The organism is Salinicola sp. V024 (assembly GCF_052645315.1).
This window is the reverse complement of the sequence record NZ_JBQXYB010000003.1, coordinates 1-115,343: the sequence shown is the minus strand read 5'-3', so window position 1 is coordinate 115,343 and position 115,343 is coordinate 1. Positions and strand designations below refer to the sequence as shown.

General features: G+C 62.2%; 93 protein-coding genes and 3 tRNA genes. 56 read left to right on the top strand and 40 right to left on the bottom strand.

Translation table 11 applies throughout. From position 1 onward, the window contains the following. Window positions 1-50 precede the first annotated feature (50 nt). From ACUN9V_RS06410 to folM, 5 genes are all read left to right on the top strand, one after another. Window positions 51-383 carry a thioredoxin family protein gene (locus tag ACUN9V_RS06410; protein WP_439285814.1) on the top strand — a complete coding sequence of 111 codons (333 nt, stop codon included), beginning with the start codon at window positions 51-53 and terminating at the stop codon, window positions 381-383. 423 nt (window positions 384-806) lie between these two features. Beyond that, window positions 807-2,066, top strand: a complete 1,260-nt coding sequence (gene rho / locus ACUN9V_RS06405) for a transcription termination factor Rho (protein ID WP_110656983.1) — start codon at window positions 807-809, stop codon at window positions 2,064-2,066. 221 nt (window positions 2,067-2,287) lie between these two features. Next, complete coding sequence (gene ubiD, locus ACUN9V_RS06400) at window positions 2,288-3,805, top strand: 4-hydroxy-3-polyprenylbenzoate decarboxylase (RefSeq protein ID WP_445510767.1); 1,518 nt, start codon at window positions 2,288-2,290, stop codon at window positions 3,803-3,805. Next, window positions 3,802-4,701 (top strand): FAD-binding oxidoreductase, encoded by a 900-nt coding sequence (locus ACUN9V_RS06395; protein ID WP_445510766.1) that lies wholly within the window; start codon window positions 3,802-3,804, stop codon window positions 4,699-4,701. The genes ubiD and ACUN9V_RS06395 overlap by 4 nt, the downstream gene beginning before the upstream one ends. Continuing rightward, entirely contained in the window at window positions 4,698-5,402 is a 705-nt protein-coding gene (gene folM, locus ACUN9V_RS06390; RefSeq protein ID WP_445510765.1) for a dihydromonapterin reductase, read from the top strand. Before ACUN9V_RS06395 ends, folM begins: the two co-directional genes overlap by 4 nt. Window positions 5,403-5,472: 70 nt before the next feature. On the opposite strand, the gene ACUN9V_RS06385 is transcribed toward folM, so the two are convergent. Beyond that, on the bottom strand, window positions 5,473-6,180 hold the full coding sequence (locus tag ACUN9V_RS06385) for an anti-sigma factor (RefSeq protein ID WP_445510764.1): 708 nt from the start codon (window positions 6,178-6,180) through the stop codon (window positions 5,473-5,475). Next, the gene (locus ACUN9V_RS06380; RefSeq protein ID WP_075561101.1) at window positions 6,159-6,713 is read right to left on the bottom strand and encodes a sigma-70 family RNA polymerase sigma factor; all 555 of its coding nucleotides are present in this window, start codon (window positions 6,711-6,713) and stop codon (window positions 6,159-6,161) included. Before ACUN9V_RS06380 ends, ACUN9V_RS06385 begins: the two co-directional genes overlap by 22 nt. Window positions 6,714-6,886: 173 nt before the next feature. On the opposite strand from ACUN9V_RS06380, the gene ACUN9V_RS06375 reads away from it, so the two are divergent. The 3 genes from ACUN9V_RS06375 to ACUN9V_RS06365 all read left to right on the top strand — a co-directional run bounded on the left by ACUN9V_RS06375 (window position 6,887) and on the right by ACUN9V_RS06365 (window position 10,448). Next, window positions 6,887-7,012 carry a hypothetical protein gene (locus ACUN9V_RS06375; protein WP_445510763.1) on the top strand — a complete coding sequence of 42 codons (126 nt, stop codon included), beginning with the start codon at window positions 6,887-6,889 and terminating at the stop codon, window positions 7,010-7,012. A gap of 128 nt (window positions 7,013-7,140) precedes the next feature. Beyond that, window positions 7,141-8,217 (top strand): 3-deoxy-7-phosphoheptulonate synthase, encoded by a 1,077-nt coding sequence (locus ACUN9V_RS06370; protein WP_445510762.1) that lies wholly within the window; start codon window positions 7,141-7,143, stop codon window positions 8,215-8,217. Between the two features lie 101 nt (window positions 8,218-8,318). Then, window positions 8,319-10,448, top strand: a complete 2,130-nt coding sequence (locus tag ACUN9V_RS06365) for a PhoX family protein (protein WP_445510761.1) — start codon at window positions 8,319-8,321, stop codon at window positions 10,446-10,448. A gap of 119 nt (window positions 10,449-10,567) precedes the next feature. On the opposite strand, the gene ppk1 is transcribed toward ACUN9V_RS06365, so the two are convergent. The 15 genes from ppk1 to ACUN9V_RS06290 form a co-directional block, all read right to left on the bottom strand. Continuing rightward, window positions 10,568-12,778, bottom strand: coding sequence for a polyphosphate kinase 1 (ppk1, locus tag ACUN9V_RS06360; RefSeq protein ID WP_439304230.1), 2,211 nt, complete (start codon window positions 12,776-12,778; stop codon window positions 10,568-10,570). 38 nt (window positions 12,779-12,816) lie between these two features. Then, a complete protein-coding gene (gene hemB / locus ACUN9V_RS06355) occupies window positions 12,817-13,824 on the bottom strand; it encodes a porphobilinogen synthase (RefSeq protein ID WP_075561105.1) in 1,008 nt (335 codons plus the stop codon). A gap of 183 nt (window positions 13,825-14,007) precedes the next feature. Beyond that, window positions 14,008-14,781, bottom strand: coding sequence for a twin-arginine translocase subunit TatC (gene tatC / locus ACUN9V_RS06350; protein ID WP_445510760.1), 774 nt, complete (start codon window positions 14,779-14,781; stop codon window positions 14,008-14,010). Beyond that, on the bottom strand, window positions 14,778-15,239 hold the full coding sequence (gene tatB, locus ACUN9V_RS06345) for a Sec-independent protein translocase protein TatB (protein WP_445510759.1): 462 nt from the start codon (window positions 15,237-15,239) through the stop codon (window positions 14,778-14,780). The genes tatC and tatB overlap by 4 nt, the downstream gene beginning before the upstream one ends. Before the next feature lie 5 nt (window positions 15,240-15,244). After that, window positions 15,245-15,523 (bottom strand): Sec-independent protein translocase subunit TatA, encoded by a 279-nt coding sequence (gene tatA, locus ACUN9V_RS06340; protein ID WP_075561108.1) that lies wholly within the window; start codon window positions 15,521-15,523, stop codon window positions 15,245-15,247. Between the two features lie 39 nt (window positions 15,524-15,562). Further along, entirely contained in the window at window positions 15,563-15,904 is a 342-nt protein-coding gene (locus ACUN9V_RS06335; RefSeq protein ID WP_075561109.1) for a phosphoribosyl-ATP diphosphatase, read from the bottom strand. Between the two features lie 108 nt (window positions 15,905-16,012). Next, window positions 16,013-17,635 (bottom strand): ubiquinone biosynthesis regulatory protein kinase UbiB, encoded by a 1,623-nt coding sequence (gene ubiB, locus ACUN9V_RS06330; RefSeq protein ID WP_445510758.1) that lies wholly within the window; start codon window positions 17,633-17,635, stop codon window positions 16,013-16,015. Next, window positions 17,632-18,255: a ubiquinone biosynthesis accessory factor UbiJ gene (locus ACUN9V_RS06325; protein WP_075561111.1), complete on the bottom strand. Its 624-nt coding sequence runs from the start codon at window positions 18,253-18,255 to the stop codon at window positions 17,632-17,634. Before ACUN9V_RS06325 ends, ubiB begins: the two co-directional genes overlap by 4 nt. A gap of 13 nt (window positions 18,256-18,268) precedes the next feature. Continuing rightward, window positions 18,269-19,015 carry a bifunctional demethylmenaquinone methyltransferase/2-methoxy-6-polyprenyl-1,4-benzoquinol methylase UbiE gene (gene ubiE / locus ACUN9V_RS06320; protein ID WP_110657012.1) on the bottom strand — a complete coding sequence of 249 codons (747 nt, stop codon included), beginning with the start codon at window positions 19,013-19,015 and terminating at the stop codon, window positions 18,269-18,271. A gap of 311 nt (window positions 19,016-19,326) precedes the next feature. Further along, a complete protein-coding gene (locus ACUN9V_RS06315) occupies window positions 19,327-19,710 on the bottom strand; it encodes a gamma-butyrobetaine hydroxylase-like domain-containing protein (RefSeq protein ID WP_445510757.1) in 384 nt (127 codons plus the stop codon). A 106-nt stretch (window positions 19,711-19,816) separates the two neighbouring features. After that, window positions 19,817-21,133, bottom strand: a complete 1,317-nt coding sequence (gene hslU / locus ACUN9V_RS06310; RefSeq protein WP_075561160.1) for an ATP-dependent protease ATPase subunit HslU — start codon at window positions 21,131-21,133, stop codon at window positions 19,817-19,819. 118 nt (window positions 21,134-21,251) lie between these two features. Beyond that, on the bottom strand, window positions 21,252-21,770 hold the full coding sequence (gene hslV, locus ACUN9V_RS06305; RefSeq protein WP_075561114.1) for an ATP-dependent protease subunit HslV: 519 nt from the start codon (window positions 21,768-21,770) through the stop codon (window positions 21,252-21,254). A 383-nt stretch (window positions 21,771-22,153) separates the two neighbouring features. After that, window positions 22,154-22,861 (bottom strand): SPOR domain-containing protein, encoded by a 708-nt coding sequence (locus tag ACUN9V_RS06300; protein WP_445510756.1) that lies wholly within the window; start codon window positions 22,859-22,861, stop codon window positions 22,154-22,156. 3 nt (window positions 22,862-22,864) lie between these two features. Beyond that, on the bottom strand, window positions 22,865-24,550 hold the full coding sequence (gene argS / locus ACUN9V_RS06295) for an arginine--tRNA ligase (protein ID WP_445510755.1): 1,686 nt from the start codon (window positions 24,548-24,550) through the stop codon (window positions 22,865-22,867). 249 nt (window positions 24,551-24,799) lie between these two features. Continuing rightward, window positions 24,800-27,043, bottom strand: a complete 2,244-nt coding sequence (locus ACUN9V_RS06290) for a primosomal protein N' (protein ID WP_445510972.1) — start codon at window positions 27,041-27,043, stop codon at window positions 24,800-24,802. Between the two features lie 247 nt (window positions 27,044-27,290). Between ACUN9V_RS06290 and rpmE the strand changes: the two genes are divergently transcribed. Then, window positions 27,291-27,515 carry a 50S ribosomal protein L31 gene (gene rpmE / locus ACUN9V_RS06285; protein ID WP_075561118.1) on the top strand — a complete coding sequence of 75 codons (225 nt, stop codon included), beginning with the start codon at window positions 27,291-27,293 and terminating at the stop codon, window positions 27,513-27,515. Window positions 27,516-27,835: 320 nt separating this feature from the next. Further along, window positions 27,836-29,107, top strand: a complete 1,272-nt coding sequence (locus ACUN9V_RS06280) for a malic enzyme-like NAD(P)-binding protein (RefSeq protein WP_439285846.1) — start codon at window positions 27,836-27,838, stop codon at window positions 29,105-29,107. 117 nt (window positions 29,108-29,224) lie between these two features. Here ACUN9V_RS06280 and ACUN9V_RS06275 read toward each other — a convergent pair whose 3' ends face one another. Both ACUN9V_RS06275 and ACUN9V_RS06270 read right to left on the bottom strand, forming a co-directional pair. Further along, the gene (locus ACUN9V_RS06275) at window positions 29,225-30,007 is read right to left on the bottom strand and encodes a DUF481 domain-containing protein (protein ID WP_445510754.1); all 783 of its coding nucleotides are present in this window, start codon (window positions 30,005-30,007) and stop codon (window positions 29,225-29,227) included. 160 nt (window positions 30,008-30,167) lie between these two features. Beyond that, on the bottom strand, window positions 30,168-32,690 hold the full coding sequence (locus ACUN9V_RS06270) for a penicillin-binding protein 1A (RefSeq protein WP_445510753.1): 2,523 nt from the start codon (window positions 32,688-32,690) through the stop codon (window positions 30,168-30,170). A 235-nt stretch (window positions 32,691-32,925) separates the two neighbouring features. Between ACUN9V_RS06270 and pilM the strand changes: the two genes are divergently transcribed. From pilM to eno, 14 genes are all read left to right on the top strand, one after another. Further along, a complete protein-coding gene (gene pilM / locus ACUN9V_RS06265) occupies window positions 32,926-33,999 on the top strand; it encodes a type IV pilus assembly protein PilM (RefSeq protein ID WP_445510971.1) in 1,074 nt (357 codons plus the stop codon). Beyond that, entirely contained in the window at window positions 33,996-34,565 is a 570-nt protein-coding gene (locus tag ACUN9V_RS06260) for a PilN domain-containing protein (protein WP_445510752.1), read from the top strand. Before pilM ends, ACUN9V_RS06260 begins: the two co-directional genes overlap by 4 nt. Continuing rightward, window positions 34,562-35,248: a type 4a pilus biogenesis protein PilO gene (locus tag ACUN9V_RS06255; protein WP_445510751.1), complete on the top strand. Its 687-nt coding sequence runs from the start codon at window positions 34,562-34,564 to the stop codon at window positions 35,246-35,248. Before ACUN9V_RS06260 ends, ACUN9V_RS06255 begins: the two co-directional genes overlap by 4 nt. Next, a complete protein-coding gene (locus tag ACUN9V_RS06250) occupies window positions 35,245-35,817 on the top strand; it encodes a pilus assembly protein PilP (RefSeq protein ID WP_445510750.1) in 573 nt (190 codons plus the stop codon). The genes ACUN9V_RS06255 and ACUN9V_RS06250 overlap by 4 nt, the downstream gene beginning before the upstream one ends. Further along, window positions 35,814-37,925 (top strand): type IV pilus secretin PilQ, encoded by a 2,112-nt coding sequence (gene pilQ / locus ACUN9V_RS06245; protein WP_445510749.1) that lies wholly within the window; start codon window positions 35,814-35,816, stop codon window positions 37,923-37,925. Before ACUN9V_RS06250 ends, pilQ begins: the two co-directional genes overlap by 4 nt. Beyond that, on the top strand, window positions 37,925-38,485 hold the full coding sequence (gene aroK / locus ACUN9V_RS06240; RefSeq protein WP_075561127.1) for a shikimate kinase AroK: 561 nt from the start codon (window positions 37,925-37,927) through the stop codon (window positions 38,483-38,485). The genes pilQ and aroK overlap by 1 nt, the downstream gene beginning before the upstream one ends. 29 nt (window positions 38,486-38,514) lie before the next feature. After that, window positions 38,515-39,663: a 3-dehydroquinate synthase gene (gene aroB, locus ACUN9V_RS06235; RefSeq protein WP_445510748.1), complete on the top strand. Its 1,149-nt coding sequence runs from the start codon at window positions 38,515-38,517 to the stop codon at window positions 39,661-39,663. Window positions 39,664-40,350: 687 nt separating this feature from the next. After that, window positions 40,351-44,802, top strand: coding sequence for a glutamate synthase large subunit (gene gltB, locus ACUN9V_RS06230; RefSeq protein ID WP_445510747.1), 4,452 nt, complete (start codon window positions 40,351-40,353; stop codon window positions 44,800-44,802). A gap of 76 nt (window positions 44,803-44,878) precedes the next feature. After that, window positions 44,879-46,309 carry an FAD-dependent oxidoreductase gene (locus ACUN9V_RS06225; RefSeq protein WP_075561131.1) on the top strand — a complete coding sequence of 477 codons (1,431 nt, stop codon included), beginning with the start codon at window positions 44,879-44,881 and terminating at the stop codon, window positions 46,307-46,309. Between the two features lie 173 nt (window positions 46,310-46,482). After that, a complete protein-coding gene (locus ACUN9V_RS06220; RefSeq protein WP_075561132.1) occupies window positions 46,483-46,722 on the top strand; it encodes a hypothetical protein in 240 nt (79 codons plus the stop codon). A gap of 271 nt (window positions 46,723-46,993) precedes the next feature. Further along, entirely contained in the window at window positions 46,994-48,301 is a 1,308-nt protein-coding gene (locus ACUN9V_RS06215) for a solute carrier family 23 protein (RefSeq protein WP_445510746.1), read from the top strand. 144 nt (window positions 48,302-48,445) lie between these two features. Further along, window positions 48,446-49,168 (top strand): gamma-glutamylcyclotransferase, encoded by a 723-nt coding sequence (locus ACUN9V_RS06210; RefSeq protein ID WP_439285863.1) that lies wholly within the window; start codon window positions 48,446-48,448, stop codon window positions 49,166-49,168. Between the two features lie 139 nt (window positions 49,169-49,307). Next, the gene (locus ACUN9V_RS06205) at window positions 49,308-50,966 is read left to right on the top strand and encodes a CTP synthase (protein ID WP_075561134.1); all 1,659 of its coding nucleotides are present in this window, start codon (window positions 49,308-49,310) and stop codon (window positions 50,964-50,966) included. Between the two features lie 209 nt (window positions 50,967-51,175). Then, window positions 51,176-52,468 (top strand): phosphopyruvate hydratase, encoded by a 1,293-nt coding sequence (gene eno, locus ACUN9V_RS06200; protein WP_445510745.1) that lies wholly within the window; start codon window positions 51,176-51,178, stop codon window positions 52,466-52,468. Window positions 52,469-52,783: 315 nt separating this feature from the next. Here the strand turns inward: eno and fdxA are convergent, their stop codons facing one another. Further along, on the bottom strand, window positions 52,784-53,107 hold the full coding sequence (fdxA, locus tag ACUN9V_RS06195; protein ID WP_445510744.1) for a ferredoxin FdxA: 324 nt from the start codon (window positions 53,105-53,107) through the stop codon (window positions 52,784-52,786). A 277-nt stretch (window positions 53,108-53,384) separates the two neighbouring features. Then, the gene (mutS, locus tag ACUN9V_RS06190) at window positions 53,385-55,967 is read right to left on the bottom strand and encodes a DNA mismatch repair protein MutS (RefSeq protein ID WP_445510743.1); all 2,583 of its coding nucleotides are present in this window, start codon (window positions 55,965-55,967) and stop codon (window positions 53,385-53,387) included. A 318-nt stretch (window positions 55,968-56,285) separates the two neighbouring features. Between mutS and ACUN9V_RS06185 the strand changes: the two genes are divergently transcribed. From ACUN9V_RS06185 to ACUN9V_RS06140, 10 genes are all read left to right on the top strand, one after another. Then, window positions 56,286-56,474, top strand: a complete 189-nt coding sequence (locus ACUN9V_RS06185; RefSeq protein ID WP_439304211.1) for a hypothetical protein — start codon at window positions 56,286-56,288, stop codon at window positions 56,472-56,474. A gap of 334 nt (window positions 56,475-56,808) precedes the next feature. Next, entirely contained in the window at window positions 56,809-57,336 is a 528-nt protein-coding gene (locus ACUN9V_RS06180; RefSeq protein ID WP_445510742.1) for a CinA family protein, read from the top strand. A 206-nt stretch (window positions 57,337-57,542) separates the two neighbouring features. Then, on the top strand, window positions 57,543-58,607 hold the full coding sequence (recA, locus tag ACUN9V_RS06175) for a recombinase RecA (protein WP_075561140.1): 1,065 nt from the start codon (window positions 57,543-57,545) through the stop codon (window positions 58,605-58,607). Window positions 58,608-58,628: 21 nt separating this feature from the next. Continuing rightward, window positions 58,629-59,138 carry a regulatory protein RecX gene (locus tag ACUN9V_RS06170; protein ID WP_445510741.1) on the top strand — a complete coding sequence of 170 codons (510 nt, stop codon included), beginning with the start codon at window positions 58,629-58,631 and terminating at the stop codon, window positions 59,136-59,138. Between the two features lie 282 nt (window positions 59,139-59,420). Then, window positions 59,421-62,030, top strand: a complete 2,610-nt coding sequence (gene alaS / locus ACUN9V_RS06165; RefSeq protein ID WP_445510740.1) for an alanine--tRNA ligase — start codon at window positions 59,421-59,423, stop codon at window positions 62,028-62,030. 72 nt (window positions 62,031-62,102) lie between these two features. After that, window positions 62,103-63,347, top strand: coding sequence for an aspartate kinase (locus ACUN9V_RS06160; protein ID WP_075561143.1), 1,245 nt, complete (start codon window positions 62,103-62,105; stop codon window positions 63,345-63,347). A gap of 230 nt (window positions 63,348-63,577) precedes the next feature. Next, on the top strand, window positions 63,578-63,775 hold the full coding sequence (gene csrA, locus ACUN9V_RS06155; protein ID WP_075561144.1) for a carbon storage regulator CsrA: 198 nt from the start codon (window positions 63,578-63,580) through the stop codon (window positions 63,773-63,775). Window positions 63,776-63,991: 216 nt separating this feature from the next. Beyond that, a tRNA-Ser gene (locus tag ACUN9V_RS06150) sits at window positions 63,992-64,084 on the top strand. A gap of 52 nt (window positions 64,085-64,136) precedes the next feature. Beyond that, a tRNA-Arg gene (locus ACUN9V_RS06145) sits at window positions 64,137-64,213 on the top strand. A gap of 44 nt (window positions 64,214-64,257) precedes the next feature. Beyond that, a tRNA-Arg gene (locus tag ACUN9V_RS06140) sits at window positions 64,258-64,334 on the top strand. 78 nt (window positions 64,335-64,412) lie between these two features. On the opposite strand, the gene ACUN9V_RS06135 is transcribed toward ACUN9V_RS06140, so the two are convergent. From ACUN9V_RS06135 to ACUN9V_RS06105, 7 genes are all read right to left on the bottom strand, one after another. Next, a complete protein-coding gene (locus ACUN9V_RS06135; protein ID WP_445510970.1) occupies window positions 64,413-65,399 on the bottom strand; it encodes a tRNA dihydrouridine synthase in 987 nt (328 codons plus the stop codon). Between the two features lie 223 nt (window positions 65,400-65,622). Beyond that, window positions 65,623-67,128 carry a tripartite tricarboxylate transporter permease gene (locus tag ACUN9V_RS06130; protein ID WP_445510739.1) on the bottom strand — a complete coding sequence of 502 codons (1,506 nt, stop codon included), beginning with the start codon at window positions 67,126-67,128 and terminating at the stop codon, window positions 65,623-65,625. A gap of 69 nt (window positions 67,129-67,197) precedes the next feature. Continuing rightward, window positions 67,198-67,731 (bottom strand): tripartite tricarboxylate transporter TctB family protein, encoded by a 534-nt coding sequence (locus ACUN9V_RS06125; RefSeq protein ID WP_439285892.1) that lies wholly within the window; start codon window positions 67,729-67,731, stop codon window positions 67,198-67,200. Beyond that, window positions 67,728-68,741: a Bug family tripartite tricarboxylate transporter substrate binding protein gene (locus ACUN9V_RS06120; RefSeq protein ID WP_445510738.1), complete on the bottom strand. Its 1,014-nt coding sequence runs from the start codon at window positions 68,739-68,741 to the stop codon at window positions 67,728-67,730. Before ACUN9V_RS06120 ends, ACUN9V_RS06125 begins: the two co-directional genes overlap by 4 nt. A 122-nt stretch (window positions 68,742-68,863) precedes the next feature. Further along, window positions 68,864-69,394: a chromate transporter gene (locus tag ACUN9V_RS06115; RefSeq protein ID WP_439285896.1), complete on the bottom strand. Its 531-nt coding sequence runs from the start codon at window positions 69,392-69,394 to the stop codon at window positions 68,864-68,866. Beyond that, window positions 69,391-69,969: a chromate transporter gene (locus tag ACUN9V_RS06110; protein ID WP_445510737.1), complete on the bottom strand. Its 579-nt coding sequence runs from the start codon at window positions 69,967-69,969 to the stop codon at window positions 69,391-69,393. The genes ACUN9V_RS06115 and ACUN9V_RS06110 overlap by 4 nt, the downstream gene beginning before the upstream one ends. Window positions 69,970-69,972: 3 nt before the next feature. Beyond that, window positions 69,973-71,604, bottom strand: a complete 1,632-nt coding sequence (locus tag ACUN9V_RS06105; RefSeq protein WP_439285900.1) for a gamma-glutamyltransferase family protein — start codon at window positions 71,602-71,604, stop codon at window positions 69,973-69,975. 244 nt (window positions 71,605-71,848) lie between these two features. Between ACUN9V_RS06105 and ACUN9V_RS06100 the strand changes: the two genes are divergently transcribed. Beyond that, a complete protein-coding gene (locus tag ACUN9V_RS06100; RefSeq protein ID WP_075562434.1) occupies window positions 71,849-72,526 on the top strand; it encodes a GntR family transcriptional regulator in 678 nt (225 codons plus the stop codon). Between the two features lie 45 nt (window positions 72,527-72,571). Here ACUN9V_RS06100 and ACUN9V_RS06095 read toward each other — a convergent pair whose 3' ends face one another. Together ACUN9V_RS06095 and ACUN9V_RS06090 are read right to left on the bottom strand one after the other, a co-directional pair. Further along, a complete protein-coding gene (locus tag ACUN9V_RS06095) occupies window positions 72,572-73,183 on the bottom strand; it encodes an IMPACT family protein (protein WP_075562435.1) in 612 nt (203 codons plus the stop codon). Beyond that, window positions 73,183-73,656 carry a LexA family protein gene (locus tag ACUN9V_RS06090; RefSeq protein ID WP_075562436.1) on the bottom strand — a complete coding sequence of 158 codons (474 nt, stop codon included), beginning with the start codon at window positions 73,654-73,656 and terminating at the stop codon, window positions 73,183-73,185. Before ACUN9V_RS06090 ends, ACUN9V_RS06095 begins: the two co-directional genes overlap by 1 nt. 212 nt (window positions 73,657-73,868) lie before the next feature. On the opposite strand from ACUN9V_RS06090, the gene smc reads away from it, so the two are divergent. The 4 genes from smc (at window position 73,869) to ACUN9V_RS06070 (ending at window position 81,332) form a co-directional block, all read left to right on the top strand. Further along, a complete protein-coding gene (smc, locus tag ACUN9V_RS06085) occupies window positions 73,869-77,372 on the top strand; it encodes a chromosome segregation protein SMC (protein WP_445510736.1) in 3,504 nt (1,167 codons plus the stop codon). 209 nt (window positions 77,373-77,581) lie between these two features. Next, window positions 77,582-78,862, top strand: a complete 1,281-nt coding sequence (gene zipA / locus ACUN9V_RS06080; protein WP_439285909.1) for a cell division protein ZipA — start codon at window positions 77,582-77,584, stop codon at window positions 78,860-78,862. Window positions 78,863-79,020: 158 nt separating this feature from the next. Continuing rightward, the gene (gene ligA / locus ACUN9V_RS06075) at window positions 79,021-81,060 is read left to right on the top strand and encodes an NAD-dependent DNA ligase LigA (protein ID WP_445510735.1); all 2,040 of its coding nucleotides are present in this window, start codon (window positions 79,021-79,023) and stop codon (window positions 81,058-81,060) included. 2 nt (window positions 81,061-81,062) lie between these two features. Beyond that, on the top strand, window positions 81,063-81,332 hold the full coding sequence (locus tag ACUN9V_RS06070; RefSeq protein ID WP_445510734.1) for a YheU family protein: 270 nt from the start codon (window positions 81,063-81,065) through the stop codon (window positions 81,330-81,332). A gap of 106 nt (window positions 81,333-81,438) precedes the next feature. Here the strand turns inward: ACUN9V_RS06070 and ACUN9V_RS06065 are convergent, their stop codons facing one another. After that, on the bottom strand, window positions 81,439-82,752 hold the full coding sequence (locus ACUN9V_RS06065; protein WP_445510733.1) for a 2-hydroxycarboxylate transporter family protein: 1,314 nt from the start codon (window positions 82,750-82,752) through the stop codon (window positions 81,439-81,441). Between the two features lie 414 nt (window positions 82,753-83,166). On the opposite strand from ACUN9V_RS06065, the gene ACUN9V_RS06060 reads away from it, so the two are divergent. Beyond that, on the top strand, window positions 83,167-84,768 hold the full coding sequence (locus ACUN9V_RS06060) for an ATP-binding protein (protein ID WP_445510732.1): 1,602 nt from the start codon (window positions 83,167-83,169) through the stop codon (window positions 84,766-84,768). 3 nt (window positions 84,769-84,771) lie between these two features. Beyond that, complete coding sequence (locus tag ACUN9V_RS06055) at window positions 84,772-85,497, top strand: response regulator (RefSeq protein WP_445510731.1); 726 nt, start codon at window positions 84,772-84,774, stop codon at window positions 85,495-85,497. Window positions 85,498-85,563: 66 nt separating this feature from the next. Here the strand turns inward: ACUN9V_RS06055 and mnmC are convergent, their stop codons facing one another. From mnmC to ACUN9V_RS06040, 3 genes are all read right to left on the bottom strand, one after another. Further along, window positions 85,564-87,576 (bottom strand): bifunctional tRNA (5-methylaminomethyl-2-thiouridine)(34)-methyltransferase MnmD/FAD-dependent 5-carboxymethylaminomethyl-2-thiouridine(34) oxidoreductase MnmC, encoded by a 2,013-nt coding sequence (gene mnmC, locus ACUN9V_RS06050; RefSeq protein ID WP_445510730.1) that lies wholly within the window; start codon window positions 87,574-87,576, stop codon window positions 85,564-85,566. A gap of 208 nt (window positions 87,577-87,784) precedes the next feature. Further along, window positions 87,785-88,084 (bottom strand): YciI family protein, encoded by a 300-nt coding sequence (locus tag ACUN9V_RS06045; RefSeq protein WP_445510729.1) that lies wholly within the window; start codon window positions 88,082-88,084, stop codon window positions 87,785-87,787. Next, window positions 88,084-88,635, bottom strand: coding sequence for a septation protein A (locus tag ACUN9V_RS06040; protein ID WP_445510728.1), 552 nt, complete (start codon window positions 88,633-88,635; stop codon window positions 88,084-88,086). Before ACUN9V_RS06040 ends, ACUN9V_RS06045 begins: the two co-directional genes overlap by 1 nt. A 110-nt stretch (window positions 88,636-88,745) precedes the next feature. On the opposite strand from ACUN9V_RS06040, the gene ACUN9V_RS06035 reads away from it, so the two are divergent. Together ACUN9V_RS06035 and ACUN9V_RS06030 are read left to right on the top strand one after the other, a co-directional pair. Beyond that, the gene (locus tag ACUN9V_RS06035; RefSeq protein ID WP_445510727.1) at window positions 88,746-89,669 is read left to right on the top strand and encodes a PHP domain-containing protein; all 924 of its coding nucleotides are present in this window, start codon (window positions 88,746-88,748) and stop codon (window positions 89,667-89,669) included. Between the two features lie 125 nt (window positions 89,670-89,794). Further along, entirely contained in the window at window positions 89,795-90,415 is a 621-nt protein-coding gene (locus ACUN9V_RS06030) for an L-threonylcarbamoyladenylate synthase (protein WP_439304190.1), read from the top strand. An 89-nt stretch (window positions 90,416-90,504) separates the two neighbouring features. Here ACUN9V_RS06030 and ACUN9V_RS06025 read toward each other — a convergent pair whose 3' ends face one another. Beyond that, window positions 90,505-91,281, bottom strand: coding sequence for a 5'-nucleotidase, lipoprotein e(P4) family (locus ACUN9V_RS06025; protein WP_439285923.1), 777 nt, complete (start codon window positions 91,279-91,281; stop codon window positions 90,505-90,507). Window positions 91,282-91,437: 156 nt separating this feature from the next. Continuing rightward, the gene (locus ACUN9V_RS06020; RefSeq protein ID WP_075562446.1) at window positions 91,438-92,337 is read right to left on the bottom strand and encodes an ion transporter; all 900 of its coding nucleotides are present in this window, start codon (window positions 92,335-92,337) and stop codon (window positions 91,438-91,440) included. Between the two features lie 222 nt (window positions 92,338-92,559). Here ACUN9V_RS06020 and ACUN9V_RS06015 point away from each other — a divergent pair, with 222 nt between their 5' ends. Together ACUN9V_RS06015 and ACUN9V_RS06010 are read left to right on the top strand one after the other, a co-directional pair. Then, window positions 92,560-93,144 (top strand): heme NO-binding domain-containing protein, encoded by a 585-nt coding sequence (locus tag ACUN9V_RS06015; RefSeq protein ID WP_075562447.1) that lies wholly within the window; start codon window positions 92,560-92,562, stop codon window positions 93,142-93,144. Beyond that, window positions 93,141-95,087 carry an EAL domain-containing protein gene (locus ACUN9V_RS06010; protein ID WP_445510726.1) on the top strand — a complete coding sequence of 649 codons (1,947 nt, stop codon included), beginning with the start codon at window positions 93,141-93,143 and terminating at the stop codon, window positions 95,085-95,087. The genes ACUN9V_RS06015 and ACUN9V_RS06010 overlap by 4 nt, the downstream gene beginning before the upstream one ends. A 35-nt stretch (window positions 95,088-95,122) precedes the next feature. Here the strand turns inward: ACUN9V_RS06010 and ACUN9V_RS06005 are convergent, their stop codons facing one another. Next, the gene (locus tag ACUN9V_RS06005) at window positions 95,123-96,025 is read right to left on the bottom strand and encodes a CYTH domain-containing protein (protein WP_445510725.1); all 903 of its coding nucleotides are present in this window, start codon (window positions 96,023-96,025) and stop codon (window positions 95,123-95,125) included. Between the two features lie 215 nt (window positions 96,026-96,240). Between ACUN9V_RS06005 and ACUN9V_RS06000 the strand changes: the two genes are divergently transcribed. From ACUN9V_RS06000 to glrR, 6 genes are all read left to right on the top strand, one after another. Continuing rightward, complete coding sequence (locus ACUN9V_RS06000) at window positions 96,241-96,921, top strand: TIGR00153 family protein (protein WP_445510724.1); 681 nt, start codon at window positions 96,241-96,243, stop codon at window positions 96,919-96,921. Between the two features lie 55 nt (window positions 96,922-96,976). Then, window positions 96,977-98,245 carry an inorganic phosphate transporter gene (locus ACUN9V_RS05995; protein ID WP_075562451.1) on the top strand — a complete coding sequence of 423 codons (1,269 nt, stop codon included), beginning with the start codon at window positions 96,977-96,979 and terminating at the stop codon, window positions 98,243-98,245. A 121-nt stretch (window positions 98,246-98,366) separates the two neighbouring features. Further along, complete coding sequence (gene argA / locus ACUN9V_RS05990) at window positions 98,367-99,677, top strand: amino-acid N-acetyltransferase (protein WP_110692561.1); 1,311 nt, start codon at window positions 98,367-98,369, stop codon at window positions 99,675-99,677. Window positions 99,678-100,521: 844 nt separating this feature from the next. Continuing rightward, window positions 100,522-102,096, top strand: a complete 1,575-nt coding sequence (locus ACUN9V_RS05985) for an ATP-binding protein (protein ID WP_445510723.1) — start codon at window positions 100,522-100,524, stop codon at window positions 102,094-102,096. Then, window positions 102,081-102,629 carry a hypothetical protein gene (locus ACUN9V_RS05980; protein WP_445510722.1) on the top strand — a complete coding sequence of 183 codons (549 nt, stop codon included), beginning with the start codon at window positions 102,081-102,083 and terminating at the stop codon, window positions 102,627-102,629. The genes ACUN9V_RS05985 and ACUN9V_RS05980 overlap by 16 nt, the downstream gene beginning before the upstream one ends. A 289-nt stretch (window positions 102,630-102,918) precedes the next feature. Further along, entirely contained in the window at window positions 102,919-104,298 is a 1,380-nt protein-coding gene (gene glrR / locus ACUN9V_RS05975; protein ID WP_075562454.1) for a two-component system response regulator GlrR, read from the top strand. Between the two features lie 115 nt (window positions 104,299-104,413). Here the strand turns inward: glrR and ACUN9V_RS05970 are convergent, their stop codons facing one another. The 3 genes from ACUN9V_RS05970 to xseA all read right to left on the bottom strand — a co-directional run bounded on the left by ACUN9V_RS05970 (window position 104,414) and on the right by xseA (window position 107,445). Continuing rightward, a complete protein-coding gene (locus ACUN9V_RS05970; protein WP_445510721.1) occupies window positions 104,414-105,661 on the bottom strand; it encodes a type II toxin-antitoxin system HipA family toxin in 1,248 nt (415 codons plus the stop codon). Further along, the gene (locus ACUN9V_RS05965; RefSeq protein ID WP_075562456.1) at window positions 105,658-105,912 is read right to left on the bottom strand and encodes a type II toxin-antitoxin system Y4mF family antitoxin; all 255 of its coding nucleotides are present in this window, start codon (window positions 105,910-105,912) and stop codon (window positions 105,658-105,660) included. The genes ACUN9V_RS05970 and ACUN9V_RS05965 overlap by 4 nt, the downstream gene beginning before the upstream one ends. A gap of 147 nt (window positions 105,913-106,059) precedes the next feature. Next, window positions 106,060-107,445 carry an exodeoxyribonuclease VII large subunit gene (xseA, locus tag ACUN9V_RS05960; protein WP_445510720.1) on the bottom strand — a complete coding sequence of 462 codons (1,386 nt, stop codon included), beginning with the start codon at window positions 107,443-107,445 and terminating at the stop codon, window positions 106,060-106,062. 335 nt (window positions 107,446-107,780) lie between these two features. Between xseA and guaB the strand changes: the two genes are divergently transcribed. From guaB to ACUN9V_RS05935, 5 genes are all read left to right on the top strand, one after another. Beyond that, window positions 107,781-109,250 (top strand): IMP dehydrogenase, encoded by a 1,470-nt coding sequence (gene guaB, locus ACUN9V_RS05955; RefSeq protein WP_445510719.1) that lies wholly within the window; start codon window positions 107,781-107,783, stop codon window positions 109,248-109,250. A 260-nt stretch (window positions 109,251-109,510) separates the two neighbouring features. After that, window positions 109,511-111,085 carry a glutamine-hydrolyzing GMP synthase gene (gene guaA / locus ACUN9V_RS05950; protein WP_445510718.1) on the top strand — a complete coding sequence of 525 codons (1,575 nt, stop codon included), beginning with the start codon at window positions 109,511-109,513 and terminating at the stop codon, window positions 111,083-111,085. 71 nt (window positions 111,086-111,156) lie between these two features. Beyond that, complete coding sequence (locus tag ACUN9V_RS05945; RefSeq protein ID WP_445510717.1) at window positions 111,157-114,597, top strand: hypothetical protein; 3,441 nt, start codon at window positions 111,157-111,159, stop codon at window positions 114,595-114,597. Then, window positions 114,594-115,064, top strand: coding sequence for a hypothetical protein (locus ACUN9V_RS05940; RefSeq protein ID WP_445510716.1), 471 nt, complete (start codon window positions 114,594-114,596; stop codon window positions 115,062-115,064). The genes ACUN9V_RS05945 and ACUN9V_RS05940 overlap by 4 nt, the downstream gene beginning before the upstream one ends. Window positions 115,065-115,177: 113 nt before the next feature. Continuing rightward, window positions 115,178-115,343 (top strand): helix-turn-helix domain-containing protein (locus ACUN9V_RS05935; protein WP_445510969.1); only part of this gene is annotated, 166 nt, incomplete at its 3' end.

Genomic DNA, 115,343 nt, shown 5'->3' with positions numbered 1-115,343 from the left:
GGCGGGCATGCTGGCGACAGCAAGATGCCCATCGATAGAGACGCGAGTTCATGCAGCCACAGCGGCGCCATCTGGATAACGAAGCTTTCGAGCGTCAACGCGAGGATCGGACAACCCCGTGGCTCGCCGTTTTCGTCCACGACTGGTGTCAGCCCTGCGAGACCCTGCTGTCGCGCCTTGCCTCCACGCCGCCGGGACCGATTCGTGGTTTGACGGTGGGCGTGGTCGATGTCGATCGGGAGTCGGCGCTGGCCGAACGCTACGGGGTCAAGGGCACGCCGACGCTGGTCCTGTTCGTCGAGGGCGAGCCCCGGTTGACGCGGGTTGGAGCACTGTCGGAGGCGCAGCTGCTGCAAATCGGCGAAGAGAGCACGCGCAATTGATCGAACGCGCTGGAGTTGGCGGCACCTCGTCGCTCTCTGGGGGCTTGCTTTCGGCAGATAGCTTGTCTACCATCTGGACGTTCACCTGTTCCGAATGCTTCTCGACCGCCTCGCGGTCCCCCAAGTCGTCAGTCAATCCCAGTCCCAATCATCGGCCAGTTTCGATCTTTGGACAGTGACAACGCTCCCGGATGACTCTTTCCGTGAGATTGCAGGCGAATCAAATCGCTCTCCCGGCATCCTCGCAAACATGGCAAGTCGGTATCCGGCCTGTTTCGACGTAGCGCCGAGAGGCCATGCGAAATGTATGACCCCTGGGACGACTGAACGCGCCGCGCGGCGTTTGAATCGACCGCCTCTTGTCCTCCTTTTCTATCTCGGCAAAAGTCATTGCCTGCGACACGAGCCATCTTTGACGAACTCATGAATCTAACCGAACTCAAGCAAAAATCCGTTCCTGAACTGCTGGATATCGCCCGTGAAATGGGCATCGATAATCTGGCTCGCTCGCGCAAGCAGGACATCATCTTCGCCATCCTGAAAAAGCACGCCAAGAGCGGCGAAGACATCTATGGCGATGGCGTCCTGGAGATTCTGCAGGACGGTTTCGGTTTCCTGCGTAGCGCGGACTCTTCCTATCTGGCTGGCCCCGACGACATCTATGTCTCGCCGTCGCAGATTCGTCGTTTCAACCTGCGCAAGGGCGACTCGATTTCCGGCAAGATTCGTCCGCCGAAAGAAGGCGAGCGCTACTTCGCGCTGTTGAAAGTCAACGAAATCAACTTCGACAAGCCGGAAAACGCCAAGCACAAGATCCTGTTCGAGAACTTGACGCCGCTGTTCCCGCAGGAACGTCTGCCGATGGAGATCGGCAACGGCTCCACCGAGGACATCACGGCCCGCGTGATCGACCTCACGTCACCGATCGGCAAGGGCCAGCGCGGCCTGATCGTATCGCCGCCCAAGGCCGGTAAGACCTTGATGCTGCAGAACATCGCCGCCTCGATCACGCGCAACAATCCCGAATGTCACATGATCGTGCTGCTGATCGACGAGCGGCCGGAAGAAGTGACGGAAATGTCGCGCACGGTGCGTGGCGAAGTCGTGGCCTCGACCTTCGACGAGCCGCCGGCGCGTCACGTTCAGGTCGCCGAGATGGTCATCGAGAAGGCCAAGCGTCTGGTCGAGCACAAGAAGGACGTGGTCATCCTGCTCGACTCCATCACCCGTCTGGCACGCGCCTACAATACCGTGGTGCCGTCCTCCGGCAAGGTGCTGACCGGTGGTGTCGATGCTCACGCCCTCGAGAAGCCCAAGCGCTTCTTCGGTGCGGCGCGTAACATCGAAGAGGGTGGCAGCCTGACCATCATCGCCACGGCGCTGGTCGATACCGGCTCGAAGATGGACGAAGTGATCTTCGAGGAGTTCAAGGGTACCGGCAACATGGAAGCCCACCTCGACCGCAAGCTGGCCGAGCGCCGTGTCTACCCGGCCTTCAACATTCGTCGTTCCGGTACGCGTCGCGAGGATTTGATCGCCTCCGAGGAAGAATTGCAGCGCATGTGGATCCTGCGCAAGCTGCTCAACCCGATGGACGATGTGGCAGCGACGGAGTTCCTGATCGATCGCCTCAAGGATACCAAGACGAACTTGGAATTCTTCGAAGCCATGAAAAGACGTTGATTCTGGCTGGCTGCACTCGATGACACTGCGTTGGAAAATCGCTCAAGCTGCTCATTTACTCCAGTAAATTCCGCACTTTCGCGATTTTCCGCCTTGTCTCATCTTCGTTCGCTCAGCCAACTCTCAACGCTTCGTGAGATATTCGGGGCAAAGCAGAAAATGGAGGGCAGCATGTTATGCTGCCCTTTTTGCGTTCTTGGATAGTGGATACGGGCAACGTCATGAAATATCACGATTTGCGGGATTTCATCGCGGCGCTGGAGCAGCGTGGTGAGTTGAAGCGTGTCAGTGTCGAGGTGGACCCGTATCTGGAGATCACCGAGATCTGTGATCGCACGCTGCGCGCTGGCGGGCCTGCGCTACTGTTCGAGAACGTCAAGGGCAGCGAGATGCCGGTGCTTGGCAATCTGTTCGGGACGCCCGAACGCGTCGCTTTCGGCATGGGGCAGGAGAGCGTCGAGGCGCTGCAGGAGGTCGGCAAGCTGCTGGCTTTCCTGAAGGAGCCGGACCCGCCCAAGGGGCTCAAGGATGCCTGGGACAAGCTGCCGATCTTCAAGCAGGTCATGAGCATGGGCCCGAAGACGGTGCGCTCCGCGCCATGTCAGCAGGTCGTGTTCGAGGGCGAGGACGTCGATCTCGATCGCCTGCCGATTCAGCACTGCTGGCCGGGCGATGTGGCGCCGCTGGTGACCTGGGCACTGGTGGTCACCAAGGGGCCGCACAAGACGCGCCAGAACCTGGGCATCTATCGTCAGCAGAAACTCTCCAAAAATCGATTGATCATGCGCTGGTTGAGCCACCGCGGTGGCGCGCTGGACTTCCGCGAGTGGAAGCAGGCCCATCCGGGCGAGCCGTTTCCCGTGGCGGTGGCGCTGGGCGCCGATCCGGCAACGATTCTCGGGGCGGTGACGCCGGTACCGGATACGCTTTCCGAATACGCGTTCGCGGGGTTGCTGCGTGGTTCGCGTACCGAGCTGGTCAAGTGCGGTCACGCCGATCTGGAGGTTCCGGCGTCGAGCGAGATCGTGCTGGAAGGCTTCATTTATCCGGATGACATGGCGCCCGAAGGGCCCTACGGCGACCATACCGGTTACTACAACGAAGTCGAATCCTTCCCGGTGTTCACCGTCGAGCGTATCACCCACCGTCGCGATCCGATCTATCATTCGACGTATACCGGGCGGCCGCCGGATGAGCCGGCGGTGCTGGGGCTGGCGCTCAACGAAGTGTTCGTGCCGATCCTTCGCAAACAGTTTCCTGAGATCGTCGATTTCTATCTGCCGCCGGAAGGCTGTTCCTATCGGATGGCGGTCGTGACCATGAAGAAGCAGTATCCCGGTCACGCCAAGCGCGTGATGATGGGCGTGTGGAGTTTCCTGCGCCAGTTCATGTACACCAAGTTCGTGATCGTGCTGGATGACGATGTCGATGCGCGCAACTGGGAAGACGTGATCTGGGCCATTACCACGCGCATGGATCCGGCCCGCGATACGGTCTTGGTCGAGAACACGCCCATCGACTATCTTGATTTTGCCTCGCCGACCGCGGGATTGGGCTCCAAGATGGGGCTGGATGCCACCAACAAGTGGCCGGGCGAAACCACACGGGAGTGGGGCGAGCCCATCGTCATGGACCCGGCAGTCAAGTCGCGTGTCGATGAGCGGTGGGAAAGTTACGGTATCGATATCGCGGCGCCGTCGGCGCGAACGGGAACCTCGAGCAAAGATGGGGCGGCATGACGGCAAGTAGCGAAGCAGACATGAAGGTCAGGACATTGACCTGCCAGGTGGAAACGGTCGAAGACCTGACCCCCGATGTATTTCGAGTCGTGCTCGAGGGGCGGGTCGAGGCGATCAGCCATGCGCCGGGCCAATATCTCGAGCTGGAGTTGCACGAGGGCACCTGGGTGCCTTTCTCGATCGCCTGTGCCGACAAGGGTGATGGCAAGCTGGAGCTGCATATCCAGCACTGGCCGGAACGCACCCACTCGGCGCGGTTGCGCGAGTTGCTGACACACCGCAATCGGCTGTCGGTGCGTCTGCCCAGTGGCGATTGTTTTCTGCCGGCGGGAGGCGAGCAGCCGCTGCTGCTGATCGCGGCCGGTACCGGCTTTGCCCAGCTCAAGGCGATCGTCGAGGCAGCGTTGTCGGAAAACCCCGACCGCGAAATAGCGCTCTGGTGGGCCGTGCGCGAGCGTCGCGATCTTTATGCCGAGTCCCTGGCGCGGCAATGGGCCCAGACGTATTCGAACGTCCATTTCCACGCGGTGGTCGAGGCGTCGGAGGCCGAGCTCGAAACGCTGCCGGGCATTCACTGGCATTCGGGACGTATCGACGAGGCGCTGGCGGCAGCGCTGGAGACACTCGCCGGCCTCGAGATCTACATCGCCGGTTCACCGGGCATGGTCTATGCCTGTGTCGACACGCTGGCGCCAATGGGTCTCGTGGAACACCAGGTGCATTCGGACGTCTTCAGCTACGCGCCCAGGGTGCCCTTTCTGCCGCTGCCCGAGGGTGATCCGGCGCAGGCGCCGTTGAACCCGGGCGAGGCACTCGCCACATCGGAACAGGGCGCAGCATCGAACAAGGGCGCGGCATCGAAGAAGGGTGAAGCATCCAAGAAGAGAGAGCCATGAGCCAGTCTCCGATCCTGATTACCGGTGGCGCTCAACGCTTGGGGCGTCACTGTGCCGAGCGCCTGCTCGACGACGGTCATCCGGTCATCGTCACTTATCGGCGTGAGCGCGACACGCTGACGGCGTTACGGGAGCGGGGCGCGATCACACTGCCGGCTGACTTCTCCAGTGAGGCGGGTATACAGGATTTCATCGCTCGGCTGCGCGAGACTACCTCAAGCCTGCGCGCCATCATTCACAATGCCGGCGAGTGGCTGTCGGATCCCGAGCCGGCGGCGGCGGGGGAGGCTCTGGAGCGGCTGTTTCGGGTCCATATGCAGGCGCCGTATCTGATCAACCTGCACGCCAGAGATCTGCTGGAAGCGTGCAAGGAGCCTCAATGCGACATCGTGCATATCACCGACAGCATCGTTCGGCATGGGGCGGCGCGTGGTGCGGCAGGGCAGGCGGCGTATGCCGCCACCAAGGCGGGGCTCGAGAGTCTGACCCGGTCCTTCGCGGTACAGTTTGCGCCTCGGATTCAGGTCAATGCGATAGCGCCGGGTCTGGTCATGCTCAATGGTGATGAAGATGTCGCCAACGATAGCGCTCAGCGAGTGCCCGGGCCCGGGGTGGTCTATCAGACGCTGCGTTATCTCCTGGACAACGATTTCGTCACCGGTACCACCGTCGCGGTGGATGGCGGCCGTCATCTCGACTGACGACCGCGTCGGGCTGCGTTGAGGTTGCGGAGCCTGTCACCCGGCGGCCGTGGGTTGCCGGGCCGTCTCGCTACAGCGACACAGTGTTGCTGCGGATCTGGATCAGCTTGCCTTCGTCGATCACCGGCCCTGACGGCTTACCGCCCGGCGCGCCGGCGCTGGGCTCCATGCTGACGGCGAAATCGGCGGTTTTCATCAAGCCCAGCATCTTGGCGGGCAGCTGCATGGTCGCTTCGCCTCGGCTCGGCAGCATGCCCAGCGAAACCGGCGTGCCATTCTCCATCATCCACAGCTCGCCACCCTTGCCGGCGGGCATCGGATCCGGCGATACCGCCTGGACCATCATCTTGCCGTCCAAGGTAGCGTTGAGAATCCACGCCGTCTGGCCGCTGGGCTGATTGATCACGAACACGTATTCGCCCGGCATCATGGCCGACTCCTTCGGCGCCAATATCAGTACGGCCAGCGCCAGCGCTGCGGCAGTCGCGACACCGCTGAACGCGCGCCAGAACCCGAGCCGATGCAGTAGGCCGGTCTTGAGTCCCAGACGCGTGGCGATACTGGGCCACAGCTGCGCGGGCGGTTTGACGGGATCCAGCTGCTGGTTGAGCAGTTGCAGGTGCTCGCGCCACGCATCCACGCTGTGCTGTAGCCCCGGGCTGACCGCCAGCAGCGCCTCGAACTCGGCGCGCTGGTCGCGATCCAGCGTACCGAGGACGTATTCTCCGGCCGCCATTTCGCGCTCGTCGGGATCGTTCAAGCCAAACGTGTCATGCATTCCTTCAACCTCTCGAGGCCTCTCCGGACCCAGCTCTTGACGGTTCCCAGCGGTTTGGTCAGATGTGACGCCAGATCGTGATGGGTCAGCCCTTCGAAAAACGCGAGTTCCAGCGCCTGACGCTGCTGCGTGGTCAATTCGGTCAGGCACTGCTGCAGGGTTTCTGCCTGCTGATTGATATCGCTTTCGCTCTCGACGTCGGAATCGCCCGGCAGCGTATCGATGATGGCGTCGCCGTCCGCTTCCTGAGGGCGCTGGCGTCTCAGCCAGTCGATTCCGATATTACGCGTGAGCGTCGATAGCCAGGTCATCGGTCGCGCCCGCGAGGCGTCATACTGCCCCGCCACCTGCCAGACACGCAGATAGACCAGTTGCAGACAGTCCTGGGCGGCGGCTTCCTGACGTACGATACGCAGCAGCTGCGCGTATAGATGCGGACTGGTCGCGCGATAGAGTTTCTCGAAAGCAAGACCATCGCCGCGGGCGCTGGCGTGGAGATTGTCGATCAGCACTTCATGAGGCGGGTAGGCCATGGAGTTCCTTGAAAGGCTTTCTTTTTCTTGTCCACCAGTCTCGCCAACGGGGTCGAACAAGTAAAGCCTGGATGGCGTTGGGATAGCCCGTCGCTTCAAAAGACTTGTCAAAACGCGTCGGAACGTTAGGATAGAGCCACGACTTACTTGAAGACTCTCTGCGAGAGAACGTCATGACCGAACGCCACGACTCACGTTTCATCGACACCGCCCAGGCTTGCGGCGGTGCGATGGCGTTCGCGTTCTTTGGTTATGGCTATTGGTTTAGGACTGGCGTGCCCGCCGGTTGGTCACACTGACCTGAACCTGCGAGGCACGCCCGGAACCGGGCTGCCTCCTCGCAACAAGAACCCCCGGATGGCTGCCCACCCGGGGGTTCTCGCGTTTCGGGTCTGATTCTTGAACTCTATTTTGGAATGAGATCGTTATGGACGCTGCCACATCAGAACTGAAACCGGCCCCATCGACACCGGAGACATCACCCGTCGTCAATTCGCGAGAGTTGCCGACGGCCGCCGAGCTACGCCAGCGCCTACCGCTGAGTGCGGCGCTGGAAGCGCGGATCGGCGCGCAGCGTCGCGCCATACAGGCGATTCTGGACGGTGAAGACGATCGCCTGTTGGTGGTGACCGGGCCCTGCTCGGTGCATGATCCCGTCGCGGCGCTGGAGTACGCCGAACGGCTGGCGGCGCTCAATGCGGTGGTCGGGGACCGGCTGTTGCTGGTGATGCGAGTCTACGTCGAGAAGCCACGCACGACCGTGGGCTGGAAGGGCATGGCCTACGACCCCCACCTCGACGGCAGTGACGACATGGCCGCGGGGCTGGCCATGGCACGACACCTGATGCGCGACATCGCCGAGCTGGGCCTGCCGGTGGCCACCGAGCTACTGCAGCCGATGGCCGGCGCCTATTTCGAGGATCTGCTGAGCTGGGTGGCGATTGGCGCGCGTACCACGGAATCGCAGATTCATCGCGAGCTGGCCAGCGGGCTGGCGGCGGCGGTCGGCTTCAAGAACGGGACCCAGGGCAATGTCGATGTCGCCATTGCCGCGATGCAGTCTGCCGCGCACCCGCATCGCCATTTCGGTGTCACCGCGGCCGGCAGTCCGGCGATGATCGAGACGTCGGGCAACCCCGCCACCCACCTGGTGCTGCGCGGCGGCCACGACGGCCCCAATCACGATGCCGTCAGCGTGGCTGCCAGCCGTCGCGCCATGGAGCAGGCCGGGCTCAAAGCCAATGTGATGGTGGACTGCAGCCACGCCAACTCGCGCAAGGATCATCGACGGCAGACGGAAGTGCTGTTCGATGTGCTGGAACAGCGGCTGGCGGGGGATCGGAGCCTGATCGGCGTGATGCTCGAAAGCCACCTGTTCGAAGGCAAGCAGGCGCTCAATCCATCGACGCTACGCTACGGCGTCTCGATCACCGATGCCTGCCTGGGCTGGGAAGCGACCGACAATCTGCTGACACGAGTGGCGGAGCGACTTCGCCAGGCCTGATCCGGTGGCTCTTGCAGCGTTACGTCATCGACATCATCCCGTCATATCTTCGGCTTAGCCTCGTCACGAGGATCCATCCGTGATGAGTCAGGGGATATGACATGAGTCGGGAAGTCGAAGATCATCGCATTCACAACGAAAGTCATAACACGCCATTCGCAGACATTGTCGAGCGCCACCTTTCGCGCCGTCAGATCCTGCAGGGTGGCCTGGGAGTGGCAGCCGTTTCCATGATGGGGGGATTCGGTCTGGGCGGTAGCCTGCGTGCCTGGGCTCAGGACAAGTCGCCGTTGGGACTAGGATTCGAGTCCGTCCGCGGTTCCCGTACCGATGCCATCGTGGTCCCCGCCGGCTATCGCGCCCAGGTGCTGATTCCATGGGGAACGCCGCTCAATGGCAATGCGACCGAGTGGCAAAAGAGTCTCGCCATGACGCCGCAGCAGCAGGCGAACAGCGTGGGTATGCACCACGATGGCATGCACGCTTTTCCGCTGGATTCGAAGACCGGCTCGCGCCGCTTCCTGCTCGCGCTCAATAACGAATACATCGATCAGGATGCGCTATGGGCACCGCAAGGTGGCCCGACCCGGCCTGACGGCGTTCGACCGGCCAACGAAGTGCGCACCGAGATCAACGCCCATGGGGTCACCATCGTCGAAATCCAGCGCCAGGATGACGGCGGCTGGGCGCACGTGGTCGATTCCCCCTACAACCGCCGAATCACCACCGCCACACCGATACATCTGTCCGGGCCGGTGGCGGGCAGCGATTATGTCAGGACACGCTACTCCGCCGACGGGACTCGAACGCGGGGCACCAACAACAACTGCGCCAACGGCTATACCCCCTGGGGCACCTATCTGACCTGCGAGGAGAACTGGCCGGAAGTGTTCGTCAACACCGGCGAGTGTTTCAGCGACGACGCCCGGCTGGGGCTGCCGACCGACCGCGGCCGCTATGGCTGGGAGACGGCGGCCGGCGACGGCGAGCAGGACGACGAATTTGCGCGATTCGACATCACGCCCGGCTCGGGAGAGGCGACCGAAGACTACCGTAACGAGGCGCGGACCTTTGGCTACGTGGTCGAGATCGATCCCTATACCCAGGCCACGGCGATGAAACGTACGGCTTTGGGTCGTTTTCGCCACGAGGGCTGCTGGCCGGGGCCAGTGCGCGCCGGAGAGCCGCTGACGTTCTACACCGGCCATGACTCGCGCAACGAGTACATCTACAAGTTCGTCAGCGCCGCCAAGTGGGACCCCGCCGATGGGCCCGAGCCGGGCAGCGAGACGGATCGTCTGACGATCGGCAGCAAGTACCTCGACGAGGGCACGCTCTATGCGGCGCGCTTCGACGAGGATGGGCGGGGCGAGTGGCTGGCGCTGACGCCGGAGGCCCTGACACCTTCAGGGCGCACACTGGCCGCGGCATTGGGGCTGGAGGCGGACGACGCTGCCGGGATCATCATTCATACCTGCGCCGCCGCCGACCTGATGGGGGCGACACCGATGGATCGTCCGGAGTGGTCGAGCGTCGATCCCGTGTCCGGCGAGGTCTATTTCACGCTGACCAACAACTCGAAACGCACCGCGGACGGCACCGAGCCCACTTTCACCAACGACGGCGAGGCGCTCGAGGCCTCAGGCGTGGGCTATGCGACGGCGCCGACCAACGCTGCCAACCCGCGGGCCAGCAACGAGAGCGGCCATATCATTCGCTGGCGCGAGCAGCCGGACAACCGCTTTGCCTGGGAGATATTCCTGTTCGGCAGCGATGCTGACGCCCAGACGAATCGGTCCGGCCTGACACAAAGCAATCAGTTCGCGAGCCCCGATGGCCTATGGTACGACGAGCGTGGCGACGGCCAGGGCATCCTGTGGTTCCAGACCGACAACAGCGATAACGCGGTCGCCGAATACACCAACGATCAGCTGCTGGCGGTCGTGCCGGGAGCGCTGGCTATCGGTGATGGATCGGGCTCGGTCCTCGATGCGGGCAACCAGAACCAGCTCAAGCGTTTTGCCGTGGGTCCGAATGGCTGCGAGGTGACCGGCATCTTCGCCACGCCGGACCGCACCGCGTTGTTCATCAACATCCAGCATCCCGGCAACTGGCCGGCAGATGGCGACGCGCTGAGTCAGGATGCGACGAAGATTGCCGACGGCAAGGTCCGCCCGCGCGCGGCGACAGTGGCGATCTGGAAAGAGGATGGCGGCCAGGTCGGGGTCTGAGTCGGGCTGGCCCGCAAGCGACAGCCAAGAGAAGGCCGGAGGCGCTAGCCTCCGGCCTTCTCGTATCGGTTGAATACTACCCGCCAACCACCACTACCGGTCGATGACCGGGGATGCGCTCAGGTCTGGCTGGCGTAGGCGTAAAGCAGCGTCTCCTGCGCGCTGATCGGTTCGGCCTCGCCCGGATCGCGGAGATGGTACTGCCCCTCGGTGTCGAGCTCCCAGCTCTGGCAGTTGTCGAGCAGATAGGTGTCGAGATCCTTGCGTACCTGCTGCGCGACCTTTTTGTCCAGCAGCGGGAAGCAGGTCTCCACGCGATGGAACATGTTGCGTTCCATGGCGTCGGCACTGGAGCACCACACTTCGTGCTTGCCGTCATTATTGAAATAGTAGACGCGGGTATGCTCGAGGAAGCGACCGATGATCGAGCGCACCCGGATATTGTCGGAAATACCCGGTATGCCGGGGCGCAGACAGCACATCCCGCGAATGATCAGATCGCAGGTCACGCCTGCCTGCGAAGCGCGATAGAGCGCACGAATCAGCTTGGGCTCGGTGATCGCGTTGCACTTGATGACGAGTCTGGCCTTCTTGCCGCTCTGGGCCAGCTTGGCCTCACGATCGATCATCTCGACCAACGTCTTGTGCAGTGTGAAGGGGGCGTGCAGCAGCGTATGTATCTTGCGTGGCTTGCCCATGCCGGAGAGCTGCTGAAATACCTTATGGACGTCGTCGCATATCTCGTCGTTGGCAGTCATCAGGCTGTAGTCGGTATACAGCTTGGCGGTCTTGGCGTGGTAGTTGCCGGTGCCGAGATGGACGTAATGGCTGAGCGCGCCTTTCTCGCGGCGCACGATATGCATCATCTTGGCATGGGTCTTGTAGGCCATCACCCCGTAGATGACGATGGCGCCCGCTTCCTGCAGGCGGGAGGCCAGCGCCAGGTTGTCGGCCTCGTCGAAGCGCGCCCGCAGCTCGATGACCACGGTCACTTCCTTGCCGCCACGTGCGGCTTCCACCAGGGCGCCCACGATCGAGGAGTCGGCGCCGGTGCGATAGAGCGTCTGCTTGATCGCCATCACGTCAGGGTCGCGTGCGGCCTGGCGCAGCAGATCCTCTACCGGGCTGAATGACTGAAACGGGTGATGCAGCAGGATATCGCCCTGGCGAATGGCGGTGAATAGATTGACCTCGCCGCGCACCGGCCTGGGCAGGCCGGCCGTGAACGGTCGGTAGCGCAGATCGGGGCGCTGGACATCTCCCAGCACCGCCATCATTCGGGTCAGGTTGACCGGACCATTGACCCGATAGAGATCGTCTTCGCCCAGTTCGAACTGCTTGAGCAGAAAATCGATCAGGCTGTCGGGGCAGTTGTCGGCGACTTCGAGCCGAACCCCGCTACCGTAGCGCCTCGCCAGCAGTTCGCCGCGCAGCGCTGAGGCCAGATCGGAGACCTCCTCGGGATCGACCGACAGATCGGCATTGCGAGTCAGCCGGAACTGATAGCAGCCCTCCACCTCCATGCCGGGGAAGACCTCGTGGGCGTGGGCGTGGATCATCGATGACAGGAACACGTAATCGGTGAAGCCATCTTCACATAACGCCTCCGGCAGGCGGATCAGCCGGGGCAATGAACGCGGTGCCGGCAGGATCGCCATGCCGCCCTCGCGACCGAAGGCATCGGTGCCATCGAGCTCGACGATGAAGTTGAGGCTCTTGTTGACCAGTCGCGGAAACGGATGAGAGGGGTCGAGCCCGATCGGACTGATGACCGGCGCGATCTCCTCCTCGAAATAGTCGGCCACCCACGAGGCCTGCTCGGGAGTCCATTGAGCACGCCGGCGAAACCGGATCTTCTGCTCTTCCAGCGCGGGCACCAGCACATCGTTGAGGATCCGATACTGACGCTCGACCTGTTCGTGGCCGATGCGCGAGACCTCCGCCAGCACCCGTGCGGGCGTCATGCCGTCGGCGCCTGTTTCGTCATGGAACGATGCCAGCTGATGTTTGAGCCCGGCAACCCGGATCTCGAAGAACTCATCGAGATTGGAAGAGACGATCAGCAGGAACATTAAGCGATCGAGCAGCGGATGCGACGGATCCAGGGACTGTTCGAGCACGCGAATGTTGAACTGCAGATGCGACAGTTCGCGGTTGAAGTAGAGCGTAGGGTCGTCGAGATCCGCCTGAGAGGAGGGCGTCGCCTTGGCATGAATGCCCTTGCGCGTACGATTGACGCGCAACGGCGAGGCGTTGATCTCTTCACCGCTGACCGACAGCAGCGTGTCGGCAGAAGCGTTGGGCGTGTCTGGCGTGCCTGAGTCTGTCATCACGAATCTCCGGTACCGGGGCAGACACGCCCGGCACCTCAGGTTTTGAGCAATTGCGCGGCGCGTTTGGCGAAATAGGTCAGGATGCCGTCGGCGCCGGCGCGTTTGAAGCAGGTCAGCGATTCCAGAATCACGCTGTCCGCATCCAGCCAGCCTTTCTCGAAGGCGGCCATGTGCATGGCGTACTCACCGCTGACCTGATAGGCGAAGGTGGGCACCCCGAACGACTCCTTCACCCGTTGGATCACGTCCAGATACGGCATGCCCGGCTTGACCATCACCATGTCGGCGCCTTCCTGAATGTCCAGGGCGGTTTCGTGCAGCGCCTCGTCGGTGTTCGCCGGATCCATCTGGTAGCTGAACTTGTCGGCCTTGCCCAGATTGCCACTGGAACCGATGGCATCGCGAAACGGGCCGTAATATTTCGAGGCGTACTTGGCTGAATAGGCCATGATCTGCGTCTCGTGCAGCCCCTCGCGCTCGAAGGTGTCGCGAATCAGACCGATCCGGCCATCCATCATGTCGGAAGGTGAGATCACGTCCGCGCCGGCCTCGGCGTGGGAGAGCGCCTGCTTGATCAGCGCCTCGATGGTGCGGTCGTTGATCAGGTAGCCGTTCTCGTCGGGTACCCCGTCCTGGCCGTGGGTGGTGTAGGGGTCGAGTGCCACGTCGGTGATGATGCCGAGATCCGGGAAGCGCTCGCGCAGCGCCCGAATCGCACGCTGAATCACGCCATCCGGATTCCAGGCTTCGGCGCCATCGACGGTCTTCTTTTCCGGCGGGATGAACGGGAAAAGGTCGATCGCCGGGATGCCGAGCGCGACCAGCTCTTCGGTCTCGCGCAGTAGTTCGTCGATGGACAGGCGTTCGACGCCGGGCATGGAAGCGACCGGCTCGCGCCGGTTCTCCCCCTCGAGCACGAATACGGGAAGAATCAGATCGTCCGTCGTCAGTGCCGTTTCTCGGGCCAGACGGCGGGAAAAGTCGTTCTTGCGCAGGCGCCTCAGGCGGGTGGCCGGGTACTGACGTGACAGGGAATAACGCATGAATCTCTCCACAAAAGCGGCGAACGCGCCTTTCGACACGCTCGCGGCGCCGACAGCTACGCTATCAGCGACGAATGACAAGACGATGACAGTGGGTTTGAAGCCCCAGTATAGCAACCGCAATGGCGGGTCGTGTGGGGGCGATTGTCGCAGCGGCTGGCATGGAAATGCCGCGCAGAGGCGTCAATCCGCGGGATCGGGATCGTCGTGCCGGCGGCGCTGGACGATGCGCCCGAAGATGATCCCGACTTCGAACAGCAGCCACATGGGCACGGCCAGCAAGCTCTGCGAAATGATGTCCGGCGGGGTGAGCAGCATGCCGATGATGAAGCAGATCAGGATCACGTAGGGCCGTTTCTTGCTCAGGCTCGCGACATCGGTGATCCCGGTCCAGATGACCAGGAAAGTGGCGATGGGAATTTCGAACGCCACGCCGAAGGCGAAGAACATCTTCAACACGAAATTGAGATAGGCGTTGATATCGGTCATCACCGTGACGTCCTGCGGCCCGGTATGCACGAAGAAGCTGAACAGCAGCGGGAACACCACGTAGTAGGCGAATGCCGCTCCGCCGTAGAACAGCAGGATACTCGAGGCGAGTAGCGGAAACGCCAACGCTTTCTCGTGCTTGTAGAGCCCCGGCGCGATGAACGCCCAGGCCTGGTAGAGAATGAACGGAATTGCCGCGAAGACGGCAACCACCATGGTCAACTTGAACGGCGCCAGAAAGGGCGAGGTGACCTCGGTGGCGATCATCTTCGACCCCACCGGCAGCAGAGCCACCAGCGGGTCGGCAACGAAACGGTAGATGTCGTTGGAAAAGGCGTAGAGACCGATGAAGATCACCACGACGATGATCACCGCCTTGAGCAGGCGCGAGCGCAACTCGATCAGATGCTCGATCAAGGGGGCCTGCGACTGCTGTTCTTCTGGCGGTGGTGTGGAGGCGTCGCTCATCGAGAAGCCGAATCCTTGTCCGCGGGAGAAGAGGTGGCGTCGTCGGGCCGGGTTTCCGGCGCCGCTGGGCGATCGTCACGCGAAGACGATGCGGCGGAATCGGGTTCCGTGCCCCGGTCATGACTATCGGGAGTGGCGGACGGCGGCGTCGAAGCGGGCGGCGGCGTCGAAGTGCGGGAATCACCGGGCTTCACGGTATCTCCAAGGCTCGCTTCGAAGCCGCGGCGTGCCTGATTGACGCCTTCGTCGAGCTTCTTCTGCTGCTCGGCCAGCTTCTGGCGCAGCTCCTCGGCTTCGAGCTGGGAGGTGATTTCCCGCTGCATGGTCGAGACGCTGCGCTTGATGCGGCCGACCCACAGGCCGGCCGTGCGTGCAGCCTTGGGAAGGCGCTCGGGTCCGAGTACCAGCAGGCCGACGATGCCGATCAGTAACAGCTCGAAGAAACCGATATCGAACATAGGGGTTACTGGCGCCCGGCCTTGTCGCTGGACGACGATTTGGTCTCGCCGGGGCGATTATCGAAGTTGACGTCGTGAGTCGTTTTCGAGTTCTCGTCCTCGGCATGGTTGATGCTGTGCTGCGTCGTGCTCTCTTTCTTGTCGTCGTCATCGATGGCTTTCTTGAAGCCTTTGACGGCGCCGCCCAGATCGCTGCCGACGTTGCGCAGTTTCTTGGTACCGAAAATCAGGATGATGATCCCGAGAACGATCAACAACTGCCAGATACTGATCCCACCCAGCATGACTTTCTCCTTACCGGTGCGCCGTGGCGCGATGTTGATTCAGGCATCCTGCCGACGCGAGGCTTTTTCGTCCAGTCCCGAAACATTGAACCGTCGCGCCAGCTCCGCGAGCACCTCGCGATGATCGATGTCGAGATGCGACAGCATGACCAGACTATGAAACCACAGATCGGCGACCTCACCGACCAGATCCTGGCGACTCCGAGCATCATCTACCTCGACATCCTTGGCGGCAAGCAGCGTTTCCGTGGCTTCTTCGCCAATCTTTTCCAGAATCTTGTTGAGGCCACGCTGATGCAGCTGAGCGACGTAGGAGCTGTCCGGGTCCGCGCTGCGACGGGCGTCGAGCACCGCCGCCAGTTGCTCGAGAGTATCACTCATCAGATGACATTCCTGCTTTAGGGCAAGTTCAACCGGGCGTAGGGCGCCCGGTGCTCATTCGGCGCCCCGGTGCTCGGCGCTTTCGGACATCGGGTCATGATCATACACTCAGCGCCAGGCCAGCAGCACTATCCCCAGGCCGGCCGCGACCAGTACCGGCCACGGCTGCTGTTCCGCCCACGTCAGCATCGGCTGCCACGCCAGCGCCACGGCCAGCAGAACGGCGCCGAGGCGCAGGCGTCTGGCACGAGGCGCGGCTCGCTGGAAGCGGGCTTCGAGGCCCGTCAGCGCCTCGGTCTGCTGGCGGTTGAGCCGACGCTGCTGGTCGCGATCGGAGAGCGCCTGATAAGCGAGCACCGGCAGCTCCGGAATCTGGTGAGCCAGCTCGGGGGCGTGTTTCTGCAGGGCTTTCCAGAATCCCTTGGGTCCGGCGCGCTCGCGCATCCAGCGTTCGAGATAGGGTCTGGCGGTGCTCCAAAGATCCAGGTCCGGGTAGAGCTGACGACCCAGGCCCTCGATATTGAGCAGCGTCTTCTGCAGCAGGACCAGCTGCGGCTGGACCTCCATGTTGAAGCGGCGAGCCGTCTGGAACAGACCCAGCAGCACCTGGCCGAAAGAGATGTCCTTGAGCGGCCTTTCCAGAATCGGCTCGCAGACGGCGCGAATCGCCGAGGCGAACTCGTTGGCGCGGGTGCCTTCGCCGACCCAGCCAGATTCGATGTGCAGCACCGCGACCTCGTAATAGTCCTGACGGAAGAAGGCCAGCAGGTTCCGCGCCAGATAGTCCTGATCCTCGCGGGTCAGGCTGCCGACGATGCCGCAGTCGATGGCGATGTAGCGGGGCTCGGTGGGGTTTTCCCGCGAGACGAAGATATTGCCGGGGTGCATGTCGGCATGGAAGAAATTGTCGCGGAAGACCTGGGTGAAGAAGATCTCCACGCCGCGCTCGGCCAGCTTCTTGAGATCGGTACCCTGGGCGCGCAGGGCGTCGATATCGGCCACGGGAATGCCGTTGATGCGCTCCTGGACCATCACCTGACGATGGGTCAGCGACCAGTGAATGGCCGGCACGTAGAGCAGCGGCGAACTCAGGAAGTTGCGCTTGAGCTGCGAGGTGTTGGCGGCTTCCTTGTTGAGATCGAGCTCGTCGAACAGGGTCGCCTCGTAGTCCTTGATCACCTCGACCGGACGCAGGCGGCGCGCCTCGGGGATTCTGCGCATCAGACGCGCGAAGGTGTACAGCAGCCCGATGTCTTCACGCATGATGCGGTCGATGCCGGGGCGAATGATCTTGACCACCACCTGCTCGCCGCTATGCAGCTCGGCGGCGTGGACCTGGGCGATCGATGCCGAAGCCATGGGCTCGGTCTCGAACGCGGCGAAGGCCTCTTCGACGGTCTTGCCGAGCTCGACCTCGACCATGGCGCGGGCGGTCTCGCCGGGGAAAGGCGGCACCTGATCCTGAAGCCGCTTGAGTTCGTCGGCGATGTCCGGTGGCAGCAGATCGCGGCGGGTCGACAGCATCTGGCCGAACTTGACGAAGATAGGCCCGAGTGACTCCAGTGCCAGGCGCAATCGCTTGCCACGGGAGTGGTCGCCGATCGGAATCAGACGGACGGGCGCGAAGCGCCATAGCCAGCGGATGACAGGCGGCAGCTTCTCCTGGGGAACCAGACTGTCGAGACGATAGCGCGAAATGGTCCAGGCAATGCGAAATAGCCGCAGGCTCATGAACGAGACTCCTGGCGGCGTTGCAGTCGAGCGATTCGGGCGCCGAGGCGATCGACGTTCTGCTGGAGCTCGGTCAAGTGGTCGCGGGCAACGGCGAGCTGATCGCGCCCGGTCAGCCAGCGCCGCTCCTCGAACAGATAGTCGCGCATGTCCTGGTGCCACTCGCTGGCCATGAAGCGGGTCTGCCGGTCCAGATGATGAATGCCCGCGGCGACACCGTGGGCGGTATGGCTACCCAGCCCCTTGGCCAGCGCGCCTTCCCAGTCGAGATCGAGATCCATGAACAGGGCCTGGATGGTCGGGAGGAGCGCTGTCTGGCCGGTGACCGGCAGCTGCCCGCTGAAAAGCAGGCGCTCGAGCGAGTCGCCCGCCATCAGGCGCGTCATGGCGTGTCGGTTCAGGGTAATCTCGAGATCGTCCGTGTCCTGCCACTGCTGTGCCCGGCTCAAGGTGAGGCCGTCGGCGTGGAATCCTACCCGCAACCCGAGGCGAGCGTCGGCAAGATTCAGCCGCAGGGTCTTACCGGACAGCGCCGCCAGTCGTGCGGGTGCCGCCGGGTCGCGGCGTAACAACGTCGTCAGCGAACGCTCGAGGGCGACCAGGGCAAAGGTATCCAACATATGACGCCAGCCCTCAGAGCTTGATGCCGCGATGCAGCGCGACGATGCCGCCGGTCATGTTGGTATATTCGACACGTTCCAGCCCGGCCGCCTGCATCATGCCTTTCAGGGTTTCCTGATCGGGATGCATGCGGATCGATTCGGCCAGATAACGGTAGCTGTCGGCGTCGTTGGCCACCAGCCGACCCATCTGCGGCAGCAGTCGGAACGAATACTGATCGTAGGCTTTCGACAGCAGGCCGTTGACCGGCTTGGAGAATTCCAGCACCAACAGGCGCCCGCCTGGCTTGAGGACGCGAGTCATCGAGCGCAGCGCCGCGTCCTTGTCGGTGACATTGCGCAAACCGAAGGCGATGGTGATGCAGTGGAAGCTGTTATCGGGGAACGGCAGGCTTTCCGCATTGGCCTGCACGTATTTGACGTTGTCACCGACGCCGTGGTCGATCAGCTTGTCGCGGCCCACACGCAGCATCGACTCATTGATATCGGCCAGGACGACACGGCCCTGCGGTCCGACACGCTTGGCGAACTGACGCGTCAGGTCGCCGGTGCCGCCGGCGATATCGAGCACGCTGTGGCCGGGACGGACACCGCTGCGCTCGAGCGCGAGCTGTTTCCAGAAGCGATGGATGCCGAATGACATCAGGTCGTTCATGACGTCGTAGCGCGCGGCCACCGAATGAAAGACGTCGGCCACGCGGGCGGCCTTCTCGTCGACCGCGACCTTCTCATAGCCAAAGTCGGTCGTGCGCTTGTCCATGTGCTTTTCTCCGAGATGACGCGAGCGGCGATCGTGGCGCTTTATAAGCGATCGCTACGCTGTCGAGAGGATGTGCCGAGCGGTTCGAGTCGAGACCACTGTCGTCGATACCACTGCCGAACGGTTCGAGCCAGTGCCTAGCGATTCAAACCAGTGCCGCGCTCGAGACCGAAAAAACGATATGAGTCGACCGAGCCGAGCCGAGCATCGTGGCGTCTGGCATTGTAGCGTCTGGTCGCAAACTTGTCTTTGCACATCACTGCCGGTCGTCACGGAGAGCCAGCCGAGGCTCGACGATCCTCGAGCTCGCTTCAGACCTGATGAATCTGGATCACGCTGGCATCGCGCGAGGCGCCGGCGCGCTCCAGCCGGGCGAGATAATCGTCCCACCAGGCCTGGCGGTGAATTGCCATGTCGTAGAGATATTCCCAGGTGTAGAGCCCGGTATCGTGACCGTCGTCGAAGTGCAGCTTGAGCGCATAACGGCCGGTCTGAGAGATGTCGAGCAGGCCCACATGGCGCTTGCCAGTCTGCAGCACGGCTTCGCTGGGATGATGGCCCTGGACTTCCGCCGACGGCGAGTAGACGCGCAGCAGCTCGATCGGCAGACGATAGGTCTGGCCGTCGGGATAGCCCAGTTCGAGCTCGCGCTCGCCCTTGTGATAGTGGACTCGGTTGGGAATCGGCGCGGGCATGGAGGATTCTCCTGGATTCGACCGCGCCGGAGTCGGCGCGCGATAGAGAGCGGCTTCGAGCGCCACTTGCACTAGCAGCAAGTGGCGATCATCGTTGGCTCGCGGCTTAAAGAATATACCGCGACAGATCTTCGTCCACGGCCAGCTCGCCCAGTTTGTCGTTGACGTAGTCCGCATCGACGACCAGCGGGCTCTCGAAATCGCCACCCTGGAAGGAGGCTTCCTCGAGCAGGCGCTCCATCACCGTATGCAGACGGCGGGCGCCGATGTTCTCGGTGCCATCGTTGACCTGCCAGGCGATCTCGGCGATCCGCGAGATACCGTCTTCGGTGAACTGCACCTCCAGCCCTTCGGTGCCGAGCAGCGCCTGATACTGCTTGGTCAGCGCCGCCGACGGCTCGGTCAGGATACGCTTGAAATCGTCCGGGCTTAGTGCGGTCAGCTCGACCCGGATCGGCAGGCGGCCCTGCAGTTCCGGAATCAGATCCGACGGCTTGGCGAGATGGAAGGCGCCGGAGGCGATGAACAGGATGTGATCGGTACGGACCATACCGTGCTTGGTGGAAACGGTGGAGCCCTCGATCAGCGGCAGCAGGTCACGCTGCACGCCTTCGCGGGAGACGTCGCCGCCGCTGCCGGACTCACCGCGCTTGGCGACCTTGTCGATCTCGTCGAGGAACACGATACCGTTCTGCTCGACCGCTTCCAGCGCGCGCTGCTTGATCTCTTCCTCGTTGACCAGCTTGGCGGCTTCCTCGTCCTGCAAGAGCTTCCAGGCATCCTTGACCGTCACGCGGCGGTTTTCGGACTTCTGCTTGCCCATGTTGGCGAACAGGCTCTGGAGCTGGTTGGTCATCTCCTCCATGCCCGGCGGGGTCATGATGTCGACGCCCTGGCTGGCCGGCGTCACCTCGATGTCGATCTCCTTGTCATCGAGCTGGCCTTCGCGCAGCTTCTTGCGAAACACCTGACGCGCCGATGAATCATCGCGGCCGGCGTCATATTCGCTGCCTCGAGGACGCGGCAGCAGCGCATCGAGGATTCGATCCTCGGCAGCGTCCTCGGCCTTGTGACGAACTTCGACCTTGGCCTGCTCGCGAACCATCTTGATCGCCATTTCCATCAGATCGCGAATGATCGACTCGACGTCGCGGCCGACGTAGCCCACCTCTGTGAACTTGGTAGCTTCGACCTTGAGGAACGGCGCGCCGGCGAGCTTGGCCAGACGCCGCGCGATCTCGGTCTTGCCGACGCCGGTCGGGCCGATCATCAGGATGTTCTTGGGCACGATCTCGCCGCGCATGTCCTCGTCGAGGCGCATCCGGCGCCAGCGGTTGCGCAGCGCCACGGCCACGGCACGCTTGGCATCGTGCTGGCCGATGATGTACTGGTCGAGCGAATGCACGATCTCGCGCGGGGTCATCGAAGACTGGGTCAGTGCCGGTACGGCGCCGGCGCTTTCCTGACCGGCACCGTTCTGAGAAGGACTCTGGGACGGGGTGTTTGCAGACGTAGTGTTCGCAGACATGGATTCGGCCTCTTTACAGCTCTTCGAGCGTGATCTGGTGATTGGTGAAGACGCAGATGTCGGCGGCGATAGCGAGCGACTTCTCGGTGATCTCGCGGGCTCCGAGCTCGGTGTTCTCGAGCAGCGCTCGCGCCGAGGCCTGGGCGAAGTGACCGCCGGAGCCGATGGCGATGATGCCGCGCTCGGGTTCGACCACGTCGCCGTTACCGGTAATGATCAGCGAGGCCGTCTTGTCGGCCACGGCCAGCATGGCTTCGAGACGACGCAGGGCACGATCGGTGCGCCACTCTTTCGCCAGCTCGACAGCGGCCTTGGTCAGATGGCCCTGGTATTTTTCCAGCTGCGCTTCGAAGCGTTCGAACAGGGTAAAGGCATCGGCGGTACCGCCAGCGAAACCGGCCAGAACCTGGCCGCGGTAGAGGCGGCGGACCTTGCTGGCGTTGCCTTTCATCACCGTGTTGCCCAGCGATACCTGGCCATCGCCAGCCAGGGCGACCTGGTCGCCACGGCGCACGGATACGATTGTGGTCATGCAATTCACTCCCAATGGCGCGCCGCCAAACCTCATTGGCGGCGCCGAAAACGGGTGCCATCGCGGCGGCCGACAGGCTCTGGAGAGCGTGATCGGGACGAGGCGATGCAGCATGAACCATCAAGTGTGGGCGAGAAGCGGGGAAATCAAGCCGATGACGAACGCCGACGACCTCGAATGGGCGGCCGGCAAGGCGTGCCGGCCGTCGTGGTGTCCTGTGGCCGCGCCTGATGGCGGGCCCGTCGGCCGTGCGAGCTGTCGGCCAACGAGGCTGCAGGTATCGATGTTAACGCTGCCGTGCGGCAGGCGGATTTTTTGCCGACGTCGTGCTGAAGTGTCATCCCTGCAGGCGTTGAGTCCTGCAGGCGTGAGCTTTGCGGGCTTCAGTTCTGCAGGCGCAGCAGTAGCGGCTCGATGCCCTGGGTCACCATCAGGTCCTGAGCGCGTGACAGTTCGCGCTTGTCTTCGTAGGGGCCGACCTGAACACGGTGCCATAGCTGATCGCCATTGGCGCGCACGTCGGTGATCTTGGCCAGCAGGCCGAAGTCCTTGAGCCGGTTGGCAAGGCGTTCGGCATCGCCGAGATCGCGGAACGAGGCCGCCTGCAGGACGTAGCGGCCGCCGCTGGGCGTCGGCTGCTTGGTCTGATTCGCGGCATCGTCGGCCGCCGCTTCCTGGGTCGCCTTGGCCGATGGCTCCGGAGAGGCACTATCGCTGTTGGGGGCGATGACCTCGGTTTCCGGCAGCAGGGTGTAGAACTCGAACGTGGGCGTCGCCGGCTGCTGGGCGCCGCCGTCACCACTGTCAGTACCACCGCCTTCGGTGCTACCGGCGTTCTGGTCGCCACCACTGCTGGCTGTCTGATTGGACGTGGGCCGGGGCACGACCGCGGCCACCGGTTCGGGCGAAGAGCGATCCAGATACTGCGACAGGACGAAACCGGCGATCAGGCCGACAATGGCCCATAGCCACCCCGGGATTCCTCCGAGGCCACCACCGCTTGACGGGCGTGATCGAGATTTCGTCGTCGCGCCTTTGGGGGGCGGACGGCTGGCGGTCGAGCGGCTGTTCTGAGCGGGTCGGCGTGCCATGTTCTACATCTCCTCCGGGGCGCTGACGCCGAGCAGCGCCAATCCATTACCGATGACCTGGCGAGTCGCCAGACCCAGTGCCAGGCGGGCGTTGCGCAGCTCGCCATCATCGACCATGACTTTCTGGGCGTTATAGCAGGTGTGGAAATCGCTGGCGAGATCGGTCAGATACTGCGCGATCTGGTGCGGTTCGCGAGCGCGGGCGGCACGCTCGACAGCCTCCGGGTAGCGTGCCAGCCGGTTCATCAGCGCCTTCTCCTGGGGGGCGTCGAGACGCTCCAGATTGGCCATGGCGATCGCATGATCGAACGCCAGGCTGTCGCTTTCGGCCTTGCGCAGCACGCTGCAGACGCGGGCATGGGCGTACTGGATGTAGTACACCGGGTTGTCGTTGGTCTGCGAACGCGCCAGATCGATATCGAACGTCATCTGGGAATCGGCGCGGCGGGCGGCCAGAAAATAGCGCGTGGCGTCGCGGCCGACTTCGTCGATCAGATCACGCAGGGTGACGTAGCTGCCGGCGCGCTTGGAGAGCTTGACCTCGACGCCAGAGCGGGTCACCAGCACCATCTGGTGCAGCACGTAGTCCGGCCAGCCCTGGGGAATCCCAACTTCGAGGGCCTGCAGACCGGCCCGGACACGGGTCACGGTCGAATGGTGATCGGCCCCCTGTTCATCGATGACGGTGGTGAAGCCGCGCTGCCACTTGTTGAAATGGTAGGCGACGTCGGGCACGAAATAGGTGTAGTCGCCGTCGCTCTTGCGCATCACGCGGTCTTTGTCGTCGCCGAAATCGGTGGTGCGAAGCCACAGCGCGCCGTCCGCCTCGTAGGTGTGCCCCCCGGAGACCAGTGCCTCGATGGTCTCCTCGACCCGACCCTCGGCATACAGTGAGGACTCCAGGAAATAGACGTCGAATTCGACCCCGAATGCCTTGAGATCGAGATCCTGCTCGCGACGCAGATAGGCCACGGCGAAGGCGCGGATGGCGTCGTCATCCTCGGGGTCGGCCTTGGCGGTGACCTCGCGGTCGTCGGCGGTGACGGTCTCGCCGGCCAGATAGGCCTTGGCGACATCGCCGATGTAGTCGCCACGATAGCCGTTCTCCGGCCAGCCTGCGTCGTCCGGCGTCAGACCCTGGACTCGAGCCTGGACCGAAAGCATCAGGTTGTTGATCTGGGCGCCGGCATCGTTGTAGTAGAACTCGCTGGTGACATCAAAGCCGGTCGCTTCCAGCAGGCGGCAGAGGCAGTCGCCGATGGCGGCGCCGCGGCCATGGCCGACGTGGAGCGGCCCGGTGGGGTTGGCGGAGACGAACTCGACCTGAACTTTCTCCCCGGCGCCGATCATGCTGCGGCCGAAGGTGTCACCCGCATCCAGGATCTGGCTGACGATGCCGGCGATGGCATCGGTGGCGGCGAAGAAATTGATGAACCCCGGGCCGGCGATTTCGGTCCGGCGGATGACGTCGTTGGCGGGCAGCGCCGCGACCAGCTTGTCGGCCAGGTCGCGCGGCTTGCCGCCGGCCGGCTTGGCGAGGACCAGTGCCAGATTGGTGGCGTAGTCGCCGTGGGCCTTGTCGCGGGTCGGGTCGACCTTGATCGAGGGACGCACGTCCGCCGGAAGATCGCCGGCCTGTTGCAGGGTGGCGACGGCGGCGTCGAGCAGTTGGGTAATCGTCTCTTTCATGGGCTACTTCGTCATCGTGGGGCCAGGCGTGGGGCTCGCAGCCCGACCCGGCGCGGGGTTCCGCGGATCTGAACGCCGTGATCCTGCCGCCACGACGCTGGAAAAAGGCGGCCATTATCAGTGATTGCGCCAACGCTTTAAACCCTAACCGGCGAGCTTCGAGCTTCCAGCGTCGAGGTTGCAGGGTCGAGCTTGCAGAAAGATTGCGAACTTTCTGAGTTGGCGAGGATTGCTTTTGCGGCTGCGGCGTCAGCTCAAGGTCATCGGATCGATATCCAGCGACCAGCGAACCTTGCGTGATGTGCTGCTCTCCAGCCAGCCGACCAGCCAGGCGCCGGCTTCATGCAGGGCGCTGCGTTTTTCCGACGACAGCATCAGCTGCAAGTGGTAACGGTTCTGACGCCGCTCCATCGGAGCGGGTACCGGGCCCAGGCAGTGAACGGAAGACCGTCGTTCGCTGAGCCACTCCCGCAGCGCCTCGCCGGCGGCCTCCGCGGCCTCGAGGGCGTCCTCCTCGCGGGTCGCCTCGAAACGCGTCAGCGCCAGGTAACGGTAGGGCGGCAGGCCGGCCAGGCGTCGCTCCTCCAGCATCTGGTAGGCCAGGGCGTCGTAACCGCTATCGGCCAGCAGGCGCAGATTCGGGTCATCGGGATGCAGCGTCTGGACCAGCACGCGGCCCGCGCGGTCGGCGCGTCCGGCGCGTCCGGCGACCTGGACCAGCAACTGGGCGCTCTGCTCGAGGGCGCGAAAGTCGCTGGCGTAAAGGCCGGCATCGGCATTGACCACGACGACCAGCGTCACGTGAGGTAGATGGTGGCCCTTGGCCAGCATCTGGGTGCCCACCAGCAGGCTAGGTTCGCCGCGCCGAATCTCGGTCAGAATCTGGTCGAAAGCTTCCTTGCGCCGCGTGCTGTCGCGATCGATACGGTAGACCGGAATATCGGGGAACAGCGTGGTCAGGGTCTCTTCGCTGCGCTCGGTGCCGGCGCCGAGTGGCCTCAGGTCGGCACTGCCGCAGCCGGGGCAGGCGTCCGGCTGCGGGGTCTGGTGTTCGCAGTGGTGACAGACCAGACGCGGGGGCTGGCGGTGCAGCGTCATGCGTGAATCGCAGTGGCGGCATTCGGCGATCCAGCCGCACTGGTGACAGGCGAGCGAAGGCGAAAAACCGCGCCGGTTGATGAATACCAGCACCTGGCCTTCGGCTTTCAGCGCCTGGCGAATGGCGTCGATAGCCGGTGGAACCAGGCCGCCCTGGCGCAGGCGTCCGCGCAGGTCCACCAACTCCAGTTTGGCCGGCGCGTGGCGGCTGGGGCGCTGGGTCAGTCGCAGGTGCCGATAGCGGCCGCTGCGGGCCTGGGCCAGCGTTTCGAGCGACGGTGTGGCGCTGCCCAGCAGAATCGGTACGCCATCGTGATGGGCCCGCGCGATGGCCAGGTCGCGGGCGTGATAGCGCAGCCCATCCTGCTGCTTGAACGAGCCGTCATGTTCCTCGTCGACGATGATCGCGCCGGGGCGCGCCAGCGGCGTGAAGATGGCCGAACGCGTACCGATGACGATGGGCGCGCGGCCGCTGCGGGCGGCTTCCCAGGCGTCGAGGCGTTCCATGTCGGTCAAGCCGGAGTGAAGCGCCACCACCGGCGCCCGAAAGCGCTTGCGGAAGCGCGACAGCGTCTGCGGCGTCAGGCCGATCTCCGGGACCAGAACCAGGGCCTGACGCCCTTGGCCGAGTACGCCCTCGATCAGTTGCAGGTAGACCTCCGTCTTGCCGCTGCCGGTAACCCCGTGCAGCAGGCACGGATGAAAGCGGTCCAGCCCTTCGTGCAGGGCGGCAAGCGCTGTGGCCTGTTCCCGGTTGAGCGGCAGCGACGGTTCGGCCAGCAGCGCGCCGGACCAGCCCTCGCTGGCGGTCAGGGGTTCCTCCGTACGGATGATCAGTGCCTTGTCGAGCAGGCCTTGCAACTGAGCGCGCGTGTACCCCTGAGCCATGATGGCAGCGCTGACCATGCCGTGGCGATGCTGGGCCAGCAGCTGGATCAGCTCACGCTGGCGCGGCGCGCGTGCCAGCGCGTCCAGAGCGCTGGATTCGGTGGTGTTCAATTGCCAGCGCTCGCGAATTCTGGCTTCGCGTGGCCGCCCCTGGCGCAGCGGTCCGGGCAGCGCGTGATGCAGCGTATCGCCCAGCGAGTGCTGATAGTAGCGGGCGGTGAACTGGCACAGCCATAGCCAGTCCGAGGGTAGCGGCTCGTCGTCGAGGCGAGCGCTGATCGGTTTCAACTGGTGTGCGGGCAGCTCGCTGTGCGCCGCGCACTCCATCACGATGCCGACCAGATGGCGTCGGCCAAACGGCACCTTGACGCGAATGCCGGCACGCCAGCCCCCCGCGGGCGGCTGACCGGCGGGGCGATAGTCGAACAGGCGCCGAAGCGGAGTGGGAACGGCAACCCGAAGCACTTTGGGCGCCGGTGGCGGTGCTGTGCGGTCATCGGCGGGCATCGGGGAAGGGGCGGTCTGGGAAGAGCCTGCCTTGGAATCAGCCAATTGGCCTCCATGAAGAGTTCTGCTAAAATACGCCGCCTTCCGACGTAGGGCGCGTCTTTTATCCGGGGTGTCATCGTCTTCGAACGGTGTACTTCGGGATTCCAGGCGTTCCGGTCGCGCGGGAGTGAACCGCGATTCCCTATCCGTGTACGGTGCCTGGCGAGAGATCAGGTGGCGGTACACCGCAAAGCGAGGCTTCACGATGAAACAGTCTATTCATCCCGAATACAAGACAGTCACGGCGACTTGTTCCTGTGGCGCGACCCATTCGATCGGCACGACAGCGAGTGAAGATTTTCACGTCGACGTCTGCTCCGAGTGCCACCCGTTCTACACCGGCAAGCAGAAGCAGGCGACGACCGGTGGCCGCGTCGAGCGTTTCAACAAGCGCTTCGGTGCTGCTGTGCGACCGACCAAGAGCTCGTAATATCGGCATCGATCGGTTGTCGGAAAGGCCCGCCATTATGGCGGGCTTTTTTGTGCCTGCTCGGCGGTTTTTAGCGTTAAAAGAAGTAGGGCGCATGACTTGGGTCGCTCCGGCCGCAGTGAGCGATAAGCAATGTTTTATGGCTGAAGGCTTAGGTATAAGTGTCGGCAAATGCATCGAAGTGGTTCAAACAGGCGCTTAAAATTCGTGAAAGTTTAAAAAGTGGCATAAGTTGTGTGGCCGATTGTTTTTCGATAATCTGATCCGACTTCGCGGCGAACGATGCCGAAAATACCCTCATTGCCTTTGGATAAGCCTTCATGAATGACGAGAAGAGACAGGCAGCGCTCGATTATCACGCCAAGCCCATTCCGGGCAAGTTGTCGGTCGAACTGACCAAGCCCACCGAGACTGCCAAGCATCTGGCCCTGGCCTACAGTCCCGGCGTAGCGGAACCGTGCCGGGAGATCGCTCGGGATCCCGAAAATGCCTATCTCTATACCGGCAAGGGCAATCTGGTGGCAGTGGTTTCCGATGGCAGTGCCATTCTCGGCCTGGGTAACCTGGGGCCTTTGGCCAGCAAGCCGGTCATGGAAGGCAAGGGCGTGCTGTTCAAGCGTTTTGCCGGCATCAACTCCGTCGATATCGAAGTCGAGGCTGACTCTGCCCAGGCGTTCATCGATACCGTGGCCAGCATTGCCAACACCTGGGGCGGTATCAATCTGGAGGATATCAAGGCGCCGGAGTGCTTCGAGATCGAGGCCGCCCTCAAGACGCGTTGCAACATTCCGGTGTTCCATGACGATCAGCATGGCACGGCGATCGTGACCGCGGCCGGTCTGCTCAACGCGCTGGAGATCGCCGGCAAGACGTTGGAAAGCGCACGCATCGTCTGTCTTGGCGCCGGATCCGCCGCCATCGCCTGCATGAAACTGCTGATCGAATGCGGAGCCAGGGCCGAGAACGTCTTCATGCTGGATCGTAACGGCGTGATTCATAGCGGTCGCAGCGACCTCAACCCGTACAAGGCGCAGTTCGCCACCGAAACGCCGTTGCGTACGCTGGACGACGCGATCGAAGGCGCCGACGTTTTCGTGGGGCTGTCCGGGCCGGATCTGTTCAAGCCCGAACAGCTCATGAAGATGGCTGCCAATCCGGTGGTCTTCGCCTGCTCCAATCCGGATCCGGAGATTCATCCCGACCTGGCGAGGGAAACCCGTAGCGACGTGATCATGGGAACGGGGCGTTCCGATTACCCCAACCAGGTCAACAACGTGCTCGGCTTCCCGTTCATCTTTCGCGGTGCCCTCGATGTCCGGGCCACGGCCATCAACGAGCGGATGAAAATCGCCGCCGTTCACGCGTTGAAGGATCTGGCCCGTGAGCCGGTGACGAAAGAGGTGCTGGATGCCTACGAGATCGATTCGCTGACGTTCGGCCGCGATTACATCCTTCCGACCCCGGTGGATTCGCGCCTGCTCGACAGGATTCCGGCGGCGGTGGCGCAGGCTGCGGTGGAGTCCGGGGTGGCCGGGAAGCCGTATCCCGCGCACTACCCGCTGAAGAGCGTCAAGGAGATCTACGGCAAGTAATCGCCGGTCTGCAGGGGCAAGACGATGCCGCCCTCGGGGCGGCATCGTGCTTTTCAGCGGGCGTTATGTGGCGACCCGAGGCCGGCTTCTTACAGCGACTCGGGGTCGTCGCCGGTGCTACCAGCCGTAGAGAATCGAGACCGAGGTCGTGGTGTCGGTGCGTGCTTCTGCGCCCGGCGGCGGATGGGTGTTGCTTCTGACGTCGTAGGAGACGCGCAGAGCAAGGTGCGAGTTCAGCTGCGACGTGATCGACGAGAGTGAACGGGTGGTGACACTGATGTGAGTCGCTTCCGCCGACAGCTCTTGATCGAAGGAGATGTCGTCGCTGAAGTTGTAGGTGTAGTCCAGCGCCGCGTAGGCCAGCGCTAGATCGTCGCTGCTGCCGCCTTCGTAAGCGTCATCATCGTCATCGTCACTGTCGTCGGCATAGACGTCATGACGATAGCCGGGACCGGTTTCGGCCGAGAGCGTATGCGTCGGCCCGGTCAGGATCTGGCGACCGTAACCCGCGATGGTGGTGAACTGCGAGTCATAGCCGCTGAAACGGTCGCGTTCCCAGCGCGCGAATCCGAACAGATAGTTATTGTCCGCGAGCTCATAGCGTTCACGAGCGCCGATCAGGTAGCGTTCCGAGGTGGTGTTGTCATTGTCCTGGACACTGCGGGTCTCGGCCCGAAACGTATGCGTATTGCGCCCGGTCAGCCAGGTCAGCCGAGCCTTGGCGAGCAGGGTCTGGGTATTGGTGTTGCCGGTCAGCTTGGTATAGCCCAGCTCGACGTTGCCGCTGAAATTGGGCGCGTTTGCATCCGGCGCCGGTGGCGCATAGAAAAGCTCCGCGTGGGACGGTGACGCTATCAGGCAGGTGGTCAGTAGCCACCATCGGCAACTGGGCAGGGGCATGACTTTTCTCTCAGCGTCGCTGCGACGTCCTGTTGCGGTGAAGAGTGGATCCGAAGCCTCAAAGCCCTTGAATGAGCCCTGGCGCGAGTCCTGGTACGAAACAGTCGGGGCACGAACCCCGGCTGGTTAGGTCTCGATCAACCAGATTTCGACCAATGTATCAGAAGATGGCTTCGTAGGTACCGGTGCCCTGAGACCCACTCTCGTCCTCGAGTTCCTGTTTGACGCCGCGCGGCTGGTATTCGGGCAGATGATCCTTGCGGAAGATCTCGCTGATACCGCCGGACTGGTCGTCGTGTAGCCGTTTACCGGTATCCGGATCGATACGTACGGTCACGATGTCGTCCGGCGCTTCCGGAATCACTTCCGGTGTCCCTTTCAGGGCCGGACCCATGAACGCCTTCCAGATCGGCAACGCCGCCTGGGCGCCGTATTCGGCCGTGGTGGTGTTGTCGTCCTTGCCGACCCACACGGTGGTCACGATCGAGTTGTTGAAGCCCGAGAACCAGGCATCGCGCTGATCGTTGGTGGTACCGGTCTTGCCGACGATGTCGCTGCGGTTGAGCGATAGCGCCCCGCGCCCGGTGCCATGCTCGATGACATCACGCAGGATGCTGCGCAGGATGTACAGCGCATCCGGTTCCACCACGCGAGGCGCGATGCGCCGCGGTTCGCCGTCGACTTCGGTCTGGGTGGCCCCGGGCGCGCAGTCGCGGCAGGCCACCAGCGGGTTGGCTTCCTCGACGACGGTGTTGTGGCTGCCCTGAGTGACCTTTTCGATATACCAGGGCGAGACCTGGAAGCCGCCGTTCGCCAGTACCGCGTAGGCATTGGCGATCTCCAGCGGTGTCAGCGATGCGCTGCCCAGTGCCAGCGAGAGGCCGTGGGGCAGGCGATCCCGCGAGAACCCGAAGCGTTCGAGGAAGTTGAGCGCGTTGTCGAGCCCGAGTGATTGCAGCACGCGAATGGTCACCAGGTTACGCGAGGTGTAGAGCCCGACACGGAGGCGAGTCGGCCCCTGGAACTGGCGCTCGGCGTTTTCCGGGCGCCAGTCGTCGCCGCTGAACTGCGACATCACTACCGGGGCGTCGTTGATGACGGTCGCCGCGGTCATGTCGCCTTCCTGGAGCGCCGCCAGATAGATGAAGGGCTTGAAGTTGGAGCCGACCTGGCGCTGGGCCTGGATCGCCCGATTGAACTTGCTGGCGGCGAAGCTGAACCCGCCCTGCAGCGCGTCGATCGCGCCGGTCTGCGGGTCGAGCACGACGATTGCCCCTTCCGCGCCAGGACGTTGCGACAGACGCCAGTGGTCGCCGTCTTTCATGATACGGACCAGATCGCCGCGGTCGGCGATGGCGGCGGCATTGGCGGGTTCGCCGCCGCGCCACTTCGCGCTCTTGTACTCGCGAGCCCATTTCAGGCCGTCCCATTCGAGGTCGATGATCTCGCCATCGGCGTCGAGCACCTGCATCTGCTTGCCATCGGTGGCGGTGACGATGGCGGGTTTAAGCGGGCCGTAGGCTGGCGTGCGTTCGAGAACCTTGAGCCAGTTGCTGACATCGCCGTCGACACCATCGATCTTGGCCTCGCTGCTCTGGGCTGCCTGACGGGCGGTCTCGATGACTTCGGGAGACTCCGACAGCTCCTCTTCCAGGCCCTGGCGTTCGGTACGGTCCTGCGCCTCGACGAGACTTGGCGGAACGTCCTTCTCTTCCGGTCCGCGCCAGCCGTGACGGGTGTCATAGTCGATCAGCCCGTCGACCAGGGCGTCGCGCGCCTCGGCCTGCAGGCGGCTGTCGAGCGAAGTGGTGATGCGGATATTGTCGGTATAGGCCTTGTCGCCGAAGCGCTCGACCGCATAGGCGCGTGCCATCTCCGCGACATAGGGTGCATCGACTTCCGCCTGGGCGATGTGTCGGCTGGCGGTGATCGGCGCCTTGACGGCCTCATCGTAGGCGGCCTGATCGATCGAGCCGAGCTGGCGCATCCGGTAGAGAATCCAGTTGCGGCGGATCAGCGCCCGTTCCGGATTGGCCAGCGGGTTGAAGCTCGAAGGTGCCTTGGGTAGACCGGCGATCATCGCGTACTGGGGCAGGGTCAGGTCGGCCAGCGGCTTGCCATAATAGGTGTTGGCCGCGGCGGCGATGCCGTAGGAGCGATGACCCAGATAGATCTTGTTGACGTAGAGCTCGAGAATCTCTGGTTTGCTCAGAATCTGTTCCATCTGCAACGCCAGCAGAATTTCACGGATCTTGCGGGTGAAGGTCTGATCCAGTGTCAGCAGATAGTTCCTGGCAACCTGCATGGTGATCGTGCTGCCCCCGGACTGGATGTCGCCCGAAGACGCGAGCTCGACCGCGGCGCGTAGAAGGCCTTTGGGATCGACGCCCGGGTGGTTGTAGAAATTGGCATCCTCGGCGGCGAGTAGCGCGTCGATCAGGGGCTTGGGAATTTCGTCGTAGCTGACCGGCATGCGGCGTTCCTCGCCGTACTCGCCGATCAGCTTGTCGTCTTGGGTATAGATGCGCAGCGGCGTCTGAAGCTCGTAGTTCTGGAGCTGACGCACGTCCGGCAGACCGGGGGCAAAGTAGAGCCCCGCGCCGACGACTGCCATTACCACGCTGGCGCAGACCGCCAGCAGTAGCCAGAACGCGGACGTCAGTAGGCGAGTAAAGAGCTTCATATAAAGGGATGATCCTTGACTGGTGGCGGTCCGGCCGCGTGCGTGCTCGCTATCCCTAGCGTCGGACATGATTCAGCATCGGGGCATTATATGGATGCGACAGAGCCGGGGCCAGTTTCGTCCGCGTCACTTCCTGCAAGCAAGACGAATTAGTGTAACGAAATGTCTCAAGTTGGTGGTCGTGCCGCCGTTAACTTCGATTAGGATTTTCGAGTTCCGGCGAGGTGAGACAGTGTTGCGCTTGAAAAGATCCTCTCAAGGATTGGTGGGAGTGGACATCACGTCCGCCACCGTCAAGTTGCTGGAGTTGGGGCGTCACGCCGGCGGCTTGAGAATCGACAGCTATGCGGTACGGCCGCTACGCGAAGGGGCTGTCGTCGAGCGGCGGATCCGCGACAAGAGCGAAGTCGTCGACGCATTGCAGCGGGCGGTGGAGCACGCGCAGCTGCGGTCTCGGCGTGCGGTGGTGGCCGTGCCCAACTCGGCGGCCATCACTCGGGTCGTGTCGTTTCCGGCATCGCTCAGTGACGATGACATCGAAGCGCGGATTCAGATGGAGTCCGACAAGCATATCCCGTTTCCGCTCAACGAAGTCGCCTTCGACTTTCAGCGCCTGGGGCGCCACCCCCGTTACGACGACCAGCAGGAGATCATGCTGGTCGCCTGCCGCCTGCAGGATATCGACACCCTGACCTCGACGCTGGACGCCGTGGGCCTAGAGGTGGTGGCGGTGGATGTCGAGGGTTTCGCGCTGGAGCGGGTCTGTCGGGCGCTGCAGGCTTCCCAGGACGACGAGGGCGATGAGGACGATGAGGGCGGCGGCAGTACCGCGCTGGTCGATATCGGCGCCAATCTTTGCGCGTTTCACGTGCTCAAGGGCGGACGGATCGTCTATAGCCGCGACAGTCTCTGCGGTGGGCGCCAGCTCACCGACGCCATCAGCCGGCACTACGACATGAGTTTCGATGAAGCCGGCCGAGCCAAGCGGCGCGGCGGGCTGCCCGACGACTATCGCCAGGCCGTGCTGTTGCCGTTCGTGGATACCCTGATCCAGCATATCGGCCGCTCGCTGCAGCTCTATTACACCTCGGCAGGCCAGCAGCAGGTCCGGCGGCTGATTCTGGCCGGCGGGTCGAGCGCATTGCCGGGCTTTGCCGAACGGCTGCGTGCTCAGAGTGGCCTTGAAGCCACGCTGGCCAACCCCTTTACCCATATGCGAGTCGATTCCCGGTTGAACGTCGGTGCACTGGCCGCGGACGCGCCGGCGATGCTCACGGCCTGCGGCCTGGCGATGCGGGCGCTGTCATGACGATCGAGATCAACCTGCTGCCATGGCGAGAGCAGCGTCGTTTCCGCAGTACTCGGCGCTTCAAGCAGGGCCTTCTGCTGACGCTGCTGGTGGGGCTATTGGTCGGGTGGGGCATCGCCGAGTACGAGAAGTCTCAGGTGCGGGCGGGGCAGGCGCGTCTGGCGATGATCCAGCGCGACACGGAATCGCTGACCCGCGACATCCAGGCGATGCGCAATTATCGCGAGCTGCGAGAGCGGATGCTGAAGCAGATCGATGTGATCGGCGAGCTGCAGTCGAGCCGTCCCTTGACCATCCGCGTTCTCGATCAGCTGACGGCGACCCTGGTCGATGGCGTTCACTACACCGAGCTGGACCGCAAGGGGAATCGGCTCGAGCTGAGTGGCATTGCGGCCTCGAATCGGCAGGTGTCCGATCAGATGCGAGCGCTGGACAACAGTGCCTCGTTCGAGGTCCCGCTGCTCTCGGACGTCCAGTCCGCCGAAGGGGGCGTCGTCGCCAAGCGCTTCCATCTGAGCGTCGACGAGCATCCGCTCGACCCGCCGAAGCCGGAGGCCGGGAAATGAGCCGCCCGGTGCAGGCCCGCCTGCGTCCGAGCAACGTTCGAAACGCTGCCAGGGATCAATGGCGTCAGCTGCGCGAACTGCAGTGGCGGGAACTCGACGTCAGGGAAGCGGGTACCTGGCCGGTCGGTCTGCAGGTGGTGATTGCCCTGCTGGTGCTGGTGGTATCGATCTGGATCGCGCAATGGCTGTTGGCGTCCACGCCACGGGAGACCCATCAGCGCTTGGCGGTGCAGGAGCAGCAAGCGCTGCAGCGCTACGAGACGCTTTCCTATCAGGCCGTCAATCTGCCAGCGATGAAAGCCCAGATGGGTGAGCTTCAGGCGCGCATGCAGAGCGCACTCGAAATGTTGCCGAGTGATGCCGAAGTGCCGGCACTGCTGGACGCCATCAGCGACGCCGCGCGGGAGCAGCCGCTCGATATCGACAGCATCACTCTGCGTCCGGCCGTGACGCAGGATTTCTACATCGAACAGCCCTTCGATATTCAGGTGCGCGGTGATTTCCATCGGATCGCCGCGTTCCTGGCGCGCGTGGCCGCGATGCCGCGCATCGTCACGCTCCACGATTTCACGTTGACGCCGGTGGAGGATCATCTGCGCCTGGCCATGCTGGCCAAGACCTATCGCTATCGTGAGGAATCCGATCCGGAAGGCGATCCCAAGAAGGGAGGGGGCAAACCGTGAGATCGCAACATTCGCGTCTCGCCGGCCTGATGGTCGGATTGTTCATCGGCGTTGGTCTGGCCGGTTGCGAGAGTGCCGATCTGGCGTCGCTGCAGGCCCATCTCGATACGCTGCGCCACAAGCCGCAGGGGCAGATTGGCTCGCTGCCGGAAATGCCGGGGTATCTGAGCGCAAGCTACGACCAGGGCAGTCGACGGAGTCCGTTCGTGGCCGAGCAGGTCGACGAGCCGGGTCCCGAGGAGACCGCGCCGCTGCCGGATGCCGAGCGTCCCCGCCAGCCGCTGGAAGCCTTCGAGCTCGACAGCCTGAGCCTGGTCGGCACGCTCACCGTGGGCAAGACCCCCTCGGCTCTGGTTGCCGCGCCGGATGGGCGAGTTCATCGGCTCTTCCGGGGAAATTATCTGGGTCGCGACTACGGCCGCATCGTCAGCGTCGAGCCACGGGGTCTGACTCTGGTCGAGACCGTGCGCGATTCCGCAGGAGGCTGGACCGAACGTCGCCAGCAGCTGGAAATGGCCAAACAGGAATCCGACGGTGCCAGCCGACGGCAAAGTAACAGGGGAACATGATGACTCGTCGAGGGCGTTTCGCCGCGTGCGTGGCACTACTGACATTGTGGGGGCTGGCGCTCTCTGCCGGGGCGGCACTGGCGCAGACGCAAGCATTGGCGACGCCGACGCTGACGGCGATGACGTTTACCGACCGCGGCGCCGGACGTCTGGATGTCGGGCTGAATTTCGTCGGGGGGTTGCCGGAGATTCGCGGTTATCGCACCGACTCCCCGCCGCGATTGGCGCTGGATCTGCTGCAGGCTCAGAGTGGCCTGTCGCAGTCGACGTTTGCCGTCGGCAGTGGTGGCGTCGATTCCGTGCGAGTGCTGGGCGCGGGCGGGCGCACACGGCTTGTGTTCGATCTGACCTCGCCCACCGGCTACCGGCTCGAGCAGCGCGACGGCAAGATCGTCGTCCATCTGGGCGGTGACGCCGACATCACCACGGGTACCGTCGGTGAGACGCGCCCGGACGGCGCGGCCAACGGGGGAGCTTCGGCGATGAGCGCTGCCGAACCCGAGGTGACCTCGATCGACTTCCGTCGAGGCACGAATGGCGGCGGGCAGTTGCAGCTGGCGCTCAATCGCGTCGGCGTGGCGGCCCAAGTCTCCGGCCAGGGGCGTCAGGTGTCGATCACGCTGCCCGGTGTCTCGTTGCCCGACGATCAATATCAGACGCTGGATGTCGGCGATTTCGGTACCGCCGTGCAGCGCATCGTGCCTCGTCGCGGGTCGGATGGCGTCACCTTCGATATCACCGCCTCCGAGGCCGTGGAGCCGCTGGTGACCCAGAATGGACGCCGTTTCACCGTCGAGCTGGCCCCCGCCGGCAGCCTCGAGCGGCCCGAGACGGAGCAGCGACCCAGTTATAATGGCCACCGCATCTCCCTCGATTTCCAGGACATTCCGGTTCGCGACGTGCTGTCGATCATTGCCGAGGAGTCCGGGCTCAACGTGGTCGCCAGCGATGGCGTGCAGGGCAACGTGACTCTCAATCTGACCGACGTGCCCTGGGACCAGGCGCTCGATCTGGTGCTGCGCAACCACGGCCTGTCGTCGCGACGGGAAGGCAACGTGATGATGGTGGCACCGACCGGTGAACTGGCCAGTCTGCAGCGTCAGACGCTGGAGACCCGCGAGCAGTCGCAACAGCTGGCCCCGCTGACCACCGAGTTTCTGCAGATCCGTTACGCCAAGGCCGATACGCTGGCGGCCTTGCTGCAAGGCGGCGAGGGCGCCGGGATGATGTCCGAGCGTGGTCGCGTCAGCGTCGACCCGCGCACCAATACGCTGATTCTGCAGGACACCCGTGACCAGCTCGACGCTATCCGCCGGACCGTCGATCACCTCGACGTGCCGGTGCGTCAGGTCCAGATCGAGGCCCGAATCGTGATCGCGCGAGACAGCGCGACCCGCGAGCTCGGCGTCAACTGGGGGCTGTCGGGCAATGGCGGGCGGCACTTCGATCTCGGTGGCGCGGCCGATGGCAATGCCTCGACGGTGCCCACGACGTCGGACGATCCGGCCTCCTATGGCGGCGGGCTGGCGGTCGATCTGGGCAATGCGACCAATCCCGCCAGCGCGTTCAGCTTCGGCTATCTTTCCGGCGACGTGTTGATCGACCTGGAGCTTCGGGCGCTGGAGAGCGAGGGCAAGAGCCAGACGATCTCCCAGCCCAAGGTAATCACCGCCAATCAGCGCACCGCGGTGATCAAGCAGGGCCAGGAGGTGCCGTATCAGGAGGCGTCGTCCAGCGGGGCGACCACCACCGAGTTCAAGGAGGCGGTACTGTCGCTGGAGGTGACACCGCAGATCACACCGGACGACCGCATCATCATGGATCTGCGGGTCAACAACGACGATATTTCCGATACGCGTTACGACGGCGCGCCGGCCATCGACACCAACGAGATCCAGACTCAGGTGCTGGTCAACAACGGTGAGACCGTGGTGCTAGGCGGCATTCTGACCTCCGAGCAGTTGCGTACGCTGTTCAAGACGCCGTTCCTGGGTGACATCCCGGTGCTCGGCAATCTGTTCCGCTATACCCAGGAAAGCAACGAGAAGGTAGAATTGCTGGTATTCATTACGCCCAAGATCATCGAGGACGGACTGGCCATTCGCTGATGCGGTCGCTTCCCAATCTTTTTCTCGTCGGCCCCATGGGGGCCGGCAAGAGTACAATCGGCCGCCTCCTGGCGGCCGAATTGCAGCGCGAATTCCTCGATAGCGACCATCAGATTGAAGGCCGCTGCGGGGCGAATATCCCGTGGATTTTCGATGTCGAGGGCGAGCAGGGCTTTCGCGATCGCGAGACCGCCATGATCGATGAAATCAGTCAGCGCAGCGAGATCGTCCTGGCGACGGGTGGCGGTGCGATCATGCGCGAGGTCAACCGCCAGCTGCTGCGCGAGCGGGGCACAGTGATCTATCTGGCCACGACCGTCGAGCAGCAGATTCGGCGCACCTCGCGGGATCGCAACCGTCCGCTGCTGCAGACCGCCAATCCCGAGCAGGTGTTGCGCGATCTGTTCGCGATCCGCGATCCGCTCTATCGTGCCACCGCCGATATCATCGTACGTACCGATCGGCGAGGACCCCGCAGCGTGGTGGGGGATATCCTGCGTCGGGTCTCGCGGCTGGCGGAACCGCTCGGCGCTTCGGTCTCGCTTTCGCAACACAGGTAATGTCTCTCTCATATCGAAGGTAACGTCTCATGTCGTCAGTCTCGTCGCTTCCCGTGGAATCGCTGAACGTCTCGCTGGGCGAGCGTAGCTATCCGATCCATGTCGGTGCGGGGCTGCTGACGAGCCGGGAGCACCTGCTGCCTTACCTGGCCGGACGTCAGGTCATGATCGTGACCAACGAGGTGATCGCGCCGCACTATCTTCATGCGCTCAAAGAAACGCTGGCGGGCGCCCTCGATGCGCCCAAGGAAGAGACGCTAGCGGGCGCCGAGCTGGAAATCCGAGAAGTCATCCTGCCCGACGGCGAGGCGACCAAGACGTTGTCCTCGGTCGAGAGGATCTGGGATGCGCTGCTGGCCGCCGGGTTCAATCGTCGCTGCACGCTGATCGCGCTCGGCGGCGGGGTGATCGGTGACATGACCGGCTACGCGGCCGCGAGCTACCAGCGTGGCGTCGCTTTCATTCAGATTCCCACCACGCTGCTGGCCCAGGTCGACTCTTCCGTGGGCGGTAAGACCGGGGTCAACCATCCGCGCGGCAAGAACATGATCGGCGCGTTCTGGCAGCCGCGGGCAGTGCTGGTCGATACCGACACGCTGACGACGTTGCCGCCCCGCGAGCTTTCCGCCGGGCTGGCGGAAGTGATCAAGTACGGCCTGATCTGGGATCTGGAATTTCTTGCCTGGCTGGAGGCCAATCTCGGCGCGCTGCGTGGCATCGAGGAAGGCGCGATCCGTTATGCCATTCGCCGTAGCTGCGAGATCAAGGCCGAGGTGGTGGCCGAGGATGAGACCGAGCAGGGCGTGCGAGCGCTGCTCAATCTGGGCCACACCTTCGGGCATGCGATCGAGGCGCACCAGGGCTACGGCAACTGGCTCCACGGCGAGGCGGTGAGCGCCGGCATGATGATGGCGGCTCGGCTATCCGCCCGGCGCGGCTGGCTGAACGAGGCTGATGTCGAACGTGTCGCTGCGATCCTGTGCGCGGCGGACCTTCCGGTGACGGCACCGGCCAGCATGCAAGCCGAGGATTTTCTCTCTCGAATGCGGCTCGACAAGAAGAATGTCGACAGTCGCCTGCGCTTGATCCTGCTCGAGACGTTGGGGCGGGCCTGCATTCGAGACGATACCGACCCCGAGCAGCTCGAGCGCCTGCTGACGGATTTTCCCCGAACCTGATTTCTGATCGGGCCTCGTCTCCCTTTCCCGGGATACCGCCTCTAGCCCACCCGATTCCGGCCGCTGTCGCCGGCTGTCTTCTCCGGCGGCGTCAGTTGCCGTCGGCTCTCTTTCGTCGTGGCTCGCCTCTCCTTCATCCTGGTCAGCCTGTTTCGCAGCGAGTTGGCTTGATCGCCGCCACCGACACCCGGGCGATCGCGTCCGGTTCGCAGGTCCAGAAGCTTGTCGCGTTCTGAGGCATCCGGCATCCACGATCTTGCTGAAGGGTTCGTTTGGGGGAGCGTTATCCCCATAATTGGTATGCTCCATGCCGTATCGGTATGGCCTCCGGGCGTCGATTTCAGCATGATCCAGCGATGGCGGCAGATGATAAGACTTTCGTCTAAATAAGGCTCTAAGCCTTTGTGTTAGCAGCGTATTTTCATAAATTTAAAGCTAAGTCTCGGATTTTCAATGCGTTTGTGGGTTGCTCGGTGGGGCGTCGGATTGCGCTGGGGCGGGTAACTGGCTATTCTGACCGGCCTTTTGGCGACCGTCAGCGGTAAGAATTGGGTGCGCTGAGAGGCAAAATAGTCCGCTCGTTCAACGCTGAATGCGGCTATAAAAATAAAAAAACATTAAATTATCTCTTTTTACTAGACCGGATACAAGACCCTGTATTCTGACACTGCTTTGTGAGGCACGCCCATGATGAGAGGTCTTCACCAGCCTGGCGAATTCCGCGACAACTGCGGATTCGGCCTGATTGCTCATATGGAAGGGCAGGCCAGTCATGATCTGCTCAAGACGGCGATCGAGTCCCTGACCTGCATGACCCATCGCGGCGGTATCGCGGCGGATGGCAAGACCGGTGACGGCTGCGGTCTGCTGCTCAAGATGCCGATGGGCTTCATGCGAGCGCTGGCCGAGGATCAGCTCGGCGTGACGCTGGGCGAGCGCTTCGCGGTCGGCATGGTGTTCTTCCCCGACGACGACGCCCGCGAGCAGCGCGCTCGGGAAACGCTGGAAGGCGAGCTGGCCGAACGCGGTCTGAGCGTCAAGGGCTGGCGCGACGTGCCCACGGACCCGAGTGTCTGCGGGCCGATGGCGCTCGAGTGCCTGCCACGCATTCGTCAGGTGTTCGTCGAAGGGGATAAATCCCAGTCCGACGCCGCTTTCAACGTCGAGCTGTTCATGGCTCGTCGTCTTGCCGAGCAGAAGCTCAGCCGGGAAGAAGAGTTCTACGTCTGTTCGCTGTCGTCCAAGGTGGTTTCCTACAAGGGCCTGATGATGCCCGCGGACCTGCCCACCTTCTATCAGGATCTGGGCGACGAGCGTCTCGAGACCGCCGTCTGCGTCTTCCATCAGCGTTTCTCGACCAACACGGCGCCGCGCTGGCCGCTGGCGCAGCCGTTTCGCTTCATGGCGCACAACGGCGAGATCAACACCATCGAGGCCAACCGTAGCTGGGCCAATGCGCGCAAGGCCAACTTCGTCAACGAGCTGTTGCCGGATATCGAAGGTCTCGACGAGATCGTCAACACCACCGGCTCCGACTCGTCGAGCATGGACAACATGCTGGAAGTGCTGCTGACCGGCGGCATGGATCTCTACAACGCGGTGCGGATGATGGTGCCGCCGGCGTGGCAGAACGTCGAGACCATGGACGGCGATCTGCGCGCCTTCTATGAATATAACTCCATGCACATGGAAGCGTGGGACGGCCCCGCCGGCATCGTGATGACCGACGGCCGTCACGCCGTGTGCATGCTCGATCGTAACGGCCTGCGCCCGGCGCGCTGGGTGATCACCGACAATGGCTACATCACGCTCTCTTCCGAGATCGGGGTGTGGAACTATCAGCCGGAATCCGTGGTGGCCAAGGGTCGCGTCGGGCCGGGTCAGATTCTCGCCGTCGATACCCAGACCGGCGAAGTGCTGCACACCGACGACATCGATCAGCGGCTCAAGTCCGCCTATCCCTATCGTCGCTGGCTCAAGGAACACGCCCACTATCTGGAGTCGGCGCTGACCGAGCTGGCGCGCTTCCAGCCGTTCGAGACCGACGAACTCAACGTTTATCAGAAGATGTTCTCGGTGACGTTCGAGGAGCGCGACCAGCTGCTGCGTCCGCTGGCCGAGAGCGGTCAGGAGGCGGTGGGTTCGATGGGCGACGACACGCCGATGGCGGTGCTGTCGCGCCAGAATCGTCTGCTCACCGATTTCTTTCGCCAGAAATTTGCCCAGGTCACCAATCCGCCCATCGACCCGCTGCGCGAAGCGATCGTGATGTCGCTGGAGACCTGCTGCGGGGCCGAGCTGAACGTGTTCGAGGCGACGCCCGAACATGCGCACCGCCTGATCCTGACCACCCCGGTGCTGTCGCCGCGCAAATTCACCGCGCTGGTGACTCAGGAAGATCCGGCATTCGCCTCGATCACCCTGCCGCTGCAGTACGATCCCGAGACGACCTCGCTGCGTCAGGCGCTGATGGCCCTTTGTCAGCAGGCCGAACAGGCCGCCCACGACGGCAAGGTGATCCTGGTGCTGTCGGATGCCGAGCTCGAAAAAGGCAAACAGCCGATCCAGGCGCTGCTGGCCACCGGCGCGGTGCATCATCATCTGGCAAGGCTAGCGCTGCGTCCGCGGGTCAACATCGTGGTCGAGACCGGCTACGCCCGCGACGCGCATCAGATGGCGGTGTTCTTCGGCGTCGGCGCGACCGCGGTCTATCCGTACCTCGCCTACCAGGTGATGGCGGACATGCACCGCACCGGCGAGCTGGTCGGCAATCCGGCGGACGCGCGCGAGAACTATCGCAAGGGCATGCAGAAGGGGCTTTACAAGATCCTGTCGAAGATGGGCATCTCGCAGATCTCCTCCTATCGCGGTTCGCAGCTGTTCGAAGCGGTCGGCCTGGGTTCCGAAGTGATGCAGATGTGCTTCGACGGCATGATGTCGCGCATCGAGGGGGCCGGCTTCAGCGAACTGCAGATGCAGCAGGAGCTGGCGGCACGCGACGCCTGGATTCCGCGCAAGGGCATCCGCCAGGGCGGTCTGGTCAAGTTCGTTCACGGCCACGAATATCATGCTTATAACCCCGACGTGGTGATGACGCTGCAGCAGGCGGTTCAGCAGGGCGACTACGCCAAGTGGAAGGCGTTCGCGCGGCTGGTCAACGAGCGCCCGGTGGCCACGATCCGCGATCTGCTGAGGCTCAAGCCGGCGGCCGAACCGTTGCCGCTGGACGAGATCGAACCGGTCGAGGATCTGCTGCTGCGTTTCGACAGCGCCGGTATGTCGCTGGGCGCGCTGTCGCCCGAGGCGCACGAGGCGCTGGCCCAGGCGATGAACGAAACCGGCGGGCGCTCCAACTCCGGCGAGGGCGGCGAAGATCCGGCCCGTTACGGCACCATTCGCTCGTCGAAGATCAAGCAGATCGCCTCCGGGCGCTTCGGGGTGACGCCGGCGTATCTGGTCAACGCCGAAGTGCTTCAGATCAAGGTCGCCCAGGGCGCCAAGCCCGGTGAGGGCGGCCAGCTGCCGGGCGGCAAGGTCAACGAGATGATCGCGCGGCTGCGCTATGCGGTGCCCGGCGTGACACTGATCTCGCCGCCGCCGCATCACGACATCTATTCGATCGAGGATCTGGCCCAGCTGATCTTCGATCTCAAGCAGGTCAATCCGAGCGCCCAGGTCTCGGTCAAGCTGGTCTCCGAGCCGGGTATCGGCACTATCGCCACGGGCGTTGCCAAGGCCTATGCGGATCTGATCACCGTCTCCGGTTACGACGGTGGTACCGCGGCGAGTCCGATCACCTCGATCCGGCACGCCGGCAGCCCGTGGGAGCTGGGTCTCCCGGAAGTCCATCAGGCGCTGCGCATCAACAATCTGCGCGACAAGATCCGGCTGCAGACCGACGGCGGCCTCAAGACCGGTCTCGACGTGGTCAAGGCGGCCATTCTGGGCGCGGAGAGTTTCGGCTTCGGCACCGCGCCGATGGTGGCGCTGGGCTGCAAGTATCTGAAGATCTGCCACCTCAACAACTGCGCCACTGGCGTCGCCACTCAGCACCAGGAGCTTCGCGACGAGCATTTCCGCGGCACGGTCGACATGGTCAAGCACTACTTCCGCTTCATCGCCGAAGAAGTGCGTGAGCTGATGGCGTTGTTGGGTGTGCGCCAGTTGACCGACCTGATCGGACGTACCGATCTGCTCGAAGCGCTCGAAGGCGAAACGCCGGCACAGCGCAAGCTCGATCTGAGCCCGCTGCTGGCCAACGACTTCGTGCCCAAGGACGCGCCGCAGTTCTGCCAGGTCAGCCGCAACGTGCCCCACGATCCGGGCGCCAAGAACCAGGAGGTGTTCGACGCGCTGCTGCCGGCAATCGAGTCGAAGTCCGGCGGCGAGTTCGAGTTCAAGATCACCAACTGCGACCGCTCGGTAGCCGCAAGGGTCTCCGGCGAGATCGCCAAACGCTACGGCGAAGCGGGCCTCGAGGATGCGCCGATCACGGCGCGCTTCACCGGCGTCGCGGGCCAGAGTTTCGGGGTGTGGAACGCCCGCGGCTTGAATCTGTATCTGGAAGGCGATGCCAACGACTATGTCGGCAAGGGCATGAACGGCGGCAAGGTGGTGATCGTGCCGCCCAAGGCCAGCCGCTTCCTGAGCCACGAGACCGCGATCATCGGCAACACCTGTCTGTATGGCGCCACCGACGGCAAGCTGTTCGCCGCGGGGATGGCCGGCGAGCGCTTCGGCGTGCGCAACTCCGGCACCCATGCGGTGATCGAAGGCGCCGGGGACCACTGCTGCGAATACATGACCGGCGGGCTGGTCTGCGTGCTCGGCAAGACCGGGATCAACTTCGGTGCGGGCATGACCGGCGGCTTCGCCTACGTGCTCGACGAGGATCGGGGTTTCGTCGATCGCTACAACCATGAACTGGTCGAGATCCACCGGATCAATACCGAATCGATGGAAGCCTATCGCCGTCACCTGCGCGAGGTGATCACCGAGTATGTGGAAGAGACCGACTCGCCACGCGGGCATGCGATTCTCGAGGATTTCTCCGACTTCATCCGCCATTTCTGGTTGGTGAAGCCCAAGGCCGCAAGTCTCAACGGTTTGCTGGCCCAATCCAGGCGACAGCCTGAATGAGGCATGACGGCAACTTGAGCAAGCACAGTGGCAGTCAGAGTCAGCGAGCGTCGTCGGCCCAGTGAGGAGATAAGACATGGCAAACCGTTTGAGTAACGATTTTCAGTTCATCGATGTGGGTCGCCGCGATCCGCAGAAGAAGGATGCGCGTAGCCGCTCTCGGGAATTCGCCGAGATCTACGAGCCGTACAAGCCCAGCGAGGCGGCCAGCCAGGCCCACCGCTGCCTGCATTGCGGCAATCCGTACTGCGAGTGGAAATGCCCGGTCCACAACTACATTCCCAACTGGCTCAAGCTGGTCAGCGAGGGCAACATCCTCGAAGCCGCGGAGATGTCGCACCGGACCAACTCGCTCCCCGAAGTCTGCGGTCGCGTCTGTCCGCAGGATCGGCTGTGCGAAGGCGACTGCACCCTGAACGACGGTTTCGGTGCCGTCACCATCGGCTCGGTGGAGAAGTACATTACCGATACCGCGTTCGCCATGGGCTGGCGCCCGGACATGTCGCAAGTGGTGATGACCGACAAGCGTGTGGCCGTGATCGGCGCGGGGCCGGCCGGGCTGGGCTGTGCCGATGTGCTGGTGAGGAACGGCGTCAAGCCGGTGGTGTTCGACCGCTACCCGGAAGTCGGCGGTCTGCTGACGTTCGGGATTCCCGAGTTCAAGCTCGAGAAGTCGGTGATGGAGCGTCGGCGGGCAGTGTTCGAGGAGATGGGCGTCGAGTTCCGACTCAATACCGAAATTGGCCGCGATATCACTTTCGAACAGCTCTCTGATGAGTTCGACGCGGTATTTCTCGGCATGGGCACCTACAAGTACATGGTCGGCGGTTTTCCCGGCGAGGAGACGGACGGCGTCTACAAGGCGCTCGATTTTCTGATCGCCAACGCCAACCACCATCTCGGTTTCGAGCAGGCGTCCTCCGACTATGTATCGATGGCCGGCAAGCGCGTCGTGGTGTTGGGTGGCGGCGATACCGCGATGGACTGCAACCGCACCTCGATCCGTCAGGGAGCGGCCAGCGTGACCTGCGCCTACCGCCGCGACGAAGAGAACATGCCCGGTTCCAAGCGGGAGGTGACCAACGCCCGCGAAGAGGGCGTCGATTTCCTGTTCAACCGCCAGCCGGTGGCGATCGTCGGCGAAGACAAGGTCGAAGGCGTCAAGCTGGTGCGCACCCGCATGGGCGAACCGGACGACAAGGGCCGGCGCAGTGCGGAAGTGGTGCCGGGCTCCGAGGAAATCCTGGCCTGCGACGCGGTGGTCATCGCCTTCGGCTTCCAGCCCAGCGAGATCGAGTGGTTCGATACCCACCAGATCCAAGTGGACGAACGCGGCCGGGTGCTGGCGCCGGAAATTCCGGCACAGATGGAGCGCTTCGCCTATCAGACCAGTAACGAGAAAGTGTTCGCCGGGGGCGACATGGTGCGCGGCTCCGACCTGGTGGTGACCGCGGTCTATGAGGGGCGTCAGGCAGCGGAAGGCATTCTCGATTATCTCAAGGTCTGATCGCCACGCTGTGGGTGAGTGAACCGCTGTGGGTGAGTGAACGGTTGACTGAACGGTCGCGTAAAATCGGTCGATGGCTGGCACGATCGATCGTGATCAGCGATGGTATATAGGTCAGGGAGCCTTTACAGTGGCGCGCTCGAATTGAACCGCAATCTTTGGAAGGTCAAACCATGATCAGGCTTGAACGCAACATCCTCGACCAGGCAAACACCCAACTGCGAGCGCTGGAAGATCATGTGCTGGATCAGGAAGGTGGTGATCAGGCGATCATGATCAGTGGCCAGCTTAAGGCGCTTTTCTCGCTGGCCAAGCTGCACGACAGCGGGATGTCGGACGAATGTGCCGGTATGCTCGAGGAGATCGAACGGCGCTCGAATATCCTCACGTCGCGCCTGCCGGAGCGTGGCTGAGGCATCTCGGCGACGCCTGGTGTCTCCGCCGCCCTTTGCTGGTCTCTCGCTCCCGGCGATGATGGCAGCCTTCCGGTCGATGACCGTGAGATAGCGAAAAAGCGCCAACGTCGCCGTTGGCGCTTTTTTATTGGCCGATTTTTCGATCGGACAGCCATTCGGCGTAACGCTAGAATGCGCGCCGAAACGCCGGCGGCGCCGCGATCATCCCTCGGCAACGCCGGCTGCCCGTGCCCTCGTTCGGGGCACCTCATTGTGGAGAACGTTACCCATGTCATCCTGGTTTCCCCGTTGGCAGCGCGTCGATGCCAGCCACGGTGGTCTGGTCGCGCCTGACCAGACGCTGCCGCCAGCGCAAACACTGTTGATGGGCGTTCAGCACGCCGTCGCGATGTTCGGTTCCACCGTGCTGGCGCCGCTGTTGATGGGGTTCGATCCCAATCTGGCCATCCTGATGTCGGGAATCGGCACGCTGCTGTTCTTTTTGGTCGTCGGCGGCCGCGTGCCCAGCTACCTGGGTTCGAGTTTCGCCTTCATCGGCGTGGTCATAGCGGCGACTGGCTACGGCGGTAGCGGCGGTAACTCCTCGATCGGGCTGGCGCTGGGCGGCATCATCGCCTGCGGGGCGATCTACGCGGTCATCGGTCTCATCGTCATGGCTTCGGGCACGCGCTGGATCGAGTTCCTGCTGCCACCGGTGGTGACCGGAGCCATCGTCATGACCATCGGTCTCAATCTGGCGCCGGTGGCGGTCTCCAGCGTCAAGGGGGCCAATTTCGATGCCGCGATGGCGCTGGTGACTATTCTCTGCATCGGTCTGGCGGCCGTGCTGACCCGCGGCATGCTGCAGCGGCTGTTGATTCTGGTGGGGCTGGTCGTGGCCTACGCGATCTATGCGCTGGTCACCAACGGCCTGGGCTGGGGCGCGCCCATCGATTTCTCGATCATCGCCAACGCGGCCTGGTTCGGAATGCCGGCGTTCACCGCCCCCGAGTTCAGGCCGCACGCGATGGTGCTGATCGCGCCGGTCGCGGTGATTCTGGTGGCGGAAAATCTGGGGCATATCAAGGCAGTGGGCGCGATGACCGGGCGTGATCTCGACCCCTACATCGGCCGGGCCTTTCTGGGTGACGGGCTGGCGACGATGGTCTCCGGGGCCGCCGGCGGTACCGGCGTGACGACCTATGCCGAAAATATCGGCGTGATGGCGGTGACCCGGGTCTATTCGACGCTGATCTTCGTCGCGGCCGCTGGCTTCGCCATTCTGCTCGGGTTCTCGCCGCGCTTCGGGGCGCTGATCCAGACGATTCCCGGTCCGGTGCTGGCCGGCGCCTCGATCGTGGTGTTCGGCCTGATCGCCGTTGCCGGCGCACGCATCTGGATCCAGAACCAAGTCGATTTGGGTGACAACACCAACCTGATCGTCGTGGCCGTGACGCTGGTGCTGGGGGCAGGCAACTTCTCGATCGACGTCGGCGGATTCACCCTCGACGGCATCGGAACGGCCACCTTCGGGGCGATCCTGCTGCATCTCGTTCTGCGCCATGGCGCCAATCTGGGCCGGGGCGTTTCAGACTGAAGTCTAACTCGCGCTTCGCTTTGTGCGTCGTGGGCGTTAGGCTGTAGCGACGGTATCGGCCGCGTCGATGCCGCTACCGTCGCATCCTCGAATCCCAGCATCAGCGTCCCTGAATAGCGTCAGCGTCCCTGAATAGAGCCCCCAATGAGTGACCCGCAGTCCGGCCATGTCAGCGCCGATGAAGACACGTCCGCCGAGAAGTCGATCGCCATGACCCGCGAGGTTCTGGAGCAGGATCTGATTCGTCGTCACTTCGAACAGGTCTACCCCGAGGTGGCCTTGAAGAGTCATCACGACCTGCATGGTTCCATTCAGCACATTCTGGATACGGCGCCGCCCGAGGCCCGGACCATCGACGGCGTCTATCTGTTTGCCTACGGCTCGCTGATCTGGAACCCGTGTGTCGAGGTGGCCGAGCGCCATACCTGTCGGCTGTACGGTTATCATCGCGATTTCTGCCTCAAGCTCGATCACGGTCGCGGCACGCCGGAGACGCCGGGACTGATGCTGGCGCTGGCGCCGGGCGGATCGTGTCATGGCGTCGCGCTTCGCGTACCCGGCGACAATCTGGAGCGCGAGCTGACCCTGGTGTGGCGACGCGAGATGCTGACCGGCGCCTATCAACCGCGCTGGATCAAGCTGAAGACGGACGTCGGCCCGATCTGGGGCGTCGCCTTCGTGATCAATCCGCATCACGACCGCTATATCGGCCGTCAGCCGGACGAGACCGTGGTGCATCTGTTGCGCACGGGTCGTGGCGTGCTGGGCTCGTGTCGCGAATATCTCGACAACACGGTGGGCGATCTCCATGCGCTCGGCATTCGGGATCGACGTCTGGAATCGCTGCAGCGCGCCGTCGCCAGCTAATTCGCGGCCGCGCCAGGGCGGCCGCGCGATCCAAAATTGAGCCTTCCGAGCGAGTCTGGTAATCTGACGTCCCATCCTGGCCCGACTTTCTCCCCCGGGTCTCTTTTCACGGCTACGACCACGATTCGACAGGTTTTCCATGACACGATATATCTTCGTGACCGGCGGCGTTGTGTCCTCACTGGGCAAGGGTATTGCATCCGCTTCGCTGGCGGCGATCCTCGAGGCCCGCGGCCTCAAGGTCACCATCCTCAAGCTGGATCCGTACATCAACGTCGATCCGGGCACCATGAGTCCGTTTCAGCATGGCGAGGTATTCGTCACCGAGGATGGCGCGGAAACCGATCTCGATCTGGGGCATTACGAGCGCTTCATCCGCACCAAGATGACCCAGAGCAACAACTTCACCACCGGTCGGGTCTACGAGCACGTGCTGCGCAAGGAGCGCCGTGGCGACTATCTCGGCGGCACGGTGCAGGTGATTCCGCATATCACTGACGAGATCAAGCACCGTGTGATCAAGGGGGGAGAGGGGTACGACGTGGCGCTGGTGGAGATCGGCGGCACCGTGGGCGATATCGAATCGCTGCCGTTTCTGGAATCCATCCGTCAGCTGCGCAGCGAAGTGGGCGCCAACCGCGCCCTGTTCATGCACCTGACGCTGGTGCCCTACATCAAGACCGCGGGCGAGACCAAGACCAAGCCGACCCAGCACAGCGTCAAGGAGCTGCGCTCGATCGGTATTCAGCCGGATATCCTGATCTGTCGCAGCGAAGTCGAGCTCGAGGAGAGCGAGCGGCGCAAGATCGCGCTGTTCACCAACGTCGAAGAGCGCGCGGTCATCCCGCTGCAGGATGCCGACACCATCTATCGCATTCCGCTGATGCTGCACGAGCAGGGCCTCGATGAGATCGTCTGCGACAAGCTGCGTCTCGAAGCGCCCCAGGCCGATCTCGCCGAGTGGATCCATGTCCTCGACGCCAAGCTCAACCCGCTCAAGACGATCAACATCGCCATGGTCGGCAAGTACATGGAGCTGCTCGACGCCTACAAGTCGCTCAACGAGGCGCTGATCCACGCCGGCATTCAGACCCGCGTGAAGGTCAACGTCGAGTATATCGACGCCGAAGTGATCGAACGTCACGGCACCGAGCGCCTGGCCGGCAAGGACGCGATCCTGGTCCCCGGCGGTTTCGGTGAGCGGGGCGTGGAAGGCAAGATCCAGGCTGCGCGTTTTGCTCGCGAGAACCATGTGCCCTACCTGGGCATCTGTCTCGGCATGCAGGTGGCGGTGATCGAGTTCGCACGCCACGTGGCGGGATGGGAAGACGCCAATTCCACCGAGTTCACCCGCGAGACCCGGCATCCGGTGGTCGGCCTGATCACCGAGTGGATCAACCCGGAAGGGCAGATCGAACTGCGTGACGAGGCTTCCGATCTGGGTGGCACCATGCGCCTCGGCGGCCAGGAGTGCCGCCTCAAGCCGGGCTCCAGGGCGCAAGAGGTCTATGGTCTGGACACCATCACCGAGCGTCACCGTCATCGCTTCGAGGTCAACGAGCAGTTCGTCGAACAGCTCGAAGCCGCCGGCCTTATCGTATCGGGCAAGAGTGGCGATCAGTCGCTGGTCGAGATGATCGAACTGCCGGACCACCCCTGGTTCGTGGCGTGCCAGTTCCACCCCGAGTTCACCTCGACGCCCCGCGACGGGCATCCGCTGTTTACCGGCTTCGTCAATGCGGCGCTGGAGCACAAGGCAAGCCGCCAGCGTCAGCATGGCATGGCGCATCAGGAGTGATCGACTGATCACGGCGGGGGATGAAGCGATTCATCCCCCGCCGTCGTTGGGGACGCTGGACCTGGGCTCCCTGAGCTGGCTAAGCTCCAGAACTGCTAACATGATCGAATAATCGCGTCCGCGGCGAGCAAGCCAAGGTCCGGACGCTTCACGCTCGATGTGGTGAGTGATTCAACCGCTCGAGTTTTCAACCGACAGGACGACGTAACATGGCTGAGATCGTTGATATCCGTGCCCTCGAAGTGCTCGATTCCCGCGGCAACCCGACCGTTCAGGCCCAGGTCACGCTGAGCAGCGGCATTACCGGCAGCGCCTGCGCCCCCAGCGGCGCTTCCACCGGTTCTCGTGAAGCGCTGGAACTGCGAGACGGTGACAAGTCACGCTATCTGGGCAAGGGCGTATTGAAGGCCGTCGACGCCGTCAACGGCATGATTCGCGAGCGTTTGATGGGCATGGATGCCAGCGATCAGCGCGCCCTCGATGACGCCATGCTGGCACTGGACGGCACCGACAACAAGGCGAGCCTCGGTGCCAACGCGATTCTCGCGGTATCGCTTGCTGCGGCCAAAGCTGCGGCGACCGAGAAAGGCGTGCCGCTCTACGCGCATATCGCCGAGCTTTACGGCCAGCCGGGCCAGTACACCATGCCGGTGCCGATGATGAATATCATCAACGGCGGCGAGCACGCCGACAACAACGTCGACATTCAGGAGTTCATGGTCCAGCCGGTGGGCGCGCCCAACTTCCGTGAAGCGTTGCGCATGGGTGCCGAGATATTCCACGCGCTGAAGAAAGTGCTGACGGCCAAGGGGCTTTCCACCTCGGTCGGCGACGAGGGCGGCTTTGCGCCCAACCTGTCTTCCAACGCCGAAGCGCTGGCAGTCATCAAGCAGGCGGTCGACGACGCAGGCTATGTCCTGGGCAAGGACGTCACGCTGGCGCTGGACTGTGCGGCCAGCGAGTTCTTCAAGGACGGAGTCTACGATCTCGCCGGGGAGGGCAAGCAGTACGACGCCGCCGGCTTCACCGACTACCTGGCCGGTCTCTGCGACCAGTATCCGATCGTCTCGATCGAAGATGCCATGGACGAGTCGGACTGGGACGGCTGGAAGGCGTTGACCGACAAGCTGGGCGACAAGATCCAACTGGTCGGTGACGATCTGTTCGTCACCAACACCCGGATATTGAAGCGCGGCATCGACGAGAAGATCGGCAACTCGATTCTGATCAAGTTCAACCAGATCGGCTCGCTGTCCGAGACCCTGGACGCGATCAACATGGCACAGGACGCCGGTTTCACCGCGGTGATCTCGCATCGCAGCGGCGAAACCGAAGACACCACCATCGCCGACCTCGCCGTGGGTACCGCTGCTGGCCAGATCAAGACCGGTTCGCTGTGCCGCTCCGACCGTGTCTCCAAGTACAACCGCCTGCTGGTGATCGAGCAGGAGCTGGGTGACAAGGTTGCCTATCCGGGCCTGAAGGCGATCAAGGGGCAATAAATGCCTGCGCGGGTAAATCACTTCGTTGTGCGGTGCGCGGAATCCTCACCTATACCCCATAGGCTCCGGTTCCTGTGCGCCGTACGCCTCGTGCTTTACTCCGCTCGGCTATTTATTCAGCGTTTCCCAAGCAAAGTTTTATGATGCCGGCCGGTTAGACGACATCAATAACGGTCTTAAACTGGTTCGTTGAAACGTTGCAGCAGAAACTTGGTCTGACCTGAACGAAGAAGGCCGCTCATTGAGCGGCCTTCTTAGTTGGATACTGGCATTCGGTCAGCACCATATGGTCAAACGCAACCGTCAAGCAACTTCCTAGCGTTCCAGCAGTTCGATCTTGTTGGGCTTGCCGTCCCACGCCTTGGCGTCTTCCGGCGGATCCTTCTGCTCGGCGATGTTTGGCCACACTTCGGCGAGTTCGGCGTTGAGCTCGATGAACTGCTGCTGATCCTCGGGCAGCTCGTCTTCCGAAAAGATCGCCTCGGCGGGGCACTCAGGTTCGCATAGCGCGCAGTCGATGCACTCGTCGGGATGGATGACGAGGAAGTTGGGGCCCTCGTAGAAACAGTCCACCGGGCAGACTTCGACGCAGTCGGTGTATTTGCACTTGATGCAGTTCTCGGTGACGACGAACGTCATGGGTGTTCTCTCCTGATTGACGGCCCGGTCGTGGCCCCTGTCTCGGTCTCTCGCTATCACGATCTCGGCGGATAGGATTTTTCGTGTTCACCGCTCGCGCAGTGCCGCCGACACTATTCGAATGGCGCCATATTCTAGGCGGCCGGCGACAGGCCGGGCAAGCGGGCGTTGTGAACATCGAGGAATGGCCTTATAGCTACCCATCCCTCGGCGTGGTTTGCGCCAAGCTTGTAGTTAGACGAAAACTCGGCTGGCGCAGGCAGTTTTCGTACCCATCCTAGTGTTGCTCGCGCCAGGCATAGAGAAGCTCCAGCGCCGCCCGCGGTGTCAGCGAATCGATGTCCAACGATTCCAGCGCCTCGAGAACCGGATGCGGGGTCGCGGCAAACAGATCCGCCTGCTGTGGTCCGCCGGCCGCGGGGCGGCTGTCGGACGCCGGCGGCAGCGTTGTCGGCTGCTCGAGGCTGGCCAACTTGTCGCGGGCGCGGGCGATGACGTTTTGCGGAACGCCGGCGAGCTGGGCGACCTGCAGGCCATAGCTCTGGCTGGCCGGGCCTTCCTCGACGCGGTGCATGAAGACGATGCCGTCCTTGTGCTCGGCGGCGGTCAGGTGAACGTTGGCCACCGTTTCCTGCTGCTCGGCCAGCGCGGTCATCTCGAAATAGTGGGTTGCGAACAGCGTGAACGCGCGCTGCGCGGCCAGGTGCTCGGCGCTCGCCCAGGCCAGCGACAGGCCGTCGAAAGTGCTGGTGCCACGGCCGATCTCGTCCATCAGCACCAGGCTTTCGGCCGTGGCGTTGTGCAGGATGCTGGCGGTCTCGGTCATCTCCACCATGAAGGTGGAACGTCCGCCGGCCAGATCGTCGCTGGAACCGATCCGGGTGAAGATGCGATCCACCGGGCCGATCTCGGCGCTGTCGGCGGGCACGAAACTCCCGGTGTGGGCGAGCAGGGCGATCAATGCCGCCTGGCGCATGTAGGTCGACTTGCCGCCCATGTTGGGGCCGGTGATGACCAGCATGCGGCGGTCATCGTCGAGAATCAGGTCGTTGGGCACGAACGGATGCTGGCTGACGTGTTCCACCACCGGATGGCGGCCGCCCCGAATGTCGAAGCCTGGCGTTTCCAGCAAATGCGGGCGCACGAATTCCAGATGCTGGGCGCGCTCGGCAAAGGCGCAGAGCACGTCCAGCGCGGCCAGCGCACGACCGGTGGCCTGCAACGCATCGAGATCGGCGTTGAGCGTGTCGATCAGGCTTTCGTAGAGCAGCTTTTCCCGTGCCAACGCGCGCGACTTCGCCGAAAGCGCCTTGTCCTCGAACTCCTTGAGCTCGGGGATGATGAAACGCTCCGCGTTCTTCAGCGTCTGGCGCCGAATGTAATCGGCCGGCACGTCGCGGGCCTGGGCACGAGGGATCTCGATGTAGTAGCCGTGGACGCGGTTGTAGCCGACCTTGAGTCCGGGCAGGCCGGAGCGCTCGCGCTCGCGCAGCTCGAGCTGGATCAGGTAGTCGCCGGCGTGTTCGGCGAGGCCACGATACTCGTCGAGCTCGGTATCGAAGCCTTCGCGAATGACACCGCCTTCGCGGAGCACGACCGGCGGATTGTCCATCAACGCCCGGGTCAGGGTGTCGGCCAGCTCGGGGTAGGGACGAATGTGGCGGCCGAGCTCGTTCAGCGCGCTCTCGCCCTCGACTCGCCCTAGATCCTGCTGCAGCGTCGGCAGTACCTCGAGCGCATCGCGCAGCCGGGCCAGATCCCGGGGGCGGGCGCTGCGCAAGGCCACGCGAGCCAGAATGCGTTCGACATCGCCCACGGCGTTGAGCGGCTCGCGAAGCAGCAGATACTGATCGTCGTCGAGCAGCAGCTGCACGGCGGCCTGACGCGCGCCGATCTGGGCGCGATCGCGCAGCGGCCGATTGAGCCAGCGCTTGAGCAGCCGTGACCCCATCGGCGTGACGCTGGTGTCGAGCACGCTGGCCAGGGTGTTGTCGCCGGTGCCGCCGAGATTGATGTCGATCTCGAGATTGCGCCGGCTGGCGGCGTCGATCACCACCGCTTCGTCGCGGCTCTCCACCCCCAGCGCGGTGACGTGGGGCAGGCGGGAGCGCTGGGTATCGCGGGCGTAGTCGATCAGCACGCCAGCGGCGACCAGGGCGGTCTCGAGGTGCGTGCAGCCAAAACCGCGAAGATCGGCGACCTCGAACTGATCGCACAGCAGCCGGTTGGCAGTCTCCAGATCGAAGTGCCAGTCGTTCTGGCGCCTCAGTCCGGACCGCTCGGCAAGTGTCGGCGGCAGGTCGAGACTTTCGGCAGCCAGCAGCTCCGCCGGTTGCAGGCGGTGGATCTCGGCCAGCATGTCAGCCTCGCCGTCGACTTCCAGCACGCTGAAGCGGCCGCTGGAGAGTTCGAGCCAGGCGATGCCCCAGCGTTCGCCGGCACTGTGCAGCGATACCAGCAGGTTGTCGCGGCTAGCATCCAGCAGCGCTTCGTCGAGCAGCGTGCCCGGCGTGACGATGCGTACGACGCGACGTTCCACCGGGCCCTTGGAGGTAGCGGGATCGCCGATCTGCTCGCAGATGGCCACCGACTGGCCGGATTTAACCAGCCGCGCGAGATAGGACTCGGCACTGTGATAGGGGATGCCGGCCATGGGAATCGGCTTGCCCGCCGACTGCCCGCGTGCCGTCAGCGTGATATCCAGCAGCTGCGAGGCGCGCTTGGCATCCTCGAAGAACAGCTCGTAGAAGTCGCCCATGCGGTAGAAGAGCAATACGTCGGGATGCTCGCGTTTGATCTTGAGGTATTGCGCCATCATCGGCGTATGCTGGGTGCTCTTGCTGGCGGCCGCGTCCTGCATGGTATCTCGGTAAGCTCCGTCGATTCCGGGGGCCGATGAGACATCGGCGTGCCGGGTGCTGAGAGGAACGCCAAGGTTACCACGGCGCTACTGGGTCCAACACGGCGTGCCGCGATGGCCGAGCTTGTTTCGGTGATCGGTGAAGATCATGATTGGCTTGTCGACTCTACACGCTCATGGCTGCCTTACCCTCTCATGGCTGCCTTACCCTCTCATGGCTGCCTTAGAGGGGATCAGGCATCAGGTCTAGTGATTTCAGCCTGAGTGCCTGCCGATAACTCGTTACAGTGTTGAAAACCGGCTACCGAGGACCCCCATATGGCCCGGTTGGTGCTCAACCATCTCAGCGACTCCACCTATCGGTTACTGGCGATCGAGGCCAGTCAACGCAACGTCAATCTCAGTGAGTTGGCTGTCGTGCTGCTGGAAATTGCGGTGGCCGAGCTGGCCGCACGTCATCCGGCCGTGCTGCCGCCGCCGAACGAGGACTCCCACGGTTCGCGTTGAAGCGGCCGCTATCGTCTCGTTGCCGATCTCAACGTCATTGCCACCATGTCACTGTCGCCAAGGTCACTGTCGTCACCATCACTTTCGTGGAATTCACTGCCGCCACCGATGACTGCGGTTTCCCGAACCCGTTTTCCGAATCCTTGGTCGATACGGTCGAGCGCTGCGTTGCATCAATGCCGATTCCCCGCATACTGGGAGGCAGCCGGTTTCCATCGGCGTGAAGGTCGCGGTTCGCGTGCGGGCCGTTGCCGGACGTGCGTCCCAATTTTCACGTCTCGCTGGGACACGCCAACTTTGCACACGCGCGATTTGCCTAGGAGGAAAGCCACGCATGCCGCAATCCGGATTGCCTGTCGATATCGAGCTGGGCCCCGACGAGCTGTCGCGGCGCCTGGGCGAAGCCTGTCTGGCGCGAGGTATTCGAGTGACGACGGCGGAATCCTGTACCGGCGGCGGCGTTGCCAGTGCGATCACCGCGATAGCCGGTAGCTCCGCGTATTTCGAAACCGGTTACGTCACCTACGCTAACGTCGCCAAGCAGCGAATGCTGGGCGTTTCGCCCGATACGCTGAACGTTCATGGCGCCGTCAGCGAGGAGACGGTGCGGGAAATGGTGGCCGGCGCCTGCCGCGGTAGCGGGGCGGAGCTGGGCGTGGCGATCAGTGGCGTTGCCGGCCCCGGTGGCGGGAGTCTCGACAAGCCTGTGGGCACGGTGTGGTTTGCCTGGGGCGACGAACGCCGCCAGCGCGTGAAATGTCATCATCTGCCCGGCGACCGTCGGGGCGTGCGCGATCTGGCCGTTGCGGTGGCACTAGCCGGATTGCTCGATTCGCTGCTGGAGAACGGTACCGTTGCTTAGTCCACATGGCAGAGGCCCCGCCCATGGCTTTCCGTGAAGACATGGTCGAAAATCTTGGGTCGGGGATAGGCGCGCAAGGTTTTTTTCGCCATACTACTGTCTAACCATACAGTGCATGATAAACAGTGCACGACAAATCAGTACGTGAGCCGATCGCCGTGAGCGGCGCTACCCCGACTCACCCTGCGCATTCATAGGAGACGTTCATGGCACAGGACGAAAACCGCAGCAAGGCACTCAATGCGGCTCTGTCACAGATCGATCGCCAATTCGGCAAGGGCACCGTGATGCGTCTGGGTGATACCCCGCGTACCGCGATTCCGGTCGTGTCGACGGGGTCTCTGGGGCTGGATATCGCGCTGGGTGTCGGCGGGCTGCCGTACGGCCGTGTCGTCGAGATATTCGGGCCCGAATCCTCGGGCAAGACCACGCTGACGCTATCGGTCATTGCCCAGGCCCAGAGAGACGGCAAGACCTGCGCTTTCATCGATGCCGAGCACGCACTCGACCCGAGCTACGCCGAGAAGCTGGGCGTCAATCTCGACGATCTGCTGGTCTCGCAGCCGGACACCGGCGAGCAGGCGCTGGAGATCTGCGACATGCTGGTGCGCTCGGGGGGTGTCGATGCCATCATCATCGACTCCGTTGCGGCGCTGACGCCACGTGCCGAGATCGAAGGCGAGATGGGCGACTCCCACGTCGGCCTGCAGGCGCGTCTGATGTCGCAGGCACTGCGCAAGATCACCGGCAATATCAAGAACGCCAATTGCATGGTGGTGTTCATCAACCAGATCCGCATGAAGATCGGCGTGATGTTCGGTAGCCCCGAAACCACCACCGGTGGTAATGCGCTGAAGTTCTATTCCAGTGTTCGCCTCGACATTCGACGCATCGGTGCGGTGAAGCAGGGTGACGAGGTCACCGGTAACGAAACCCGGGTCAAGGTGGTCAAGAACAAGGTGGCGCCACCGTTCCGCCAGGCGGAGTTCCAGATTCTGTACGGAAAGGGCATCTACCACGCGGGTGAGGTGATCGATCTGGGCGTGCAGTGCAACCTGGTCGACAAGGCTGGTGCCTGGTATAGCTACAACGGCAGCAAGATCGGTCAGGGCAAGGCCAACGCCGCGCAGTATCTCGAGGAGCATCCCGAGATCATGACCGAAATCGAGACCCAGATCCGGGCCCAGCTATTGGCCACACCGGAACCCAAGGAAAAAACGCCCGAAGCTGCCGTCGCCGAAAGCGACGACGCCAGCGATACGCTGCTCTAAGCCAGCGGGCGGTTGTCTTCGATGTTCGATCGTGACGATGGGGATTCCCCCCGGGGCGCTTCTCCCGGGGGCGGCTCTTCTAGAGACGCCTCCCCTCGAGATGTGGCCATTCGATTTCTGGCTCGGCGTGAGTACTCTCGCGTCGAGCTGGAAAACCGGCTGCATGCCAAAGGGGTGGAAAGCGAAGAGATTCGTGCGACGCTGGATGACCTGGCTCGCGACGGGCTCCAATCCGATGCGCGCTTCGCCGAGGTGTTCGTGCGCTCGCGTGTCGCGCGGGGTCAGGGGCCGGTCAGGATCCGAGTCGATCTGGGACAGCGAGGAATCTCCGAACCGCTGATGACGTTGGCTTTTGAGACGGAATCGCCTGATTGGCAAACATTGGCCTGCCAGGCGCTGGCCAAGCGGTTCGACGGCCCGGGCGCCGCGCCTCGCGAACGGGCCAAGCGCGAGCGCTTCCTTGCGGGGCGCGGGTTCGAGTTCGACCACGTTCGTCATGCCATGGCTTGTGCCTGGCAGGACGATGCGTGATATCAAGACGCTGATACGCGAGTCGCGGGTCGCTCGATTCTCTTCCTCTTCCTCTATCTTCTCCTTTCCCTTCCTGCCTTATCTCTAGTCGCGCACGATCGCCGGGAGCGCCAAATTTCGGCGACAGCGGTGTCGCACTCGACAGACTATCGGCCGACCACGTTATACTAATGCGCTTTGCGATGGCCGGAGAGGTGCTCATGGCGCCTTTCCGATGCCGGATTTTGCGTTGCCACGTGGTCTGCTAGCCGCCGTGGGCGCGCCTATCGCCACGGATTGTTTATGAAAAGTGCAGAAATCAGACAGGCTTTCCTGAGCTACTTCGAGGAGCGCGGACACACCATCGTGCCTTCCGCCTCTCTGGTGCCGGAAAACGACCCGACGCTCCTCTTCACCAACGCCGGCATGGTGCCGTTCAAGGATGCGTTTCTCGGCCGGGATCAACGCCCGTACGTGCGCGCCACCTCGGCGCAGCGTTGTGTGCGTGCCGGCGGCAAGCATAACGACCTGGACAACGTCGGCTACACCGCCCGTCACCACACGTTTTTCGAGATGATGGGCAACTTCAGCTTCGGCGACTACTTCAAGGCCGACGCGATTCGCTATGCCTGGTCCTTCATTACCGACGTGCTGGGATTGCCCAAGGACAAGCTCTGGGTGACCGTCCATATCAGCGACGATGAAGCCGCCAGGATCTGGATCGACGACATCGGCGTCGATCCGGCGCGGCTGTCGCGGCTGGACGAAGACAACTTTTGGCAGATGGGCGATACCGGCCCCTGTGGCCCGTGTTCGGAAATCTTCTACGACCACGGTCCCGAGGTCTGGGGTGGCCCGCCGGGGAGTCCGGAAGAGGACGGCGATCGCTACATCGAGGTCTGGAACCTCGTCTTCATGCAGTTCGATCGTGACGCTTCCGGCAACATGAACCCGCTGCCCAAGCCGTCGATCGATACCGGCATGGGGCTGGAGCGCATGGCTGCGGTGATGCAGGGCGTGCACTCCAACTACGAGATCGATCTGTTCCAGAACCTATTGCTGGCGGCGGCCGAGGTAACCGGTCACGACGATATCAAGACGCCGTCGCTACGCGTCATCGCCGATCATATCCGCTCCTGTGCCTTTCTGATCGTCGATGGCGTGCTGCCGTCCAACGAAGGCCGGGGTTACGTGCTGCGGCGGATCATTCGTCGCGCCGTGCGCCATGGTCACAAGCTCGGGGCCAGCGAGCCGTTCTTTCACAAGCTGGTGGCGGCACTGGATGCGGAGATGGGCGAAGCCTATCCCGAACTGCACCAGGCGCGCGATCAGATCGAGCGCGTACTGTTGAAGGAGGAGCAGCAGTTCGCGCGCACGCTGGATCACGGCATGGGCCTGCTGGAAGAGGCGCTCTCGGCACTCGAGGGCGAGGTTCTGCCTGGCGAGACGATCTTCAAGCTCTACGATACCTACGGCTTCCCCTATGATTTGACCGCGGACGTCTGTCGCGAGCGTGGCGTCACGCTCGACGAGACCGGGTTCGAACGCGAGCTCGAAGCTCAGCGGCAGCGGGCGCGGGCCGCCAGCCAGTTCGGCGGTGACTACGGCGCTGCGCTCGAGCTCGAGGGCAGCACCGAGTTCACCGGTTATGACCGTCTTGAGGATTCGTCGGTGGTAAAGGCGATCGTCGACAGCGAGGGCAATGCGCTGGAGGCTCTCGAGGAGGGCCAGAGAGGCGTCGTGGTGCTGGATCGCACACCGTTCTATGCTGAATCGGGCGGCCAGGTGGGCGACACGGGCTATCTGCAGGCGAACGATGGCCGCTTTCAGGTCACCAATACGCGCAAGCAGGCCGGGCATCATCTGCATGAAGGGCTGATGGTCGGCGGTCGCCTGGCGGTCGGCGAGCGTCTCGCGCCGCAGGTGGATCCTTCGCTGCGCCAGGCAACGATGCGCAACCACTCGGCAACGCATTTGATGCACGAGGCGCTACGTCTGACCCTCGGCGATCATGTACAGCAGAAGGGATCGCTGGTCAGCGCCGAGCGTCTGCGTTTCGACTTCAGCCATTTCGAGCCGGTCACCCCGGATCAGCTGGCGCAGGTCGAGCGGATCGTCAATGCTCAGATCATGGCCAACGCGCCGACCCGGACCGAGTTGATGACGCTCGACGAGGCGAAGGCCAAGGGCGCGCGAGCGCTGTTCGAAGCTAAATACGCCGATAGCGTTCGCGTGCTGACCATCGGCAGCGACGACTTCTCGATCGAGCTTTGCGGGGGCACTCACGTGGCGCGCAGTGGCGATATCGGCCCGTTCCATATCGTCGCCGAGTCGGGTACCGCAGCTGGCGTGCGTCGTATCGAGGCGGTCAGCGGAGAAGGGGCCCTGGCCTGGTTCGATGCCCAGGAGCGTGAACTGAACGCCGTCGGCGAGCGACTCAAGGCCAAGCCCGAGCAGGTCGTCGAGCGTCTGGACGCCGTTCTCGAGCGTCAGCGATCGCTGGAGAAAGAGCTCGAACGGCTCAAGGCCAAGCTGGCGAGTGCGACCGGTAATGACCTGTTGGAGGAAGCCCGGGACGTGGCCGGCATCAAGGTGCTGGCGACCCAGCTCGAGGGCATCTCGGGCAAGGAGTTGCGGGGCCTGCACGATCAGCTCAAGCAGAAGTTGGGCTCGGGTGTGCTGGTACTGGCGACATCCCAGGATGGCAAGGTCAGCCTGATCGCCGGTGTCACCGACGATCTGACCGCCAGGGTCAAGGCGGGCGAGCTGGTCAATCACGTCGCCGCGCAGGTAGGCGGCAAGGGCGGTGGTCGCCCGGACATGGCCCAGGCGGGCGGTAGCGATCCGTCACAGCTGCCGGCGGCTCTGGAAAGCGTACCGGCCTGGGTCGCGCAGAAGCTGAGCCAGGACTGAGAGGCTCGGCTAAATGCATTCACGTCCGGCGTTCGCGCCGGACGTCAACGCTAAGGAGCGATAAGCAGACTCATGGCGCTATACGTACAGAAGTTCGGAGGCACATCGGTCGGCTCGGTCGAGCGGATCAAGGCGGTGGCCGAGAAGGTCAAGCGCGATCGGGATGCAGGTCACCAGGTGGTAGTGGTGGTCTCGGCGATGAGCGGCGAAACCAATCGGCTCATCGGCCTGGCCAGTCAGATCAACGAGGATCCGACGCCGCGCGAGATGGATATGCTGGTTTCGACCGGCGAACAGGTCACCATTTCCCTGCTGGCAATGGCCCTGCACCAGCTGGGCGTGCCGGCGACGTCGTATACCGGCGCCCAAGTAGGCATTCGCACCGACAGCGCACACACCAAGGCGCGGATTCAGCGGATCGAGACCGATGAGATCCAGGAGGATCTGGACGACGGCCAGGTCGTGGTCGTGGCGGGTTTCCAGGGTGTCGATGAAGAAGGCAACATCACCACCCTCGGCCGTGGCGGTTCGGATACCACTGGTGTCGCCCTGGCCGCGGCCCTGAAAGCCGACGAGTGCCAGATCTATACTGACGTCGACGGTGTCTACACCACCGACCCACGGGTCTGTTCCAAGGCGCAGCGCCTTGAGAAGGTCACTGTCGAAGAGATGTTGGAACTGGCGAGTCTTGGCTCCAAGGTGTTGCAGATCCGCGCCGTGGAGTTCGCCGGCAAATACAACGTACCGTTACGCGTGCTCTCGAGCTTCGAGGAAGGGCCTGGCACGCTGATCGTCGCAGACGAGGAATTCGAATCGATGGAAGAACCGCTGATCTCCGGTATCGCCTTCACGGCGAATGAAGCCAAGCTGACCCTGCTCAACACGCCCGACGTGCCCGGTGTCGCCTCGCGGATTCTGGGGCCGATCGCCGATGCCAACATCGAAGTCGACATGATCGTGCAGAACGTGGCGCCCGCCGGTGACTACACCGATTTCACCTTCACGGTGGCCAAGGGCGATTACAAGCAGACCATGCGCATTCTGCAGAACGATGTCATTCCGGCACTGGGCGGGGGCGACCTGCGCGGTGACGAGAACATCGCCAAGGTTTCGCTGGTCGGTGTCGGCATGCGTTCCCACGCGGGTGTGGCCTCCAAGATGTTCCGCGTGCTAGCCGAAGAGAATATCAACATCCGCATGGTCTCCACGTCCGAGATCAAGATCTCCGTGGTGATCGACGAAAAGGCGATGGAGCTTGCCGTACGCGCATTGCACACCGCGTTTGGGCTCGATAAAGACAGTATTCAGAGCGAATAGACGAATAACCCCTTCAACAATGCCTCAAGCGTTCTACGCTTAGGGGGAGTTGGAAGACGGTGAAGGAAAACACACGTTCTTTCAACGACGCCGCGGGTTTTCATGGAAGGCGTCATTGGCCTGATGGTCCGTATGACGCATAATCGCTGCTCGGGTAGGAAATCTGCTCTGCAGGCGGCCCGAGAGCGTGACCCGAGAATGGAAGAAGGCCCTGAGAAGGAGATCAGATAATGCTCATCCTGACCCGACGAGTGGGAGAGACTCTCATGATCGGTGACGACATTACCGTCACGGTTCTGGGAGTGAAAGGGAATCAGGTGCGTATCGGCGTGAACGCGCCCAAGGATGTGGCCGTCCATCGTGAAGAGATCTATCAGCGTATTCAGCGCGAGAAATCCGAAGATGAAGACGGCGGTCCTGGCGCATGAGTGCTGGATAGGCGCTTTGGTACCGTCTGAGCTGGTGAAGTCGTCCCCTTTATCGGCTCGGGCTATTACTGAAACCCTCTTTCATCCTCATGACTTCGCCTTCTGACCTTGTCTCGCGGTAACTTATTCATCCTCTGAGGTTTTTCACGAAAAAAGTTTGGCCTTCGGCTGGACAATGCTCAGCGGAATCGGTAATCTACGCGCCGTGCTGATCGGGGAGAGGTGGCCGAGTGGCTGAAGGCGCTCCCCTGCTAAGGGAGTATAGGGTTTATAGCCCTATCGAGGGTTCGAATCCCTCCCTCTCCGCCATTTTCGAACAATCGAAAATCTCGATCACACCGTGTGAAAATTTGTGGATCAAGCGCCCGTAGCTCAGCTGGATAGAGTACCTGACTACGAATCAGGGGGTCGGAGGTTCGAATCCTCCCGGGCGCACCACCCACACCGACGCATCGATCCATAGCGTCGTTTCACCAGAATTAGCGCCCGTAGCTCAGCTGGATAGAGTACCTGACTACGAATCAGGGGGTCGGAGGTTCGAATCCTCCCGGGCGCACCATCCAGTCGAAAACCCCCGCATCTCTGATGCGGGGGTTTTTGTTTGTCTGGCCCTCGGCGATGAGAAAGTGACGACCGCCTAGACGGCTGTCGAGACGTCGTGAGACGAGACGCCCGGCTCGGAAGCGTGCAAGCCCGCCAGGAAGGGCGTCAGGGCGGTTTCCCGGCGCAGCGCCATGAAGCGCGTAGCCGCCTCTGCATCGCGTCCTCGCATGTGGTTCAGCCACTGCTTCAGTAGCGATACGATCACTTTCTCCGCCATGCCCGCACGACGCTTGGCGTCGGCGTAACGGCACAGCATGTCGCTGCGTGCCGACCACGGTGTGGCCAACAGGCGCTCGCCGCCCGACACCTGCCAATGACGAATGCGCCTTGCCAGCCAGGGGTCGGCCAGCATGCCGCGGCCGAGCATGACGTCGCGGCAGCCCGAGAGAGTGCGCGCCTTCCAGTAATCCTCCAGCGACCAGATATCCCCATTGGCGACCACCGGTACGCTCACGGCGGTGCGAATATGAGCAATCCATTCCCAGTGGGCGGGAGGACGGTAGCCTTCGCGCCGCGTTCGGGCGTGAACGACCAGCTCGTCGGCACCGCCGGCTTCGGCGGCCTGCGCACAGGCCAGTGCCAGCCGCTTGTCATCGAAGCCTAGTCGCAGCTTGGCGTTGACCGTGACGCCGAAACGCTGGCCCACCTCGGCGACGGCCGCGACAACGGCGTGCACGCGCGCCGGCGTTCGCAGCAGCGAGGCACCGCCGTCGTGGCGATTGACGGTCTTGGCAGGGCAGCCGAAGTTGAGGTCGAGGCGCGTCGCGCCCAGGGCGATCGCCTGCTCGGCGTTGGCCGCCAATGCCTCTGGGTCGGAGCCTAGCAGCTGCAACGTGACGGGCGTGGACGACGGCGTGACCGGCCCCGAGCTGCCTGCCGTCGCCAACTCCGGACAGTGGCGCAGGAACACTCTCGGGGGCAATTTTGCATCGACGACCCGCACGAACTCGGTGACACACCAGTCCAGCGCGCCATCCTCGCTCAGCAGCGCTCGAGTATCGGCATCGATGACGCCTTCCATCGGCGCCAGACCGAGTCGGCCCGGTACCGCCGGAGTCGCTCGAGAGACGGACGCGCCGGGGTTGCACGTATCGGGACTGCACGTATCGGGATTGCACGTATCGAGATTGGAAAAGGGCTGTGCCATACGACCTCCGGATGATCGGCGGCCACGCTAGCACACCTCTCGTCGGGGGCGAATGAAAAGATGAGCGGCGCCCGCGTGGGTCGACCGCTCGCTAGAATCAGGCTTGCGCGGCAGCCCGTTGGCGGAGAATGCGTCGAACGGTGAACGCGACCGACAGCACGGCCAGGATCAGCAGCCCGGCCGAGATCGGCCGCGTCAGAAACAGCGTCCAGTCTTCGTCGGCCATCAACGCCCGGCGCAGATTGGTCTCGGCGATGGGCCCCAGAATCACGCCGAGTACCAGCGGTGCCAGCGGGTAGTCGAGCTTGGCCAGCAGATAGCCCACCAGGCCGACGCCGATCAGTAGATAGAGATCGGTGACCCGATTGTTGAGCGCCAGTGCGCCGACCGCACAGCAGACCAGCACCACCGGTACGATGATCGATTTGGGAATCTCGGTAATCCGCAGAAACCAGCGCATGCTGACCAGGCAGAAGGCCAGCACCATGACCGCGGCCAGGAACATCGCCAGAAACATGCCGTAGGCCAGGTCGGCGTTGTCCATGATCAGGCGCGGCCCGACGCTGATGCCCTGGACCATCAACGCGGCCATCAGCACCGCGTCGACCGCGCTTCCAGGGATGCCGAGCGCGATCATCGGGATCAGCCCGCCGCCGGCGGTCGCCGAATTGCCCGATTCCGAGGCCACCACGCCGTCGGCAATGCCGGTCCCGAAGCGTTCCGGCGTTTTCGAGGCGCGTTTGGCCTGGTCGTAAGCAATCAGGTTGGCGATGCTGCCACCGGCGCCGGGCACGGCACCGATGACCACGCCGATCATCGACGAACGCAGCAGATTGCCTGGGCGGCTCAGCACTTCACGCATCACCGCGAACGGACGAAACTGTATCTCGCCGCTCACCAGCGCCTGCCCCTGATGGAGTTCCGCAGGATTCTCGACTTCGCTGGCAAGCTGGCTGACCGCGAAGATACCGATCAGCACTACCAGGAATGGAATGCCGGCCGCCAGCACGTCGATACCGAAGGTGAAGCGGGGCACCCCCATCATTGGATCCTGTCCCACCGTCGCGATGAACAGTCCCAGCAGGCTCATCATCAGCCCCTTGAGAATCGACTTGCCGACCAGGCTTGCCACCACGGTGACGGCGAACAGGATGAGCGAGAAGTACTCCCAGGGGCCGAGCTTGACGGCGATCATGGCCAGTGGCGGCGCGGCCACGATCAGCACCACGGCGCTGATCAGCGCACCGAAGAACGAAGCCCAGATACCCAGCGCCAGCGCCCGTCCCGGTTCACCCTTGCGCGCCATGGGATAGGCGTCGAAGGTGGTCGCCACCGCGGAAGGGGTACCGGGAATGCCCAGCAGCGCTGCGCTGATCAGCCCGCCGGACCCGCCCCCGACATAGACCGCAAGCATGGTCGCCACGCCTTGCAAGGGCGGCATGGTGAAGGTGACCGGCAGTGTCAGCACGATCGCCATGGTGATCGTGAATCCGGGAATGGCGGCGGCCACGACACCAGCCATGACCCCAATCATCATGCTGACGAGTGTCGCCAGCGAAAACAGTTGTTCGACGCTGCTGAGCAGTGCATCGGTCATTGGCATGGGAAATTCTCTCGTCCCGTTGATCTTGTTTGAGCGGGGCTATCGACTTCGCGCTTTTTTAGCGTCGGGTTACCAAAGGCGCCCCGATGGCAGCGAAATCAGAAACACGTGGCTGAACAGGGCGTAGAGACCGAGGCCGAAGATGGCGGCGATGATCGCGGCAATCAGCAGCCGACGGCCGTGTCGGGCGCCCAGAATGAACTGGACGGCAAGCAGGAACAGCAGCGACGCCATGGCAAACCCGATCCACGGCATGCTCAGCGCATAGATGGCGAAGGCCGCCAGCGTGGCGAACGCCAGACGACGCTGGAGGAACCACCGTCGCGCACCGACACTGGCGGCGCGATCGGTGCCACGTAACGTCGCCATCGACTGCACCATGATCGCCAGATTGAAGATCACCAGCGCGCCCAGGATCAGCCTCGGAAACGAGCCCGCGCCCAGCGGTTCCCACATCGACGACGGCAAATCGCCGGCCTGAATGAACAGGCCGACGAACAGCGCGGCCAGCCCGGCATTGAAAATGACGTTGGCGAGCGCCTTGCCGCGCTCGCTGCTGGTCTCCCGCTCGGGGCGGGAGACCGTCTGGGTAGCGTCGTTCATCGCGCCAACTTGCCGGAGAGGCGCTTGATCGTGGCATCGATGTCAGCGAGATAGTCGGCATAGGCCTGGGGGCCCATGAAGTCGACCTCGGCACCGGCGTTGTTGACCCGTTTGATGAACTCGGGATCTTTGGACATGGCTTCGAAACCCTTGGCCAGCGTCTCGACCTTGGCGGGATCGATCCCCTTGGGGGCGACGATGCCGCGGTTGATGCTCAGGTTGAGATTGTCGTAGCCGAGTTCCTTGAAGGTCGGCACGTCGGGCGTCTGCTCGAGGCGCTCCTTGCTGCCCACGGCGAGGAAGCGCAGATCTCCGTTCTTGACGAACTCCAGGCTCGACGAAATGTCGCCGATGGAGGCATCGATGTGGCCGCCGACCAGGCCGCGGATTCGAGCGCCGGTGCCTTCGTAGCCGACATACCGGAACTGGGCACCGATGGCGTCCTCGATCATTGCCGCGTGGACATGGGGAATGCCGCCGAGCGTGGCACCGACACGAATCTCGCCCGGATGCGCCTTGGCGTATTCGGCGAAATCCTCGAAGGTTTTCCAGTCGCTATCGGCGTTGACCACCAGAAACTGCGGAGAGGAGGCCAACGAGGCGATCGGCTGGAAGTCGTCCCAGTTGAGCTGGGTCAGGCCGGTGGCATTGGAGGCCATCAGGCCCTCGTGAATCTGGCCCACGGTGTAGCCGTCGGGATCCTTCTGGGCGAGCTCCTTGAGGCCGATAGTCCCGCTGACGCCGGGCATGTTCATTACCGGCATCGGCTGGCCAATGTGTTTCTCGGCCGAGTTGGAGATGATGCGCATCAGCGCGTCGCTGCCGCCGCCCGGCGACCACGGCACGATGAACTCGATGGCGTGATCGGGATAGTCGTCGGCTTGCGCGCTCTGGCTGAGCGCCAGGCCGGCAGCTCCCAGCCCCAGGGTCAAGGAGGCGATCGCGCCGCTGGAGGCGAGCATTCGGCCCAGTTTTCCGTGGGCGGCATGGTGGAGTACGTCGTAGAACATGAGTTGTCCTTATTGATTTGTTGGTTTGACGTCGTGTCGTCTTGCTTCGAATCGTTATCTTTTTTCGGGTTGCTGCTTTTTCGAGGTGCTGCTTTCTTCGGCTCGGGCGGTCTCCCCACCGCTTATCCGAGCAGAAATCCGCCATAGACCAGCCCTAGAAGGACGGCCCACACCGGGTGGAGCTTGAGTCGCCATAGCATCACGCAGGCTATCGCGCCGATGATCAGGGTATGGATCCAGCCGGCACCACTGACGCCTTCGCTGAAAAACGACCAGGTGAGATAGCCCATCAGCACCATGATCACCGGTCTGACCCACTGGCTCATCGACTTGACCTTGATCGAGTCCCGGTAGCGGTACAGCGCCCCCAGCGCGACCAGCATCAGAATCAGCGAGGGAGCGACGGTGGCAAACGTCGCGATCAGGCCGCCGCCGATGCCGGCGACGTCGTAGCCGATGTAGCCGGCCATCTTGGTGGCGATAGGGCTCGGCAGGGTGTTGCCCAGCGCCAGGGTCTCGGCGAACTGCTGGGAGGTCATCCAGCCGTAGCGGCCGACGACCTCGTTCTCGACCAGCGGGATGATGGCCGGGCCGCCACCGTAGCCGATAATGTTGGGGATGAAGAACGCCAGGAAAATATCCCAGTAGATCATGACTTGACCTCCCCGCTGCGTTTGCGCCGCTCGGGGCGCAGCAGTGCGGCGACCAGGATTGCCGCGATCACCAGGCCCGGATGGATGCCCAGTCCGTAGATCAGGCCGCCGGCGACCGCGCCCATGATCAGAGTCGCGATCCAGCCCAGCGCGGTGCGGGATTTCTGGAAAAAGTCCCAGGTGAGCTGCGCCATCATCACCATCACCACCGGCACGACACCTTCGCTCATGCCCTGAATCCAGCGTTGATCGCGGTAGCGGGTGAACAATCCCAACAGCACTACCATCGCTACGATGCACGGCACGATGACCGCCAGCACCGCATTGATGCAGCCCGCTACGCCGCCGACCCGGTAGCCGATGGTGCCGGCCATCTTGGTCGCGATAGGGCCGGGCAGGGTATTGCCGATGGCAAGGATGTCGCCGAAATCATCATCGTTCATCCACTGATAGCGGGTGACCGCCTCGGCGCGCACCAGGGGGATCATCGACGGGCCGCCGCCGAATCCGAGCAGGCCGATGCGCAAAAACGCCATGAACAATTGGCCCTGAACGGCCAGTGAGGACGAAGCCATGGGTCAGAGCACCGCGATGCTGGAGTCGGTGCGCGGCTCGGTGCCACCGCAATACACGCCGCTTTGCGGATCGCGAAGAATGATCTGGCCACGACCGTAGGCGGTACTGTCCACGGCCATGACGATCTGATGGCCGCGCTCCGCCATGTCGCGAATCACGTGCATCGGATAGCCCGGTTCGATGCCGATCTTGCGTCCGCCCATCCACTGCCAGCGCGGGGCATCGAGCGCCGCCTGCGGGTTGAGGCCGAAGTCGATCAGGTTCATCGCCACCTGCATGTGACCCTGGGGTTGCATGAAGCCTCCCATCACGCCGAACGGGCCGATGGCCTTGTCGCCACGGGTCAGGAAACCGGGAATGATGGTGTGGAAGGTGCGCTTGCCGGGGGCCAGCACGTTGACGTGGTCCGCATCGAGACTGAAGCCGTGACCGCGATTCTGCAGCGAGATGCCGGTATCCGGCACCACCACGCCGGAGCCGAAGCCGTGATAGTTGCTCTGGATGTAGGAGACCATGTTGCCGTCGCTGTCGGCGGTGGCGAGGTAAACCGTGCCGCCGGCCTGTGGCTGACCGGGCTCGGGGTCGATGGCGCGCTCGCCGATCAGGCGGCGGCGGGTGGCGGCATACTCGTCGCTCAACAGCGAGGCGACGCTGGTGCGCATGTGCTCCGCCTGAGTGATGTGATGGTGGCCATCGGTATAGGCCAGCTTCATCGCTTCCAGCTGGCGATGCAGCAGTTGCGGGTCGTCGCGTACAGTGACGTCGAACCCTTCCATCATCCGCAATGCCATCAGCGCGACCATGCCCTGACCGTTGGGCGGGATCTCCCACACGTCATAGTCGCGATAGTTGACCGAGATCGGCTCGACCCACTCGGGCCGATAGTCCGCCAGGTCGTCAGCACGCAGGTAGCCGCCCGTCGCCTGCGAGAAGGCATCGATCTTATTCGCCAGCTCGCCGCGGTAGAAGCTGTCGCAGCGGCTTTCGGCCAGTGCTTCGAGGGTACGCGCCTGAGCCTCGTTGCGATGAAGTTCGCCGGGACGGGGCGCATGCCCGTTGGGCGCAAAGGCGTCGAGCCAAGGCGCGACGGCCGGGTCGTCGGCCTTGGCGCGGAATTCGATCTCGGCACGCTGCCACAGCTGACTGATCACCGGGGAAACCGGAAATCCTTCCCGGGCGATACGGATCGCCGGTGCCAGCAGAGTGGCGAAATCGAGCTTGCCGTACTGCTTAGAAAGCTCGGCCCAGGCCGCCGGAATGCCGGGCACGGTGACCGGTGTCCAGCCGTGCAGAGGCATCTCGTCATGGCCCGCGGCCTTGACCGCTTCCGGTGTCAGGCGCTTCGGCGCGTGGCCACTGGCATTGAGACCGTGAAGTTTGCCGCCGCCGTCGTTGCCCTCGGCTAGCCATACCAGGGCGAAGGCATCGCCACCGATGCCGTTGCCGCTGGGTTCGACCACGGTGAGGACGGCCGCCGTCGCGATCGCGGCATCGATGGCGTTGCCACCTTGCGCCAGCACGTCGCGACCGGCCTGGCTGGCCTGCGGCTGCGAGGCGGCGACCATGCCGCGACTGGCATAGGTAGCGCTACGGCGAGAGGGAAAAGGATTGTTGTGATCGAAAGCGAGGGTCATGGGCGGTTCTCGATTTATTCTTGGCCGGTTCGTGGGATGCCGTAGGTCGTGCGTCGAGGCGGTCTTGCCGTAGGAAAGTCTTACGGTAAATCTATGTGAATCGTTTATATTGTGGAAAATCGATTTTTTACTATTACGTCGATCTTGGCCGCAGGTCAAGCGCTGGCTGGGCAAACCACGTCGGGTCGGCACACGAATCTCCGCCATTGCGAATCTCCGCCACTGGATTAGAAGGTCAGACATTATGGGAGCCGAAGTCTCCTCCGCGAATACGGCCACCAGCCAGTTGTACGTGGCCTTGAAGCGCGACCTGATCAACGGTCGTTTTACCGCCGGTCAGAAATTGGCCATCACCACGCTCAAGCAGCACTACCAGGTTGGGTTGAGCCCGCTGCGCGAGGCTCTCAATCGGCTGGCGGCCTACGGCCTGCTGGAGCAGGAAAATCAGCGTGGTTTCCGCGTTCCCGCGCTGGAGCGAGCGGAACTCGATGATATCGCCGACCTGCGCAGCCGCTTCGAAGGCCAGGCGTTGGAACAGGCGCTAGAAAACGGGGGCGCCGAGTGGGAGGCGGGGCTGCTGGCGGCTTTCCACCGGCTCAAGCGCGCCGATGAAGCGCCGGGGCAGCTCGATCACTGGGAGCAGATGCATCTGCAGTTCCATCGTCATCTGCTCGAACCCTGTGAGTCGGCGTGGTTGCTGCGCTTCATCGAACAGCTGCACGACCAGTTCGACCGCTATCGACGCATGGCCCCCGCCAACGACGCAGTACGCACGATCCTCAACGAGCAGCACGGCCGGCTGGTCGAGCTGGCGTTGGCGCGCGACATCGCGGCCGCGCGGGCCCTGCTCGAAGAGCACATTCGGCTCTCCTACGAGGTGGCGCAGGGGGCGTGTCTTGAAAGCCGGGTAGGCAGAAGATGAAGGCGGAACCGGGGGGGAAGGGAGCCAGCGATACCGGTGGCGTGATCAGAGACGGACGAGCGCGCCCTTGAGTCGCTGTTCGAGCAGAGCCAGCGAAACGCTGTCGTCTGCCGGCCAGGCCAGTGTCAGCCGTGGACCGTGGCTATCGTACTCGGCATCGGTGATGGGAATGTCACGTTCCGCCAGCCAGTGACGGGCTTCGGCCTCGTTGCTGAAATCGACCTGGATCGCCACGACACGCCGTTCGGTGAATTCGCGCCGGGGGAGCGTCTCCAGCGCCTTGAGCACCGCCTGGGTATAGGCGCGCACCAGCCCGCCGGTGCCCAGTTTGGTGCCGCCGAAGTAGCGCGTTACCACAGCGCCGATCTGGCCCATGCCGCTGCCTTCCAGCGCCTGGAACATCGGTCGACCCGCCGTGCCGCCCGGCTCACCGTCATCCGAAAAACCGATCGCGACCTGCTCCCCGGGCGGACCGGCGATGAACGCGGAACAGTGATGGCTGGCATCGGGGTGCACCGTGCGCGCCTCGGCCAGCAGCGCCTCGAAGGCCGCGTTATCGGGCGCATGAGCGATCCAGCAGAGGAACCGACTCTTCTCGATCTCGACACTGTTGGTATGTCGCGCCTGCGGCGCCAGATCGGGAATCGGGTAGCGCATCAGGCAGCTTGTGGCGGATTGCGCATCACGCCCATGACCAGACCGAGCACCTGAACGTCTTCATTTTTCAGAAAAATCGGCGGCATGGTGTCGTTGGCAGGCTGCAGACGAACGCCGGACTTCTCGATGAACAGCTTCTTCAGCGTCACTTCGTGGTTGTTGATCAGCACCACGGCGGTCTCGCCGTTTTCCGCCGATTCATAGCGTTCGATGATGATCACGTCGCCGTCGAAGATATTGCTGTCGATCATCGAGTCGCCACGGACGCGCAGGGCGTAGGTATTGCGTCGGACCAGCTTCGCCGGAACGTGAACGGTGGCATTGTCGAGGCAGGCTTCCATCGGCAGGCCGGCTGCGACCTGGCCAAGCAACGGGATCTCGACCATGTCGGTCGCGTCGATGGGTTCCCAGTTGCCGTCGATCAGCGGCAGATTCGGCTGGCGCTGTAGATAGCTCGGTGCGGCGTTTGTCATCGTCTTCTCCCGAGGTGGTGGCGCCATCATAGCAAGGCAAGCGCCGGCGACAAGTCGATACCTTGCTCCACACCGATATTGCGGTTGGCTATTCCGCGACCCTGGCACTGGATATCGACCACGTGGTGCCTTAGGCTCTGCCGAATCCTGCGTCGAGGCCGCCGTCGTTGGCGGCGCCGACGCCTATCGGATCCAGGAGCTTCACTGACCGCATGCGCCTCAAGTCCATCAAACTGGCCGGTTTCAAGTCGTTCGTCGATCCGGTCACGGTACCGTTCGACGGCAACATGACCGCCATCGTCGGACCCAACGGCTGCGGTAAATCCAACATCATCGATGCGGTGCGCTGGGTCATGGGCGAGTCCTCCGCCAAGACGCTGCGCGGCGAGTCGATGACCGATGTCATCTTCAACGGCTCCACCGGCCGATCACCCATCGGGCAGGCCTCCATCGAACTGGTTTTCGACAATCGCGAGGGGGACCTCGGCGGCGCCTACGCCGGCTACAACGAGATCGCGGTCAAGCGCCTGGTCACTCGCGAGGCGCAGTCCAGCTATTTCCTCAACGGCCAGAAATGCCGCCGTCGCGATATCGCCGACATTTTCCTGGGCACCGGCCTCGGGCCGCGCTCCTACGCGATCATCGGTCAGGGCATGATTTCCCGGCTGGTCGAGGCGCGTCCGGAGGATCTACGTAACACGCTGGAAGAGGCGGCGGGCATCTCCAAGTACAAGGAGCGTCGGCGGGAAACCGAAAACCGTCTGCGGCGTACCCAGGAGAATCTGGAGCGTCTCGACGATATCCGCGAGGAGCTCGACAAGCAGCTCGAACGGCTCAAGCGTCAGGCCGAAGCCGCAAGGCGTTATCGCACCTTGAAAGCGGAAGAGCATCGCCTGCGTGGTGAGCTGGCGCTGCTGCGCGAACGCGCCTTGCGCAGTCAGCAGCGCGAGGAAGAAACGCGCGTGCGCGACTACGAACTCCAGGTGGAGCGCGAGATTCTGGGCCAGCGCCAGTGCGAATCCCGGCTGGCGGAAGGCCGGGAGACGCACGACGTCGTCGCTGCAGAGCTGGACACCCATCAGGCCGCTTTCTATCAGACCGGCGCCGACATCGCGCGGCTCGAGCAATCACTCGAACATGCCAGGCAGCGTGAACGCCAGCTCTCCGGCGATCTCGACAGCGCCCGGCAGGAGCGCGATGCGCTGGGGCAGCTGGTCGAACAGGACGAGACGCGCCGTGCGGAGCTCGAGACCCGGCTCGAGACGCTGCTGCCCGATGCCGAAATGGCAGACGAGGCGCTACTGACCCTGGAGGCCCAGCTCGAGGACGCCGAGGCCTCGGCTCATGAACGTCAGCAGCAGTGGGAGGCCTTCAGCGAGCGGGATCGAGAAGTCCGCCACCGGGCCGAGCGCGAGCAGGAATCGATCCAGCGCCTTGAACGCCAGCTCGAGCAGTTGACCCACGAGCTCGAGCGGCGCCGGCAGCAGCGAGCGGAACTGCCGGATATCGGCGATCTCGAAATGGAGCGGGACACGGTCGAAGAGACACTGGCGGTGCTGGACGAACGCCGCCAGACACTGGAAATTCGCCGCGACGAGCGCCGTCAATCGCGGGAGCAGGCTCGGGAACGTCAGGCGGAGATACAGGCCGCCCGGGATAGCGAACGCGAGCGCCAGCATCGCTGCCAGGGGGAGATCGCCTCGCTCGAGGCGCTGATCAAGGCGGCACTGAATGACGACGATGCCAGTCTCGCCGAGCACCTCGCCGATCATCCGCTGGCTGACGCACCGCGGGTCGCCGAGCGGCTGGAAGTGGAAGCCGGCTGGGAGCGCACGGTGGCCTGGGTACTGGCGCCGTGGCTCCGGGCGAGGCTGGCGACCCCTGAGAGTGCTCGTGCGCCTCTGGAGTCGCTGTCCAGTGGCGAGCTACCGGTGGTATCGGATCACGCGCCGGATCCGGCGCCCGCGCACTCCCTGGGCGTCAGGGTCAACGGTGCCGGCGCGCTGGCGACGCTGTTGTCGACGATCTACTGCGTCGACGATTCGGCGACAGCCTGGCAGAGGGTGGCCGATCTTCCCGTCGGCCATAGCGTGATTACCCAAGAGGGGCTGTGGCTGGGTCGCGGCTGGGCCAGACGGCTGGGCCGAGACGATGCCAACGCGGATAGCGTCCTGCTTCAGCGCCAACGCCGCGACGCACTGGTCGAGGAACTGGCCTCGCTAGACGATACCCTCGCCGAGCATCAGGCGCAGATCGCCGATTGGCAGTCTCAGGGCGACGCCAGCGACGCGGCGCTGGAAACGCTGCAGCAGGAAGAGCGCGAACTCGCCGAGCAGCGCCAGGCGCAATCGACGCGGCTGGCGACCCTGGCAAGCCGGCTCGAGCACGTTGGCTCGCGGCTTCGAGAGTTCGACGCCGAGCAGGCCCAGGGGCAGGATCGACACGCAACACAGACCCTGGAGCTGGAAAGTACGCGCGAACGCTGGCAGCAGGCGCTTGATCGGATCGAAGCCAACAGCGTCGAGCGTGACACGCTGCAAAGGGCGCGTGAGCAGAGCCAGACCCGACTGGGAGAGCTTCGTCAGCAGCAGCAGCAGACGCGTCAGGCGCAGCAGCAGCTGGCCCTCGAGCGCCAACGTCTTGAAGCACAGGGGGGCGAGCTTCGACAGCAGGCCGAGCGCAGTCGGGAGCAGCTGTCGCGACTCGACGAACGTGTCGAACTGCTGCAAGAACAGATGGGCACCTTGCGCGAACCCGACGGGGATCAGCGCGAACGTCTGGAGCAGTTGCTCGAGACGCGATCGCAGCAGGAGGCCGCGCTCGACCGCTGCCGGGATCGCGCCAACCAGATCGGCGAGACACTGCGTCAGACGGAGATCGACCGCCAGCAGCACGAGCGTCAACTGGAAGAGTGGCGCCAGCGGCTACAGGAGGCGCGAATGCAGGTGCAGGCTCTGACCCTCAAGGCGGATGCCCAGCGTGAAACGTTGGCGGAACAGCAGCAGGATGCCCCCGCCCTGGAGGAAAATCTCGATCCCGATGCCACGGAGTCCGCCTGGCAGACTCGCCTGGAAGCGGCCGGTGAGCGCATCCGGCGGCTCGGTGCCATCAACCTCGCGGCGATCGAAGAGTACGAGCAGCAGGCCGAACGGCGCGACTACCTCGAAGCCCAGCATGCCGAACTGAGCGAGGCGATCGATACACTGGAGCGGGCGATCAAGCGGATCGATCAGGAGACGCGGGCCCGTTTCAAGCAGACTTTCGAGCAAGTGAATCAGGGTCTGATGGCACTTTTTCCCCGAGTCTTCGGCGGCGGGGCCGCATGGTTGACGCTCACGGGGGAAGATTTGCTGGAGACGGGCGTGGCAATCATGGCACGTCCCCCGGGCAAGAAAAACAGCACCATTCATTTGCTTTCCGGGGGCGAAAAAGCGCTGACGGCACTGTCGTTGGTGTTTGCCATCTTCCAGCTCAATCCGGCCCCTTTTTGCATGCTCGACGAAGTCGATGCGCCACTCGATGATGCGAACGTGGGGCGCTACGCGAAATTGGTCAAGGAAATGTCCGAGAGCGTGCAGTTCATCTTCATCACGCATAATAAAATTGCAATGGAAGCTGCCGAGCGATTGATGGGCGTGACCATGCAGGAGCCGGGCGTCTCGCGTCTGGTATCAGTGGGTGTTGATGAGGCGGCATCGATGGTGGAGGCGCCATGATGTCGTGGAAAATAGCCAAACCGGCTAACGACGTAATAGGATAGGAAAGATGGGATGGAATTGAAGGGTGATTGCTGATGGGCGAAACTTCACTTGACAAAGAAAAAAAGTAGCCCATTTTTGACAAATCACGCTATGCTAGTGCCAACATGCGATAAGCATGTTGTCCTCTTCCAGCATAGTGGCACCGCGAACAGGCAAGACGACCCATGGAACTAAGAGAGTGGCTGATCATCCTGGGGCTGGTTTTGGTGGCGACCATCGTGATCGATGGCTTCCGTCGCCTCCAGCGCCAACGTCGGGTTCCGCGCCTGGATCAGGCGATCGGAGAGCGCGAAACCGACGACGGGTCCGAAGTGGATCCGGAACAGGCGGCCCGTGAGGCCGAGGTCAACTGGGAATTGCCCAATGGAGGGGCACGTGTCTTACGTCCGGCGACGTTCGAGCGCCAGGAGGCGGAGCCGGTCAGGCCTTCCGAGCCCAAACGGCAGGAGCGCATTCCGCCCGAGGAGCTGCAGCGCAGCATTCTCGACCGCGGCAATCGGTCCTCGTTCGCTGACATGCAGCACAAGACCGATATGCAGCAGCGGGTCAGGAATGCCGTTCGGGCCGGTGCCAAGCGAGTCAGTGAGTCGGCTCAGCGGCTGAGCCACAAGCGCGACGACGCCAGGCGCGACGTCGAAGAATCCCGTATTCATGATGAGCATCATGACCGGGCGCATCAGGAACCGCGTCTGACACCGCAAGACGCCGAGGCCGCCGACGCGCCGAATCGTCTGCAGATCACCACGCTGGTGCCGCGGGATGGCGAGTGGACATCGGAGCAGCGCGAGCCGGTGGCAGAGCCCGAGCCCCCTCTGTCAACGGATCTGGCGACGCAGTCGCATCGCGAGCCTGCCGTTGCCGTTGACGAGCCGACCCCGGTCGCCGCGTCGGCGGAGGACATCAGCGAGGCCTCGCGTAACGATGTGGTGACCCAGCATCCGGCGGTCGAGCGGGCCAAGCGGCATCATGTCAGCGCCGCGCGTGCCCGTGAGACGCTGGCTCATGCCGAGGAAATCATTGTCATCAGCGTGCTGGCGCGGACCGAGGACGGCTTCGATGGTGCCGACCTACTGAACCTGATGCTGGCGTGTGGATTGCGGTTCAGCGAAATGGGTATTTTCCATCGCTACGAGACCGAATCCGATGACAGCGAGCTGCAGTTCTCGATGGTCAATGTGCTCAAGCCGGGCGTATTCGATCTCGATAACATGCAGGAAATCGTGACGCCGGGCGTCACCTTCCTGATGCCGCTCCCCGGTGCCAACGATACGTCAGTCGCCTTCGAGGCAATGCTGGAAACCGCGATGGTGCTGGTGCGCAATCTCGGCGGTGAGCTCAAGGACGAGAATCACAGCGTGATGACCGCCCAGACCATCGAGTTCGCACGTCAGCGTGTGCAGGAGTTCGAGCGTCGCCATCGGCTGCGTCGTTATCAGGCCAACTGATCCGAACGAGCAGCAGATCCGAGCATAGCGATAGCGAACGACGGGGCCTACGGGCCCCGTCGTCGTTTTCATCTGCAGCATTCTCCTGCATTAGCGCAGCCGAGACCGGCTTCCGCTACAATGCGGGCACACTTTGTGCAGCGATCGAACCGAGCGTCATGAGCCAGATCCCCCAAGCGGTCCGCGAGAGGGCCGATGCCCTGCGCCAGCAGTTGGACGATGCCAACTACCACTATTATGTCGAGGATCAGCCGCAGATCCCGGATGTCGAGTACGACAAGCTGCTGCGCGAGCTGCAGTCGCTCGAGACCGAGCATCCCGAGCTAGTAGCGCCGGATTCGCCGACCCAGCGTGTCGGGGCGCCCCCGGCAGCACGCTTCGAGGAAGTAACCCACGCTGTCCCTATGCTTTCTTTGAGCAATGCCCTCAACGAAACTGAGTTGCGCGATTTCATCAAACGAACGGCGGTAAGGTTGGAGCGTAACGCGGAGACAATTGAGTTTTGCTGTGAGCCCAAGCTCGATGGACTGGCGGTGTCGCTGGTCTATGAGAACGGCCGCCTAGTGCAGGGGGCGACGCGAGGCGACGGGCAGACTGGTGAGGATGTCACGCTTAACTTACGTACTCTGCGCTCCATTCCATTGAAGGTAGTCGGCAGTGAGTATCCTGATCTCTTTGAAGTTCGTGGCGAGGTTTACATGCTCCACTCCGGCTTCGAGGCGATGAACGAACGCGCCCGTGAGCGCGGCGAAAAGATCTTTGCCAATCCGCGTAACGCCGCGGCCGGCAGCCTGCGTCAATTGGACTCCTCGATCGCTGCCAAGCGACCACTGGAATTCTGTGCTTATCAGTGGATCTCTCGCGAGACTACGAGTATTGCCAATATCGACGCCTCGCACAGTCAACAGATGCAGTGGCTCCGATCCTGGGGCTTTCGAACCAGCCCTCTGCTGGACGTGGTCAAAGGCGACGAGGGTGTCATCGAGTTTTGCCGGAAATTGGGTGACAAGCGAGAGTCGCTGGATTACGACATTGATGGTGCCGTGATCAAGATCGACAGCCTGCGCGATCAGCGTGAGCTGGGCTTCGTCTCCCGCGCGCCGCGTTGGGCCATCGCCTATAAATATCCAGCTCAAGAGCAGACCACGACGCTCAACGACGTGACGTTTCAGGTCGGCCGCGTCGGCACGCTGACGCCGGTGGCCAAGCTGGAACCGGTGCAGGTGGCCGGGGTGACGGTGTCCAATGCCACGCTGCACAACATGGACGAGGTCGAGCGGCTCGGGGTACGTATCGGCGATACCGTGATCGTGCGGCGCGCCGGTGACGTGATTCCCCAGATCGTGGGCGTCGTCGAGTCGCAGCGCCCGAAAGAGACTCGCGCCATTGAAATGCCCACCGAATGCCCAGTCTGCGGTTCGCAGATCGAGCGGCTCGAAGGTGAGGTCGCCGCGCGCTGTTCCGGCGGCCTTTACTGCCCGGCGCAGCGCAAGGAGGCGTTGAAACACTTCGCCAGCCGCCGCGCGCTGGATATCGACGGTCTCGGTGAGAAGCTGATCGATCTTCTGGTCGAGCGCGAATGGGTCAAGACGCCGGCGGATCTGTTCCGGCTGAGAGCCGAGCGGCTCGCCGAGCTTCCGCGACTGGCGGAGAAATCCGCCAATAATCTCGTCCAGTCGCTCGAGGCGGCCAAGCGAACCACGTTGGCGCGCTTCATCTATGCGACCGGAATCCGTGAAGTGGGCGAAGCGACCGCGGCCAGTCTGGCGCGCCACTTCGGCGCGTTGCAGGTGCTGCGTGATGCGCCATTGGAGGCGTTGACGGCGGTGGACGATGTCGGCCCCGTGGTCGCCCACCATATTCATACGTTCTTTCAACAGGCGCACAACCAGGAGACGCTGGATGATCTGCTGGCGGTTGGCGTGACCTGGGAAGAGGAGGTGATCGGCGAGCGCCCGCAGCCGCTGGACGGGCAGACCTGGGTATTGACCGGCAGTCTCGAAAGCATGACTCGCGACGAAGGCAAGGAGCGTCTGCAGGCGCTGGGCGCCAAGGTCGCCGGCAGCGTCTCCAAGAAGACCGCCACCGTCGTTGCCGGGCCTGGCGCCGGCAGCAAGCTGGCCAAGGCCGAGGATCTGGGAGTCGAAGTGATCGACGAAGCCACGTTCGTCGAGCGTCTGAACGAATGGGAGGCATGAGCATGAGCGGCCGCTTTATCGAAATTCCGCATCGAATGTTGCCTGCGGAAACGCTGGACGCGCTGCTCGAGACGTTCGTCACGCGTCAGGGCTACGACACCACCGATGTGGCGACGGACATGCACGATTGGGTGCGGGATCTCAAACGCCAGCTGGAACGCGGCGAACTGTTGATCGTGCACGATCTGCAGACCGAGAGTACCGAGGTGATGACGCTGGCGCAGTGGCGTGGATTCGGTCGTGACATCGCCGACGACGAGGAAGAGGGCTGAGAACGCGCGTTCGCCGGATCAGCTGAAGACACGAAAACGGCGCCCCGTTCTCGAACGGGGCGCCGTTTTACATGGCCATTCGTCTGGACTGGCCGTTGCTACCGGATTAAGTGAAGAACAGCGGTACCACGATGCTGGAGATCAGTAGGATAAGGGCGCCACCCAGGCGTGACGAGATCTGGGCGAACGGCATCAGCTGCATGCGCTTGGCCGCGGAGAGCACCGCCACGTCACCGGTGCCGCCCATGTTGGCCATGCACAGCCCGGCGGTGATCGCCGACTCGATCGGGTAGAAGCCGACCAGTCTGCCGACCAGACCGGCACCGAAAGCGGCGCCGGCGACGACGGCGAGCACGATCAGCACATAGGTGATGGAGATCGCGTCGATCACCTGACCCAGGTCGGTGTAGGCGATGCCGATTCCGAACAGCAGGGCGAAGGTCCAGTTCTTGGCGACGAACTGGAACCACTGTGCTGCGGCTTCGTTGACCGATTCCGGCACGATGTTGGTGATCTTGAGCACGGCGACCAGAATGATCATCAGCGCATACGGGTGCAGCGGAATCACGCTACCCAGAATCTCGCCCGCGACGAAGAAGGTGAGAGCCGCGATGATGCCGATGCCCAGCTTGGAAAGGTCCGGCTTGCTCTCGCGCTCTTCGATCTCGACGCCCGGCATCATCTGACCGTTGCCGGTCAGGCTCGGCATGCGATTGGCCAGGCCGTTGAGCAGACCAGCGATGATGATCGCGAAGACGTTGCCCAGTGCCAGCGCCGGTACCAGAATCGAAATATAGTAGCTGGCCGGCTGGCCCAGCAGTTGCTCGTAGATCTGGCTCATGGGGACCGCGCCGGCGCCCATGCCACCGCCCATGATCGGTAACGCGATGACGACCACCGCGTCCTGCGGCGAGAAGCCCATCAACCAGCCGACGGCGACCGCGAACAGTGCCGCGAACAGTACGGCACAGATCAACGGCAGTGCGTAACGCGAGCCGACCTTGACCAGTACCTTGGAATCCATGCCCAGAATGCTGCCGGTGATCAGTGCGGCGATATAGAAATTGAGGAAGCCACCGCTCTTCATGAACTGGGTCACGTTATCGAGGACGCTGGTCGGCAACCACTGCACGTAGACCAGTGCCGCGGCACCGAAGATCGCGAGAATGGCGCCGCCGCCCAGATAGGTTTTGACGATCGGCAGCCGATCGCCGATAAAGCCCAGTAGTTCGCCGAAGATCATCATGACCAGCAGGGCGCCGATCATGCCGGTCGGGATCGTGTCCGTCGCAATGGAAAGAATCAGCACTGCGGTGGCGATGGCAAAAAGCGGGAGAGGAATGCCGAAAATCGGTGTCGCTAGCCAGCTGTCTCGACGGCCGGCATCAGCGTGCGCCGTTTGCGTCACGGTTGAAGTCATGGTTGGCTCCCCAAGGATTCTCGCCCAAAGGGCGGTAAGCGGTATTTTCGCCCGATGGGCGGTACGCTGCCGAGGATAGAGGCCTGGTGGTGTCGACCAAGTTTTATGAAATTATTAAAGCCTTTATAAACTATTGAAAGACATGCAGGGTCGGCCCGCATAACCGCAGGCTCTGGGGTATACCACCATGGTCTAAATTCGCAGTGATTCGGGGATTCACCAGCGCCATGCGTCCGCGCGATGTCCGTGCGTTGGCCGTGCGTGGTCCGTCTGTGGTTAATATGCCTGACGATATCGTACTTGAGTGGCGTGTGGCACATAGGGAGGGGAGTCACAGATGGAGTCTGGTGTAGGTCGACGAGAGACGCAATCCGGCGACGGTGGCGATTCTCGATCACGTCGAGGCAGCGTCGAATGAAGCGGCTGCGTCTCAGTGCTCAGATATTCATTCTGGTCGCCAGCATGATCGTGTTGACGCTGGGCGTGGCGCTGTTGCTGTTCAACCATCAGCTGCGCGCCAACCTGGAAGACGCTCAGGGCGAGCGGGTGATGGGGCTGGCAGCGGTGCTGGCTGATCGTGAAGACGTCAAGACCGCTCTTGAGGCCCGTCCGATCGTCCACGACGCCCGCTCGCCGCTGCGCCAGACGATCGAGAGGCTGCGCGAACGCCTGGGCGTGGACTTCATCACCGTGATGGATCTCGACCATCTGCGTCTGACCCATCCCGATCCTGACCAGGTAGGACGATATTTTCGCGGCGGCGACGAAGGGCCCGCGCTGGCCGGCGAGTCCTATCTCTCTCGCTCCGAGGGCACGTTGGGCGTCAGTATTCGGGGCTTTTCGCCGGTGATTGATGCCAAGGGCACGGTCATCGGCGCCGTTTCGACCGGGGTCACGCTCAATCGCGTCGGCCTGCTGCTGGCCGAGCGCCGCCAGGGGCTGCTGCTGGGCATCGTGCTGCTGATGCTGGTGGGTGCTGCGAGCGCCTGGTGTCTGGCGCGCTACATCAAGCGGATTCTGCTGGGATTCGAACCCCATCAGATATCTCAGTGGGTTCGCGAGCGTCAGGCCATGCTGGCGTCACTGCACGAAGGGGTATTGGCGATCAACGGCGCCGGGCAGGTCACCTTGGTCAACCCGGCGGCATGTCAGTTGCTGAATCCGCTGGGGGCCGATGACGGTTCAGGCATTCCGGCATCGACGTTGAAGGAGCTTTTCGACAGCGCCATGCCGACGCTCGATCGACGGCTGACGCTGAACGGGCGGGCGCTGATCGTCAACCGCGTGCCGATTCGCGGCGAACGCGGCGCGGGTGGCAGCGTGGTCACGCTGCGCGATCGCAGTGAGGTCAACCGGCTCGCCGAAGAGCTGACCGGCGTCAGTCGTTACGCCCAGGCGCTTCGCGCTTCGACCCATGAGTTCAAGAATCGACTGCATGTCATCCTGGGGCTGGTGCAACTGCGCGATCTGGGGCGGCTGGAGCGCTACCTGCGCGAGCTCGACGACACCCTAATCGCCCCGGCTGCGGCGCGGATCGCGGGAGTCAGGGATCCCGTCCTGGCGGGATTTCTGCTGGCCAAGGGCAGTGAAGCCCGGGAGCGCCGCGTCGCCTTCGAGATCGAACTGGAGAGCGAGATTCCGGCGCCCGACGACAGTGAAACCCTGCATTTGCTGGTTTCCATCATCGGTAATCTGGTGGAAAACGCCTTCGAGGCGGTCGCCGGCCGCGAATCGCCGCAGGTGAGCCTGACGCTGGGTGTCGATGGCGGGGCGCTGTCGCTGCACGTGTCGGACAACGGCGGCGGCATGGATGAGGATCAGCAGCAGCGTGCCATCGAGCAGGGCGTCTCTTCCAAGGGCGAGGGACGCGGCTACGGGCTGGCCATGGTCAAGACCCATATCGAATCGCTGGGGGGCGCGCTGGCACTCTATTCCACGCTCGGGCGTGGCACCCTGGTCGAGGTGACAGTACCCTATGGGATGGTCGTAACGCAGGTAACCGATGGAGTGACGTAGTCCATGCGCGTGCTGGTTGTGGAAGATGATCCGATGGTGATGCGTCTCAACGTCGAGTTTCTCAATCGCCTCGACGGTGTCAGCCTGGTCGCGCAGTGCGAGGACCTGCCGGCGGCGAGAGAGATTCTGGGACGGGAACCGGTGGATCTGCTGCTGCTCGATGTCTTTTTGCGCGAACACAACGGGCTGTCGCTGGTTCGCGATCTGCGTCGGCAGGCCCGCGATATCCAGATCGTGCTGATCACCGCGGCTTCGGAGATGGAGACCGTGCGTGAGGCCAAGCATCTGGGCGTCAGCGACTATCTGGTCAAACCCTTCGAATTCGAGCGCTTCAAGGAAGCCCTGGCACGCTGCCTGGATACGCATCAGCGTCTCTCCCGGCTGCCCGCGCGGGCGCATCAGCGAGATCTGGATGCCCTGTTCCGGGAGACGAGCGCAAGCCAGCCGACGCGTCCCGGCGACCTGCCCAAGGGGCTGACCTCGAACTCCCTGTCACAGGTGGCGAAAGCGGCCGCCGATCAGGGCGCTGCGCCGTTCACCACCGAAGCGATGAGCGAGAACACCGGCATGTCGCGGGTATCGGTGCGCAAGTATCTCAAGCATCTGGTGGATCGCGGCGTGCTCGAAGAGTCCTTCCATTACGGCCAGATCGGCCGCCCCTCCTTCACCTATCGCTGCCTCGACGACGACGCGCTGGCCCGACTGGGCGAACCCGGCGCCCCGGGCTAGCACCTCTGGACGCGTTGCAGCCACCCGGAGTGCGTGATGAATCGTGCCTTGAGGAATCGTGTCGCGTCAGCGTCCGCGAATCAGGTCGGCGATGATCCGCCGGCCAGGATGTAGATGATCGACCAGCTCGCGTTCCAGCGGCATCGGCTCGTCGTGAATCCGCGAGGCGATCAGCTCGGCACACAGCGGCGCGCTGACCATGCCGCGAGAACCGTGAGCCGTGTTGACCCATAGCCCTGGATGTAACCCGGGATAGTGATCGCACGAAGAGGCGATAGCTCGCTTGGCATCCTTGCTCAGCGCGGCGTAGTCACGTCGCCAGCGAGCGACGTCCGGCAGCGGCCCGGCGTAAGGCGTCTTGTCCGGGCTGGCGGCACGAACGCTGGCGCGGCCGCCGCAGAGTGCGGAGGTCGCATCCGCGAACTGAGCCGCGATCGATGGCGCCGTGCGGCCCAGCTCGTCGAGATTGCGCTGGTGATCCGACTGACGAAGCTCGCTGTCGTCGTCGTTGGGGGAAAAGGTCGCGCCGAAGGTGAGCTTTCCCTCCCGCGCCGGCATCACGTAGCCCTCGGCGCAGAGGACCTGGCTTAACGGCGTGGGTCGGGGCAGCGCCAGCGTGGAGATCTGACCGCGAATGGCCTGCAGCGGCAGGCCGTCGAGCCAGGCGCGACTGGCGTGGCCGGCGGCAAGAACCACCTGATCGACGTTGAGCGTCTCCCGGTCGAGCTGCATCTCCCAGCCGGCTTCCGTCTGGCGGAGCGCGCCGAGTTCGGCCTGGCGCGTCTCGACCCTGGGCGTCGCCGCGAGATGGCGGCACAGCGCTACCGGGTCGACCCAACCGCCGTGGCGATAGTGAAGCGCCGATTGGGCGATATCGATGCCGGCGAGGGCCGTGGCGCGTGCCGGATCGCTGGCGGAAACGACCGCCGGCGGCAGGTCGTAGTTGTGCAGGAATCGAGACTGGCGCTCGACATCGCGAGCCTCTCCGGTCAGTTGCAGCAACCCGCAATCCGACCACCAGTGGCGTTCCGGGTCGAGTCGAGCCAGCCAGCGCTGCGTATAGAGCAGCGCGGCGAGATAGAACCGACTCTGGAGATTGGTCTCGATCGCCAGCTTGACGTAAAGCGCCGCCTGGGGATTGCCCGACGCCCCGCTTGCGACACCCGCACGATCGATCAGGGTCACCTGGCTGCCGCGGCGGGCCAGCGCGGCGGCGACGCTGGTGCCGGCTATGCCGCCACCGATCACGGCGACGTGACTGGCGGAACCGGCGGGTGGCGGGTGGAACCACGGCGTGGCCGCTCGGGGAGCGGGTTGGGACGTCTCGTCACGTTCACCGCGGAGCATTTCGCGCTTGCGACCGAAGCCCGGCACCTTGTGCCAGCGAAAGCCGGCCGCCGCCAGACCGCGGCGAACGAAACCGGCGCAGGTGAAGGTGGCAAAGGTGGCGTCGGGCCGGCTGGCGGCGGCGAGGGCCTCGAACAGGGCGGGCTGCCACATGTCGGGGTTCTTCGAGGGTGCAAAACCATCGAGAAACCAGGCATCGACCTGGCCGTCCAGACGTGACAGACAGTCCGCCGCGTCACCGAAGTGCAGGTCCAGAGTGACGCGCGTGTCGAGCTGCAGCCGATGAACACCGGCCACGGCCGGCGGCCACTGGGCAATCAACTCGGTCGCCTGGCGCGAGAGCTGCGGCCAGATACGCCAGGCGCGCTCCAGCGCTTCACGGGTGAGCGGATGCTTCTCGGTCGAGACCAGATGGAGCCTGGCCCCGGCGGGAGCGTGCTCGTCGAAGCAGGCCCAGGCGCACAGCATGTTGAGACCGGTGCCAAAACCGGTTTCGCCGATCGTGAACGGACGCCGGTGATGCCAGTCGGCAAAGCGCCGAGGCAGGTCGTTGTTGTCGATGAAGACGAAGCGGGACTCTTCACGACCATCCTGGCGCGAGAAGTAGACATCGTCGTAATCGGTCGAGAAGGGCGCCACAAGGTCGCCATCGTCGGCTCGCCAGTCGAGCTCGGCGTGACGAATGGCGTGGCGATGAGCCGCTAGCGTCTTGGTATGCGTCTTGGCAGACATGGGTATCGCGCCCGATCGCCGCCGTCAGCCGGGAACGACGACAGCGTGCTGGTTAAATATTGAACAGTTTCTGACAGGCGGCGGCCTATCGGCCGCCGGGAAAGCCGTCCGCGGGATCTCAACAGTGTTATCCACAGCAAGTGTGCAAAACCCATTGCGCCAGGGTTGTGGATAATGCCGGACTCGATGCCGCGAACGGCGGACGGCGTTAAGGCAGGACTCGCTTGAAGGGTTTGACCCGGACCTGCGAATAGACCCCAGCCGCGACATAGGGGTCGGCATCGGCCCAGCGCTGGGCCGCCTCGAGCGATTCGAACTCTGCCACGATCAGGCTGCCGCTGAAGCCGGCATCACCCGGATTGTCGCTGTCGATGGCCGGGTGCGGTCCGGCCAGAATCAGACGCCCTTCGTCTTTCAAGGCTTCCAGCCGCTTGACGTGTTCCGGGCGAACCGAGAGTCGCTTTTGCAGACTGTCTTCGACGTCGTCGCTGATAATGGCGTAGAGCATCAGGAGCCTTCCTCTGATTGTGATGACGAAAGATGGCGTGCCAGGAACACGGCTTGTCCGATCACGAACAGCAGTGTCAGGCCCAGCATGCCGAAGAGCTTGAAGTCGACCCAGGTTGCCTCGTCGTAGTAGCTGAAGACGTAGACGTTGAGTGCGGCCATGGCGAAGAAGAATAGCACCCAGGCCAGGTTGAGGCGTTGCCACGTGCCCGCCGGCAGCGTCACCGCTTTGCCCATCATCCGCTGGGTCAGCGTCTGCCCGCCGAAAAGCGGCGAGAACAGAAAGGCGATGCCGAACAGCGCATTGATGACGGTCGGCTTCCACTGGATGAAGGCCGGATTATGGAAAGCGATCGTGGCGCCGGCCGAGACGATCACGATGATCGAGGTGATCAGCAGCATCTTCTCGACACGCCGCTGGCGCCACCAGACAATGCCCAGCTGAGCCAGCGTGGCCGGGATCAGCACCATCGTCGCCGTAATGATATCGCCGCTGAGGTGATAAACGACGAAGAAAATGGCGATGGGCAGAAAGTCGAACAACAGTTTCATACGGGCTAGGCCTCTGGCGGGTGGCGAGGGCGCAGACGATTGACCCGGCTCGTCGCGGCCCTCACCATGGTCGGCCTATTCTGACAAAGACGCTGGCTGGCGTCATGCCCATGAGCGTTTTTCCCACCGATGATGCCGAGACCTTCTCTACCGCGCTGCCCGAGACGCTGAACGGCATTCGCGGCGTCGATCTGCATCTGCATTCCACGGCCTCCGATGGCAAGCTGTCGCCTTCCGAGCTGGCGAATCTCTGCCACGCACGCGGTCTGACCCACGTCGCACTCACCGACCACGACACGATCGAAGGTGTCGAGGAGGCACGGCGGCAGTGTGAGCATCATGGGGTCAGCCTGATCGCTGCCGCCGAGCTTTCCTGTCAATGGCGCGGGATCGGCCTCCATATCGTAGGGCTATTGCCCCAGGGCGTTTCGCCGGCGTTCGAGTCGGGGCTGGAAATCCTGAGTCGGGCGCGCGACAAGCGCTCCCGCGAGATCGCCCACCGCCTCGAGAAGATCGGGTTGGAAGACGGACTGGCCAAGGCAAGGCTCGAGGCGGGTAGTGAGCGCCCACTGGGGCGGCCGGATTTCGCCGCTGCGCTGGTCACGGCCGGTCTGGTGCCGGATCGCAAGGCGGCATTCAAGCGCTATCTCGGCACTGGCAAGCGTGGCGACGTCAAGATGCACTGGCCGGAACTGGCTACGGTGGTAGGCTGGATTCGCGACGCTGGCGGTATCGCCGTCGTCGCCCACCCGTTGCGTTACGGCATGACCCGACGCAAGCGCGATCTGCTGTTCTCGGCGTTCATCGAGGCCGGCGGCGAGGCGGCGGAACTGGTGAGCGGGTACCAGAACCCGGATACGACTCACGATCTGGCCCGGCAGCTCGACTTCCATGGCCTCTACGGGTCGATCGGCAGCGATTTCCACTATCCCGGCGGTCCGCTGTCGCCGGGAACCATCAGTCCGCCGCCACGCTCCCACGTCAAGCCGGTGTGGTGCCATCCCGCCATGCGCCGCTTTGCCAACGGCGAATAGCGTCAGGTCTGGTACTCTCACCGTTAGCCATCACGTGTCACCGGTCGTCGCCGTCAGGCGGTGCGGCAGAGGTTTCTACAGAGGCTTCAGAGCAGGTTTCAGAAGCGATTCGAGGAGAGCGTGAGATGACCCAGTTTTTCCAGATTCATTCGCAGAATCCGCAGAAGCGGCTGATCGATCAGGCCATCGGCATCCTGAATCAGGGTGGTGTCATCGCCTATCCGACGGATTCAGGCTACGCCCTGGGTTGCCGGCTCGGCGAGAAGAAGGCGATCGAGAAGATCAAATGGCTGCGTGAACTCGACGACCGCCACAATTTCACCCTGGTGTGCTCCGATCTGTCGGAGATTGGCACCTATGCCAAGGTCGACAACAGCGTGTTTCGGCTGCTCAAGTCGCATACGCCCGGCGCTTACACTTTTATTCTGACTGCCACTAGCGAAGTGCCCCGGCTGCTGTTGCATCCCAAACGCCGCTCGATCGGCGTTCGGGTGCCGGATCACAACATCACGCACGCGCTGCTCGACGCCCTGGGCGAACCGCTGATGAGCGTGACGCTGATACCGGTGGGGGAGACCTGGCCGATGACCGATGCGGAAGAGATCCGCGACCGCTTCGGCGCGCATCTGGATGCGATCATCGACGGCGGCGCCTGCCAGCTCGAACCGACCACCGTGGTTGATTTGCGCGAGATCCCGCCGGTAATCGTCCGCGAAGGGCGGGGCGATTCCTCGGCTTTTCGCTGAGTCATCCATTGAATGGACGGCTCGACCGGGCGGCGGTCGAGCCTTGATGACGAGGTAGGGCGGGGATGGTGATGCCCCGCATCCGAGGATTAGTGCGTCTTCAGCGGCGCCGACCATGCTTCGAGTTCGGCATCGCTCCAACTGCCGTAGCTGGCGTTGGGGAACACGATCCAGTCGTCGCCAAAGTGTGCGTCACTCTCGCTGACCAGCCTGTGCTGCTCGTCCAGACCGGCATGATGAAAGTCGCTGGAGAAGTCAGCCAGCGAGTCGCCCAATTGCAGAATGAGTTCGTGATCGCGCTGGATTGCGGCACGTCTGTCGCCCTTGGAGGGGCCCAGTAGCCGAACCTGAGCGTCGTTGATCTGGGGCAGGCGCAGTGACTGCAGCGTCTCGAGCGTTTTCGCTTTGTTCTCTTCGTAGCGGTCGGAGACGTAAAAAATCTTCACCCCTTGGGAATCGGCGTAATTTAGAAAAGCGCGCGCGCCAGGAATCAGTCGCGGGTGTCCCTCGCGCTCCCATACTTTCCAGGTATCCCAGCCGGTGAAGTCATGGCAGGCCTGCATGTCGCGAACGAGCAGCGCCGAGTTGTCGATCACCGTTTCGTCCAGGTCCGTCATGATGGCCAGGTTATCCGCATCGGGGTGGGCCGCGATCTTCTGCTGCAGTTTCGCCGTTGCCAGAGCGTAGCCTTGCCGCTGCAGCGCATCGATTTCGGCCGATTGCTGTTGATAGCGAAGTGCCATTGCATAGGCCTCGGGGGCGCAGGCGTCATCGTCGGATTCGGCGGCGTGGGCCGTCGATGCGATGCCCAGCGTCATGGCGCCTGTCAGCATCCAGGGCAGCAGGTTTTTCGTTGTGCTTTTCATGGAACCTCCTCCTTTTGTGGTCGTGGCCGGCAGTGGCCCGGACGCGTCCTAACCTAGAGACTTGCCCCTTCTCGATCAAATGCGACACCGTTCCCAAGAGCCTGCATTCTGCACCGATGATCGAACGTCGCGCGGTCGCTGCCACTGGCCCCGCCGTTAGTCCCGCCGCTTGTCGCTGTCCTCTTCCTCATCCGCTGACGTCTCATCGTCGTCGGGGGCATTCGGGTCCTGCGTCTCTTCATCGAGCCAGGAGCCGCAGAAGCGACAGTATTTGGCATCTTGCTCATGACCTTCACGGCCGCAGCCGGGGCAGGCTTCCTCGGAATAGCGCTCGCGCTGGATCGAACGGATCACTTCGGCGGAGAAGACCCCGGTGGGGACGGCGATGATCGAGTAGCCCAGCACCATCATGAAAGCAGAGATGAATTGCCCTAACGGCGTCACCGGGGCGATATCGCCGTAGCCGACTGTGGTCAGGGTGACGACCGCCCAGTACATCGCCCGCGGCATGCTGGTGAAACCCGCCTCCGGCGGCTCGATCATATAGATGACGGAGCCGAAGATCGTGATGATCAGCAGTATGGTGGTCAAAAACAGCAGGATCTTGCGCTGGCTGCGCTGCAGCGCTTCCACCAGCATGCGGCCTTCCCCGACGAACTCCATGAGCCGAAGCACACGAAAGACCCGCAGCACCCGCAAGACTCGCACCACCAGCAGCGATTGTGCGCCCGGTATGAAGAGAGCGAGCCAGGTGGGGAGGATCGCCAGCAGATCGAGAATGCCGTAGAAACTGCGCAGATAACGCAGCGGCCGGTCGAGACAGTAGAGCCTCAGGACCAGCTCCAGTGTGAAGATCAGCGTGAAGCCCCATTCCACCACATAGAAAATCTCGCCGTATCGCTTGTGTAGCCCTGGCACGCTGTCGAGGAAAACCGTCGCGACACTCACCAGAATCAGAGTGATCAGGGTGATGTCGAAGGCCTTGGCTAACGGGGTGTCGGATTCGAAGATGATCTGAAACAGCCGTTTGCGTAGCGATGAGCCGCCCGATTGCATCAATTGAGTTCCTGTCTTGGTGGCCGGCTACGCGATGAGACGCGTCCGATAATTCATTTACATGACGTTCAATTTCCTGGCGCGGGCGCCGATAATGCCAATAATACTTCGGGTTCGCCGAGGTTAGTCGACCGTCAGCCCGGGATGGGGCAGGGCTTAACGAGTCATTGCGAGTTTACAGTGTTACGCAAGAGCGTGACCTGACGCGAGGGTAGTCCTTCCATGATCGGGTTGATTCAACGCGTTCTCATTGATCATGTCGAGAGCCACTACGGTGAAGCGGCCGTGGATTGGATCGCGGCCCAAGCCGGTGTGTCGTCGCCGGGACGGCGTATCGATACGGATTACGACGATGCCGACACGCTCGCGTTCTTCGAGGCCGCCGGCGATTATCTCGAGCTCGACCATGAGGCGTTGATGACCCTGTATGCCGATCTGTTCATCAACTGGACGCGTCGACACTACCCCATGTTCTTCTCGATGGCCGATTCGGCGCAAGCTTTCCTCGGCCGACAGCCGGCCATTCATGCCTCTCTCGGCGCCGGTATTCGTGATCCCGACCTGCGTAGCCGGGTGAATGACAAGTTCCGGGTCGTGGACCAAAGCGAGGGCGCTCTGATTGTCGAGTATCGCTCGGCCAACGGGCTCTGTTCGCTCTATCGTGCGCTGTTCGCGCGCGTGCTCGAAGAGTACGCGCAGTCCGGCGAGCTCGCGGAGACTCGCTGTCGGCATCGCGGTGACGACTGCTGTCGCTTCGAAATGACGTTCGCGACCGGGCCGGAGTCACTGTCAGGGAGCGTGGCATGAGAGAGGCCTCCTCGACTGTGACGGATGACCGTGAACGTCGTCTGATCGCGCAGGTCGACTCCATCAGCAATCAGCTGTGTCAGGCGGTGGACGGCGGTTTCGAGTTCCATGTCCATACCGATAGTGACGAGATCGCACTGCAGAAACTGGCCCAGCTCAATAATTTCGTGCTCGATTCGGTACGGCGGACGATCCGGGATCTCCAGGCATCCCGGGACGAGCTCGAAATCCGCGTCGACGAACGCACCCAGCGACTCAATCTGGTGCTGACCGCCACCAACGACGGGGTGTGGGAATGGGATATCGACAGCGGCAACATCACCCTGTCCCAGCGCTGGTCGAGCATGCTGGGACTGCCACATGAGGGCGGCCAGCGCGGTCTCGATGATTGGCTATCGCGGATTCACGACGATGACCGCGCCGAGGTCCAGCGATCGCTCTACCAGCATCTCGATGGGCTGACGTCAGCAGTCAATGTGGAGTACCGCATTCGCGATGCCCGGGATGCCTGGCGCATGGTGGTGTGTCGAGGGCTGTGCCAGCGCAACGGCGATGGCGTAGCCATCCGCATGGCCGGCACCCAGACCGATACCACGGAACAGCGGCTCGTCGACCCGTTGACGCGGCTGCCCAACGGCGCCTATCTCGATCTCCTGCTGCAGGGCCGACTGGCGCGAATACCCCTCGCGGCGATGGCACTGGTCAAGTTTCAGCTGCTCAACGTGGCATCGCTGTTCGATGGTGTCGCGGTCGATATCGCCGTCGCCGCGCTGCGAGGCCTGGTACAGCGAATGCGCCGCCAGTTGCCCCCGAGGGTGGCGTTGATCGCGCTGCCGGAACACACCTTCGCGATGATTTTCGAAACCGATGCGGCAGACCGGTTGAACGACGCGCTGGAACCTCTCGAGGCGCTACTTGCACAGCCGGTGGAGATCGACGGTCAGCAGGTCTGGTTGTCGCATGTCAGCGGGATTGCGGCATTGAACCCGGCCGAGCCGGTGAGTGCCGACGAATGGCACCATCGATCGCGTCTGGCGCTGGCCAACGCGCGGCTGTCGGGTGTCGGCTCCCGGCGCTACTACAGTGAGCCGCTCCGCCATTGGGAGCGTCAGACGAGTCACGCGGAGCAGCTGATTCGTGGCGCGCTGGCGACCCGCGGTGTGCGTTGTTTCGTGCAGCCGATCGTCGACGCCTCGACGGGCGAGGTTCGCTGTTTCGAAGCGTTGATGCGCTTGCACGAGCCGAACGAAGGCATCGTCGCACCGGTCAGCTTCATCGAGGTCGCGGAACGCTCGGGATTGATCGCCCCGCTGTGGGAGATGCTGATGGAACAGGCGCTGCCGATGCTCAAGGACGGAGCCATCTGCGAGCGCTTCGGCGACAGCTTCTCGCTGAGCGTCAATCTTTCGACCCGGCAACTGATGGACCCCCATCTGCTCGACACCATGATCGCGATACTCTCGCGCCACGACGTTTCCCCCCGTCGGCTACAGATCGAAGTGACCGAGACTTCGGTGCTCAGCGACCCGGCCAGGGCGTTCCGTATCCTGGACCGGATCCGGGGGGCCGGCATCAGCGTGGCGCTGGACGATTTCGGCAGCGGTTACTCGTCGCTGGCGCAATTGACCTCGATGCCGATGGACACGGTCAAGATCGACCGCGAGCTGGTCATGAACGTCACCACGTTGCCGCGCAAGCGTCATGTGCTGTCGGCGGTGATCGCCCTGTGCCAACGCCTCGACTACCGCATCGTCGTGGAAGGCGTCGAAGAGCGCGAAACTCTGAACATCCTGTGTGACTGGGGGGTCACCGATATTCAGGGCTATCTCTATTCCCGTCCGTTACCGCTGGATCGGCTGGTCGCGGATTTCACGCCTCCCAGGCCTTGTCGCGTCAGGGGGGCGGGTCGTGCCGCCAGCGGCTCGTCGTTGCCGGCAGCTTGAATCCTATCCCGCCTTGGCGCCGCCTTGGCGCGACGTCAAACACCTTCATGTCTGAGAACCAGCCAGTCCTGCCCGCGCCAGGGAACGATGCCCTGACCCAGATCCGCCAGAATTCGTTCGGCCGCCTCGATGCGTTCGTCATGCTCCCGGTGCGGGGCACTCCGCCGCATTTTCCATTGCTGAATGAGCCGATCGCAACGGTCTCTGGCGCTGGCGAGCCAGGCGGGGTGCTGGCTGTCCTGCCAGTTGTCGATGGCGTCGATCAGGGCGTCCACCGAAACCGTCTCGATGACGATTGGCGCGGGCCAACCGCTGCCCAGGCAGCCGGCGCGGCTGGCCTTGCTGTGGTTGGCCGGACGCGCCGGTAGCGTCGGGGCGTCTGGTGCCGAGGGTTCGCACAGGCGCTGCGCCAGTGTCCACAGTTGCTCCGGACGACCGTGTTTGAGCTCGAGTTCGAGCTCGCAGATCGGCAGGCGGGCATCGCCGGCGTGAATGGAGCCCTGGTCCAGCGCAATTTCGATATCGCTGCCGTCGATCCGGTAACGCCATAGCCGGCGCTCGAAGTCGGTGGTGAAGACCGGGCGTAGCGTCTCCAGATCCAGGCCGGAAAGGGCGGGGTGGTCGAGTTCGCGAAGTCCGTTCAAATCGAGACCGGCGGCACTGCACGCGGCGTTGTCGATCGACCACTCCCACTCGCCGCGGCTCGACAGGCCCCCTTGGCTTTCGGCAGCGCTCTTCAAGGTCTGCAAACGCCGATCGCCTTGCCGGCGAACCCGCAATGCGACGCGACGCGACTGCAGAATTCCCTCGGCGGTGTCGTAATACTGATTTCCCAGCGTGACCGTTTGCGATGCCAGCGTCTTGAGTAGCGGGTGACCCATGAGTTGCGTGGGGCCCTGGGGCGACAGCGCCAGTTTGAGTTCGATTTCGTCGCTCATGCGTGCTCCGGCAGTGGCTGTCTGGTTTGAATGTAGGGCAGAAGTTGTCGCGACAGGACTTACCTCTGCCATGATGGATTCTGGCGTCATGGCGGCATAGGGTGATGTCTCGAATCGAAGACAGACAATGGACGCTCATGTGAATTTTTCATGACGCATACTGACGCAATCATTATACTGACGCCGCCACTTCCAACGCATCCAGGCCACGCTTTATGGTGAGTACCAACCCGTTCTCCGCGCTGTTCGGACGGTCGCCGTTCCAGCCGCTACTGGCTCATATCGTCAAGACCAGTGAATGTGCCGGCCAGCTGTTGCCGTTTTTCGATGCCGCGCTGGGTGGCGACTGGGACGAGGCGCGCAAACACCGCGAGACGATAACCCGCCTCGAGCACGAGGCGGACGAGCTCAAGACGCAGTTGCGTCTCAACCTGCCCAACACCATGTTCCTGCCGGTCTCGCGTTCCGACCTGCTGGAGCTGATCAGCGTTCAGGACAAGATCGCCAACAAGGCCCGCGACATCACCGGGATCATGCTGGGCCGCAACATGATCATTCCCGAGCCGCTGGCGGAGTCGATGCGCGATTATCTGCGTACCGCCGTGGAGACCGTCGACCAGGCGCGCAAGGCGCTCGAAGAGCTCGAGGATCTGCTCGAATCCGGCTTCGGTCGCAATGTCTCGGACGTCATGCACGAACTGATCAAGGAACTCCACGATCTCGAGCACAAGGCCGACGACCAGCAGATCGACATTCGTCGCCGGCTGTTCCAGCTCGAGTCGGAGCTGCCGCCGGTCGACGTTATCTTCCTCTATAAAATCATCGAATGGATCGGTGAACTGTCCGACCGCGCCGAGCGCGTGGGCAGCCGACTGCAAATACTGACGGCCCGCTGATTGCGGGTCTTCGCCATTCTACGCCTTCGTCACGCCACTCAAGCGAACAGAGCCTATGTCCATCATTGCGCAACACGGTGATGTCTTCATCATTCTCGCCTGTGTCTTCGGCTTTTTCATGGCATGGGGAGTTGGTGCCAACGATGTCGCCAACGCCATGGGAACCTCGGTCGGCTCCAAGGCGATCACCATCAAGCAGGCGATCATCATTGCGGTGATCTTCGAGTTTCTCGGCGCCTGGCTGGCCGGCGGGCAGGTCACCGAAACGATCCGCAAGGGCATCATCGATCCCGCGCTGCTCGAGAACGATCCGCAGATGCTGGTCTACGGCATGCTGGCGTCGCTGCTGGCGGCCGGTTCCTGGCTGATGATCGCCTCGTTCAAGGGCTGGCCGGTCTCCACCACGCACTCGATCGTCGGCGCCATTGTCGGCTTTGCGGTGGCGGGGCTGGGCGTCCAGTCGGTCAACTGGGGATCGGTCGGCACGATCGCGCTGAGCTGGATTACCTCGCCGCTGATCGCGGGCGTGTTCGCGTTCATGCTGTTCCGCTCCGTGCAGGTACTGATCTTCGACAGTCCCGATCCGTTCGCGGCCGCCAAGCGCTATGTGCCGGGCTACATCTTCCTGGTCGGCTTCATCGTCTCGATGGTGACGCTGGTCAAGGGGTTGTCCCACGTGGGCCTGCATCTGAGCTTCGGTGAAAGTCTGCTGCTGGCGGTGGCGTTCGGCGTGGTGATCATGATGTTCGGCCTGCTGCTGGAGAACCGGATCAACCGCGGTGATCGGCGGGCCCGCAGCAATTACGACTTCTCCAGCGTGGAGCGTATCTTCGGCGTGCTGATGATGTTCACCGCCTGTGCCATGGCCTTCGCCCACGGCTCGAACGACGTCGCCAACGCGGTCGGCCCGCTGGCGGCCGTGATCAGCGTGGTCGAGAACGGTGGCGGTGTTTCCGGCGCGGCGGCGATGCCGTGGTGGGTTTTGGTACTCGGCGGCGGCGGGATCGTGGTCGGTCTCGTCACCTACGGCCACAAGGTCATCGCCACCGTGGGTACCGGGATCACCGAACTGACGCCGAGCCGCGGTTTCGCCGCGACGCTCTCCGCCGCTTCCACCGTCGTGCTGGCTTCCGGCACCGGCCTGCCGATCTCGACCACGCATACGCTGGTCGGTGCCGTGCTCGGCGTGGGCCTGGCCCGCGGCATGGCCGCGCTCAATCTGCGCGTGCTCGGCTCGATCGTGCTGTCGTGGCTGATCACGCTGCCGGCGGGCGCGCTGCTCTCCATTGCCTTTTTCTTCATGTTCAAAGGCATGTTCGGCTAGATTCGCCGGATTCGACGCCGGCCCGAAACCGCCGGTGGCGGTCTACCGGCTTGAAGACGCTCTGGTATAGTTGAGGCGGACCCCATTCACGTCTTTGTCTCATAGCCGGAGCGTCAACCTCTTGGACTCGCGTTTCCCCTTCGTCGACTGGTTTCGTCACTCATCGCCCTACGTCAATGCCCACCGCGGCAAGACTTTCGTCATTCTGATCGAAGGCGAGGCGATGGCGTCGTCGCGACGAGGCCAGCTGCTGCAGGATCTGGCACTGCTGCACACGCTCGGTGTCCGGGTGGTGCTGGTCTACGGCATCCGGCCGCAGGTCGGCGCGGCGCTGGAGACCGAAGGCATTACGCCGCTGCGAGTCGGCGGACGCTGGGTTGCCGATCGCCCGATCATGGATCATGTCGAACGCATTGCCGCCATTCAGCGGCTCGAGCTCGAGGCGCAGCTGTCGCTGGGGTTGCCCAACACCCCGCTGCATGGCGTCGAACTGACGGCGGTTTCCGGCAATCTGGTAACGGCCAAGCCGTTGGGCGTCCGCGGCGGGGTGGATTTCGATCACAGTGGCGAAGTGCGTCGCGTGCGCAGCCAGGCCATCGAAAGCCTGCTCGCTGGCGGCAATCTGGTGATTCTGCCGCCGCTGGGCTATTCCCGCACCGGGGAGATCTTCGATCTCGACGCCTCGGAGATCGCCCAGCACGTGGCGGTCTCGCTCAGGGCGGATAAGCTGATTCTGCTGGGCGAGTCGGCGGGGCTACACGATGACAGCGGTCAACTGCAGCGTCAGCTGACGCCGGATGAGGCCGATACCCTGCGCGAACAGGCGGATCCGGGCAGCGAGCTTTTCCGGCACCTGGGCGCCGCCTGCGGCGCGGCCCGGCATGGCGTCGAACGTACCCATCTGCTCTCCTGGCGCGATCACGATGCACTGCTGGGCGAGCTGTTCACTCGCGATGGTGTCGGCACCATGATCACCCAGAATCGCTACGAACTCTTGAGACAGGCGGTCCTGGACGATGTCGGCGGCCTGCTGGCTCTGCTCGCACCGCTGGAGTCCAGCGGCATGCTGGTCGCTCGGACTCGCGAGCGGCTCGAGCACGAAATCGAGGATTACGTGGTGATCGATCGCGATGGCATGGCGATCGGCTGTGCGGCGCTGCACGGTTACGCCGAAGCGAAAATGGGCGAGCTGGCGTGTCTCGCCGTCCATGACGACTATCGCCGTGGCGCGCGAGGGGAGACGCTGCTAGCCGAAGTCGAGCGTCGCGCGCGTCGGCAGGGGCTCACGCAGCTGTTTGCCCTGACGACACACACCACGCACTGGTTCGTCGAGCGCGGCTTCTCCCTGACAACCCCGGAGGCGCTGCCCGACCTCAAACGCGGGACCTACAATCAGGCCCGCCGCTCCAAGGTGTTGCTGAAGTCGCTATAAGGAGACGCTGTGGGCGCCGCGATTCGGACTTGGGTGTCTCCAAATTGAGACTATTCAACTATCTGATTTTAATGAATTTATTGTTATTGGCCCCAAAAGCGTCTGTCTATGAAGACGTTTTTGGGGCCATTTCGCGTTTTCGCGGCGCCAACGCTTACCTTCGTCCTGTTTCTCACGTCGCCATTGATTTCAAGTATTTGATTATCATGAATTATTAAGGAATTGGCACGCGGATCGCTATAGTCTTTAGCGAGAGCGACGAGATGGCCTCTCCGGAAGTCATCTCGCCGAATCTTGTAGGGCTCCTAACTACCCTGTGCGGAGCCAGCAAGATTCGACAGCGTCTGCTCCACGCGATGTGTGACTTAGGTTGCGATGAGACGGGTGTGGCCCATCGGGCATGGAGATACACCATTCGGGCAAGGATGCCCCGGCAAGGATGCCGTCCCCCTCGCAAGAGGGGATCCATTGCGACCGGCCGCAGGATTTCCAGGATCGAGTATCCGGATTCCAGGCGACCGGTTCATAAACGAAGCGGGCGGTTCGCCGCCACAGTACTCGATAGCCCCTGAATGGCTGAGTCGGATACTGGCTTCGGGGCCTTCTGGCCCACGGGAGCGATCTCGAAATCGCTGATTCAGGCAGTGTTTCTAGGTCGTTTTCGACCCTTCAGTTCCCTGCGTACCTTGGGCCGGCTCTGCCGGCCCTCTTTTTTTGTCAGGCTTTTTTGTCGGGCGTTTTGAAATCCGATTCTCGACAACGCCACTTCCAGGCCCGATCGACTATCGACGCATCGTGGCTCGAATAGGCGTTCAACAATAATGTTATCCTTGCGGAACGATCCATGACCCCGATGGGCATCCTGCATAGAGCGATCTTCATGACCACCGAGCTCTCCCGACGTTGGCGTCCTCGCTCGCTACTTCAACTGGTACTGCTGGCCTTCGTCGTCGTGATGTTGCCGATCGCGGTACTGATGTTTCAGGCCGGTCAGGCGCTTTCTCAGCTATCGACGCTGGCCGATCAAAGTGCGCGCCAGGCTGTAGAGGAGACTCGCCGAGCGCGTATGCTGAGTTCGCTGGCGCTGCAGATGGAACGCAGCGCGCGCCAGTATGCCGTCATCGAAGAAGAGGGCCTGCGCGATATCTACGACCAGAAGGTCAAGCAGTTCGGCGCTCTGTTACAGCAACACGAGCCGCTGATGGGCAACAACCCCGACTTCCAGTCCCTCTCCGAACGCTTTCAACGCCTGCGCGTCCTTCCCCCGGCGCCGGTAAAAGATATGAGTGCCTTCCTGCAAGGGTTCTCCGGTTTCGCCACCGAGTCCGAAGCGGTGCGTGACGATACCAACGAGCTGATCGACGCGCGTATTGCCGATATTCGCCAGCAGGCCAACTCGGTCAAGACACGTCTGTGGATGCAGACCGCCGCACTCGTCTCCGCCAGCCTGATCCTGATGCTGTTCTTCACCTGGCTGATCACGCGGCCGATTCGCCAGCTCGAGCGGCGGATTTTCGGGCTGGGCAGCGGCGACCATAGCGATGTGCCGACGCGAATCCAGGGTCCGGCGGAACTGGTCCAGCTCGGCGATCGGCTATCGTGGCTGTCGGGCCGCCTGTCCGAACTCGAAGCGCAGAAGCAGCAGTTTCTGCGCCATATGTCGCATGAACTGAAGACACCGCTGGCCAGCGTTCGCGAAGGGACTGCCCTGCTCGGCGACGGCGTCGCCGGAGAGCTCAACGAGCGCCAGAGCGAAGTGGTGAGATTGATCGACGAGAACGGCCAGGAGCTGCAGACGCTGATCGAACAGCTGCTGGATTACAATCTGCTCCAGAACAGCCGGCGGATGAAGGTCACCCAGTTCGATATCGCAACGGTGATTCAGGAGGTGCTATCCAAGCATCGGCTGGCGCTGGACAACAAGGGCATGCAGGTCACGAGTCCGCATCATCCGGTGATGTGGCAGGCTGACCGCGAGCGGACGGCGAGAGTTCTGGATAACCTGATCTCGAACGCGATCGCCTATGGCAACGATGGCGGCCAGTTGATGATTCGCACCGCGCAGCAACGTGATGAGCTGATGCTGGACGTGGCCAACAGCGGCGATCCCATTGCCGAGGCCGATCGCGACCACCTGTTCGAAGCGTTCTATCAAGGCAGCGCGCGGCGCAAAGGGCCGTTGAAGGGCTCCGGTATCGGCCTTTCGGTCGCGGCCGACTGCGCCAAACTGCAGGATGGGCAACTGGCGCTGGTCGAGGATGCCGAACTGCCGGTCTGCTTTCGACTCACGTTGCCATGGGCGAATCGCCCGGCGCGCGTTTCGCAACAGGATAGAGCGCCACACGATGATAATGACGCCGCACCGGGCGAGCCGGCTCGGAGCGGTGAGGCAAGGAAGAAAACATGGTCAGTCAGATGAAAACCACGCTGTTATTGCTGGGAATGATGGCGCTGGCGGGTTGCCAGTCGCTCTCCAGCGAATCCATCCCTGCCGGCTGCGGCGACATTCCGAGCTACGCCGACAACGTCTGCCTGGTCGATTCCTGGGTAGCTTTCGGTCTACAGGCGCAACGCGGTGACGATGACTGGCGCCAACGGACGCTGGACAAGGTCGGGCAGCATCGCATGGACCAGAAGGCCGTCCGGGCACTGGTGCTCTCCTGGGATGGCCCCGGTGAGTGGCAACGCGCCGCGGACCTCTACAAGGCCTCGATCGACTCGGCGCCGACCCGGCTCCAGCCGCTGCTGCAGCAGTGGCTGAACGAACTGGAAGAGCGTCGCAAGCTCTACGCTCAGCGAAGCACGAGTACGAACGCGAGTCGGCAGGGTGGCCACAGCGATACGCAGGCACTGAAGCGCGAAAACGAGAAGCTGAAACAACAGCTCAAGGAGATGTCGGACAAGCTCGACGCCTTGACCGATATCGAGCGGACGATCAACGCGCGCGACTGATTTCTGGAACGTTCACGACTGATAGCTAAAACGTCCACAACCGATCTTCGAATGCCCGCAAACGTGCTTCGGAGTCGGTAACGCCGCGTGATCATCAATACTCACGAACAACCAAGCCAACCGTGCGATTCGAGGTCGATTGACCACATCGATACCGCGCGACCGCGTCACGGCGAGCGTGACACGCCCTTGCCGACAGACAGGGCGAAGCGGCGGCAGAGAGGTGCCTATGTCATTGAATATTCAGGATTCACCAGCTTCCAAAACCCGGGCGATCCGAACGCCAGCGATGGAGCCGGGCAGGAACAGCCATACCGCTCACATCCTGCTGGTCGACGACGATACCAGCCTGCTCAAGCTGCTGGGCATGCGTCTGGAAAGCCGCGGGTTCCGGGTGACGACGGCGGAAAGTGGCCGCGAAGCGCTGACCCACATCGAAGAGACGGCGCCGGACCTGGTGCTATCCGACCTGCGCATGGACGAGATGGACGGCCTGGCGCTTTTCCACGAGCTGCAGCGTCGCCTACCGGGGATGCCGGTGATCATTCTTACCGCGCATGGCTCGATTCCGGACGCCGTTAGTGCCACGCGCCAGGGCGTGTTCAGCTTTCTGACCAAACCGGTCGATCGCGACGAGCTGTTCGAGGCGATCGACGAGGCGCTCAAGCAGACCCCGACCGCGCGTGGCGAAGGCGGTGAAGCGTGGCGTTCGAAGATCATCACCCGCAGCCCGCAAATGGAGCGCATTCTCGAGCAGGCCTACATGGTCGCCGCCTCGGATGTCAGCGTGCTGCTGACCGGCCCCAGCGGTAGCGGCAAGGAGCTGCTGGCCAATGCCATGCATCAGGCCAGCCCGCGCGCCGACAAGCCCTTCGTCGCCATCAACTGCGGCGCGCTGCCGGAGCAACTGCTGGAAAGCGAACTGTTCGGCCACGCTCGCGGCGCCTTCACCGGCGCGGTCACTCAGCACGACGGGCTGTTTCTGGCCGCCGACGGCGGCACGCTGTTCCTCGACGAGATCGGCGACATGCCGCTGCCGCTGCAGGTCAAGCTGCTGCGCGTATTGCAGGAGCGCCAGGTTCGCCCATTGGGCAGCACCAAGTCGTTTCCCATCGACGTGCGGATCATTTCCGCCACCCATCGCGATCTCGATCGTGCCATGCACGAAGGCGATTTCCGCGAGGATCTCTACTACCGCCTCAACGTGGTCAACCTCAAACTGCCGCCGCTGCGCGATCGCGCCGAGGACATCCCGCTGCTGGCCAAGCACATGGTGGCGCAGGTCTCGGCGCGGCATAAACCGTTCGTCAAAGGGTTCTCGCCGGAAGCGCTCAATCTGCTCGCCTCCAGCGGCTGGCCGGGCAACGTGCGTCAGCTCGTCAACGTGGTCGAACAGTGCGTCGCCCTGACCAGCACACCGATGATTCCCGAAGCGCTGGTCTCTCAGGCGCTGGTCGCCGAGGAGAACGCGCTGCCCTCGTTCAGCGAAGCGCGGGCCGGTTTCGAACGCAGCTATCTGATCAAGGTGCTCAAGATCACCGAAGGCAACGTCACCCAGGCGGCGCGTATCGCCGGGCGTAACCGCACCGACTTCTACAAGCTGCTGTCGCGTCATGATCTCGATCCCGGCACCTTCAAGCCGAACGCGATGCCGGATCCGGCAGGCTGATCGTTCCGCTCGAGCAAAGGATTGGGGAAGTGGGAATGAAGAGAGCCACCGTCGAAGACTTCCGGCGGTGGCTTTCTGGGCACTACTGATTCATCCGATGTCGTGTCGTCGGCGTTTATGACGCCCATCTCGTTTTGGAACGTCTTGCCTGACTGGTGATGTGTCGACCGAGACGCTCGATCAGTGTCTGCTCGGTGCCTTGGCGGGCGATAAGCGCCAGTCGGTTGCTGACTCGCTCGACGGCATCTGGCATGGCATCTGCCAGCGTAAGACCTTGTTGGCGAAAATAGCGCGGCTGTAGCTGAAGTTCTCCGGCGCAGGCGTCCAGCTGTTGGCGGCCAATCTGGCCCGGTCGATTCTCGCCACCGAGACTGAATGCAAACCGCCGGGCCAGACCGGAATAGAGATTCGTGCTCATCAGGTCGTAAAACGGTGCCAGACGGGGGCCTTCGGCCGTAAAGAGCACGGAAAGATTCTTGGCGTGACTATCGTGGTTGCCGATCAACAGATTAAAGAAGATCCAGCGAATGAAGCGCTGATGGTCGGCCAAGGGCGCATCGGCTCGCTTCAGCAGCTCTCGACAACCCGCGAGGCCGGGCCCGCCGTCGCTCTCATATTTAACGGTTGATCGGACCCCGGCGAGCTGGCAGAAATCCAGCTGATGCAGGCGGCGCAGCTCGTCTCGGCTGCCATCCCATATCCGGTCGTAGCGGGTGACGAGACAAGCCTGCGTTTCCGGTTGATAGGCAGCCTCGGCGGCCCCCAACCCCAGTTCTTTGGCTAGCAACTGACAAAACGTTTCGTTTAGCGCCGAGGCCCAGACGCTATCGAACGTGCGGATGTCCGGCTTGAGGATATGACTGGAAGGGGACGAGCCCTCGGGTAGATAGGGGATACCCTCTTTCACCATCAACAGGCGTTTATTCTGGGCGCCGGCCAGTGATAGACGCGCGTCTGTCCCTTCGAAGATGCTCAGTGTGGGCTCTCCATTGGCAAGGCTGCGAGCCAATTCGTCCCAGGTGATCTGCCGATATCGGACTGCTTCCGGTCGCACCCCTGATGGCTGCAGAGAGAAGCCGCTGGCGGTATCGCCACCCACGGCATCCAGCAGCCCGAAGAGCGTGGTAGCGTGCCTTTGCTGCTCCAGAAATTCGCGTAGTCGACCTTCCGGCAATAGATTTTCGAAGAACGACTCGACGGCAGTGCCCGCGTGCATCGGGACCTCGGCTGGCAACCCTGGCGCCAATGACAGGCCACCGTCGTCGATCCAGCTCTGGGCATAGCAAAACCGTAGCGGTTGCTCGTCAAAGAGAGTGCCGACTTGCGACTCTGCCGCGTAGAGATCCAGCGATCGCATGCTCATTCGGCGCTACCTTTGCGTCGAATGGACACTTCCAGCCCCATCAGATCGAGGACATCGAGCACCTTCTGCATCTGAAGGGTCGGCTTGCCTTTCTCCAGGTCGACGACAAACCGGTTACCCGTACCCGCTAACCCCGCCAAGTCGGCTTGGAGCAGCTTCTGTTCCCGGCGCAATTGTTGAACGATCTCACCGATTGCTTCGGTCGAGCGAACGGTTTGGGGTAGCGAAGGGGATTCTTCCGTTCGAGCCATTGTAGCCTCCCGAAATTACCGGACGGTAATAATAGCGTTACTCAGACAATCATACGCCAAGAGATTACCGAGCGGTAATTTTTCGCGAAATTTGGCGGTTAAACGCCGGTTTATTCCCGAGCGGTAATTTTCCGATTCTGGCCTGCTTCAGCGCTTCAAGCGGCGCTTCACTTCCAGCTTCAGGCGGCCTTCGCCGAGGCGGGCGGTCAGTGTCTGACCGGGCTGGGTCTGGCTGGCGGCGCGGACGACCTGGCCACTGTCGTCCTGCAGGATCGAGTAGCCGCGGCCCAGCACGGCCAGCGGGCTGACGGCGTTGAGCTCACGGGCGATTCCCTGCAGGTTTTGGCGCTCCTGATGCAGGCGGCGACGCTGAGCGGTGTCGAGCCGCTGGCGGAGCTGATCGATCCGTTGCCGCGACTGGCGCAGCGTGCGGCTCGGGTCGTGGAGCGCGAAGCGTCGGGTGGCGGCGTCGAGCCGTTGCCGATCCCGCTGCAAGCGTTGGTGCATCGCCAGCTGCAGGCGGCGATCCAGCCCCGCCAGATGCTGACGTTGCTGGGCGAGGCGTTCCCCGGGATGGCGCAGCCGGGCGCGTAGATGATCGAGGCGCTGGGATTCGGCATTGACGCGCCCTTGCCAGGCGCGGATCAGGCGCTGGCGCTGCTGATTCAGCGTCGCTTCGAGATCGCGGCGATCAGGCACCAGCCGCTCGGCGGCGGCGGAAGGCGTCGGGGCGCGCACGTCGGCGGCGAATTCGGCCAGGGTCACGTCGACTTCATGGCCGATGGCGGCCATCACCGGCAGCTTCGAGTGGTAGATTGCCCGCACCAGATGCTCGTCGTTGAACGCCCACAGGTCTTCCAGACTGCCGCCGCCGCGGGTGATCAGAATCGCATCAAACGGATCGATCGCCGGGCGCTCGGCATCCTGTTGTGCTGATTCATAACGTGCCTGACGATTAATTAAGGCCAGCGCGCGGATCAGCGCCGGCGGCGCGTCCCGGCCCTGAACGACGGATGGAAAAACGCTGACGCGAATCATCGGCCAGCGCGCCTGCAGCACCGCGAGTACATCGCGAATCGCCGCGCCGGTGTTCGAGGTGATCAGTGCCAGATGGCGAGGTGGGTAGGGCAGTGGCCGGACGTTGGCGAACATGCCCTCTGCCTCCAGCTTGCGCTTGAGGCGTTCATAGGCCGCCATCAGCTCGCCTTCGCCGCTGGGCTGCACGGCATCGACGATCAATTGATAATCGCCGCGCGGTTCGAAGATCGACACCCGTCCGCGAACCTTGATCCGATCGCCATCCTTCAGCGGTGTGCGCGACAGGCTCGCCCGATTGCGGAAGAACGCACACTTGAGCTGGGCCTTGGCGTCTTTCAGGCTGAAGTAGATATGCCCGGAAGCGGGCCGCGCCAGCCCCGAAATCTCGCCCTCGACCCAGCAGTCGCCGAAGCCGCGCTCCAGCATCTGACGGGCCTGGCGGTTGAGATCGCTGACGGAGATCGCCTGTGGCGACGGTGAGGTGAACGCAGGCATGGGCTGACCCGGACGGAAACGGTTATGAATGGTCGAAAGCCTAACACGAAGCCGGCGGCCCTAGTGCTGGTGAGAAACGGCGCTGGTGAGAAACGGTGCTGGTGAGAAACGTCGCTGGTCAGAAACGGCGCTAGTCGAATACAGCGCCGATCGAACCCCGAACCCCTGCTTGCCATTGAGAGGCAACGGCCAAACGACTATAATGCGCGATTAACTTTTCGCGGCCCCGGTCCATGCTCCATGCCGGTCCACACTGCAAGGACCGTCTCCAAGGACACTCGCGGTGCCGCAGGCTGTCACAGGCTCCCCACCACCTGCCAATTGGGTTTCCGACCATGCTACGTATAGCGCAAGAAGCTCTTACGTTCGACGACGTATTACTCGTACCCCGCTACTCGGATGTCCTGCCCAGAGACGTCGACCTCAAATCCCGCCTGACCCGCAATCTGACCCTGAACATTCCGCTGCTCTCTTCGGCCATGGATACCGTGACCGAAGCGCGTCTGGCGATTGCCATGGCGCAGGAAGGCGGTATCGGCATCATCCACAAGAGCATGTCGATCACCCAGCAGGCCGCCGAGGTCCGCAAGGTCAAGAAGCACGAGAGCGTTATCGTCAAGGACCCGGTCACCGTGGGCCCCAACGCCAAGCTGCAGGATCTGCTGGAGATGGCCAAGGAGTACGGCTATTCCGGCTTTCCGGTGGTCGAGGGCGAGACCCTGGTCGGGCTCGTCACTGGGCGCGACATGCGCTTCCAGCCGGATTACAGCGACAGCGTCGAAGCGATCATGACCCCGCGTGAAAAGCTGGTCACCGTGCCGGAAGGCACCGGGCTTGACGTGATCAAGACCAAGCTGCAGGAAAACCGCATCGAGAAGATCCTGGTCGTCGACAAGGACTTCCACCTGCGCGGCCTGGTCACCGTGCGTGACATCGAAAAAGCCCGCACCTACCCGATGGCCGCGAAAGACGCCGATGGCCGCCTGCTGGTTGGCGCCGCCGTCGGCACCGGCCCGGAAACCCCGGATCGCATCGCCGCGCTGGTCGAAGCCGGCGTCGACGTGCTGGTCGTCGATACCGCCCACGGCCACTCCAAGGGTGTCATCGACCGCGTTCGCTGGGTCAAGGAACACTACCCGGAGCTGCAGGTGATCGGCGGTAACATCGCCACCGGCGACGCCGCCGTCGCCCTGGCTGAAGCCGGCGCTGACGCGGTCAAGGTCGGTATCGGCCCCGGCTCCATCTGCACCACCCGCGTCGTCACCGGCGTTGGCGTGCTGCAGATCACCGCCGTCGCCAACGTTGCCGAAGCGCTCAAGCCGTTCGACATCCCGCTGATCGCCGATGGTGGCGTGCGCTACTCCGGGGATATCGCCAAGGCGATCGTCGCCGGCGCCAGCACCGTCATGCTCGGCAGCATGCTCGCCGGTACCGAAGAGTCACCGGGCGAAGTCGAACTGTTTCAGGGCCGGACCTACAAGGCCTATCGCGGCATGGGCTCCATGGGCGCGATGTCCCAGACTCAGGGCTCCTCGGATCGCTACTTCCAGAGCAAGGACGAAGGCGTCGAGAAGCTGGTGCCGGAAGGGATCGAAGGTCGCGTGCCCTACAAGGGCCAGATGAGCGCCATCGTTCACCAGATGATGGGCGGCCTGCGCGCCTCCATGGGCTACACCGGTTGCCACAACATCGATGAGATGCGCACCCAGCCGGAATTCGTCAAGATTACCGGCGCGGGCATTACCGAATCCCATGTGCATGACGTACAGATTACCAAGGAAGCGCCAAACTACCGCGGCGCCTGATCGTTCGTGATTCAGGAAACCATCTGCGCTCGCTCAGGCTTTGTTGAACGGCGGCTCGATATGCTCATTTACCAACACGTAAACTCCGCTATCTCGCCGCCGTTCGCCTCTCCTGAGCATCGCTCGAAAGGTTTCTTCCCATGGTTGAGTTCATCTTCCATTGGCTCGACCATCGAATCAGTTTCCAGCCATTTCCGGCTTTGTCAGCGGCGCCTAACAGCGCCGCTGCTCGTTTAAGACTCATTTCCAGGGCTCATCCGATGACCGACATCCATTCGCACAAGATCCTGATCCTCGACTTCGGCTCCCAGTACACGCAGCTGATCGCCCGTCGCGTGCGCGAGATCGGCGTCTATTCCGAGATCCGCGCCTTCGATATCACCGAAGAAGAGATCCGCGAATACAACCCCAACGGCATCATCCTCTCCGGTGGGCCGGAATCGGTCTCCGAGCTGGGTTCTCCGCGAGCCCCTGAGTGTGTGTTCGAGATGGGCCTGCCGATCTTCGGCATCTGCTACGGCATGCAGACCATGGCCGAACAGCTGGGTGGCGCCACTGAAGGCTCCAACAAGCGCGAGTTCGGCTACGCCCAGATCAGCGTCGCGGCGGAAGACGACCTGCTCGGCGGGATCATGGACCATGTCGGCCACGACGGCGGAGCGCTCCTGGACGTGTGGATGAGCCACGGCGACAAGGTCGCCCGCGCCCCGGCGGAATTCACCGTCACCGCCTCCACGCCGAGCTGCCCGATCGCCGCCATGACCTGGCCGGAAAAGCGCTTCTACGGCGTGCAGTTCCACCCGGAAGTGACCCACACCCTGCAGGGCCAGCGCATTCTCGAGCGCTTCGTGCTGGATATCTGCAAGGCCGAACGCCTGTGGACCCCGGCGCAGATCATCGAAGACCTGACCGAGCGCGTTCGCGAACAGGTCGGCGACCGCCACGTGCTGCTCGGCCTTTCCGGCGGGGTGGACTCCTCCGTGGTCGCCGCGCTGCTGCACAAGGCGATCGGCACGCAGCTCACCTGTGTCTTCGTCGACAACGGCCTGCTGCGCAAGCAGGAGGGCGACCAGGTGATGGAAACCTTCGGCCAGCACATGGGCGTCAAGGTGATCCGCGTCGATGCGGAAGACGAATTCCTGGGCAAGCTGAAAGGGGAGAACGACCCCGAAGCCAAGCGCAAGATCATCGGCAACACCTTCATCGACGTGTTCGACCGTGAAGCCGCCAAGATCGACGGTGTCGAATTCCTCGCCCAGGGCACCATCTACCCGGACGTGATCGAATCCGCCGCCAGCAAGACCGGCAAGGCCCACGTGATCAAGTCGCACCACAACGTCGGCGGCCTGCCCGAGACCATGAAGCTCAAGCTGGTCGAGCCGCTGCGCGAACTGTTCAAGGACGAAGTGCGCAAGCTCGGCCTCGAACTCGGCCTGCCGTACGACATGGTCTACCGTCACCCGTTCCCGGGGCCGGGCCTCGGCGTGCGCATTCTGGGTGAGGTGAAGAAGGAATACGCCGACATCCTGCGTGAAGCCGACGCCATCTTCATCGAAGAGCTGCACAACTTCGACTGGTACCACAAGACCAGCCAGGCGTTTGCCGTGTTCCTGCCGGTCAAGTCCGTCGGTGTCGTCGGCGATGGCCGCCGCTACGAATGGGTCATCGCCATCCGCGCCGTCGAAACCATCGACTTCATGACTGCACGCTGGGCGCACCTGCCGTATGAGTTGCTTGAAAAGGTCTCCAACCGCATCATCAACGAGATCAGCGGCGTATCGCGCGTGACGTATGACGTTAGTAGTAAGCCGCCCGCGACGATTGAGTGGGAATGAGTTGGTTGCCGATTGACTGAATGAAAAGGCCCGCCAATTGGCGGGCTTTTTGTTGAATATCACGATCTACAATGATAGAACAGAAGAAAAATTTATGCGTTTCAATTATACAGGTTGTGACAGTGCCAAAATCATCATTGTTAAAATTTAAAAATAATACCGTTAACTCAAGATTTCAGCCGTTTTTTAGTTTAAGTAAATCTAGGAGAGATCTAAGGTATGAAGATTATGCGTCTGCCATAGCTTGGATTTTTTCTGCTAAAAAAAAGGGTGAACTTGTCTTTAAACATTGGGTTGTTGCTCAGCGCCCAATGAAACTTTCCTATCTTAGGAAGCTTCCGGAGTTAGACAAGATAACTCCAGAAGGAGAGTTTCGGTGGTGTTGTGAGGTATTATTAAAGCACTCTAAAGATTTGAATAAGTTTGTCGCCATTAAGGACCAGGTTGAAGATAGAATTAAAGATAACGACCCCAAAAAAGCTTGCGATTTATTGGATGAGATAGAGAAAGAGTTTGGTTTTTCTCTCTGGGTAATAGAGGTAAGGCTTGCCATATACCAATACTTTTACGGGTTGGAGAAGCAAAAAGAATACCTTGAAAGAATTAAAAACGAGGCAAGTCCTGTAATTAAATGGCTGTCATCTAGTTTAAGTAGAAGAAACGAAGATGCTAGCACATTTTACAGGTACATGACAAAAACTATTGAGGTGCTTACGGATAGTGACTTGCCTGTCGGGCTGAAAAAATCTCTTATCTATAAAACTACTGGAGTTTTTCCTGATAATATTGACGATTTATCTGAGATGCTCCGTTACGAATCGGCATCGTCCTTTATAGATCAATATACAGTCTTGTTAAGTGTTCTATCAATACTAGTTTCAAGCGCCGAGAATAAAAAGCTCATCAATAAATGTCTTTCAAGACTAGGGTCAGAAATTAATGACAGAAGCATTAACAGGATTGTATTCTTAAATGGTGGTGACGTTAACTCAAATGAAGTGTGGGAAAGCGTCGAAGACGGCAAGTCTTACCCAAATGTTTTTATTGATGAGAGTTGCTTAGATACCCTCGCACCTCAGTTCTTATCGACAGTTGCAGAGTCTTGTATTCGAAATAACTTTCTTCCATTAAAAAAAGAAGGGGTGGTGGATGAATTGTTCCACTGCTTGCTAGATATTTATTACGGCGGCAGTTTCTCTAATCATGCCTTAAGTAAGGGCATGAAGTTATGCTTGAACTTTAGCGCTTTTAATTTTGCGCAAGTGTTAGCTGTAGATTTTTTGGCAGAAATATCTTCAAGCCCCGTTTTGAGCGAAATTCGTTTCAGTAGTAGGTTTATCGCGTCTCCATTACTTGATCCATTATATGTGACTTATTTACCAGAGAGCCAGAAAGACAAACTTCTCGAACACTCGAGGAGCCTTTATGGACAATCGTATGTTGTTAAAATGGCTGAATATATGATTGGATTTTACAATAATCTGGGAGACGTGTTTGAGGGAGTGGATGAGGAATTTCGTATTTGGTTGGATGCAGAAAAAGCATATTCAAGGAAAGAGTTTTCAAAAGTATTAGAATTTTCCAAAGAAGAGTTGAAGATAAGTTCTCCTAGATTGAAAAGAGTATTTATAAGACTTGTAGCCAATGCAATAGATCAGGCTGGAGATATTTCGGATTTAAATTATTTTATCGCTAATAAAGCCGTGGCTTATCCTTCTGTAATTAATATGCTTCCTCTCGTAAAATGCGCTAAACAATTGGATAAAAGTACCCGAAAAGAATTAGCAGCCGATATTTCCACACCTATTGCATTGCATTTGTACTCGGTGGCATACGATGATGAATACGATAAAGTACTTTCGTACGCCTACGAAGATTTTCTTACCGTTAATAATATTACAAAGCCATCCGAAATACTAAAAATTGCAGATGGATACGATTCAGCTCTTGTGATTTATTATCTGAAATATATTTGCGTTCCTCAGATAATGAAAGTCTCGACTGAGTTTAATGGTACGTCAGAACTCGAAAATGAAAGGATGGCGGTTTGCTCAATATTACTGCAATTGGACCCTGGCGACGCAGAAATATATGAGTCAGAAATTAAAGAAATAACCAAAACGCAGGTGATCCGTAAAGGGGTTAGACATGTCGAGCAAAGCAAAATATCTATTGATGTTCCATCCATAAAAAAGTGGGCCGATAAAAATCTACAAGAAAATTTCTATCGTTATCAAGCTTTAGTAAGTTCAGGATTTAATCCAGCAGCGGGATTCGAAGAGGCACTCTATGAATCAATAGCTTCAGGTAAACCTTTGTCGGGAGATATTTTTGACGTGCCCCAAGATGAAGCCGGAACTTTACTAAAAGGGTTAATACACGATCTTCTAACAGAATGTACGGTTAGCCCAGTTCATGGTTTAGACTGCTACTTAAGTATGAGGGTTCGTCATGGTGCTCTATCCGGCCAGCTTCGAGGCCCCGTGGAGCTGGAAAAAATAATTACTCAGAAGTTGGATGAAGAGGGTAGATATGCATCTAACGAATACTGGTCGAATAAATATGAAGATCTTGGTGAGCAGTTGATTAAGCATCTCGATGATTGCTTAGTCAGGTTCAGTTATGAGTACGATGAACTTATAGATTTTACTGCGAATCAGTTAGTCCAAATTAAGTCGTTTGCAAAACCGGAGGGTTTGTTCGAAATCAAAATCACACGCCGTGATTTGATGTTCATTGCATCAACAGTTAACGATAAATCGTCATTTAGCGACTTTGTTGACCGATGTATAGACTTGTTCTGGCAGTGCGTGGATTTTTGCTTGTCAGAAGTTAGAAGAGTGATTGAAGTTGAATTAAAATCCAAGTTAAATAAAATATTCTACGAATTGCAAGACAGTGTCGATAGTGTTGTGGATAGCGGTAGTGCTGCGGAATTTAATCGTGCCCTGAGAACAGCTCAAACAAACTCTCTACAAGCGCTAACTCAAATTGTAGAATGGTTTAAACTTCCTGCACCCAAAAGTGAACCTAATTTTTCTCTCGAAGATTTGATTGATGTTGGACTGCAGTGCGTACAAAGACCTCATAAAGACTTTTATCCAGAAGTACGGAAGCGGTTGCCTGATTTACCTGTTTTTGTTGGTGCGTTGAATATCTTTTCCGATATTTTTTACATTATCTTCGATAATATAAAAAAATATTCAAACAACGGCGGTAAAGTGCAGGTGGATGTGGTGGCTGAGAGGGTGGCCGGAAATAAACTTCAGATAAGTGTGGTTAGCGAAGCGAGTGAAATAATGCGCAGTGCTGATTCAATAGCTAAAGTAGAAAAGATAAGGCGTCTTATAGATAGCGATAAGATCTATGATTCAGTCAAGTCGGAAGGTGGAACTGGATTGATCAAATTGAAAAAAATAATAGGGTCTAATAACAGTCTTGATTTTGGTTATGTAGGGTGCAATTCATTCAAGGTGGAGTTTTCATTGTCGATGCATGAGTTTAGCGCATGAAAATTTTAATAGTTGAAGATGATGAAAATAAGAGAATTCAGCTTTCTAATTATCTGGATGAAGTTGTTCCTGATGCATTTTTACTTATTGAACGCTCTTTGCAAAGCGGAGTAAGGAGAATAAGGAGGGAGCAGTTTGATTTAGTGATATTAGATATGACTTTGCCAACTTTTGATCCGAGTTCAGATGAACCAGGTGACGATACTGTGATTTTCGGAGGTAAAGATTTTCTGAGTCAAATGGACAGGTTTGATATCATTGCACCGGTTATAGTTTTTACTCAATTTGAGGTTTTTGGACGCGGATTGAATGAAGTTGATCTGAAGGATTTGGATCAAGAGTTAAAGAAAGGGTTTCCCGAAATCTATCATTCAGTGGTTTACTATCACGCTTCTATTGACAGCTGGAAGACTAGTTTGAAAGCGGCGCTGGTAGGTACGAACTGCATAAGAGCTAACAATGATTAATTTGCTAGTGGTTGAAGATGGACAAGAAAAACTTAAGCGTATACTTAACGGATTAAAGGAGGGCGGTCTCAATGACCAAGCGCAACACGTGACCCATCAGGTACGGTGTTGCCATGAACCACTGCTATCGCCATCTTTCTGCTGAAGACCGGGCCGCCATCATGATGATGCGAGCCACGCATTCGATCCGGGCCATTGCCACTCACCTGGGTCGTGCGCCGAGCACCGTGTCGCGTGAAATTGCTCGCCATACGGTTGACCCTATCAAGGGCTACGATG

What these genes read in the sequence shown, in the direction of transcription:
- aroB (WP_445510748.1), top strand. Translation starts at nt 38,515, where the DNA reads ATGTCGTCAGTCTCGTCGCTTCCCGTGGAATCGCTGAACGTCTCGCTG.
- ACUN9V_RS05965 (WP_075562456.1), bottom strand. Translation starts at nt 105,912, where the DNA reads ATGGCTCGAACGGAAGAATCCCCTTCGCTACCCCAAACCGTTCGCTCG.
- mnmC (WP_445510730.1), bottom strand. Translation starts at nt 87,576, where the DNA reads ATGTCTGCCAAGACGCATACCAAGACGCTAGCGGCTCATCGCCACGCC.
- ACUN9V_RS06110 (WP_445510737.1), bottom strand. Translation starts at nt 69,969, where the DNA reads ATGGCTTCGTCCTCACTGGCCGTTCAGGGCCAATTGTTCATGGCGTTT.
- ACUN9V_RS06325 (WP_075561111.1), bottom strand. Translation starts at nt 18,255, where the DNA reads ATGTTGGATACCTTTGCCCTGGTCGCCCTCGAGCGTTCGCTGACGACG.
- zipA (WP_439285909.1), top strand. Translation starts at nt 77,582, where the DNA reads ATGGAACTAAGAGAGTGGCTGATCATCCTGGGGCTGGTTTTGGTGGCG.
- rpmE (WP_075561118.1), top strand. Translation starts at nt 27,291, where the DNA reads ATGAAACAGTCTATTCATCCCGAATACAAGACAGTCACGGCGACTTGT.
- xseA (WP_445510720.1), bottom strand. Translation starts at nt 107,445, where the DNA reads ATGCCTGCGTTCACCTCACCGTCGCCACAGGCGATCTCCGTCAGCGAT.
- ACUN9V_RS06125 (WP_439285892.1), bottom strand. Translation starts at nt 67,731, where the DNA reads ATGAACGACGCTACCCAGACGGTCTCCCGCCCCGAGCGGGAGACCAGC.
- ACUN9V_RS06055 (WP_445510731.1), top strand. Translation starts at nt 84,772, where the DNA reads ATGCGCGTGCTGGTTGTGGAAGATGATCCGATGGTGATGCGTCTCAAC.
- ACUN9V_RS06315 (WP_445510757.1), bottom strand. Translation starts at nt 19,710, where the DNA reads ATGCCCGCGCCGATTCCCAACCGAGTCCACTATCACAAGGGCGAGCGC.
- ACUN9V_RS06185 (WP_439304211.1), top strand. Translation starts at nt 56,286, where the DNA reads ATGGCCCGGTTGGTGCTCAACCATCTCAGCGACTCCACCTATCGGTTA.
- recA (WP_075561140.1), top strand. Translation starts at nt 57,543, where the DNA reads ATGGCACAGGACGAAAACCGCAGCAAGGCACTCAATGCGGCTCTGTCA.
- ACUN9V_RS06005 (WP_445510725.1), bottom strand. Translation starts at nt 96,025, where the DNA reads ATGAGCGACGAAATCGAACTCAAACTGGCGCTGTCGCCCCAGGGCCCC.
- guaB (WP_445510719.1), top strand. Translation starts at nt 107,781, where the DNA reads ATGCTACGTATAGCGCAAGAAGCTCTTACGTTCGACGACGTATTACTC.
- ACUN9V_RS06225 (WP_075561131.1), top strand. Translation starts at nt 44,879, where the DNA reads ATGGCAAACCGTTTGAGTAACGATTTTCAGTTCATCGATGTGGGTCGC.
- ppk1 (WP_439304230.1), bottom strand. Translation starts at nt 12,778, where the DNA reads ATGACAGACTCAGGCACGCCAGACACGCCCAACGCTTCTGCCGACACG.
- ACUN9V_RS06180 (WP_445510742.1), top strand. Translation starts at nt 56,809, where the DNA reads ATGCCGCAATCCGGATTGCCTGTCGATATCGAGCTGGGCCCCGACGAG.
- ACUN9V_RS06070 (WP_445510734.1), top strand. Translation starts at nt 81,063, where the DNA reads ATGAGCGGCCGCTTTATCGAAATTCCGCATCGAATGTTGCCTGCGGAA.
- ACUN9V_RS06120 (WP_445510738.1), bottom strand. Translation starts at nt 68,741, where the DNA reads ATGTTCTACGACGTACTCCACCATGCCGCCCACGGAAAACTGGGCCGA.
- ACUN9V_RS06255 (WP_445510751.1), top strand. Translation starts at nt 34,562, where the DNA reads ATGAGCCGCCCGGTGCAGGCCCGCCTGCGTCCGAGCAACGTTCGAAAC.
- eno (WP_445510745.1), top strand. Translation starts at nt 51,176, where the DNA reads ATGGCTGAGATCGTTGATATCCGTGCCCTCGAAGTGCTCGATTCCCGC.
- folM (WP_445510765.1), top strand. Translation starts at nt 4,698, where the DNA reads ATGAGCCAGTCTCCGATCCTGATTACCGGTGGCGCTCAACGCTTGGGG.
- ACUN9V_RS06280 (WP_439285846.1), top strand. Translation starts at nt 27,836, where the DNA reads ATGAATGACGAGAAGAGACAGGCAGCGCTCGATTATCACGCCAAGCCC.
- ACUN9V_RS06095 (WP_075562435.1), bottom strand. Translation starts at nt 73,183, where the DNA reads ATGCGCTACCCGATTCCCGATCTGGCGCCGCAGGCGCGACATACCAAC.
- tatB (WP_445510759.1), bottom strand. Translation starts at nt 15,239, where the DNA reads ATGTTCGATATCGGTTTCTTCGAGCTGTTACTGATCGGCATCGTCGGC.
- ACUN9V_RS06065 (WP_445510733.1), bottom strand. Translation starts at nt 82,752, where the DNA reads ATGACTTCAACCGTGACGCAAACGGCGCACGCTGATGCCGGCCGTCGA.
- tatC (WP_445510760.1), bottom strand. Translation starts at nt 14,781, where the DNA reads ATGAGCGACGCCTCCACACCACCGCCAGAAGAACAGCAGTCGCAGGCC.
- ACUN9V_RS05980 (WP_445510722.1), top strand. Translation starts at nt 102,081, where the DNA reads ATGGTCAGTCAGATGAAAACCACGCTGTTATTGCTGGGAATGATGGCG.
- ACUN9V_RS06170 (WP_445510741.1), top strand. Translation starts at nt 58,629, where the DNA reads ATGTTCGATCGTGACGATGGGGATTCCCCCCGGGGCGCTTCTCCCGGG.
- ACUN9V_RS06025 (WP_439285923.1), bottom strand. Translation starts at nt 91,281, where the DNA reads ATGAAAAGCACAACGAAAAACCTGCTGCCCTGGATGCTGACAGGCGCC.
- ACUN9V_RS06375 (WP_445510763.1), top strand. Translation starts at nt 6,887, where the DNA reads ATGACCGAACGCCACGACTCACGTTTCATCGACACCGCCCAGGCTTGC.
- ACUN9V_RS06015 (WP_075562447.1), top strand. Translation starts at nt 92,560, where the DNA reads ATGATCGGGTTGATTCAACGCGTTCTCATTGATCATGTCGAGAGCCAC.
- ACUN9V_RS06000 (WP_445510724.1), top strand. Translation starts at nt 96,241, where the DNA reads ATGGTGAGTACCAACCCGTTCTCCGCGCTGTTCGGACGGTCGCCGTTC.
- hemB (WP_075561105.1), bottom strand. Translation starts at nt 13,824, where the DNA reads ATGCGTTATTCCCTGTCACGTCAGTACCCGGCCACCCGCCTGAGGCGC.
- ACUN9V_RS06045 (WP_445510729.1), bottom strand. Translation starts at nt 88,084, where the DNA reads ATGCTCTACGCCATTATCAGCGACGACGTCGAAGACAGTCTGCAAAAG.
- glrR (WP_075562454.1), top strand. Translation starts at nt 102,919, where the DNA reads ATGGAGCCGGGCAGGAACAGCCATACCGCTCACATCCTGCTGGTCGAC.
- ACUN9V_RS06020 (WP_075562446.1), bottom strand. Translation starts at nt 92,337, where the DNA reads ATGCAATCGGGCGGCTCATCGCTACGCAAACGGCTGTTTCAGATCATC.
- ACUN9V_RS06035 (WP_445510727.1), top strand. Translation starts at nt 88,746, where the DNA reads ATGAGCGTTTTTCCCACCGATGATGCCGAGACCTTCTCTACCGCGCTG.
- ACUN9V_RS06115 (WP_439285896.1), bottom strand. Translation starts at nt 69,394, where the DNA reads ATGATCTACTGGGATATTTTCCTGGCGTTCTTCATCCCCAACATTATC.
- ACUN9V_RS06210 (WP_439285863.1), top strand. Translation starts at nt 48,446, where the DNA reads ATGAGTGACCCGCAGTCCGGCCATGTCAGCGCCGATGAAGACACGTCC.
- ACUN9V_RS06060 (WP_445510732.1), top strand. Translation starts at nt 83,167, where the DNA reads ATGAAGCGGCTGCGTCTCAGTGCTCAGATATTCATTCTGGTCGCCAGC.
- ACUN9V_RS06105 (WP_439285900.1), bottom strand. Translation starts at nt 71,604, where the DNA reads ATGACCCTCGCTTTCGATCACAACAATCCTTTTCCCTCTCGCCGTAGC.
- ACUN9V_RS06030 (WP_439304190.1), top strand. Translation starts at nt 89,795, where the DNA reads ATGACCCAGTTTTTCCAGATTCATTCGCAGAATCCGCAGAAGCGGCTG.
- ACUN9V_RS06100 (WP_075562434.1), top strand. Translation starts at nt 71,849, where the DNA reads ATGGGAGCCGAAGTCTCCTCCGCGAATACGGCCACCAGCCAGTTGTAC.
- ACUN9V_RS06385 (WP_445510764.1), bottom strand. Translation starts at nt 6,180, where the DNA reads ATGCATGACACGTTTGGCTTGAACGATCCCGACGAGCGCGAAATGGCG.
- ACUN9V_RS06040 (WP_445510728.1), bottom strand. Translation starts at nt 88,635, where the DNA reads ATGAAACTGTTGTTCGACTTTCTGCCCATCGCCATTTTCTTCGTCGTT.
- gltB (WP_445510747.1), top strand. Translation starts at nt 40,351, where the DNA reads ATGATGAGAGGTCTTCACCAGCCTGGCGAATTCCGCGACAACTGCGGA.
- ACUN9V_RS06335 (WP_075561109.1), bottom strand. Translation starts at nt 15,904, where the DNA reads ATGAGTGATACTCTCGAGCAACTGGCGGCGGTGCTCGACGCCCGTCGC.
- aroK (WP_075561127.1), top strand. Translation starts at nt 37,925, where the DNA reads ATGCGGTCGCTTCCCAATCTTTTTCTCGTCGGCCCCATGGGGGCCGGC.
- guaA (WP_445510718.1), top strand. Translation starts at nt 109,511, where the DNA reads ATGACCGACATCCATTCGCACAAGATCCTGATCCTCGACTTCGGCTCC.
- ACUN9V_RS06270 (WP_445510753.1), bottom strand. Translation starts at nt 32,690, where the DNA reads ATGAAGCTCTTTACTCGCCTACTGACGTCCGCGTTCTGGCTACTGCTG.
- ACUN9V_RS06010 (WP_445510726.1), top strand. Translation starts at nt 93,141, where the DNA reads ATGAGAGAGGCCTCCTCGACTGTGACGGATGACCGTGAACGTCGTCTG.
- ACUN9V_RS06410 (WP_439285814.1), top strand. Translation starts at nt 51, where the DNA reads ATGCAGCCACAGCGGCGCCATCTGGATAACGAAGCTTTCGAGCGTCAA.
- tatA (WP_075561108.1), bottom strand. Translation starts at nt 15,523, where the DNA reads ATGCTGGGTGGGATCAGTATCTGGCAGTTGTTGATCGTTCTCGGGATC.
- ACUN9V_RS06395 (WP_445510766.1), top strand. Translation starts at nt 3,802, where the DNA reads ATGACGGCAAGTAGCGAAGCAGACATGAAGGTCAGGACATTGACCTGC.
- ligA (WP_445510735.1), top strand. Translation starts at nt 79,021, where the DNA reads ATGAGCCAGATCCCCCAAGCGGTCCGCGAGAGGGCCGATGCCCTGCGC.
- ACUN9V_RS06365 (WP_445510761.1), top strand. Translation starts at nt 8,319, where the DNA reads ATGAGTCGGGAAGTCGAAGATCATCGCATTCACAACGAAAGTCATAAC.
- ACUN9V_RS06370 (WP_445510762.1), top strand. Translation starts at nt 7,141, where the DNA reads ATGGACGCTGCCACATCAGAACTGAAACCGGCCCCATCGACACCGGAG.
- ACUN9V_RS05985 (WP_445510723.1), top strand. Translation starts at nt 100,522, where the DNA reads ATGACCCCGATGGGCATCCTGCATAGAGCGATCTTCATGACCACCGAG.
- ACUN9V_RS06300 (WP_445510756.1), bottom strand. Translation starts at nt 22,861, where the DNA reads ATGGCACGCCGACCCGCTCAGAACAGCCGCTCGACCGCCAGCCGTCCG.
- argS (WP_445510755.1), bottom strand. Translation starts at nt 24,550, where the DNA reads ATGAAAGAGACGATTACCCAACTGCTCGACGCCGCCGTCGCCACCCTG.
- ACUN9V_RS06220 (WP_075561132.1), top strand. Translation starts at nt 46,483, where the DNA reads ATGATCAGGCTTGAACGCAACATCCTCGACCAGGCAAACACCCAACTG.
- ACUN9V_RS06130 (WP_445510739.1), bottom strand. Translation starts at nt 67,128, where the DNA reads ATGCCAATGACCGATGCACTGCTCAGCAGCGTCGAACAACTGTTTTCG.
- pilQ (WP_445510749.1), top strand. Translation starts at nt 35,814, where the DNA reads ATGATGACTCGTCGAGGGCGTTTCGCCGCGTGCGTGGCACTACTGACA.
- ACUN9V_RS05940 (WP_445510716.1), top strand. Translation starts at nt 114,594, where the DNA reads ATGAAAATTTTAATAGTTGAAGATGATGAAAATAAGAGAATTCAGCTT.
- ACUN9V_RS06275 (WP_445510754.1), bottom strand. Translation starts at nt 30,007, where the DNA reads ATGCCCCTGCCCAGTTGCCGATGGTGGCTACTGACCACCTGCCTGATA.
- mutS (WP_445510743.1), bottom strand. Translation starts at nt 55,967, where the DNA reads ATGCAGGACGCGGCCGCCAGCAAGAGCACCCAGCATACGCCGATGATG.
- ubiD (WP_445510767.1), top strand. Translation starts at nt 2,288, where the DNA reads ATGAAATATCACGATTTGCGGGATTTCATCGCGGCGCTGGAGCAGCGT.
- ACUN9V_RS06205 (WP_075561134.1), top strand. Translation starts at nt 49,308, where the DNA reads ATGACACGATATATCTTCGTGACCGGCGGCGTTGTGTCCTCACTGGGC.
- ACUN9V_RS05970 (WP_445510721.1), bottom strand. Translation starts at nt 105,661, where the DNA reads ATGAGCATGCGATCGCTGGATCTCTACGCGGCAGAGTCGCAAGTCGGC.
- ACUN9V_RS06260 (WP_445510752.1), top strand. Translation starts at nt 33,996, where the DNA reads ATGACGATCGAGATCAACCTGCTGCCATGGCGAGAGCAGCGTCGTTTC.
- smc (WP_445510736.1), top strand. Translation starts at nt 73,869, where the DNA reads ATGCGCCTCAAGTCCATCAAACTGGCCGGTTTCAAGTCGTTCGTCGAT.
- csrA (WP_075561144.1), top strand. Translation starts at nt 63,578, where the DNA reads ATGCTCATCCTGACCCGACGAGTGGGAGAGACTCTCATGATCGGTGAC.
- ACUN9V_RS06215 (WP_445510746.1), top strand. Translation starts at nt 46,994, where the DNA reads ATGTCATCCTGGTTTCCCCGTTGGCAGCGCGTCGATGCCAGCCACGGT.
- ACUN9V_RS05995 (WP_075562451.1), top strand. Translation starts at nt 96,977, where the DNA reads ATGTCCATCATTGCGCAACACGGTGATGTCTTCATCATTCTCGCCTGT.
- ubiE (WP_110657012.1), bottom strand. Translation starts at nt 19,015, where the DNA reads ATGGACAAGCGCACGACCGACTTTGGCTATGAGAAGGTCGCGGTCGAC.
- ACUN9V_RS06380 (WP_075561101.1), bottom strand. Translation starts at nt 6,713, where the DNA reads ATGGCCTACCCGCCTCATGAAGTGCTGATCGACAATCTCCACGCCAGC.
- ubiB (WP_445510758.1), bottom strand. Translation starts at nt 17,635, where the DNA reads ATGAGCCTGCGGCTATTTCGCATTGCCTGGACCATTTCGCGCTATCGT.
- hslU (WP_075561160.1), bottom strand. Translation starts at nt 21,133, where the DNA reads ATGACCCCGCGCGAGATCGTGCATTCGCTCGACCAGTACATCATCGGC.
- ACUN9V_RS05945 (WP_445510717.1), top strand. Translation starts at nt 111,157, where the DNA reads ATGATAGAACAGAAGAAAAATTTATGCGTTTCAATTATACAGGTTGTG.
- fdxA (WP_445510744.1), bottom strand. Translation starts at nt 53,107, where the DNA reads ATGACGTTCGTCGTCACCGAGAACTGCATCAAGTGCAAATACACCGAC.
- ACUN9V_RS06290 (WP_445510972.1), bottom strand. Translation starts at nt 27,043, where the DNA reads ATGCCCGCCGATGACCGCACAGCACCGCCACCGGCGCCCAAAGTGCTT.
- alaS (WP_445510740.1), top strand. Translation starts at nt 59,421, where the DNA reads ATGAAAAGTGCAGAAATCAGACAGGCTTTCCTGAGCTACTTCGAGGAG.
- rho (WP_110656983.1), top strand. Translation starts at nt 807, where the DNA reads ATGAATCTAACCGAACTCAAGCAAAAATCCGTTCCTGAACTGCTGGAT.
- ACUN9V_RS06090 (WP_075562436.1), bottom strand. Translation starts at nt 73,656, where the DNA reads ATGACAAACGCCGCACCGAGCTATCTACAGCGCCAGCCGAATCTGCCG.
- ACUN9V_RS06160 (WP_075561143.1), top strand. Translation starts at nt 62,103, where the DNA reads ATGGCGCTATACGTACAGAAGTTCGGAGGCACATCGGTCGGCTCGGTC.
- ACUN9V_RS06135 (WP_445510970.1), bottom strand. Translation starts at nt 65,399, where the DNA reads ATGGAAGGCGTCATCGATGCCGATACTCGAGCGCTGCTGAGCGAGGAT.
- hslV (WP_075561114.1), bottom strand. Translation starts at nt 21,770, where the DNA reads ATGACCACAATCGTATCCGTGCGCCGTGGCGACCAGGTCGCCCTGGCT.